General features: G+C 56.7%; 109 protein-coding genes, 4 pseudogenes and 1 riboswitch (1 of these 114 only partly in view). Of the genes and pseudogenes, 50 read left to right on the top strand and 63 right to left on the bottom strand.

The features are described 5' to 3' along the window. Both murI and CKW23_RS05525 read left to right on the top strand, forming a co-directional pair. Window positions 1–19: the 3' portion of a glutamate racemase gene (gene murI, locus CKW23_RS05530; RefSeq protein ID WP_025258605.1), read on the top strand. It extends 797 nt beyond the left edge of the window; only the last 19 of its 816 coding nucleotides appear in the window; its start codon lies off the left edge, out of view; its stop codon occupies window positions 17–19. Between the two features lie 116 nt (window positions 20–135). Beyond that, window positions 136–654: an acyloxyacyl hydrolase gene (locus tag CKW23_RS05525; protein ID WP_025258606.1), complete on the top strand. Its 519-nt coding sequence runs from the start codon at window positions 136–138 to the stop codon at window positions 652–654. A 111-nt stretch (window positions 655–765) separates the two neighbouring features. Here CKW23_RS05525 and CKW23_RS05520 read toward each other — a convergent pair whose 3' ends face one another. From CKW23_RS05520 to CKW23_RS05465, 12 genes are all read right to left on the bottom strand, one after another. After that, complete coding sequence (locus tag CKW23_RS05520; RefSeq protein ID WP_371856552.1) at window positions 766–1,080, bottom strand: YkgJ family cysteine cluster protein; 315 nt, start codon at window positions 1,078–1,080, stop codon at window positions 766–768. After that, window positions 1,077–1,592 carry a DUF2878 domain-containing protein gene (locus CKW23_RS05515; RefSeq protein WP_025258608.1) on the bottom strand — a complete coding sequence of 172 codons (516 nt, stop codon included), beginning with the start codon at window positions 1,590–1,592 and terminating at the stop codon, window positions 1,077–1,079. Before CKW23_RS05515 ends, CKW23_RS05520 begins: the two co-directional genes overlap by 4 nt. Further along, window positions 1,585–2,856, bottom strand: coding sequence for a cyclopropane-fatty-acyl-phospholipid synthase family protein (locus CKW23_RS05510; RefSeq protein WP_095067189.1), 1,272 nt, complete (start codon window positions 2,854–2,856; stop codon window positions 1,585–1,587). The genes CKW23_RS05515 and CKW23_RS05510 overlap by 8 nt, the downstream gene beginning before the upstream one ends. Next, complete coding sequence (locus CKW23_RS05505) at window positions 2,840–3,643, bottom strand: DUF1365 domain-containing protein (protein WP_095067188.1); 804 nt, start codon at window positions 3,641–3,643, stop codon at window positions 2,840–2,842. Before CKW23_RS05505 ends, CKW23_RS05510 begins: the two co-directional genes overlap by 17 nt. Beyond that, a complete protein-coding gene (locus tag CKW23_RS05500) occupies window positions 3,640–4,887 on the bottom strand; it encodes an NAD(P)/FAD-dependent oxidoreductase (RefSeq protein WP_095067187.1) in 1,248 nt (415 codons plus the stop codon). Before CKW23_RS05500 ends, CKW23_RS05505 begins: the two co-directional genes overlap by 4 nt. Beyond that, window positions 4,884–5,672: an SDR family oxidoreductase gene (locus CKW23_RS05495; RefSeq protein WP_025258612.1), complete on the bottom strand. Its 789-nt coding sequence runs from the start codon at window positions 5,670–5,672 to the stop codon at window positions 4,884–4,886. The genes CKW23_RS05500 and CKW23_RS05495 overlap by 4 nt, the downstream gene beginning before the upstream one ends. Beyond that, window positions 5,669–6,091 carry a nuclear transport factor 2 family protein gene (locus CKW23_RS05490; protein WP_025258613.1) on the bottom strand — a complete coding sequence of 141 codons (423 nt, stop codon included), beginning with the start codon at window positions 6,089–6,091 and terminating at the stop codon, window positions 5,669–5,671. Before CKW23_RS05490 ends, CKW23_RS05495 begins: the two co-directional genes overlap by 4 nt. Beyond that, on the bottom strand, window positions 6,084–7,532 hold the full coding sequence (gene phrB / locus CKW23_RS05485; protein WP_025258614.1) for a deoxyribodipyrimidine photo-lyase: 1,449 nt from the start codon (window positions 7,530–7,532) through the stop codon (window positions 6,084–6,086). Before phrB ends, CKW23_RS05490 begins: the two co-directional genes overlap by 8 nt. Before the next feature lie 9 nt (window positions 7,533–7,541). Further along, entirely contained in the window at window positions 7,542–8,450 is a 909-nt protein-coding gene (locus CKW23_RS05480) for a MerR family transcriptional regulator (protein WP_025258615.1), read from the bottom strand. A 3-nt stretch (window positions 8,451–8,453) separates the two neighbouring features. Continuing rightward, the gene (locus CKW23_RS05475; RefSeq protein ID WP_095067186.1) at window positions 8,454–9,416 is read right to left on the bottom strand and encodes a DUF523 and DUF1722 domain-containing protein; all 963 of its coding nucleotides are present in this window, start codon (window positions 9,414–9,416) and stop codon (window positions 8,454–8,456) included. Window positions 9,417–9,547: 131 nt separating this feature from the next. Beyond that, on the bottom strand, window positions 9,548–9,763 hold the full coding sequence (locus tag CKW23_RS05470) for a TIGR02450 family Trp-rich protein (protein ID WP_095067185.1): 216 nt from the start codon (window positions 9,761–9,763) through the stop codon (window positions 9,548–9,550). Then, on the bottom strand, window positions 9,760–10,746 hold the full coding sequence (locus CKW23_RS05465) for an NAD(P)/FAD-dependent oxidoreductase (protein WP_025258618.1): 987 nt from the start codon (window positions 10,744–10,746) through the stop codon (window positions 9,760–9,762). The genes CKW23_RS05470 and CKW23_RS05465 overlap by 4 nt, the downstream gene beginning before the upstream one ends. A 303-nt stretch (window positions 10,747–11,049) precedes the next feature. Here CKW23_RS05465 and CKW23_RS05460 point away from each other — a divergent pair, with 303 nt between their 5' ends. Beyond that, on the top strand, window positions 11,050–11,952 hold the full coding sequence (locus CKW23_RS05460) for a TIGR01777 family oxidoreductase (protein ID WP_095067184.1): 903 nt from the start codon (window positions 11,050–11,052) through the stop codon (window positions 11,950–11,952). A 22-nt stretch (window positions 11,953–11,974) separates the two neighbouring features. After that, entirely contained in the window at window positions 11,975–13,000 is a 1,026-nt protein-coding gene (gene hemH / locus CKW23_RS05455; protein WP_095067183.1) for a ferrochelatase, read from the top strand. A gap of 556 nt (window positions 13,001–13,556) precedes the next feature. Here the strand turns inward: hemH and CKW23_RS05450 are convergent. Beyond that, on the bottom strand, window positions 13,557–14,822 hold the full coding sequence (locus tag CKW23_RS05450; RefSeq protein WP_025258621.1) for a uracil-xanthine permease family protein: 1,266 nt from the start codon (window positions 14,820–14,822) through the stop codon (window positions 13,557–13,559). A gap of 4 nt (window positions 14,823–14,826) precedes the next feature. Continuing rightward, window positions 14,827–15,465, bottom strand: a complete 639-nt coding sequence (gene upp / locus CKW23_RS05445) for a uracil phosphoribosyltransferase (RefSeq protein WP_025258622.1) — start codon at window positions 15,463–15,465, stop codon at window positions 14,827–14,829. Between the two features lie 208 nt (window positions 15,466–15,673). Between upp and CKW23_RS05440 the strand changes: the two genes are divergently transcribed. From CKW23_RS05440 to CKW23_RS05430, 3 genes are all read left to right on the top strand, one after another. Next, on the top strand, window positions 15,674–16,231 hold the full coding sequence (locus CKW23_RS05440; RefSeq protein ID WP_025258623.1) for a hypoxanthine-guanine phosphoribosyltransferase: 558 nt from the start codon (window positions 15,674–15,676) through the stop codon (window positions 16,229–16,231). 84 nt (window positions 16,232–16,315) lie between these two features. After that, on the top strand, window positions 16,316–16,807 hold the full coding sequence (locus CKW23_RS05435; protein ID WP_095067182.1) for a hypothetical protein: 492 nt from the start codon (window positions 16,316–16,318) through the stop codon (window positions 16,805–16,807). A gap of 66 nt (window positions 16,808–16,873) precedes the next feature. Continuing rightward, window positions 16,874–17,161 carry a PA4642 family protein gene (locus CKW23_RS05430; protein WP_025258625.1) on the top strand — a complete coding sequence of 96 codons (288 nt, stop codon included), beginning with the start codon at window positions 16,874–16,876 and terminating at the stop codon, window positions 17,159–17,161. A gap of 72 nt (window positions 17,162–17,233) precedes the next feature. Here the strand turns inward: CKW23_RS05430 and CKW23_RS05425 are convergent, their stop codons facing one another. Together CKW23_RS05425 and CKW23_RS05420 are read right to left on the bottom strand one after the other, a co-directional pair. Beyond that, the gene (locus CKW23_RS05425; RefSeq protein ID WP_095067181.1) at window positions 17,234–18,064 is read right to left on the bottom strand and encodes an amino acid ABC transporter permease; all 831 of its coding nucleotides are present in this window, start codon (window positions 18,062–18,064) and stop codon (window positions 17,234–17,236) included. Beyond that, window positions 18,061–18,882, bottom strand: coding sequence for an ABC transporter substrate-binding protein (locus tag CKW23_RS05420; RefSeq protein ID WP_095067180.1), 822 nt, complete (start codon window positions 18,880–18,882; stop codon window positions 18,061–18,063). Before CKW23_RS05420 ends, CKW23_RS05425 begins: the two co-directional genes overlap by 4 nt. Window positions 18,883–18,992: 110 nt before the next feature. Here CKW23_RS05420 and CKW23_RS05415 point away from each other — a divergent pair, with 110 nt between their 5' ends. Further along, the gene (locus tag CKW23_RS05415; protein WP_095067179.1) at window positions 18,993–19,889 is read left to right on the top strand and encodes a homocysteine S-methyltransferase family protein; all 897 of its coding nucleotides are present in this window, start codon (window positions 18,993–18,995) and stop codon (window positions 19,887–19,889) included. Between the two features lie 71 nt (window positions 19,890–19,960). Here the strand turns inward: CKW23_RS05415 and mqo are convergent, their stop codons facing one another. Next, window positions 19,961–21,472, bottom strand: coding sequence for a malate dehydrogenase (quinone) (gene mqo, locus CKW23_RS05410; protein WP_095067178.1), 1,512 nt, complete (start codon window positions 21,470–21,472; stop codon window positions 19,961–19,963). A gap of 908 nt (window positions 21,473–22,380) precedes the next feature. Between mqo and CKW23_RS05400 the strand changes: the two genes are divergently transcribed. Then, window positions 22,381–23,517, top strand: a complete 1,137-nt coding sequence (locus CKW23_RS05400) for a polymorphic toxin type 44 domain-containing protein (protein ID WP_095067177.1) — start codon at window positions 22,381–22,383, stop codon at window positions 23,515–23,517. Window positions 23,518–23,533: 16 nt separating this feature from the next. Next, window positions 23,534–23,914 carry a hypothetical protein gene (locus tag CKW23_RS05395; protein ID WP_095067176.1) on the top strand — a complete coding sequence of 127 codons (381 nt, stop codon included), beginning with the start codon at window positions 23,534–23,536 and terminating at the stop codon, window positions 23,912–23,914. 789 nt (window positions 23,915–24,703) lie between these two features. Here the strand turns inward: CKW23_RS05395 and CKW23_RS05390 are convergent. After that, window positions 24,704–25,906: a hypothetical protein gene (locus tag CKW23_RS05390; RefSeq protein WP_095067175.1), complete on the bottom strand. Its 1,203-nt coding sequence runs from the start codon at window positions 25,904–25,906 to the stop codon at window positions 24,704–24,706. Between the two features lie 604 nt (window positions 25,907–26,510). Next, window positions 26,511–26,744: a hypothetical protein gene (locus tag CKW23_RS05385; protein ID WP_095067174.1), complete on the bottom strand. Its 234-nt coding sequence runs from the start codon at window positions 26,742–26,744 to the stop codon at window positions 26,511–26,513. Between the two features lie 164 nt (window positions 26,745–26,908). On the opposite strand from CKW23_RS05385, the gene CKW23_RS05380 reads away from it, so the two are divergent. Beyond that, window positions 26,909–27,493 carry a YajG family lipoprotein gene (locus CKW23_RS05380; RefSeq protein ID WP_025258632.1) on the top strand — a complete coding sequence of 195 codons (585 nt, stop codon included), beginning with the start codon at window positions 26,909–26,911 and terminating at the stop codon, window positions 27,491–27,493. A 69-nt stretch (window positions 27,494–27,562) separates the two neighbouring features. Here the strand turns inward: CKW23_RS05380 and CKW23_RS05375 are convergent, their stop codons facing one another. Together CKW23_RS05375 and CKW23_RS05370 are read right to left on the bottom strand one after the other, a co-directional pair. After that, the gene (locus tag CKW23_RS05375) at window positions 27,563–27,769 is read right to left on the bottom strand and encodes a hypothetical protein (protein WP_025258633.1); all 207 of its coding nucleotides are present in this window, start codon (window positions 27,767–27,769) and stop codon (window positions 27,563–27,565) included. Window positions 27,770–27,891: 122 nt separating this feature from the next. After that, window positions 27,892–29,058: a 1-acyl-sn-glycerol-3-phosphate acyltransferase gene (locus CKW23_RS05370; RefSeq protein WP_025258634.1), complete on the bottom strand. Its 1,167-nt coding sequence runs from the start codon at window positions 29,056–29,058 to the stop codon at window positions 27,892–27,894. Between the two features lie 102 nt (window positions 29,059–29,160). On the opposite strand from CKW23_RS05370, the gene CKW23_RS05365 reads away from it, so the two are divergent. From CKW23_RS05365 to CKW23_RS05350, 4 genes are all read left to right on the top strand, one after another. Beyond that, window positions 29,161–29,343, top strand: a complete 183-nt coding sequence (locus CKW23_RS05365) for a CPXCG motif-containing cysteine-rich protein (protein ID WP_095067173.1) — start codon at window positions 29,161–29,163, stop codon at window positions 29,341–29,343. Continuing rightward, the gene (locus CKW23_RS05360; RefSeq protein ID WP_025258636.1) at window positions 29,343–29,603 is read left to right on the top strand and encodes a putative signal transducing protein; all 261 of its coding nucleotides are present in this window, start codon (window positions 29,343–29,345) and stop codon (window positions 29,601–29,603) included. Before CKW23_RS05365 ends, CKW23_RS05360 begins: the two co-directional genes overlap by 1 nt. 29 nt (window positions 29,604–29,632) lie before the next feature. Beyond that, window positions 29,633–30,259, top strand: coding sequence for an SOS response-associated peptidase (locus CKW23_RS05355; protein WP_025258637.1), 627 nt, complete (start codon window positions 29,633–29,635; stop codon window positions 30,257–30,259). Between the two features lie 157 nt (window positions 30,260–30,416). Beyond that, window positions 30,417–31,235 carry a M48 family metallopeptidase gene (locus CKW23_RS05350; RefSeq protein ID WP_025258638.1) on the top strand — a complete coding sequence of 273 codons (819 nt, stop codon included), beginning with the start codon at window positions 30,417–30,419 and terminating at the stop codon, window positions 31,233–31,235. Window positions 31,236–31,369: 134 nt separating this feature from the next. Here the strand turns inward: CKW23_RS05350 and CKW23_RS05345 are convergent, their stop codons facing one another. The 3 genes from CKW23_RS05345 to CKW23_RS05335 form a co-directional block, all read right to left on the bottom strand. Then, window positions 31,370–31,954 carry a TMEM165/GDT1 family protein gene (locus tag CKW23_RS05345; protein WP_025258639.1) on the bottom strand — a complete coding sequence of 195 codons (585 nt, stop codon included), beginning with the start codon at window positions 31,952–31,954 and terminating at the stop codon, window positions 31,370–31,372. A 19-nt stretch (window positions 31,955–31,973) separates the two neighbouring features. After that, window positions 31,974–32,161, bottom strand: a riboswitch (yybP-ykoY riboswitch). A 40-nt stretch (window positions 32,162–32,201) separates the two neighbouring features. After that, window positions 32,202–33,200, bottom strand: a complete 999-nt coding sequence (locus CKW23_RS05340; RefSeq protein WP_025258640.1) for a class I SAM-dependent methyltransferase — start codon at window positions 33,198–33,200, stop codon at window positions 32,202–32,204. A gap of 29 nt (window positions 33,201–33,229) precedes the next feature. Further along, the gene (locus tag CKW23_RS05335; RefSeq protein WP_025258641.1) at window positions 33,230–34,195 is read right to left on the bottom strand and encodes a 2-hydroxyacid dehydrogenase; all 966 of its coding nucleotides are present in this window, start codon (window positions 34,193–34,195) and stop codon (window positions 33,230–33,232) included. 83 nt (window positions 34,196–34,278) lie between these two features. Here CKW23_RS05335 and CKW23_RS05330 point away from each other — a divergent pair, with 83 nt between their 5' ends. The 6 genes from CKW23_RS05330 to CKW23_RS05305 all read left to right on the top strand — a co-directional run bounded on the left by CKW23_RS05330 (window position 34,279) and on the right by CKW23_RS05305 (window position 44,338). Then, the gene (locus CKW23_RS05330) at window positions 34,279–34,908 is read left to right on the top strand and encodes a LysE family translocator (RefSeq protein ID WP_025258642.1); all 630 of its coding nucleotides are present in this window, start codon (window positions 34,279–34,281) and stop codon (window positions 34,906–34,908) included. 116 nt (window positions 34,909–35,024) lie between these two features. Then, complete coding sequence (locus CKW23_RS05325) at window positions 35,025–36,707, top strand: fatty acid--CoA ligase (RefSeq protein ID WP_025258643.1); 1,683 nt, start codon at window positions 35,025–35,027, stop codon at window positions 36,705–36,707. 367 nt (window positions 36,708–37,074) lie between these two features. Continuing rightward, window positions 37,075–39,012 carry a DUF1302 domain-containing protein gene (locus tag CKW23_RS05320; protein WP_025258644.1) on the top strand — a complete coding sequence of 646 codons (1,938 nt, stop codon included), beginning with the start codon at window positions 37,075–37,077 and terminating at the stop codon, window positions 39,010–39,012. Window positions 39,013–39,038: 26 nt separating this feature from the next. Beyond that, window positions 39,039–40,403 carry a DUF1329 domain-containing protein gene (locus tag CKW23_RS05315; protein WP_025258645.1) on the top strand — a complete coding sequence of 455 codons (1,365 nt, stop codon included), beginning with the start codon at window positions 39,039–39,041 and terminating at the stop codon, window positions 40,401–40,403. A 274-nt stretch (window positions 40,404–40,677) separates the two neighbouring features. Next, window positions 40,678–43,410 carry a LuxR C-terminal-related transcriptional regulator gene (locus tag CKW23_RS05310; RefSeq protein WP_025258646.1) on the top strand — a complete coding sequence of 911 codons (2,733 nt, stop codon included), beginning with the start codon at window positions 40,678–40,680 and terminating at the stop codon, window positions 43,408–43,410. 220 nt (window positions 43,411–43,630) lie between these two features. Continuing rightward, window positions 43,631–44,338, top strand: a complete 708-nt coding sequence (locus CKW23_RS05305; RefSeq protein WP_025258647.1) for an OmpA family protein — start codon at window positions 43,631–43,633, stop codon at window positions 44,336–44,338. A gap of 53 nt (window positions 44,339–44,391) precedes the next feature. Here CKW23_RS05305 and CKW23_RS05300 read toward each other — a convergent pair whose 3' ends face one another. The 3 genes from CKW23_RS05300 to CKW23_RS05290 all read right to left on the bottom strand — a co-directional run bounded on the left by CKW23_RS05300 (window position 44,392) and on the right by CKW23_RS05290 (window position 47,842). Continuing rightward, complete coding sequence (locus CKW23_RS05300; RefSeq protein ID WP_025258648.1) at window positions 44,392–45,285, bottom strand: acyltransferase; 894 nt, start codon at window positions 45,283–45,285, stop codon at window positions 44,392–44,394. Between the two features lie 82 nt (window positions 45,286–45,367). Beyond that, window positions 45,368–47,458: a phosphate acetyltransferase gene (pta, locus tag CKW23_RS05295; protein ID WP_025258649.1), complete on the bottom strand. Its 2,091-nt coding sequence runs from the start codon at window positions 47,456–47,458 to the stop codon at window positions 45,368–45,370. 66 nt (window positions 47,459–47,524) lie between these two features. Further along, window positions 47,525–47,842, bottom strand: a complete 318-nt coding sequence (locus tag CKW23_RS05290) for a DUF3565 domain-containing protein (protein ID WP_122321707.1) — start codon at window positions 47,840–47,842, stop codon at window positions 47,525–47,527. Between the two features lie 13 nt (window positions 47,843–47,855). Here CKW23_RS05290 and CKW23_RS05285 point away from each other — a divergent pair, with 13 nt between their 5' ends. Next, complete coding sequence (locus CKW23_RS05285; protein ID WP_025258650.1) at window positions 47,856–48,341, top strand: peptidylprolyl isomerase; 486 nt, start codon at window positions 47,856–47,858, stop codon at window positions 48,339–48,341. Between the two features lie 125 nt (window positions 48,342–48,466). Beyond that, window positions 48,467–48,949 (top strand): glutathione peroxidase, encoded by a 483-nt coding sequence (locus CKW23_RS05280; protein WP_095067172.1) that lies wholly within the window; start codon window positions 48,467–48,469, stop codon window positions 48,947–48,949. Window positions 48,950–48,984: 35 nt separating this feature from the next. On the opposite strand, the gene CKW23_RS05275 is transcribed toward CKW23_RS05280, so the two are convergent. The 3 genes from CKW23_RS05275 to cysZ form a co-directional block, all read right to left on the bottom strand. Next, the gene (locus CKW23_RS05275; protein ID WP_095067216.1) at window positions 48,985–50,160 is read right to left on the bottom strand and encodes a glycosyltransferase family 1 protein; all 1,176 of its coding nucleotides are present in this window, start codon (window positions 50,158–50,160) and stop codon (window positions 48,985–48,987) included. Between the two features lie 365 nt (window positions 50,161–50,525). Then, the gene (locus CKW23_RS05270) at window positions 50,526–50,849 is read right to left on the bottom strand and encodes a hypothetical protein (protein WP_025258653.1); all 324 of its coding nucleotides are present in this window, start codon (window positions 50,847–50,849) and stop codon (window positions 50,526–50,528) included. Window positions 50,850–51,139: 290 nt separating this feature from the next. Beyond that, a complete protein-coding gene (gene cysZ, locus CKW23_RS05265; RefSeq protein WP_025258654.1) occupies window positions 51,140–51,865 on the bottom strand; it encodes a sulfate transporter CysZ in 726 nt (241 codons plus the stop codon). Between the two features lie 396 nt (window positions 51,866–52,261). Between cysZ and trxB the strand changes: the two genes are divergently transcribed. Continuing rightward, window positions 52,262–53,224 carry a thioredoxin-disulfide reductase gene (gene trxB, locus CKW23_RS05260; protein ID WP_095067171.1) on the top strand — a complete coding sequence of 321 codons (963 nt, stop codon included), beginning with the start codon at window positions 52,262–52,264 and terminating at the stop codon, window positions 53,222–53,224. Window positions 53,225–53,316: 92 nt separating this feature from the next. On the opposite strand, the gene CKW23_RS05255 is transcribed toward trxB, so the two are convergent. The 5 genes from CKW23_RS05255 to CKW23_RS05235 all read right to left on the bottom strand — a co-directional run bounded on the left by CKW23_RS05255 (window position 53,317) and on the right by CKW23_RS05235 (window position 56,126). Further along, complete coding sequence (locus tag CKW23_RS05255; protein WP_025258656.1) at window positions 53,317–53,658, bottom strand: HopJ type III effector protein; 342 nt, start codon at window positions 53,656–53,658, stop codon at window positions 53,317–53,319. Further along, window positions 53,651–53,947: a DUF1244 domain-containing protein gene (locus CKW23_RS05250; RefSeq protein ID WP_025258657.1), complete on the bottom strand. Its 297-nt coding sequence runs from the start codon at window positions 53,945–53,947 to the stop codon at window positions 53,651–53,653. The genes CKW23_RS05255 and CKW23_RS05250 overlap by 8 nt, the downstream gene beginning before the upstream one ends. A gap of 40 nt (window positions 53,948–53,987) precedes the next feature. After that, the gene (folM, locus tag CKW23_RS05245) at window positions 53,988–54,686 is read right to left on the bottom strand and encodes a dihydromonapterin reductase (RefSeq protein WP_095067170.1); all 699 of its coding nucleotides are present in this window, start codon (window positions 54,684–54,686) and stop codon (window positions 53,988–53,990) included. 115 nt (window positions 54,687–54,801) lie between these two features. Further along, window positions 54,802–55,371 carry an antibiotic biosynthesis monooxygenase gene (locus CKW23_RS05240; RefSeq protein WP_025258659.1) on the bottom strand — a complete coding sequence of 190 codons (570 nt, stop codon included), beginning with the start codon at window positions 55,369–55,371 and terminating at the stop codon, window positions 54,802–54,804. A gap of 149 nt (window positions 55,372–55,520) precedes the next feature. Then, window positions 55,521–56,126, bottom strand: a complete 606-nt coding sequence (locus CKW23_RS05235; protein ID WP_025258660.1) for a hypothetical protein — start codon at window positions 56,124–56,126, stop codon at window positions 55,521–55,523. Between the two features lie 204 nt (window positions 56,127–56,330). Between CKW23_RS05235 and CKW23_RS05230 the strand changes: the two genes are divergently transcribed. Together CKW23_RS05230 and CKW23_RS05225 are read left to right on the top strand one after the other, a co-directional pair. Next, window positions 56,331–56,783, top strand: coding sequence for a flavodoxin (locus tag CKW23_RS05230; protein ID WP_095067169.1), 453 nt, complete (start codon window positions 56,331–56,333; stop codon window positions 56,781–56,783). Window positions 56,784–56,981: 198 nt separating this feature from the next. Next, a complete protein-coding gene (locus tag CKW23_RS05225; RefSeq protein ID WP_095067168.1) occupies window positions 56,982–57,542 on the top strand; it encodes a hypothetical protein in 561 nt (186 codons plus the stop codon). 18 nt (window positions 57,543–57,560) lie between these two features. Here the strand turns inward: CKW23_RS05225 and CKW23_RS05220 are convergent, their stop codons facing one another. Continuing rightward, window positions 57,561–58,364 carry a SirB1 family protein gene (locus tag CKW23_RS05220; RefSeq protein ID WP_095067167.1) on the bottom strand — a complete coding sequence of 268 codons (804 nt, stop codon included), beginning with the start codon at window positions 58,362–58,364 and terminating at the stop codon, window positions 57,561–57,563. Window positions 58,365–58,531: 167 nt separating this feature from the next. Here CKW23_RS05220 and CKW23_RS05215 point away from each other — a divergent pair, with 167 nt between their 5' ends. The 4 genes from CKW23_RS05215 (at window position 58,532) to CKW23_RS05200 (ending at window position 62,844) form a co-directional block, all read left to right on the top strand. Beyond that, a complete protein-coding gene (locus CKW23_RS05215) occupies window positions 58,532–59,554 on the top strand; it encodes a Glu/Leu/Phe/Val dehydrogenase dimerization domain-containing protein (protein ID WP_025258664.1) in 1,023 nt (340 codons plus the stop codon). A gap of 94 nt (window positions 59,555–59,648) precedes the next feature. After that, window positions 59,649–60,746: a pyruvate dehydrogenase (acetyl-transferring) E1 component subunit alpha gene (pdhA, locus tag CKW23_RS05210; RefSeq protein ID WP_095067166.1), complete on the top strand. Its 1,098-nt coding sequence runs from the start codon at window positions 59,649–59,651 to the stop codon at window positions 60,744–60,746. Next, window positions 60,736–61,722 (top strand): alpha-ketoacid dehydrogenase subunit beta, encoded by a 987-nt coding sequence (locus tag CKW23_RS05205; RefSeq protein WP_025258666.1) that lies wholly within the window; start codon window positions 60,736–60,738, stop codon window positions 61,720–61,722. Before pdhA ends, CKW23_RS05205 begins: the two co-directional genes overlap by 11 nt. Before the next feature lie 18 nt (window positions 61,723–61,740). Then, the gene (locus CKW23_RS05200; protein WP_025258667.1) at window positions 61,741–62,844 is read left to right on the top strand and encodes a dihydrolipoamide acetyltransferase family protein; all 1,104 of its coding nucleotides are present in this window, start codon (window positions 61,741–61,743) and stop codon (window positions 62,842–62,844) included. 76 nt (window positions 62,845–62,920) lie between these two features. Here CKW23_RS05200 and CKW23_RS05195 read toward each other — a convergent pair whose 3' ends face one another. After that, window positions 62,921–63,190: a YebG family protein gene (locus tag CKW23_RS05195; RefSeq protein ID WP_025258668.1), complete on the bottom strand. Its 270-nt coding sequence runs from the start codon at window positions 63,188–63,190 to the stop codon at window positions 62,921–62,923. Window positions 63,191–63,448: 258 nt separating this feature from the next. Here CKW23_RS05195 and CKW23_RS05190 point away from each other — a divergent pair, with 258 nt between their 5' ends. Then, window positions 63,449–63,937 carry a phosphate-starvation-inducible protein PsiE gene (locus tag CKW23_RS05190; RefSeq protein ID WP_025258669.1) on the top strand — a complete coding sequence of 163 codons (489 nt, stop codon included), beginning with the start codon at window positions 63,449–63,451 and terminating at the stop codon, window positions 63,935–63,937. 106 nt (window positions 63,938–64,043) lie between these two features. On the opposite strand, the gene CKW23_RS26435 is transcribed toward CKW23_RS05190, so the two are convergent. Beyond that, window positions 64,044–64,196, bottom strand: a complete 153-nt coding sequence (locus tag CKW23_RS26435; RefSeq protein ID WP_159918417.1) for a hypothetical protein — start codon at window positions 64,194–64,196, stop codon at window positions 64,044–64,046. Between CKW23_RS26435 and CKW23_RS05185 the strand changes: the two are divergent. Next, window positions 64,125–64,534 (top strand): annotated as a pseudogene (locus CKW23_RS05185) (phosphate-starvation-inducible PsiE family protein); the annotation flags it as partial. The gene CKW23_RS26435 and the pseudogene CKW23_RS05185 overlap by 72 nt on opposite strands. A gap of 150 nt (window positions 64,535–64,684) precedes the next feature. Further along, complete coding sequence (locus CKW23_RS05180; RefSeq protein ID WP_095067165.1) at window positions 64,685–66,409, top strand: trypsin-like peptidase domain-containing protein; 1,725 nt, start codon at window positions 64,685–64,687, stop codon at window positions 66,407–66,409. 233 nt (window positions 66,410–66,642) lie between these two features. On the opposite strand, the gene CKW23_RS05175 is transcribed toward CKW23_RS05180, so the two are convergent. The 3 genes from CKW23_RS05175 to CKW23_RS05165 all read right to left on the bottom strand — a co-directional run bounded on the left by CKW23_RS05175 (window position 66,643) and on the right by CKW23_RS05165 (window position 69,290). Next, the gene (locus CKW23_RS05175) at window positions 66,643–67,572 is read right to left on the bottom strand and encodes a hypothetical protein (RefSeq protein WP_143498897.1); all 930 of its coding nucleotides are present in this window, start codon (window positions 67,570–67,572) and stop codon (window positions 66,643–66,645) included. 30 nt (window positions 67,573–67,602) lie between these two features. Beyond that, window positions 67,603–67,965, bottom strand: coding sequence for a hypothetical protein (locus CKW23_RS05170; RefSeq protein ID WP_143498895.1), 363 nt, complete (start codon window positions 67,963–67,965; stop codon window positions 67,603–67,605). 128 nt (window positions 67,966–68,093) lie between these two features. Continuing rightward, window positions 68,094–69,290, bottom strand: a complete 1,197-nt coding sequence (locus CKW23_RS05165; RefSeq protein ID WP_095067162.1) for a hypothetical protein — start codon at window positions 69,288–69,290, stop codon at window positions 68,094–68,096. Between the two features lie 154 nt (window positions 69,291–69,444). Here CKW23_RS05165 and CKW23_RS05160 point away from each other — a divergent pair. Then, a pseudogene (locus CKW23_RS05160) lies at window positions 69,445–69,702 on the top strand (phosphate-starvation-inducible protein PsiE); the annotation flags it as partial. A gap of 122 nt (window positions 69,703–69,824) precedes the next feature. On the opposite strand, the gene CKW23_RS05155 reads toward CKW23_RS05160, so the two are convergent. Together CKW23_RS05155 and CKW23_RS05150 are read right to left on the bottom strand one after the other, a co-directional pair. Continuing rightward, the gene (locus tag CKW23_RS05155) at window positions 69,825–70,037 is read right to left on the bottom strand and encodes a DUF6124 family protein (protein ID WP_095067161.1); all 213 of its coding nucleotides are present in this window, start codon (window positions 70,035–70,037) and stop codon (window positions 69,825–69,827) included. 338 nt (window positions 70,038–70,375) lie between these two features. Then, window positions 70,376–70,708 (bottom strand): DUF3509 domain-containing protein, encoded by a 333-nt coding sequence (locus CKW23_RS05150; protein ID WP_095067160.1) that lies wholly within the window; start codon window positions 70,706–70,708, stop codon window positions 70,376–70,378. A 164-nt stretch (window positions 70,709–70,872) separates the two neighbouring features. Between CKW23_RS05150 and CKW23_RS05145 the strand changes: the two genes are divergently transcribed. Together CKW23_RS05145 and CKW23_RS05140 are read left to right on the top strand one after the other, a co-directional pair. After that, complete coding sequence (locus tag CKW23_RS05145) at window positions 70,873–71,421, top strand: sigma-70 family RNA polymerase sigma factor (RefSeq protein WP_025258678.1); 549 nt, start codon at window positions 70,873–70,875, stop codon at window positions 71,419–71,421. Next, on the top strand, window positions 71,418–72,377 hold the full coding sequence (locus tag CKW23_RS05140) for a FecR family protein (RefSeq protein ID WP_095067159.1): 960 nt from the start codon (window positions 71,418–71,420) through the stop codon (window positions 72,375–72,377). The genes CKW23_RS05145 and CKW23_RS05140 overlap by 4 nt, the downstream gene beginning before the upstream one ends. Window positions 72,378–72,444: 67 nt before the next feature. Here CKW23_RS05140 and CKW23_RS05135 read toward each other — a convergent pair whose 3' ends face one another. The 4 genes from CKW23_RS05135 to CKW23_RS05120 form a co-directional block, all read right to left on the bottom strand. Further along, complete coding sequence (locus CKW23_RS05135) at window positions 72,445–72,873, bottom strand: HPF/RaiA family ribosome-associated protein (protein WP_025258680.1); 429 nt, start codon at window positions 72,871–72,873, stop codon at window positions 72,445–72,447. 244 nt (window positions 72,874–73,117) lie between these two features. Further along, window positions 73,118–75,466, bottom strand: a complete 2,349-nt coding sequence (fecA, locus tag CKW23_RS05130) for a TonB-dependent Fe(3+) dicitrate receptor FecA (RefSeq protein WP_095067158.1) — start codon at window positions 75,464–75,466, stop codon at window positions 73,118–73,120. 204 nt (window positions 75,467–75,670) lie between these two features. After that, entirely contained in the window at window positions 75,671–76,648 is a 978-nt protein-coding gene (locus CKW23_RS05125; protein WP_025258682.1) for a FecR domain-containing protein, read from the bottom strand. Beyond that, window positions 76,645–77,148: a sigma-70 family RNA polymerase sigma factor gene (locus CKW23_RS05120; protein ID WP_025258683.1), complete on the bottom strand. Its 504-nt coding sequence runs from the start codon at window positions 77,146–77,148 to the stop codon at window positions 76,645–76,647. Before CKW23_RS05120 ends, CKW23_RS05125 begins: the two co-directional genes overlap by 4 nt. Before the next feature lie 200 nt (window positions 77,149–77,348). Between CKW23_RS05120 and CKW23_RS05115 the strand changes: the two genes are divergently transcribed. The 6 genes from CKW23_RS05115 to CKW23_RS05090 are packed head-to-tail and all read left to right on the top strand — an operon-like array spanning window position 77,349 to window position 83,633. Next, on the top strand, window positions 77,349–77,687 hold the full coding sequence (locus tag CKW23_RS05115) for a DUF3649 domain-containing protein (RefSeq protein WP_025258684.1): 339 nt from the start codon (window positions 77,349–77,351) through the stop codon (window positions 77,685–77,687). A 20-nt stretch (window positions 77,688–77,707) separates the two neighbouring features. After that, window positions 77,708–79,264: a PepSY domain-containing protein gene (locus CKW23_RS05110; RefSeq protein ID WP_025258685.1), complete on the top strand. Its 1,557-nt coding sequence runs from the start codon at window positions 77,708–77,710 to the stop codon at window positions 79,262–79,264. Next, window positions 79,264–79,596, top strand: a complete 333-nt coding sequence (locus CKW23_RS05105) for a DUF3325 domain-containing protein (protein WP_025258686.1) — start codon at window positions 79,264–79,266, stop codon at window positions 79,594–79,596. The genes CKW23_RS05110 and CKW23_RS05105 overlap by 1 nt, the downstream gene beginning before the upstream one ends. Before the next feature lie 12 nt (window positions 79,597–79,608). Beyond that, window positions 79,609–80,202: an RNA polymerase sigma factor gene (locus CKW23_RS05100; protein WP_256590410.1), complete on the top strand. Its 594-nt coding sequence runs from the start codon at window positions 79,609–79,611 to the stop codon at window positions 80,200–80,202. Beyond that, the gene (locus tag CKW23_RS05095) at window positions 80,199–81,191 is read left to right on the top strand and encodes a FecR family protein (RefSeq protein ID WP_025258688.1); all 993 of its coding nucleotides are present in this window, start codon (window positions 80,199–80,201) and stop codon (window positions 81,189–81,191) included. Before CKW23_RS05100 ends, CKW23_RS05095 begins: the two co-directional genes overlap by 4 nt. 60 nt (window positions 81,192–81,251) lie before the next feature. Continuing rightward, window positions 81,252–83,633, top strand: a complete 2,382-nt coding sequence (locus CKW23_RS05090; RefSeq protein WP_256590407.1) for a TonB-dependent siderophore receptor — start codon at window positions 81,252–81,254, stop codon at window positions 83,631–83,633. Between the two features lie 58 nt (window positions 83,634–83,691). On the opposite strand, the gene CKW23_RS05085 is transcribed toward CKW23_RS05090, so the two are convergent. After that, complete coding sequence (locus CKW23_RS05085) at window positions 83,692–84,567, bottom strand: helix-turn-helix domain-containing protein (RefSeq protein ID WP_025258690.1); 876 nt, start codon at window positions 84,565–84,567, stop codon at window positions 83,692–83,694. 134 nt (window positions 84,568–84,701) lie between these two features. Between CKW23_RS05085 and CKW23_RS05080 the strand changes: the two genes are divergently transcribed. Continuing rightward, entirely contained in the window at window positions 84,702–85,622 is a 921-nt protein-coding gene (locus tag CKW23_RS05080) for a DMT family transporter (RefSeq protein ID WP_095067155.1), read from the top strand. A gap of 43 nt (window positions 85,623–85,665) precedes the next feature. Here the strand turns inward: CKW23_RS05080 and CKW23_RS05075 are convergent, their stop codons facing one another. Both CKW23_RS05075 and CKW23_RS05070 read right to left on the bottom strand, forming a co-directional pair. Continuing rightward, window positions 85,666–86,640 carry a D-glycerate dehydrogenase gene (locus CKW23_RS05075; protein ID WP_025258692.1) on the bottom strand — a complete coding sequence of 325 codons (975 nt, stop codon included), beginning with the start codon at window positions 86,638–86,640 and terminating at the stop codon, window positions 85,666–85,668. An 87-nt stretch (window positions 86,641–86,727) separates the two neighbouring features. Further along, entirely contained in the window at window positions 86,728–87,675 is a 948-nt protein-coding gene (locus tag CKW23_RS05070; protein WP_095067154.1) for a LysR family transcriptional regulator, read from the bottom strand. A 175-nt stretch (window positions 87,676–87,850) separates the two neighbouring features. Between CKW23_RS05070 and CKW23_RS05065 the strand changes: the two genes are divergently transcribed. The 4 genes from CKW23_RS05065 to CKW23_RS05050 all read left to right on the top strand — a co-directional run bounded on the left by CKW23_RS05065 (window position 87,851) and on the right by CKW23_RS05050 (window position 92,599). Next, window positions 87,851–89,293 carry an efflux transporter outer membrane subunit gene (locus tag CKW23_RS05065; RefSeq protein WP_095067153.1) on the top strand — a complete coding sequence of 481 codons (1,443 nt, stop codon included), beginning with the start codon at window positions 87,851–87,853 and terminating at the stop codon, window positions 89,291–89,293. 79 nt (window positions 89,294–89,372) lie between these two features. Continuing rightward, window positions 89,373–91,529 carry an FUSC family protein gene (locus tag CKW23_RS05060; protein WP_095067152.1) on the top strand — a complete coding sequence of 719 codons (2,157 nt, stop codon included), beginning with the start codon at window positions 89,373–89,375 and terminating at the stop codon, window positions 91,527–91,529. Next, on the top strand, window positions 91,519–91,719 hold the full coding sequence (locus tag CKW23_RS05055; RefSeq protein ID WP_095067151.1) for a DUF1656 domain-containing protein: 201 nt from the start codon (window positions 91,519–91,521) through the stop codon (window positions 91,717–91,719). The genes CKW23_RS05060 and CKW23_RS05055 overlap by 11 nt, the downstream gene beginning before the upstream one ends. A gap of 22 nt (window positions 91,720–91,741) precedes the next feature. Next, a complete protein-coding gene (locus CKW23_RS05050; protein WP_095067150.1) occupies window positions 91,742–92,599 on the top strand; it encodes an HlyD family secretion protein in 858 nt (285 codons plus the stop codon). A gap of 87 nt (window positions 92,600–92,686) precedes the next feature. Here the strand turns inward: CKW23_RS05050 and CKW23_RS05045 are convergent, their stop codons facing one another. The 10 genes and pseudogenes from CKW23_RS05045 to CKW23_RS27155 all read right to left on the bottom strand — a co-directional run. Beyond that, window positions 92,687–93,781, bottom strand: coding sequence for a DUF6708 domain-containing protein (locus CKW23_RS05045; RefSeq protein ID WP_371856550.1), 1,095 nt, complete (start codon window positions 93,779–93,781; stop codon window positions 92,687–92,689). Window positions 93,782–93,791: 10 nt separating this feature from the next. Beyond that, window positions 93,792–94,973 (bottom strand): DUF6708 domain-containing protein, encoded by a 1,182-nt coding sequence (locus CKW23_RS05040; RefSeq protein ID WP_256590406.1) that lies wholly within the window; start codon window positions 94,971–94,973, stop codon window positions 93,792–93,794. Between the two features lie 62 nt (window positions 94,974–95,035). Beyond that, entirely contained in the window at window positions 95,036–96,130 is a 1,095-nt protein-coding gene (locus tag CKW23_RS05035; RefSeq protein ID WP_371856549.1) for a DUF6708 domain-containing protein, read from the bottom strand. A 131-nt stretch (window positions 96,131–96,261) separates the two neighbouring features. Continuing rightward, window positions 96,262–97,356: a DUF6708 domain-containing protein gene (locus CKW23_RS05030; protein ID WP_319025683.1), complete on the bottom strand. Its 1,095-nt coding sequence runs from the start codon at window positions 97,354–97,356 to the stop codon at window positions 96,262–96,264. Window positions 97,357–97,388: 32 nt separating this feature from the next. Further along, window positions 97,389–100,709: a toxin VasX gene (locus tag CKW23_RS05025; RefSeq protein ID WP_095067148.1), complete on the bottom strand. Its 3,321-nt coding sequence runs from the start codon at window positions 100,707–100,709 to the stop codon at window positions 97,389–97,391. Beyond that, a complete protein-coding gene (locus CKW23_RS05020) occupies window positions 100,706–101,605 on the bottom strand; it encodes a DUF4123 domain-containing protein (RefSeq protein WP_095067147.1) in 900 nt (299 codons plus the stop codon). Before CKW23_RS05020 ends, CKW23_RS05025 begins: the two co-directional genes overlap by 4 nt. Continuing rightward, a complete protein-coding gene (tssI, locus tag CKW23_RS05015) occupies window positions 101,598–103,640 on the bottom strand; it encodes a type VI secretion system tip protein TssI/VgrG (protein ID WP_095067146.1) in 2,043 nt (680 codons plus the stop codon). The genes CKW23_RS05020 and tssI overlap by 8 nt, the downstream gene beginning before the upstream one ends. Window positions 103,641–103,718: 78 nt before the next feature. Beyond that, entirely contained in the window at window positions 103,719–104,234 is a 516-nt protein-coding gene (locus CKW23_RS05010) for an Hcp family type VI secretion system effector (protein WP_025258081.1), read from the bottom strand. Between the two features lie 548 nt (window positions 104,235–104,782). Then, complete coding sequence (locus CKW23_RS27160) at window positions 104,783–105,490, bottom strand: methyl-accepting chemotaxis protein (protein ID WP_371856551.1); 708 nt, start codon at window positions 105,488–105,490, stop codon at window positions 104,783–104,785. Window positions 105,491–105,643: 153 nt separating this feature from the next. After that, window positions 105,644–106,621 (bottom strand): annotated as a pseudogene (locus CKW23_RS27155) (nitrate- and nitrite sensing domain-containing protein); the annotation flags it as partial. A 521-nt stretch (window positions 106,622–107,142) separates the two neighbouring features. Between CKW23_RS27155 and CKW23_RS05000 the strand changes: the two are divergent. After that, a complete protein-coding gene (locus CKW23_RS05000; RefSeq protein ID WP_200995188.1) occupies window positions 107,143–108,408 on the top strand; it encodes an ATP/GTP-binding protein in 1,266 nt (421 codons plus the stop codon). Further along, a complete protein-coding gene (locus CKW23_RS04995) occupies window positions 108,395–108,838 on the top strand; it encodes a hypothetical protein (RefSeq protein WP_025258704.1) in 444 nt (147 codons plus the stop codon). Before CKW23_RS05000 ends, CKW23_RS04995 begins: the two co-directional genes overlap by 14 nt. 12 nt (window positions 108,839–108,850) lie before the next feature. Here the strand turns inward: CKW23_RS04995 and CKW23_RS04990 are convergent, their stop codons facing one another. The 3 genes from CKW23_RS04990 to CKW23_RS04980 form a co-directional block, all read right to left on the bottom strand. Continuing rightward, on the bottom strand, window positions 108,851–109,675 hold the full coding sequence (locus tag CKW23_RS04990; protein WP_025258705.1) for an SDR family oxidoreductase: 825 nt from the start codon (window positions 109,673–109,675) through the stop codon (window positions 108,851–108,853). Window positions 109,676–109,685: 10 nt separating this feature from the next. Continuing rightward, a complete protein-coding gene (locus CKW23_RS04985) occupies window positions 109,686–110,150 on the bottom strand; it encodes a multidrug transporter (RefSeq protein ID WP_095067213.1) in 465 nt (154 codons plus the stop codon). Window positions 110,151–110,454: 304 nt separating this feature from the next. Continuing rightward, complete coding sequence (locus CKW23_RS04980) at window positions 110,455–110,859, bottom strand: hypothetical protein (protein WP_095067144.1); 405 nt, start codon at window positions 110,857–110,859, stop codon at window positions 110,455–110,457. A 420-nt stretch (window positions 110,860–111,279) separates the two neighbouring features. Here CKW23_RS04980 and CKW23_RS04975 point away from each other — a divergent pair. Further along, a pseudogene (locus CKW23_RS04975) lies at window positions 111,280–112,467 on the top strand (RHS repeat protein); the annotation flags it as partial.

Below are 112,467 nucleotides of genomic sequence, written 5' to 3'. Positions count from 1 at the left end.
GCGAAGCTTAGGTTTGTAAAAAAATCGTGAAAAAGCTTTTTATGCGCTGAACCAACGCTTTGCTGCTGCTTTCTATAACTGCGTTTGCCAAGTTCTAGCACTTTCCAATAACTACCATATGAAATGGATGTTTCTATGAAGCGACTTTTATGTGCGGCCGTGTTTTCGGCTGCTCTCTCAGGGCAAAGCTCGATGGTACTGGCCGATGGGGTTGAGTTTTCGGTAGGCCACACCAGCCAATCGACCATGACCTATCGGCTGGGCGTGCAGTTCGATTGGGACAAAAGTTGGCTGAAAAGCGATGTAGGCCGTCTGACCGGCTACTGGGACGGCGCCTACACCTACTGGGACGGCGATAAACGCTCCAGCAATAACAGCCTGTCGTTCTCGCCAGTACTGGTTTATGAGTTCGCAGGTCAGAGCGTAAAGCCTTACATCGAGGCGGGGATCGGGGTTTCGGTGTTCTCCAACACCCAGGTCGAAGACAACAAACTGGGCTCGGCCTTCAACTTTGAAGACCGTATCGGTTTTGGTCTGCGCTTCGCAGGCGGTCATGAAATCGGCATTCGTGCCACTCACTATTCCAACGCCGGTATCAAACAGCCGAACGACGGGATAGAAAGCTACGCCCTGCATTACAAGATGCCGTTCTGATAGTGAACGACCAGGCGGGGGAGAATTTATTCGCGACAGGCCGCTACATTCGATACCTATCCATCGTTTGCCATGCCGTCTCGCGAATGAATTCGCTCCTACCCGTCGCCCTCAGAGATAAGCCGTAGCAATCCCCAGCCGTTCATTCAGGCACTCTTCAGAACCTTCTTCGAATTCGCGGCAAATCAGCGGGCGTTTTTCGTAGATGGTGCACATCATGGTGTTGCGATCCAGCGCCGCGCACCAGCCGTCATCCAGGCGCAGCATGACTTCGCCGCCCCATTCATCGGTATCGATATAACGCGCGGGCACGCCTGTATCGGTGATGAGCATCACTTCCAGTTGGCAACAGCAGGCTGCGCAGGTCGAGCAGGTGACTTTCGGTTCGCTTGGAATCTGGGTCAGGGTAATGAGCGGGGCTTTCAGTGGTTGGCTCCGGTGTGTCGGTTGATGAGTGGATGAGCAGCCAGTCCCTGAAGCAAAGGAAAGGCGACGGCCCAGACCGCGCCCAGTATCAGAAGGCTTGGCCATAACCCCATTGGAAACTGGGCCTGCGCCAATTGTGAGCCGGCATAGTAAGACATCGGACCGCCAATCGCGCCAAGCAGGCTGGCACGCCACCAGGGTTTGGCAGTCCAGGCCAGACAATGATTGAGCGTGGTTGCCAGCACTGCCCAGAGTAGTACCAGCCATACAGGAATCAGTGGGCCACTGGTGCCGAAATCGAATACCCCGATATTCATCAGGGCACTGTCCAGCAAGGTCCCCAGCACGGTAACGGCCAGCAGCAATCTGCCCTCACGCGCCCAGGAACTTGTCCACAAAAGGTGTATGGCCAGTACACCTGCTGCAATCAGCAGCCAGTAACTGTTGCCGCCCAGCACGCAGGCGAACCAGCCGATCTGGAACAACACTGCATTGGCGACGGTTTTAAGCATCGAAGAGCCCCAGTACCGGAGCACGCAAGGCCTCGGGTTTGGCCAGCAGCAACTGCGCGGTGCCGATGGTCCGCTCCAGAAAACCACCTTCGCAATAGCACAGATAGAATTCCCACAGGCGCAGGAAGTATTCGTCGTAACCCAGGTCCAGCAAGGCGCTGTGGGCTTGTTTGAAGTTTTCGTGCCACAGGTGCAGAGTGCGGGCGTAATGCAGGCCGAAGTCTTCCATGTGCAGCAGGTTCATGTCGGTGTCGCCGCCGACGATCTCCAGCATCTTGTGGACCGATGGCAAGGCGCCGCCCGGGAAGATATAGCGCTGGATGAAGTCCACGCTCTTCCTGGCCTGCTCATAACGCTGCTCGCGAATGGTGATGGCCTGCAAGAGCATCAGCCCGTTGCTCTTGAGCAGGTGCGAACACTGCTTGAAGTAGGTTGGCAGAAACCTGTGGCCCACCGCTTCGATCATTTCGATGGACACCAGTTTGTCGTACTGGCCGGTGAGGTCGCGATAATCCTTGAGCAGCAGGGTCACGCGGTCCTGCAGGCCCAGTTTTAGCAGCCGCTGCTCGGTGTAGGCGAACTGCTCTTTCGACAGCGTGGTCGTCGTGACACGGCACCCGTAATGCTGCGCGGCATAAATCGCCATGCTGCCCCAGCCCGTACCGATTTCCAGCAGATGGTCCTCGGGTTTGAGGGCCAGTTTCTGGCAGATGCGCTCCAGCTTGTTCAACTGGGCCTGTTCGAGGCTGTCGTTCTCGTTCAGGAATTGAGCGGCGGAATACATCATCGTCGGGTCGAGAAACTGCTCGAACAATTTATTACCCAGGTCGTAATGGGCCGAGATGTTTTTCTGCGAGCCTTTACGGGTATTGCGGTTGAGCCAGTGCAGGCCCTGGACCATGGGGCGTGTCAGGCGCGCAATGCCGCCTTCCATGGCATCGAGCACATCAAGATTGCTGACGAACACCCGTACCACTGCCGTCAGGTCCGGCGTGGTCCAGTAGCCATGGATAAAGGCTTCGCCCGCGCCAATGGAACCACCGCTGGCAACCAGGCCCCAGATCGCGGAGTCGCGGATATGGATTTCTGCCTGAATCAGCGCTCCGGCCTTGCCGAATACATGGCGTTCCGAGCCGTCATTGACTACCAGCTGGCCGTTGCGCAGTTTTGCGAGCTGGCGCAATACGCCACGGCGCAGGAAGTTGGTGGTCAGATTATGGGTACCCAGATTGGCAGAAAAACCACTACTACTGATGTTTTTCATTATGTCGATCCTTGGGTTGCGGGGTGCCAGTACGGTATTCACCGTCAGCAGTCTGATGGTTGAAAATCGGGATGCGCTTGAGAAGCAGGCGTACAGCCTGCCAATAGATCGCAAGACAGGTTTTGGCAGTCATCCATGGATAGGCAAGCAGATAGCGATGCAGCGTCTGGCGGCTGAGAGGCTGGCGATTGAGGTTGAGCGTGGCGTCGAACACCTTCAGCTCACCTTGCCAGTCAGCCATGTGCACGCCGATTCTTTCGGCGGGCTGGCTGAAGCTCATGCGGTATTCCAGGTCGCGTGGCAGAAACGGCGACACATGAAATGCCTTGGCCACGGCGAAGTGCTGATGGCCTTCGCCAGTGGCGGGCAGGACGTAGTGATACCGCTCGCCCCAGGGTGTATTGGTGACTTCACACAGGATGGCGGCCAGTGTTCCGTCGACTTCATGGCAGTAGAAAAAACTCACCGGGTTGAACGACAAACCCCAACTGCGGGCCTGGGTCAGCAGGCAGACCCGACCCAGCGGCATATGACCCAGCGCTATCCCGACCCGCTCGCGTACCGCTTCGATCAGCGGCACGCCGCGCCCGGTCAGTTCCGGCAGATAGTCATGCTCCCTGAATGAAAACGGCGAAAAGCGCTTGTCCCCGGCCAGCGGTGACAAGTTGAGCACGGCGTCCTGCTCGTCCAGATCCAGATAGAGCAGGCCGATTCGATAGTTGAATTCGTGGGCCCTTGGCGCAAAGCGCCGATGGGTGATCCAGCCGCTGTAAAGGGCGCTGTTCACAGCGACTCACCCAAGGCTTCGGCCACGCGCAGGCCGCTGACGACACCGTCTTCGTGGAAACCGTTGGCCCAGTAGGCGCCGCAGTACAAGGTGTTTTCGACGCCGTTGATTTCCTGCCAGCGCGCCTGGGCCGCAATGGCATCCAGGCTGTATTGCGGGTGAGCGTAGCGATAGCGGCCGAGAATCTTCGCCGGGTCGATGGCGTCGGTCTGGTTCAGGCTGACGCAGAACGTGGTATCGCTCTGGATGCCTTGCAGAATGTTCATGTCGTAAGTGACTGCCGCCAGTTGCTGTTCGCCACCGCCAAGACGGTAGTTCCAGCTGGCCCAGGCCAGCGTGCGCTTGGGCAGCAGTTTGGTGTCGGTGTGAAGGACCACATCATTCTCGGCATAACGCAGGGCGCCGAGGATGTCCTGCTCGCTCTGCGAAGGCTGGGCCAGCAGTTGCAAGGCCTGATCGCTGTGACAGGCGAAGATCACCTTGTCGAAGCGTTCGCTGCCCGCCGCGCTGTGCAGCGTGACGCCTTCGCTGTCGCGTTCGACCCGATGCACGGGGCAGGACAGGCGAATACGGTCTTTGAACGATGCGGTCAGCGGCTCGATATAACTTCTGGAACCGCCCTCGATCACGCACCATTGTGGGCGATGAGTGACAGAAAGCAGGCCGTGGTTCTTGAAGAAGCGCACGAAGAATTGCAGAGGGAAACCCAGCATGTCTGCCAGTGACATCGACCAGATGGCTGCGCCCATGGGCACGATGTAATGGTCGATGAAGCGCTGGCCGTAACGACCGTTTTTCAGGTACTCGCCCAGCGTCGTGTCTGCCGCGATGCGCTGGTTTTCCAGATCGGCCACTGACTGGCGATTGAAGCGCAGGATATCGCTCAGCATGCCCCAGAACTTTGGCGACAGCAGGTTGCTGCGCTGGGCGAACAGACTGTTGAGGTTGTTGCCGTTGTATTCGACGCCACTACGCGGGTCATGCACCGAAAAACTCATTTCGGCCGGTTTGAATGACACGCCCAACTGGCCGAGCAACTTGATGAAGTTGGGGTAGGTCCAGTCATTGAAGACGATAAAGCCGGTATCGATGGCGTATGCACGTCCAGCGACTTGCACATCCACGGTATGCGTGTGGCCGCCGATCCAGTCGGATGCCTCGAACACGGTGATCTCATGGGAGCGGTTGAGCACGTAGGCGCTGGTCAGGCCCGAGATGCCGCTGCCAATGATGGCGATCTTCATTGAACGTCCTTATTCGAGGCAGGGGTGCGAGCCATGCGTTTGCCAATCGCAAACCTTGCACGGGCTGGCAACAGGGCCAGCAGGCGCAGGCTGAGAATGAACGGGCCGGGGAACGATATCTCCAGCGGGCGCCGGGGCAGCTCCATCTTTTTTGCGATGTAGCAGGCTGCTTTTTCCACCGGCCAGCGCATGGGCATCGGGAAATCGTTTTTCGCGGTCAGTGGCGTCTCGACAAAGCCCGGGCTGATCACGGTGACGTCGATATCTTCACAGGCCAGGTCCAGGCGCAGCGATTCCAGCATGTAACGCATGCCGGCTTTCGAGGCGCCATAGGCTTCGGCTCGTGGCAGTGGCAGATAAGTCACTGCACTGGCCACGCCGGCCAGATGAGGTTTTATCCCTTTGCGCAACAAAGGTAGCGCTTCCTGAATACAGAAGCTGGTGGCCAGAAGGTTGGTACGAATCACCCGTTCAACCAGCGCGGCATCGAAATGTTGTGCGTCAAGGTACTCGCAGGTCCCGGCATTGAGGATGGCGCAGTCCAGAGCCCCCCATTCCTGCAGGATACGATCGCCCATGTTCTTGACTTGCGCGCCATCGGTGATGTCGCCGATGAGCAACAGGACCTGACCGGGATAACGGTTCGACAAATCCTGCAAGGGCGCTTCGGTTCTGGCAGTCAGCGCCAGGTGGTGCTTCGCGTCGAGCAACTCTTTTGCCAGGGCGAGGCCAATACCGCTGCTGGCGCCAGTCAACCAGATGCGACGAGCATATGACGTGTTCATGCCAACCTCTTCTTCAGCCAGGCAATCAAGCCTCCCATGATGGGGAGGTGTTCATAGAGCAATGCGCCGGCATCGAAGTAATCCCGATGCCGGTAAACCTTTTCGTGCCAATGCAGATGCGAGCAGCCTTCGACCTTGATGCCCCGACCCTTTTTCAGGCGCGGGTGTGAATAACTCATGGTCCAGACCAGATAGCCTTCGCCGGGCCTGACTTCATCGAAGTGGTGGAAATCGAAATGTAGGTTACTGACATTGCTGTACAGCTGGGCGAAGTAGTCCTGCATGGCCGACAGGCCCTGGATATGGTGCAGCGGGTCTGTGAACGACACGTTGTCGCTGTACAGGTCGGCCACTCGCTCAAGGTTGTCCTTGTTCAGGGCTGCGAAGTCATGGGCGAAGCGTTGCAGGAATTCACTCATGGAGCGCATCCGCAGCAGGCTGGCGATGGGGCAGGGCCTTGAACGCGGCCAGGGCCCGCTCGCGGCTTTTACTCAGGTCTACAATCGGGGACGGATAGTTGGCGACACCGAACAGCCCGCCCACAAGCGCCGGGTTATGCACCTCTTTCTTGTTGAGGCTGGCCAGTTCCGGCAACCAGTGCTTGATGAAGCGCCCTTCAGGATCGAATTTTTCCGATTGCGACAGCGGATTGAAGATGCGGAAATAAGGGGCCGAGTCGGTGCCTGTGGATGAACTCCACTGCCAGCCGCCGTTATTGGCTGCCAGATCCCCGTCGATCAGGTGGCGCATGAAAAAGCGCTCGCCCTCGCGCCAGTCAATCAGCAGGTTCTTGGTCAGGAACATTGCAACGACCATCCTTAGTCGGTTATGCATCCAGCCTGTTTCCAGCAACTGGCGCATGGCAGCATCGATGATCGGCAAACCGGTGCGGGCTTCCTGCCACGCGGCCAGTTCGGTTGGCGCGTTACGCCATTTGACGGCTTCGGTTTCCGGGCGGAATGCGCGATGCCTTGAAACACGAGGGTAGCCCACAAGAATGTGTTTGTAGAACTCCCGCCACAACAGTTCGTTGATCCAGGTCACTATCCCGGTGTTACCGGTCTCGAATTCTCCGTCATTGCTCATCAGTGCTGCGTGCAGGCATTGGCGGGGTGAAATCACACCGGCTGCGAGGTACGCCGATAACTGGCTGGTACCGGGCTTTGCAGGGAAATCCCGTTCGCTCTGGTAATAGCGGATCTGATCGTCGCTGAAGGTGGCCAGGCGCAGGCGTGCTTCGTGTTCGCCAGCAGGCCAGAGTTCGCGCAGTGCTTTGGATGGGCTGGCAAAACCGTCGACCTGATCGGGCACTGCATCGCTTTTGATCGACAGCGGCTGCTGAGCGTTTGGCAGATTGATGAGGCGTGGCATCGCTTCGTGCAGGCGGGCATAGCAGACTTTGCGGAACTGGCTATAGACCTGAAAGTAGCCACCGGTCTTGGTCAGAATGCTGCCAGGCTTGAACAGCAGTTGATCCAGATAGCTGTTGAAATGGACACCGGCTTTTTCCAGCGCCTGGCCTACCGCCTGATCGCGGTTGCTTTCATTGATGCCGTATTCTTCATTGGTGTGCACGCCTTCGACGGCATGCTCCGCGCAGAGCTTTGCCAGCACTTCAGGGGCTTTGTCCCAGGTGTCGGCCTTGCGGATCAGCAAGGGAACATTCAGCCCGGCCAGGGCTTTTTCCAGCTCGACCAGATTGCGCAGCCAGAAATCCACCTTGCAGGCGGCATCGTCATGATTCTGCCATTGAGTGGGACTGACCAGATACACCGCAAGCGTCGGGCCCCGCTCCATGGCAGCGGCCAGGGCAGTATTGTCGTGAACACGCAAATCGCTACGCAGCCAAAACAGTTGCATGTGAAATCCTTAAATGAGTCCGAGCCTGTTCAATTCGATCTGTGCACTGAGCGGATCTTGAGCAAGGGTCAATCCAGCGACCTCGTTCGCACATACGAGCAAATCGGCATAGTGGATCTGTACCGTTGATCCGCTGAGAACGATCGGGCAGGAAATGTTGCTCAATAACCTGGGCAATTGAGCTGGGTTCAGCGATTTACTGGAATAAAGCAGCACGCCGCGTGGTTGCAGATATTCGGTGGCCAGCGCCAGTTCGCCTGCGGGCAGCGGCCAGTCGAAGACTTCCACCGGGCAGTCGGCGCTGCTGACCAGCCAGGCTACGAGCCACAAATGCGGCTCCAGCGGCAGGTCGGACTGGTTCACCAGTAGCAACGGCTTGCCATTGAGTTGCCGGTTATTGTGGTAAATGCGTGCGCCGAGCTTGCTGCGCAGCCACGAATAAAAGAACGCCCGCTCCATCTGCGCGCCGAACTTGCCCTGCCAGCGCTTTTCCAGCTCGGCCAGCAGCGGCAGCAACAATTGCTCACACAAAGTCCGGGGTGGATACAGCGACATCGCCTGATTGAACACATCGTCGACCCGGCGTTCGGCCAGTTCACCGATGGCCTGCAACAGCGTCTGGCGCAAGGCATCCCAGTCGTTGCCGGGGGTGAAACTCTCCGGTTGCTGCTCATCGATCAGGGCCTTGACCTGACTCACGGATACCCCGCGGTTGAGCCAGGTCAGAATCGTCATCACCCGATGCACATGCTCGTGGGTGTACAGCCGATGCCCCTTGGCGGTGCGATGAGGGACGATCAAGCCATAACGTCGCTCCCAGGCTCGCAAGGTAACGGCGTTGACCCCGGTCTGGCGTGCTACTTCACGGATTGGCAGCCAGTTATCCGGCTGGTGCGCTTCTTGGTTTGTATCGTTCATGGTTCAGATCGCATTTCGCAGGCTCAGGTTTTCCGGATGCGGCTGCATGTAAACCTGCAGTGCAATATACGGATCGGGATGTTGGCGAAAGTGGTGCTTGAGCAGGGTCAGCGGCACGATCAAGGGCACGATGCCCTGATGGTACTGAGAGATAAGGCGCTGAATTTCCTGTTTGTCCTCGGTATCGAGGTGATTCTTGAGGTAGCCACTGAGGTGTTGCAGCACATTGGTATGGGTGCTGCGGGTAGCGCATTTTTTCAGTGCTGCCATCAGTTGGCTGAAATAGCGTGGGGCGATCTCGTTCGGATCGCTGCGGCCCATGCTGCCCAGCATATTGCCCAGCACCTTGTATTGCTGTGGATTGCTGGCCATGAGCTGATATTTGTAGCGCGAATGGAACTCGCTCAAGGCGCGACGGGTCACGCCGTCTTTCAGCAGCTTTTGCCAGGCAGCGTAGGCGAATACCCGGGTGACGAAGTTTTCCAGCAGAACGGCATCGTTGAGCCGGCCATCTTCCTCGACCGGCAGGTCGGGCTGACTGGCGCAGAAGGTCTGGGCATAGATACCGCGTCCACCGCCATCCACGGGCGCACCGTTCTCGCGATAGACCTTGACCCGCTCCAGGCCACAGGACGGTGATTTCTGCATGAAAATATAGCCGCAGATATCGTCCATCTCGCCGGCCATGTGCAGCCCGTAATCAGCCAATGCCCGGGTGACATTCAGCTCTCTGTTGACGGTGCCGACTGCCTGAGGATTTACGGGGTCACCCACCAGCCGGATCGGCTCACGTGGAATGCCCATGCCGATGGCGACTTCCGGGCAGGCCGGCACGAAATCGAAATACTCACTCAGCGCCTGGGTACACAGACGCGACTCTTTATGGCCGCCATTGAAGCGTACCTCTGCACCCAGCAGGCAGGCGCTGATTCCCAGTTTTGGCTTATCGATCACAGGCGCTGACATCACAAACCTCTACACAAGACTTGTACAGATCAATAAGTCTGTACAACTTGTCTCATCATAGGTTTGTAGCTGTACAAGTCAAATTCTTTGTACAAGAATTTCAGGCGTGTTTATTCAGGAAGCGGGCTCGCTCACTTCCAGCCCATGCGCCAGGCCTCGGAGTTCTGCAGGACCTGCCACGGCAAGCGTTCGCTGCGGTGAGTCATGACGGCTTGCAATTCAATCTCCAGGACCGTGCCTTCCTCGTCCTTGAACAGCTCGGTCACCAGAAAGTGTTTTTCGCGGTTGAGCGGTACTGCTGCGGTCCATTTCGACAGCAGCAGTTTGCGGGGATTGATGGTATTCACTTGAGGTGTTCAAGCAGACGGCGTGCGGCTTCCTGGCCGCTGAGCCATGCGCCTTCGACACGACCGGACAGGCACCAGTCGCCACAGACGTAGATGCCCAGGTCGGCATCGGAAAGTGCGCCCCATTCGTGAGAGCCGGCCGGTCGTGCATACAGCCAGCGGTGTGCCTGGCTGAAGACCGGAGCAGGCATCGGGCAGTCGATCAGCTCTGCAAATGCACCATGCAGATGTTCGATGACTTGCTCTTTGGGCATGTCCAGATGCTGCCTGCTCCAACTGCTGGAGGCATGCAGAACCCAGGTGTCCAGGGTGTCGTCACGTTGGGGTTTGCTGCGATTGCGGGCCAGCCAGTCCAGCGGGCTGTCCTGTACGAAACAGCCTTGCATCGGGGTTTGCAGCGGTGTGGAAAAGGCCAGGGCAACGGCCCAGGTCGGGTCCATTTTCACACCGGTGACCACGCTTGCCAGTTTCGGTGCCGCTGCCAGCAGCGTCGCTGCCTGAGGCGCGGGTATGGCGATGACAACATGGCTGAAAGGACCGTGGTTGTTGCCATCGGCATCTTGCAGGTTCCAGTGCTCTTCACCGCGAAAGACTTCGGTGATGCGGCACGAGAATGTCACGGGCAAATCGTCCAGAAGGGCACGGGTAATGGCGCTCATGCCCGGTGTGCCGACCCAGCGTACCTGCTCGTCCGGCGACGGGCTGAGCCTGCCGCCATGGAAGTTGTACAGCGAGGGTGTCCATTCGGCCACGTGACCTTTGGCTTGCCACTGGTTGACGGCCGCCACGAAGCGTCGATCACGGGCAGTGAAATACTGTGCGCCCATGTCGAGAGAGCCCGCCTCACTTCGCTTGCTCGACATTCTTCCGCCGCTGCCGCGGCTTTTGTCGAAAAGATGTATGTCGTGCCCGGCAGCCTTGAGCGCCTGAGCAGCAGAGAGTCCGGCGATACCGGTACCGATGATTGCGATAGGTACAGTCATAGGGGCCTCGTTACCTTGTCTGCACAGACTACGCCGTAGTTAAAACCTGTACAATCTCCGTTTTTGGTATAACTTGCAGTAGTTCTCGATTTTACGACTTATAGTCAACTGCAACCCATGCGCTTCACAACGGTCAGTCTGTTGCCTGTAGACAATGGGCCAACTACCTGCGCTGGTAGTTAAAGCTCCGATTCGTTCAGGTGTGGCCTATGGTTCAGCAAAGGATTTTGCTTTTGCGGATAAGCCAGACCCGTAAAAAATAGACTACTCAATTGCCACGAACGCCACGCGAGGTAACCTGCCATGCACATATTGCTGACCGGCGGTACAGGTTTGATCGGACGAGCACTCTGCCGACTCTGGTCTGCGCAAGGTCATCAATTGACGGTCTGGAGCCGTCGGCCCGCTGAAGTGGCTGGGCTCTGTGGCCCGTCGGTGCGTGGCATCGCCCGTCTGGAGGAACTGAACGAGCAATCCATCGATGCCGTCATCAACCTCGCGGGCGCTCCGATAGCCGACCGGCCCTGGACGCGCAAGCGCCGGTTGCAACTGTGGAGCAGCCGCATTGGCCTGACCGAGCAACTGCTGGCCTGGCTTGAAGGTCGGCAGCAAAAGCCCGAAGTGCTGATTTCCGGCTCTGCGGTCGGCTGGTATGGCGATTCGGGTGAACACGAGCTTGATGAAAGCTCGCGACCGATCAAGGAAGACTTCGCCAGCCAGCTTTGCAGCGCCTGGGAAGAAACCGCTCAGCGTGCCGAAGCCTTGGGCATTCGCGTGGTGCTGCTGCGTACGGGCCTTGTGGTGTCGAATCAGGGCGGTTTTGTGAAGCGCTTGCTGCTGCCTTTCAAGCTGGGCCTGGGTGGCCCGATCGGCAATGGCCGGCAATGGATGCCCTGGATTCATATCGAAGATCAAATCGCGGCGATTGATTTTCTGTTGAACCGTCGCGATGCCCGAGGTCCTTATAATCTCTGCGCGCCAACACCGGTGCGTAATCGTGAGTTTGGCAAAACGCTGGCGGGTGTCCTGAGGCGGCCCGCTTTCATGCCTTTGCCGGGGCTGGTGTTGCGTGTGGCGCTGGGTGAGTTGTCCGTGTTGCTGCTGGGTGGCCAGCGTGCCCGACCGGCGCGTTTGCTGGAGGCAGGTTTTACCTTCCGATTTACTGATCTGCGCGCTGCCCTGAGTGATTTCTCGGGTCGCCACTGAAGCCATTGAAATAGGATGTTGCATGACCGATCACGCGCTCTTGCTGGTCAATCTGGGTTCGCCTGCTTCCACAGCAGTGCCGGACGTACGCCGGTATCTCAATCAGTTCCTGATGGATCCTTATGTCATCGACTTGCCGTGGCCGGTTCGCAGGCTGCTGGTCTCGCTGATCCTGATCAAGCGTCCCGAGCAGTCGGCGCATGCGTATGCGTCCATCTGGTGGGATGACGGCTCGCCGCTGGTTGTGCTGAGCAAGCGCTTGCAGGAGGCCATGAAAAAGGAATGGACCCAGGGTCCGGTCGAGCTGGCGATGCGTTATGGCGAGCCCTCCATCGAAACAGTGCTGACGCGTCTGGCCGGGCAGGGCATCAGGAAAGTGACGCTTGCCCCGCTTTATCCACAGTTCGCCGACAGCACCGTCACGACGGTGATTGAAGAGGCCAGGCGGGTCGTGAAGGCCAAGTCGCTGACAATGGAATTTTCACTGCTCAAGCCTTTTTTCGATCAGGACGAGTACATCGACGCCCTGGTGGAAAACGTTCGCCCGCATTTGCAGCAGCCTCATGATCACCTGCTGTTGAGTTTTCACGGCCTGCCGGAAAGGCACCTGACCAAGCTCGACCCTACCGGCAACCACTGCCTCAAGAATGAAAACTGCTGCATGACCGCTCCGCCTGAAGTGGTCGCTACCTGCTATCGCGCGCAATGCATACGCTCGGCGGCAGCCTTTGCCGAGCGCATGGGGATTCCTGATGGTAAATGGTCGGTGTCGTTTCAGTCGCGTCTTGGACGTGCCAAGTGGATCGAACCCTACACCGAAGCGCGTCTTGATGAGCTGGCAGCCCAGGGCGTGAAGAAGCTGCTGGTGATGTGCCCGGCATTCGTTGCCGACTGCATCGAGACGCTGGAAGAGATCGGAGATCGTGGAGCGGAGCAGTTCAAGGAGGCGGGCGGCGAAGAGCTGGTGCTGGTGCCTTGCCTGAATGACGACCCGAACTGGGCCAGGGCCTTGAACCGGTTGTGTGAAAAGGCATCCTTGATGTCGTAGGAGATCACCCGCCGCCTCGGCGCCGCGCTGTCGCTCTGTCGCTCTGTCGCGCAGCAAACAGGAGCAGGTGTTTCCAGATTCATGGTTCGGCTTGAGGCCGCCTTGCGCCTTTACGGCGCGTTCTGCGGCGCTCTCACGATTGTTGTGTAGGAGCTTCATTCGCTCCTACCGGGATGAGCAAAAATCTTCCAGACACCGCCGATTGCGACGTGGGTGACGGCCGAGTGGAGGTATTGCGCAGTGGGTTGCGAGGCAGGACGCCGAGCAAGCGCCGCAGGGCCATGGAAGGCCCGTCGGCGCGTACCCACGGAGCAATGCCGGAGCGAGGGAACCCCGCCCCAAGGCGGGGCCGAACCGGAGCGGATGGTTTTCCCCCCTTTTGCCGAAACAAAAGGGGGCCGCCGTAAAGGCGGAACCAGTAGGAGCAGCACATATCAATAATGGATATGTACGCCGGATAACGTTTTTACCCTACATAAAATACGTTCTAATTCATGCTCTTGCGTCTTGTTTGATGAGAGCGAATTCATTCGCGAATGAATTCGCTCCTTGCGGGTTATGGCAGCTGCTTGTTCTTCCAGCTGTCATTGCCCGGCAGGATCAGGTTCAGGGCGATGGCGGTAATGGCGCACAGGGCGATGCCCTTGAGGCCGAAGTCATCCGGGCCGTTGCCGGTGCCGATCAGCACGCCGCCGATACCGAACACCAGGGTCACCGAAACAATCACCAGATTACGCGCCTCGGCCAGATCGACCTTGTGACGAATCAGGGTGTTCATTCCCACCGCAGCAATCGAACCGAACAACAGGCACAGAATCCCGCCCATGACCGGCACGGGAATGCTCTGCAGCAGCGCACCGAACTTGCCGATGAAGGCCAGGGCAATGGCGAAGACTGACGCCCAGGTCATGATGGCCGGGTTGTAGTTCTTGGTCAGCATCACCGCGCCTGTCACTTCGGCATAGGTGGTGTTGGGTGGGCCGCCGAACAGGCCGGCTGCCGTGGTCGCGATACCGTCGCCAAACAGGGTGCGATGCAGGCCCGGTTTTTTCAGGTAGTCGCGTCCGGTCACGCTGCCGACCGCGATCACGCCGCCGATGTGCTCGATGGCCGGAGCCAGTGCCACCGGCACAATGAACAGGATGGCCTGCCAGTTGAACTCCGGTGCCGTGAAGTGCGGCAGGGCCAGCCAAGGGGCTGCGGCAATCTTCGCGGTGTCCACCACGCCAAAGTAGAACGACAGCGCAAAGCCCACCAGCACGCCGGAAATGATCGGCACCAGACGGAAAATCCCTTTGCCGAACACGGCCACGATCAACGTCGTCAGCAGGGCTGGCATCGAGATCAGCATGGCGGTCTTGTAGGGGATCAGCTCGGCGCCGTCACCCGACTTGCCCATCGCCATATTGGCGGCAATCGGCGCCATGGCCAGACCGATGGAGATGATCACCGGGCCGATGACGACCGGTGGCAGCAGGCGATCGATAAAGCCCGTGCCCTTGATCTTCACGGCCAGGCCCAGGAAGGTGTAGACGAAACCCGCCGCCATGACACCGCCCATGGTCGCGGCCAGGCCGAACTGGCCCTTGGCGAGAATGATCGGAGTGATGAAGGCAAAGCTTGATGCCAGGAAAACCGGCACCTGACGGCCCGTAACCATCTGGAACAGCAGCGTGCCCAGGCCGGCAGTGAACAGCGCCACGTTTGGATCGAGGCCGGTAATGAGCGGCATCAGTACCAGGGCGCCAAAGGCCACGAACAGCATTTGGGCGCCGGAAAGTACCGTGCGCCACAGTGGATCGTTGAATTCGGACTGCTTCATCGAATTACGCGTCCTTTTGCTTGGTGCCGAAGATCTTGTCACCCGCATCACCCAGACCCGGAATGATGTAGCCATGTTCGTTCAGGTGCTGGTCGATGGACGCTGTGTAGATGATCACGTCCGGGTGAGATTTCTCCACGGCAGCGATGCCCTCGGGCGCAGCGACCAGCACCATGGCGCGGATTTCCTTGCAGCCCGCTTTCTTGAGCAGGTCGATGGTCGCGATCATCGAGCCGCCGGTGGCCAGCATCGGGTCGATGATCATCGCCAGACGCTCGTCGATTTCCGGGACCAGCTTTTCCAGGTAAGTGTGGGCTTCCAGGGTTTCTTCGTTGCGGGCCAGGCCCACGGCGCTGACCTTGGCGCCTGGAATCAGGCTGAGCACGCCGTCGAGCATGCCGATACCGGCGCGCAGGATCGGTACGACGGTGATTTTTTTGCCAGCGATCTTCTCGACCTGTACGGTTCCGCACCAGCCTTCGATGTCGTAGCTTTCCAGCGGCAGATCCGAGGTGGCTTCATAAGTAAGCAGTGCGCCGACTTCCTGTGCCAGCTCACGGAAATTCTTGGTGCTGATGTCAGCGCGGCGCATCAGGCCGAGCTTGTGGCGGATCAGCGGATGACGGATTTCACGAATGGGCATAAGAAAAGGCTCCAGCAGGGGGCAAAAAAACGGCCTAGATTAATCTATTCAGCTGTGACTGTCTTAAAGCGCATGCAGTATCGTGACGCAAGGTATGAATCCTTGCCCTTGGGCACCACACGCAACGTTAGTCCATAATCGCTTGCCCTGAATGAACGGGATGCGTACCTTTGCCCGCTTTTCTCAAACTGCCCATCTGGAGAGCTTCATGTCCGCTGATCTCGAGCATATCCGTCAAATCATGCGCGAGGCCGATTGCCTCTACACCGAGGCTGAAGTCGATGCTGCCATCGCTCGCGTCGGAGCGCAGATCAACGCTGAACTGGCTGACCGTAATCCTGTTGTTTTCTGTGTGATGAATGGCGGCCTGATCTTCTCGGGCAAACTGCTGACGCATCTGAACTTCCCGCTGGAAGCGTCTTACCTGCACGCGACCCGCTATCGCAACGAAACCACCGGTGGCGACCTGTTCTGGAAAGCCAAGCCGGAAGTCTCGTTCATCGATCGTGACGTGCTGATCATCGACGACATTCTCGACGAAGGTCATACCCTGGGCGCCATCATCGACTTCTGCCGCCATGCCGGCGCTAGTGCGGTGCACACCGCGGTATTGATCGACAAGGATCACGACCGCAAGGCCCGTCCTGATCTGAAAGCCGATTTCGTTGGCCTGCCATGCGTTGACCGTTATATCTTCGGCTACGGCATGGACTACAAAGGTTACTGGCGCAATGCTGCCGGGATCTATGCGGTCAAGGGCATGTAATTGACCGTCGCGCCAGGAATGCCCCAAGGGGTATTCCTGCGCTGTGGCACAGGAATGAGTGCGGGTTTCTCAGGGAAGTTCTGAATGAAATTATCGATTTCCGGCGCCATGGCGCTTGCGGTGTTCTACGGTCTGGCATCGGTTGCACCGGCTTACGCTGAACCCATGCATGGCCAGTACCTGCCTCCCGATGATCTGAACCTGCGCGCAGGTGTGCCCGAACAGCAGCAGTTGCTGCAGATAACCGAATACTCGGTAGTGATTGGCAATCAGCGCCAGTCCAGCCAGCAGCCGATCCCCATTACGTCACCGACGCTGCTGCGCCTCAAGGGCAAGCCGCTGAACAAGGGCGCGACCATTTCCGAAGTGATCATTCACTTCGATGCCGAAAGCAAGAGCCTGAAAAAGCCGACCTACGATGAGCCGTCCCGGACGCTGACGCTCTATTATCCAGTCAACCAGTACCGGGCCGTGATGGACCTGCTGCGCAATGAAAAGGTTTATTGCCAGTTTCTTGTCTATGCCAACGGCCATGTCTGGGCCGATCTGCATACTGCGGTGCTACGCACGCGTTGAGCCGCGCACGCGCACAAGGGTAAACTGCCCGCCCGTGAAAGTGTATGCGACCAGTTGGAGCCCGCAATGCGTAAAGACAAGAAGCAGTTGATTGGGGACGAGATCGGCGACGAGCAGATCAAACTGTTCCTCGACTTCGAGCCGTACGATGCCACCTCGCCGTCGCTGCACAAATTGATCAAGGCCTATCGTGGCCTGCGGATCGATGACTTCGAGCGTTTTCTGGTGTTCTTCAAGGAAGCCGGTTACGACCTGGATGGCAAGGATGAGCAAGGCAACGATTTCGTCGCCCTGATCAAGGATCAGCGCAATGCTGAAGACTATATCGAGCTGATCGCCCAGGCTCGCGGCTGATAATCCCTGTTCGCGAATAAATTCGCTTCCACACAAATGATGGTGGGAGCGAATTCATTCGCTAAAGATCATCTACTTTCTGGCCTGATAAGCCTTCCCATAGTGGCGTTCCAGCCGCGCCTGCAACAACTCCAGCCCGATGGACATGATCCAGTAAAGCACCGCCGCCGTGGTCAGCATCTCGATATAGCGATAGCTGGAGCGACCATAAGACTGTGCCAGGAACATCACTTCCCAGACACCCATCACCGAAATCAGGGACGAATCCTTGAGCATCGAGATGAACTGGTTGGTGGTGGGCGGGATGATGGTGCGCATCGCCTGGGGCAGGGTGACGCGCCAGAAGATCTGTGCAGGTCGCAGTGCCAGCGCCAGTGCCGCTTCACGCTGACCGGCCGCTACGCCGATGATGCCCGCCCGGAATATCTCGCTCAGATAAGCGCCATAGTTCAGGGACAGCGCGATGATGCCGGCCAGGATTGCACCGGGCACGATACCCACCTGAGGCAGGCCCAGGTAAATCAGCATGATCTGGATAAGCAGCGGTGTGCCGCGGAAGAACGAGGCATAGAAGCTCGCAATACCGAAGGCCACCGCGCTGCTGGACAGGCGCGCCAGAGCCACGACAAAACCCAGCAGCACCGAGACGAAAATCGAGCACAGGCACACGAACAGGGTCAGCGCTGCGCCCTGCAGAAAACCGTTGGGTGACAGGCTCAGGCCGACCAGATTCGGCAGTTTGTCGAGAATGATCGAGAACTTCAGGTCGAAGCTCAGGAAGAACCCGGCAAACAGGGCGAACATCGCCGCCCAGGTCAGATAGAGCCTTGTACGGAAACCGAGGACACGTTTGAGCAGGCTCTGGGCCTGCTCGGGTGGGCGTTGAGGCTGAAAGGAAGTCATTTGCTGATGTCAGCGCCGATCCACTTCTGTGAAAGCTTGGTCAGAGTGCCGTCCTGCTTGAGTTCGGCAAAGACCTGACGAATCTTGGCGTCCCATTCGGCATCGCCTTTTTCGATGGCGACGAAGTTGGGCTCTTCGTACAGCGAGGCACCAGCGAGCTTGAAGCGTTTGTCCTGATCCAGGCGCGGCTGGGCCGTGACCAGATTGGTGAGGATGGCATCCAGGCGCACACCGGCACCCAGGCCCAGATCCTGGAAGGCAACGTTGTCGTTGTCGTAAGGGGCAATCTGAACGTTCTCGAACGGGTATTCCAGCGGCTTGTCTTCAGCGCCTTCGATCACCAGGTTCTTGTTCAGGTAGCTTTCGTAGCTGGAAGCGCTGGTGAGGCCGACCTTCTTGTTGCTCAGGTCCTTGGCCGAATGGATGCGATCATCCTTGGCGTTGACCACGATCACCGCAGGCGAGGCGTAGTACTCGACAGGGAAATTGAAGACTTCAGCACGGGATTTGCTCGGGGTCATGGAGCAGACGCAGATGTCATAGCGACCACTCCAGCGGCCGGCGGCGATCACGTCCCATGAAGGCGTTTCAAGACGCAGCTTGACGCCCAGCTTGTCTGCGACAGCTTTTGCGACGTCGACATCGAAGCCGTCCAACTGGTTTTTATCATTCAGGAAAGAGAAGGGCGGGTAACTTTCCATCAGGACGTTTACCAGTTCCTTGTTCTTCTGTACGCGGTCCAGTGTGGCACCGGCGAAGGTCTGAGTCGATGCAGCCAGAGTGACCAGGCCAATGCCCAGCAGAGCGCTAAGTTTCAAAGCTATCCCCTGAAAAAATGATTGTAGTTTGTATAAAGCGCTGTATTAAATACGTTATACCAAGCTCATTCCTAATGAGTTTTTTTCATAAAGATATAAGTAGATGGCATATGACTCTGCGCTCGACTGTAATTCTTGATGGCGGCATGGGCCGTGAGCTTCAGCGCCGCGGCGCTCCCTTCCGCCAACCCGAATGGTCGGCCCTTGCCCTGAGCGAGGCACCTGAAGCCGTGCGTGCCGTGCATACCGCCTATATCGACAGTGGCGCTCAGGTTATCACCAGCAATAGCTACGCGGTCGTGCCTTTTCATATTGGTGAAGAGCGTTTCGCTCGCGAAGGTCAGGCACTGGCGGATCTGGCTGGAAAACTGGCTCGCGAGTCGGCGGATGCTTCGGGCGGACGAGCCAAGGTCGCCGGTTCCCTGCCTCCGCTGTTCGGCTCTTATCGCCCTGATCTCTACAAGCCAGAGCTGGCTGCTGAAGTCTTGAAGCCGCTGGTGGCTGGCCTGGCCCCGCATGTGGACCTGTGGCTGGCCGAGACTCAAAGCTGCATCATCGAAGCGCAGACCATTCGTGCCGGTCTGCCTGCCGATGGCAAACCGTTCTGGCTGTCGTTCACGCTTCAGGATGAAGACACGGACGAAGTGGCGCGTCTGCGCTCCGGCGAACCGGTTGCCGATGCGGCCCGCGCCGCTGCCGAACTGGGCGCTGCTGCGCTGCTGTTCAACTGCAGCCAGCCTGAGGTGATCGGTGCAGCCATCGATGCCGCTCGCGAAGTATTCAAGTCATTGAACGTCGAGATCGCCATCGGCGCTTATGCCAATGCCTTCCCGCCGCAACCCAAGGATGCCAAGGCCAACGATGGCCTGGATGAACTGCGCGCAGACCTTGACCCTCAAGGCTACCAGCAGTGGGCGGCAGACTGGGTCAAGCGTGGTGCCACCCACATCGGTGGTTGCTGTGGCATTGGCCCGGAACACATTGCGGTTCTGGCCAAGAGCCTTTAAATACTGAGCTGTTCTTACAAAGAAAAAACCCGTGGCTGCAAGGCTCACGGGTTTTTTTATGCCTCAGGCAATCAGGCGATGCTGCTTTGTTCCTGATTGGTCTGCTCGACCAGTTCCAGGCTCTCGTCGCTCTGGCGGCTGACGCGCTGGTACAGCTGCGCATCGGTTTCCAGTGCTTTTTCCCGTGCCGGGAATATTTCGTTGAGCTTGGCGGCCCACTCGTTGCGAGCCTTGTCCGGGAAGCAGCGCTCGATCAGTTCCAGCATGATCGAAACCGTCACCGATGCACCCGGAGAAGCACCGAGCAAGGCGGCCAGAGAACCGTCCTTTGCAGACACCAGTTCGGTACCGAACTGCAGAATGCCGCCTTTCTTGGCGTCTTTCTTGATGATCTGCACTCGCTGACCGGCAACTTCCAGACGCCAGTCTTCGGCCCTGGCTTGAGGGTAGAAGCGGCGCAGGGATTCCAGGCGCTGCTCCATCGACTGCATCACTTCACTGACCAGATATTTGGTCAGATCCATGTTGTCGCGAGCGACGGCCAGCATCGGTTTGATGTTGGCCAGTCGTACCGACAGCGGCAGGTCAAGGAACGAGCCGTGCTTGAGGAACTTGGTGGTGAAGCCGGCGTAAGGTCCGAACAGCAGGGATTTCTTGCCATCGACCACGCGGGTATCCAGGTGAGGAACCGACATGGGCGGCGAACCCACGGCGGCCTGGCTGTAAACCTTGGCCTGATGCTGCTTGACCACTTCAGGGTTGTCGCAACGCAGCCACTGGCCACTGACCGGGAAGCCGCCGAAGCCCTTGCTCTCTTCGATGCCCGACATCTGCAGCAGCGGCAATGCCGCGCCACCCGCGCCGAGGAATACGAATTTTGCGTCGATCTGGCGAGTGCTGCCGCTGTTCACGTCCTTGATGGTGACGGTCCAGCCGTTGCCATTACGGGTCAGGTCGGTAACGCGCTTGCAGTATTTGACCTGAGCGTCGGGAGCGCTGCCCAGGTGAGTGAGCAACTGGTTGGTCAGCGCGCCAAAGTTGACGTCCGTACCGTTCATTACCCGCGTGGCGGCGATAGGTTCGTCGGCCGGACGACCTGGCATCATCAGTGGCATCCACTCGGCCAGCTTTGCCTTGTCTTCGGTGTATTCCATCGAAGAGAAGGCGTGATGCTTGTGCATCGCTTCAAAACGGGTCTTGAGGAAGGAAATCCCGCTCTCGCCCTGAACGAAGCTCAGGTGCGGAACCGAGTTGATGAAGGATTTCGACGAGCCGAAGGTGCCTTTGCGAGCCAGATAGGCCCAGAACTGCTTCGATACCTCGAACTGGGCGTTGATGTGCACCGCTTTCTTGATATCGATGGAGCCATCGGCCGCGGGCGGCGTGTAGTTCAGCTCGCAGAGGCCGGCATGACCGGTCCCTGCGTTGTTCCAGGGGTTGGAACTCTCCGCAGCGCCGGAATCCATGAGCTCAACGACTTCCAGCTTGAGGCCGGGGTCGAGCTCCTTGAGCAGCACGGCCAGGGTGGCACTCATGATGCCCGCTCCGACCAATACTACGTCGACTGCTTCGTTATGCGCCATTAACGCGTCTCCAAAATCTGCAGCACCAAATTGACGGCATACGTTCCTGAGGCTAGATGCCAGGGGTACAGGGCGTCGATAAAAGTTGTGCCCCATGTGTCCTGGCCAGGATCGCCTGTCCGATTCTTCGCAATTTTTCGCATCTAAAGCGCAGGTCCCGGTCAGGCTGAACAAGAGTCTTCATCAAGGATGCATGAACTCATTTTTCAACCCGTTCGGCCATTCGACCATCGTCAAGGCATCGCATGCCCGGACGACAGGCCTCAGGCTCCGGTGATGGAGGCGCAGTCGCGGTCAGTCCTGTTCAAAGGGGCTGGTTCAGACGCTGATGGTGCATTTACAAACGCGTACCTATTCATTTTGCTCGCCACACTCTTGTGAAGTAGTGAAACCCGTTTTTTCACGCTCTTTTGGAAACGTGAACCAAACCTCAAAAAGGGCTGCGATGGCAGCTCTGGCAGATCAGGTGCATACAGATTGAGGCGTTGTCGGGGGCAAAAGGTTCGATATCAATCGAGCGATTGCTCACCGTTCATCGAGCACAACTGTGTGCAAATGACCTGTGTGGGCGGCTCTCTGTGGGCATTACGGAGGAGCTAATCCGGGGATTAGCGATGCTGCGAGGCCCGATCAGGAGACGTCCTTATAATCGGGGGGAGATTATGAGCGGTGGGGCTGGAAGCCGCAACACATAACCATGGCAGGGGCTGTGTACGGCACTTTGTCACAGCTTTGAGACATCGTTGTGACAGCCTCAAAGTGCCTCATCCAGAATTCTCAAGGATCTTTAAGCTGCATGGTGTTGTCTGTGTTTGCCTGCGGACCCATCCATAAGTCTCCGGTAGCTTCCCGAGTGCTGGAATGGGGCTGGCTTAATGTAAATGGACGAAACACAAGGATGATGCTCGATGCTTGCTTCTGCTCGACTGGGCGATAAACACGTATGCCCTAAACCCGGCCATGGTACTACCCCTATTGCCAGTGCATCGGCTGATGTGAATATCAGCTTTGCCGGTGCTGCTCGTGTTGGAGATACTTGCGGATGCGGGGCCGTCATCACCACGGGGTTCCCCTCCATTCTGGTCAACAACCGTCCCCTGGCTCATTTAGGAAGCCCTACCAGTCATGGTGGGACAATTATCACAGGCTCAAGTGATACCTTTGGTGGTTTTGTCATGGGTGCTGCGCCCGGTGCCGCAATCATTAATTTTGCAGTGCTGGGAGCATTCCGCTCCGATGGCTCTGTGGATGACGAAAGGATGGCAACCTTGCTGGCCGACCCGAGATTGGTTGAGAGGGCAACCGCTGCAAAGGCTGTGGTTAATTCGGATGAAGGCGTGACGGAGCCTGACAAGGTGTCTAGATCAGAAGCAGAGCCTGTCGTTTGCACACACCCAGATATGATGGAAGCGCTGGCGAGTTATATTGCCGACGAGATGAACCGCAATATCCGACACCCGTCGGTCTTGAAGATGAAAGAGTTACTCAGTTATGACGTTGTGGAAGAAACCCGCAAGCAAATGGCTTTACCTTGGTACCTCCAAATAGGCGCTACCAATCCACAAACTATAGGGGCCTCCAATATGGTAGCTGCTATGGCTATATGGACTGAGCGAGTGGGACAGAATCGTCCGTGGGATCACAAACCGAAAATCCACAGTAAGTTCGGCGGATACCATCACAAGCAAGGCAAGTATGATTATTTCTATGATATCTGGTCGAATATACACTACGGTTATGTGGGGCGCGCTGGTGGGCTTTCTGAGAGTATGCTCTCGGACGGTGCAGGAGTTGAGCAAATAGCCTCTGATTCCATAAGAAAGCTATTTGATTGGGAGAGGCGTCGCGGACCACATGCTACTGAGGGGGTTGAGGGGATGAGGGCTTTCGACGATGCCCCTGACCGGATATCCATCAGTATCGGAATTAGACTATTTGACGAGCATCCTAATGGCGGTATTACCGCCAAGATGGTAGTGGAGAAGGTTCTTGCTGTTAAACCAGAGGATTGGGGGAGTGGCATTAGTGTTCACGAGTGTAAGTAAGCTTCGCAAGAGATGGGTGCTCACCATTGCAGTGATCGCGGCAGTTATATTTTGGTACGTGACGTTACCGCGAGTTGCCGTACATTACTCCAAGGATGGAGCGGCGGAGCTGCGCTATATCTGGAATACCCAGCACCGTATCGACAAAGGTGCCTTGCTCCCAGGCCAAGCCACCTCTGATATTGGGCATATATTCCCTGAAGAGGATTTCTTCATGATGTTCGATTGGTGGAGCGACAAGGGGGGGCGGCGGTGTATCAGCATCACTCCGAAGTGGGGTGGTACGACAGAGATCAAACTTGATGAAGCTGGTAAGATAGACACTGCTAGAACCGATCAGGATGTTATTGCCCGGTTGCAACGTTGTGAGGGCGCACGTGATCCTTTCGTGCTTTAACGAGTACTTGTCCGAGGGTGGTGGCGAAGATGTTTGTGGACTAAGTCCTAGCAGTTGCACCAGAGAAATGGGGTGAGCGTGTCTGAGTCCACAAAGCCAATTAAATATAGATATGAATTCGGTGTTCTCTTTTTGCTGCTATCTCCCTTTGTATTCTGGATGGCGGTGATACCTGTGGTGACCATCTACTACGCAAAAGAGGGAAAGGAAAAGTCTCTCGATTACATAGGGTACTGAACGCAGAACTATCGTAGTGGGCGGGGAGGACTGTGTCCAAGAGAGGCGATATTTGATTTTGGGCATATTTTCCAAGATGAAGAGTTTTTAGGGGGTGTTGGCGGAGTAAGAGTGGTGGTAATCATTGCTCCAATATCACCCCCAAATAGCGCAAAACAGAAATGTGTCTCGATATGAATGGCAATATTGACAACAGCCGAGGAAGTGTCATGGATGTGGATCGGTTGAAGGAGTGCATCACTCATCGGGATAATCCCTAGTGTCATGAGACTTCAAGTTTATAGACTTAGGTTGCAGCTAGATTTATTCGATGCTTCGGGCGTATCATTGCCAAAAGCTCCAGGGGGTATTTGAAAACTTGGCATCAGGCTTTAGATTGTAAGTTTGATGGATTAGTTTGTGGCGCGTTTACGCCGTTTGGAGATAGCGCTCGCATCATGTTACTGATTCGCTAGTTTAAGTATGTACATAAGATAGGGCCGTTGAGGAGATTGCTCTACAAGGCCTTCACTGGCAACGTCACTTCTGTAGCTGCTGCACGCACGAGCGTGATTAGACCGTCCGGTGCTTGCAGGGCTCCAGCATCTCTATAATCCCAGCAGGCGATGGCACCACATGCGTCTGAAAAACCTCGGCTAGCGGATGCAGCACGCCGCACATGTAGCGGTCGGCACGGAAGTACGATACGTAGGGGATGTACAGTGCATGGAGGAAGTCAACAAAGTCACTGGCTTTTGGCTGTCGACCACTTTCCCCCAGCGACTTGTTAATCGAGGTATAGAAGGCGTTGATGCAGACGAACAGTCCTGGGCAATAACGTCTAACCAGCGATGGGTCTTCGCACTTTGGTGCCTCGTGCAGCAAACTTTCAAGCAGGCGATTTACTATTTCGACCATCCCCTGCTGCTTCAGCTTCGTCCAGCGCTCCCCTTTCACCTCTTTCATCGCCTCGGCCCGTTCGGCTTCTGACAGATGAACCAACTTATCGTTAAGGTCGAGCAGCGTTTGCTGACAGCTTTCAAGGAGTTGCTGTGCGGGTTTCCTGACCCACTCAACTATCGATCCGAGCTGGTGATAATTGTGTATGAACCACTGCGACATGAAGGTGGGGTCACGCAGACTTTCCATGAAAGCCTTATCGGCTTGTTCGCGTGTGGCTTTCCCTAACACATAATTTTTGAGCACCGTCGCATTCCGAGGGTGCATGGGGACTTTGGTGAGCAGGTCGGTAAGATCCAGCGTCTCGCCCGTGGTTCTCTCAAAATCGCTTCGGAAACCGCCATTTTTACTCAAGCTCGCTTGGAAAATCCTGCGAGTTTTACGGTTCATCTGATGCTTGCTCGCTTCCTCCTGAATAATGCCGGGTATATCCAGATTATCCAGCGGGCTTATAAGTGAGCCCATGTCCGGGAACCATTCGCCATTGGTATCCAGGACGTCTACAGGGGTTGGATCGAGATCTACCAAGCGCATCAGTTCGGCTTTCATCAGGCGATCGTAGGAAATCATCGTGTTACGACCGCATAGCTCTACCATTAATGTAGTGCGCGTCACCCCTGCGTTAGCGTACTGCGGATCCAAGGGGGACATTTCCGCAATATGCGCTCCCGAAAAAACGAACATCACGTCCTTGCGCTTCTTGAGCGCTTTAAGCGCTGTCAGTTGTTGGTTTTGCGCTTCGTCCAGGCCTGGACGGCTAAGAGTCGAGTAATCAGAGCTATCCAGGTAGATGACGGTTGACGTGCTGGATTGCATTTCTCTTTCCTTGTCTGAGTGGCATGCAGTTGTATAGCTGCTGAGGTTCGATCCAGCCACGTCGATGATCTGAGAAAAACCTTCGCTCCGCCACTATTACTACCTGTATCCCACCCATTTTCTGGCTCAAAGAGAAGTGTCGAATAGTCACGGGCATCAACAAAAACTACGCCGCCACGGTTTTACTGGCTTCTGTTATGCATCGTTTGCAACATCTTTTTCATACAGAGGCGAGGGCTTGGTGAGAGGATTTGGTTTCTTGGGCAAAACACGTGCTAGCTAGGCTTGGAACTTCTTCGGCTACGCAGTTCGCATTTTCTCGCTCCATGGCTGATGAGTTTTCGTTCTTCTGCCCAAGATTGATCGGCCTGCTCTGGTAGTCCTCTCATCACAACTGAACCTCGGTGTCGTGGTGTTGATTGTCGTTCAATAGGATAGATAGCCGTGCGCATGAAGTTTGCACTGACTTTTGGAGAGTTAGCTGTGATCAATTGGTCGCTACATGAGGACCTTCAATTCCACCATGATCAATTTAAGTGGGGAAACTACTGGGTGTGAAACGAAAGGAATTGATCGGGTTTATGTGACTTTTATCAGGTATTCGTCATGCCGTGATCAACTGACGTGGCATTGAACCTGCGCAGTGCTGCGTAACCTGTGCGCTGGAGGGCAATGGCTGGTTCAGCCAGTTGGCACGTTGTTCGTTGACTTCGACCCAGTCGCTGCTCAATGGACGCTCGGTGCAGTGCTTGAGTGCGCGGCAGATGCCGGTCTTGTCCACTAGTGCGTAGTGGCGCAATGGGCGGCGCAGGTTGAACAACGATTGGAAAAGACCCATGACGTAGCTCCTGTCGAGTTGATGGGGGCTATCCTGACTTCCCGGCGTTACACCCCGATTACATTCCTGTGGCTGAACCATTGCGATGGTTCAGCGGTCCCATTTTTCGCTGGCATGGCTATACTGCGGCACATTTATAGTGTCTGGCCTCTGGAGAGATGAGCATGTTGCGTCGCCTTTTGTTCGGTTTGCTTGCTGTAAGCAGTTTGACGCTGGTCGGGTGTGCCCACAGCCCGCAGCAACTGAGTCCTCAACCCAAGCTCAACGCGCAGTTCGCGCCGGTGGGTCAGGGGCAGCAGGTTGTCGTGCGTGTCGTGGACGGTCGTTCAAGCCCTACATTGGGAACCCGTGGCGGTCTGTACCCTGAAACCAGCGCAATCAGTGTGAATGGTGCCGATCTGCTGCCAAAGCTGCAGGCACAGGCTGAAGCGGCCGTTCGCTTGCTGGGCTTTACCCCGGTTTCGGGTGGCGGTAATGGTGCGCAACTGACCCTGACCCTGGCCGATCTGAAATATCAGTCGCCCAAGGAAGGCCTGTACGTGACCGAGGCAACCATCAGCTCCACGTTCCGTGCTGACGTGCGCAACAATGGCCGCAACTACGGTGGCCGTTATTCCGCCTCGCTGGATCAGCGTTTCGGTATGGCGCCCAATCAGGAAACCAACACCAAGCTGGTGAGCGACGTGCTGAGCGATGCGCTGACCCGCGTGTTCCAGGACCCGACTATCGGTGGCACCTTGGCGCAATAAGCCTTGCCCAAATGAAAAGCCCGGCCCTTTTTGCAAGGGGCCGGGCTTTTTTGTATTCGGGTGCGGGGGTCAGGCGGCTTGCTGATAGAGATTCAGAAAGCTCAGGCCTGTTTCCAGATCCATGTCCGGAAGATCATGATGCTGATGCCCGCCCAAAGCGCAGTAGACCAGCCAGTGGCGGTCCTGGACGTTGAAGGCCAGTGCGTCCACCAGCTCTTGTTGTTCATCGCTCTGGGCGATCAGATACAGGCGATCCTGGTTGTTTGCGTGCAACATGAACAGCTCCAAAAAAGGGTCGGTCATTCCTTGAGGAGCCATACAGTGCACGAGCTGTGTGACGTTCAGGTGACACCATCAAAAACGGCACCTCAACGGTGCCGTTTCTGTGAAGCGTCGTATCAGAGAGGCAAACCTGCCTTGACCCGATACTGATTGCGCACCGGCGTCGCATATTGCTGGATCAAGTAAGGGCGATGTTCGGCAGGAGCCTCGGCCAGCCTGCTTTCCCATTCTTCCCTGGCGCGCGCCAGTTCGTCGGCCGGGAATACGTCTGCCGCCAGCGGTACATCCAGTGCCGGATCGGCATCGGCCCATTGTGCATAAGCCAGGTAATGCACCGGGAACAACCGATAACCGCCGAGAATCTGCCGGTCCATTTCGGCTGCCAGCAGCTTGGTGTCCTCGAAGGATTCGGTGATCGGTGGTGCGAAGTTCACGTGCACACGGCCTTTATAGCCCGTGATACCCAGCGCAATGCTGACGTCGTCCTCGCCCGGCGTCTTGGTGTAGCTGCCGGTGGTGGCGCGGATGTACAACTCCCGTGCCTTGGCGTGGTCACAAGGATCGTATTCGTAGCTGATCGACACCGGAATGAGGTTCAGCGAACGGATCACTTCGCTGAAAGGCTCATCCTTGCGGCTCATGTGGAACATCTTGAGGATGGCCGACTCGGTACGATCATCACCGTCCTTGGCGCGACCTTCGGCCTGGGCGATCCAGATCGACTGGCCATCGCGGGTAATCGAATGATTGATGTACGCCGAAAGCAGTTGATACGCCGCCATCTTCTCGCGTCGCCCGATAATCGAGCGATGCACGATGAAGCTCTTGTTCAGGCGCATCAGGTCGCTGACGAAAGGCTTTTGCAGCAGGTTGTCGCCAATGGCAATGCGCGGCGTAGGCAGGCCTGCGTGATAAACGGCGTAGTTGACGAAGGCCGGGTCCATCACGATATCGCGGTGGTTGGCCAGGAACAGATAAGCCGTGCCGGACTTGAGTAATTCCACGCCGGTGTAGGTCACACCGTCTGTAGCCCGCTCGATGGTGTGGTCGACGTAATACTCGACCTTGTCCTGCAGGGTAGCGACCGAATCGATCCCGGCGAATTCACGACGCAGTTTGCGGGCGAGGGTCGGTTGCAGGAACCACCCGAACGCACCTGCCAGACGCGGAAAGCGGAATTTGGTCAGGATCGCGAGAAAGGCTTTATCGCTCAGCAGACGTGCCAGTACGGCGGGGACTTCTGCATCGTTGTAAGGTCGGATGGCATCGAATTCGCCCATCATGCTCTCTTGTTGGAAACGGATAGGGTAAAAAGAAGGCGGGTTGCTCTGGCAGCCTTCAAAAGAATGGAGCAATTATACGCATAACTGACAGCGGAGGCCGCGATGCAGGAATTACAGGGTTACGACTGTCCGTACTGCGGGGAGCCCGTGGAGGCTGTACTGGACTTGTCCGGCGGCGATCAGCAGTACATAGAGGACTGCCCGGTCTGTTGTCGGCCGATCATATTCGACCTGAGGACCGATGGTGAAGACTGGAGTCTGGACGTTCGCAGTGAGAACGAATGATGCAGAGAATCTACGAGCCTGAAAACTTGATGGAAGGTGAGTTGCTGCAAGGCATGCTTGCCAGTGAAGGGGTCGAAGCGCATCTGGTCGGGCGCGACTTGCTGGGTGGTATGGGCGAGTTGCCGGGACTGGGCTTGCTGGGCATCTCGGTGGATGACGATCAGGTCGAGCGCGCGCGGGCCTTGATCACTGCGTACAATGCTGCCCTGCCGTTGTCCGGTGACGAGCCGGACAGTTTTCCCGATGTACTGGTGTGTTGAACACCTCCGAATAGAGTTGCCTTAGCCTCATGTGTGGACGTTATGCCCTGTTTCGCTGGAACCCTGCCTTTGCGGCCTTGCCCGGTTTTCCGGCAGACCAGCAGCCGCAATGGAATATCTCTCCGGCCGACACCGTGCTGATCATGCGCGCAGCCGAGGCTGAAGGTGATCTGGAACTGGCACGTGCCCGCTGGGGGCTGACGCCAGCGTGGCTGACCGATCTTTCCCGCACGCCCGCCCATGCGCGTGCCGAAACCCTGGCCGAGCAGCCGATGTTCCGTGAAGCTTTTCGCCAGCGTCGCTGCCTGCTGCCGGCCAACGGTTTCTACGAATGGCGCGGCACCGCCCGTAAACGCCCGTTCTGGCTGACGCCGGGCGAGGGTTCGGCCCTGTTCTTTGCGGCGGTCTGGGAGGCCTATCCGGTGCAGGGCCATACGTATCTGAGTGTGGCAGTGGTTACCCAGGCTGCGGCCAGCCAGCGGCGTCCGCTGATTCTCGATGCCCAGGGCCAGAAAGACTGGCTGGCAGCCGACACGCCACTGCACACCTTGCAGGCACTGCTTGCCTCCGTACAGATGCCCCTGCGCGAGAGGCCGCTGGCCAATCTGGTGAACGATCCAAAGCTCAATGCGCCGGAGTGTCTGACGCCTTTGTGAAGCGGGTTGCATCGTGTGTGAGCGAATTCATTTGCGAACAACCACTATCCCTGGAACCAACCTGTTACAAAGCGGACAAACATGGCTGTTTGCTGCTATCTGGTGCTGAGTCCATTGTCCGCCTAGGATGACCGCCTCGCTTATAAGGAGAAACACCATGCGTCAGTCATTAGCCCTGTGTGTTCTGGGGGGCGGTTTATTGCTTGGCGGCTGTCAGGCTGTAAACACGACCACCGGTGATTCGGTGGGGGTCGAGCGCAAGCAGTACATGTTCAGCATGCTCTCGACAGATGAAGTCAATAAAATGTACGCCCAGTCCTACAAGGAAACCGTAGGCGAGGCGAGCGGTAAGGGCGTGCTGGATACCAACAGCGCCAATGCCAAGCGGGTGCATGCGATTGCCGACCGCTTGATTGCCCAGGCCCCGAAGCTGCGTCCGGATGCGGCCCAGTGGCAATGGGAAGTGAACCTGATCAAGAGCGATGAGCTCAACGCCAACTGCGGGCCTGGCGGCAAGATCATTTTCTATACCGGACTGATCGAAAAGTTGAAGCTGACCGACGATGAAATCGCTGCGGTCATGGGCCATGAAATCGCCCATGCCCTGCGTGAGCACGGGCGTGAAGCGATGTCGAAGGCCTACGGCGTGGCCATTGCCAAACAAGGCGCGGGAGCCTTGTTGGGGCTTGGGGAAACCGGCATGGCGCTGACCGACACGGTGGTCAACTACAGCCTCACGCTGCCCAATAGCCGCAGCAATGAAAACGAGGCCGACCTGTTGGGCCTGGAGCTGTCGGCGCGAGCGGGTTACAACCCGAACGCTGCGGTGACCCTGTGGCAGAAAATGACCCAGAACGCTGGTGGCTCTCAGCCGGAGTTCATGAGTACTCACCCGGCCTCGGAAAATCGTATTGCTTCCTTGCAGGCTGCGATTCCCAAGGTGATGCCGCTGTACCAACAAGCCAGAAAATCCTGACTGGTCCTTCGCGATTGAAGTCGCTTCTACCGTTTTGCAGTGCTGCGAAGGCCGGGTAGGGGCGAATTCATTCGCGAGACGGCTGACGGCAGCAGAGCGCTGTGGTTTTCGTTGCAGCGCTCTTTTCATCATGCTCAGACCCAGCCGCTGACTTGCATGGCCTTGTAGACCGCGACCAGTGCCAGTACGAAGAAGGCGCTGGCGGCCAGACGGCGGATCAGGGTCAACGGCAGTTTTTCGGCAGCGAAGTTACCGGCCAGTACCACCGGGACGTTAGCGATCAGCATGCCCACGGTGGTGCCGATGATGACCAGCCACAGGTAGGAATACTGCGCGGCAAGCATCACGGTCGCAATTTGCGTCTTGTCACCGATTTCCGCGATGAAGAACGTGATCAGGGTCGTCATGAACGGGCCGAACTTGCGGGCCGTGCTCGCTTCATCGTCGTCCATTTTGTCGGGAACCAGTGTCCACAGGGCCGTGGCCGTGAAGCTGGCGGCGAGCGTCCAGTGCAAGACTGCATCGGAAAAGAAGCTGCTGAACCATGCGCCGACTGCGCCCGCCGCAGCGTGGTTGGCCAGCGTGGCAGCAACAATGCCGGCGATGATGGGCCAGGGCTTGCGAAAGCGGGCGGCGAGAATGAGTGCGAGCAATTGCGTTTTATCGCCAATCTCGGCAAGCGCAACGATTGCAGTGGGGATTAACAGGGATTCCAGCATCAGGGTTCCTAAGGGGCGGGTCGACACGGCTATGACACGTACAACCTCCCCGCCCCGGGTAAGGTGTTCGTGTCATAGGTCTTGTCAAACCACCGATCCGTCTGAGCGGATTCTGGGTCGCACGCACCATGGTCTGAGGACCAAGTATGTTGATGCGTGCCGGACGAGCATGTTGCTCGTGGGAGACTACTCCCCTAGGACGGAGCGGATTCTGCCTTCGCAAAATCCATTCGGCAAGCTCTTATTTTCAAGAACGTTTCGCGCTGTAGATCCGGAAGCCATTTCCCTGGGCCCGGATTTCACAGGCCCCGACATGCTCTTCGATCAGCGGCTGATAGCGCAGGAAGCTATTGGCAACCAGGCGTAGTTCGCCACCTGATTTCAGATGTTGGCGTGCTTTTCTCAGCAGGGTTTCAGTGGCCAGATAGTCGGTATGCACCCCGACATGGAAGGGTGGATTGCTCAGAATCGTGTTCAGACCCATGGGGGCTGCATCGATGCCATCGCCGGTCAGAATTTTTGCTTCAAGGCCGTTGGCCGCCAGGGTCAGAGTGGCACTGGCTGTGGCGAATGCATCCACATCGAGCATCACGACGTCGTTGTGCGGGTAGCGACGTTTTACCGCAGCACCCAGCACGCCCGCGCCGCATCCGAAGTCCAGCAAGTGGCCGCTGGGGAGCTTGTCGAGGTTTTCCAGCAGCAGGGCCGAGCCGCGATCCAGGCGGCCATGGCTGAATACGCCCGGCAGGCTGATGACCGTGAGCGGGCCGTCTTCGAGTTCGATCTGGTAAGGCTTGGCCAGGCTTTGCAGCTCGACCGCCTGTGGCGCGTTTTCTACCGTGACTTGCCAGAGCTGGCAATGGCGGGCGCTGTCGAGCTTGCGGGCCCGGCCCAATGGGCTCAACTGTTTGGCAGCGGCTTCGATGCCCCCACGTTTTTCACCCACCAGAAACAGCTCGCGTCCTGCCAGCCGGGAGGAAAGAGCATTGAGCATGTACTCGGTCAGGTCGCGCGCCTTGGGCAGAAACAGCACGGCGGCCTCGAAAGGCTCCTGTGGTGCGTCTACGCCAAAATGCGTGCGCCCGGTGAAACGGGCGTCCAGTGCAGCCTGGTCGCCTGCATGCCAGCACCATCCGCGAGCGTTCGGCAGCTTCCCCAGCAAGTCGTCGGCGGGCAAACCGGCCAGCAGCAACGAGCCTTGAAAGAGTTCAGCCTGTCGAAGTAACACTTCACTGCGCGGGTCCATGTTTTCGCTCCTGAAAAAAGGGGCGAATTCTAGCTGACTACCCGCTTCGGCGCCCCTGCAAAAAATGCCTGGGCGTTCTCGATGACCTGGCTGACGATGCGCTGGCGAGCTTCCCGGGCGCCCCAGGCGCTGTGCGGCGTGATGATCAAGCGTGGAATATCGTCGGCCAGCAGCGGGTTGCCTGCGACGGGGGGTTCCACGCTCAGCACGTCTGACGCGGCACCGCCCAGATGGCCATTGCGCAAGGCATCGGCCAAAGCCTGCTCGTCGATCAAGCCGCCGCGAGCGGTGTTGACCACCAGTGCCTGTGGTTTGAGCAACTGCAGTTCCCGGGCGCCAATCATGTTTCGGGTGTGTTCATTGAGCGGGCAATGCAGCGTCAGGGCGTCGATTTGCGGCAGCAACTCTTCAAGCGGCAGACGATCCGGGCGAGCAGGGCGGCCGGGAATCTGCCCCAGCAAGACGCGCATGCCGAAAGCTTCTGCCAGCCTGGCCACCGCGCCACCCAGTTCGCCATGGCCCAGCAGGCCGAGGGTCTTGCCTTCAAGCTCGACAATCGGGAAATCCAGCAGGCAGAACTGAGAGGATTTTTGCCAGAGACCCTGTTGCACGGCTTTCTGGTAATCGGGCAGTCGTGTGGCCAGAGCCAATAGCAACAGCAAGGTATGTTGCGCTACCGATGGGGTTCCATAGCCTTGGCAGTTGCAGACAGTGACGCCGTGTTCGCGGGCAGAAACCAGGTCCACATTGTTGGTGCCGGTCGCGGTGACCAGCACCAGTTTCAAGTCAGGGCATGCAGCGAACGTGTTGGCATCAAGCACGATCTTGTTGCTGATCGCCACCTGCGCTCCTTTGAGGCGGTCGATGACCTGATCCGGGGAAGTGCTGTCGTGCAGCACCAGTTCGCCGAAGCTTTCACGCAACGCGCCGAGATCCAGATCCCCCAGATCAAGTGACGTGTGATCGAGGAAAACTGCTCTGCCCGGATTGCTCATTAGCTGTACCTTTTTTGTAATAAATTGAAAGAGTAGTGTTGCGAGCCTATCAGCAAACGTTCATCAATATTTTTGGAGGCCCCATGTACTGGGCAGAATTTCTCACTGTAGCCTTGATCCATCTGCTGGCGGTCGCCAGCCCCGGCCCCGATTTTGCGGTCGTGGTTCGTGAAAGTGTCACCCACGGTCGCAAGGCGGGCATCTGGTCTGCGCTGGGTGTGGGGTCGGCGATTTTCCTCCATGTGGGGTATTCGCTGCTGGGTATCGGCATCATCGTTTCCCAATCCATCGTGCTGTTCAATGCCCTCAAATGGGCGGCAGCCGCTTACCTCTTGTACATCGGTATCAAGGCCCTGCGTGCCAAGCCTGCGGCTTTGGGGGACGATCCGGTCAAGTCGCCTGTCGGTGAAAGAACGGCTCGTGGTGCCTATGTCAGCGGCTTTGTGACCAATGGCCTGAACCCCAAGGCGACGCTGTTTTTCCTGTCGCTGTTCACGGTGGTCATCAACCCTCATACGCCTCTGCTGGTGCAGGGCGGTTACGGTGTTTACCTGGCGGTGGCGACTGCCATCTGGTTCTGTCTGGTGGCCTGCCTGTTCAGCCAGGCTCGGGTGCGCGCCGGCTTTGCCCGCATGGGCCACTGGTTCGATCGGGTCATGGGTGGCGTGCTGGTGGCGCTGGGCTTGAAGCTGGCGTTGACCGAGGTGCGTTGAGTTTCGTGACACGTTACCTTGTCGGCAAATCGTCCCTTTGGCTGATTTGGCTGGCGGACTAGAGCGCTAGAGTCCATATTTCAAGCTTCGCCTGTGAACTTTGAAAAGGGACTCATATGTTACAGACTCGCGTTCTTCCGCCAGCCGATGGCGCTTACCAGTACCCTCTGTTGATAAAGGGGCTGCTGTTGTCTGGCAGCCGCTACGAAAAAACGCGTGAAATCGTTTACCGCGATACTGTTCGCTTCACCTATCCCACCCTCAACGAACGTGTTCGCCGCCTGGCCAATGTGCTGACAGCGGCAGGCGTGAAGGCGGGCGATACAGTGGCCGTCATGGATTGGGACAGCCACCGTTATCTGGAATGCATGTTTGCGATCCCCATGATCGGTGCGGTGGTGCACACCATCAACGTGCGGCTCTCGCCCGAGCAGATCGTCTACACCATGAACCACGCCGAAGACCGGCTGGTGCTGGTCAACAGTGAGTTCGTCGGCCTGTATCAGGGCATTGCCGGGCACCTGACCACTGTGGACAAGACGCTCCTGCTCACGGATCTGCCGGAAAAGACCGCCGATCTGCCGAATCTGGTCGGGGAATACGAAGAGCTGCTGGCAGCGGCGAGCCCTGATTACGACTTCGAGGACTTCGACGAAAACTCGGTCGCCACGACTTTCTACACCACCGGGACAACGGGCAACCCCAAGGGCGTGTATTTCACCCATCGCCAACTGGTGCTGCACACCATGGGCGTGGCGACGATCATGGGCAGTGTCGAGCATGAGCGCCTGCTGGGCTCCAGCGATGTGTACATGCCGATCACCCCCATGTTTCACGTGCATGCCTGGGGTATGCCTTATGCGGCAACCATGCTGGGCTTGAAACAGGTTTATCCCGGCCGTTATGACCCGGAGTTTCTGGTGGAACTGTGGCGCAAGGAGAAGGTGACGTTCTCCCATTGCGTACCGACCATCATGCAGATGTTGCTGCACTCCAAGGCCGCCAGGGATGTGGATTTCGGCGGCTGGAAAATCATCATTGGTGGCAGCTCGCTGACGCGCAGCCTGTATCTGGCCGCCAAGGCCAAGGGTATTCAGCTCACCGCCGCCTATGGCATGTCCGAAACCGGGCCGCTGATTTCCGTTGCCCACATGAACGAAGAGTTGAGAGAAGGGCCTGAGGACGATCGCATCACCTACCGCATCAAGGCGGGTGTGCCGGGTATGCTGGTGGACGCGGCCATCGTCGACGAAAACGGAAACTTCCTGCCTGCCGATGGTGAAACCCAGGGCGAACTGGTGCTGCGCGCCCCCTGGCTGACCGAGAGTTATTTCCGCGAGCCGCAAAAAGGGGCCGAGCTGTGGGCGGGGGGCTGGCTGCACACGGGCGACGTGGCGACCCTGGACGACATGGGGTTTATCGATATCCGCGACCGCATCAAGGACGTGATCAAGACGGGAGGCGAGTGGGTATCGTCGCTGGAACTTGAGGACCTGTGCAGTCGACATGCTGCCGTGCGCGAAGTCGCGGTGGTAGGGGTCGCCGACCCGCAATGGGGTGAGCGGCCTTTTGCATTGCTGGTGGTCCACGAAGGGCAGAGCATCGATGCCCGGATTTTGAAGGAGCACCTCAATCCGTTTGTCGAGCAGGGCCATATCAACAAGTGGGCCATACCCAGTCAGATCGCGGTTGTTACTGAAATTCCCAAGACCAGTGTCGGCAAACTCGACAAAAAACGCATGCGCCTGGACATCGTCGAATGGCAAAGCAGTAACAGTGCCCTTTTGTCGACGCTTTGAACCCGCCGGATAACTCTCATCCAGCCTGACCGCATGCTGTGCTCATCGAGCACGGCATGCGTCTGCGTCGGCCATAAAACGATGTTTGCCAAATGTTCAAATTGTTCCATCCTGCGCACCGGTCTGTTACTCAACCTTGTCGTAACAGGCATTCCAGAGGCTTTGATACGTGCAAATCACACTTTAGAGGGATCAAGCAGCAGGGCGTGCTGGATATAGTCGGGACAGGGGACTTGGCAAGAGCGTAAAGATGCATTTTGTTTGGCGGCCCTCAGGGGGGCCGGTGAGTGTTGACAGCCAATCCATGGCTGAGTCGTTTCTGGAAGTTCCCACTGCCATAAAAATAAAAGCACATGGAGTCGCATCGATGACAACAGCAATCCCTTTCTGGCGCCGGGCGAAACTTCCTCTGGCAGTCAGTCTCGCTTCCTCGCTCGCCAGTCCCGCGTTCGGCGTTACCTTCAATGTCGGTGAAATCGAAGGCAGCTTCGACTCATCTCTCTCGGTGGGTGCCAGTTGGTCTACCGCAAGCCCCAACAAGAACCTCATCGGCGCCAACAACGGCGGACGCGGTCTTTCCCAGACCTCCGATGACGGTCACTTGAACTTCAAGAAGGGCGAAACCTTCTCCAAGATCTTCAAGGGGATTCATGACCTTGAACTGAAGTACGGCGACACCGGTGTATTCGTGCGTGGCAAGTACTGGTATGACTTCGAGCTCAAGGACGAAAGTCGCGAGTTCAAGGACATCAGCGACTCCAACCGCAAGGAAGGCGCCAAGTCTTCCGGCGCGCAATTGCTCGACGCATTCGTCTATCACAATTACGCCATTGGCGATCAGCCAGGCACTGTGCGTCTCGGCAAGCAGGTCATCAGCTGGGGTGAAAGTACCTTCATCCAGGGCGGGATCAACAGCGTCAACCCGGTCGATGTCTCGGCGTTTCGTCGTCCCGGGGCCGAGATCAAGGAAGGCCTGATTCCGGTCAACATGTTCTACCTGTCGCAAAGCCTGACCGACAACCTGTCTGCGCAAGGTTTCTACCAGCTTGAGTGGGACCAGACGGTTGTGGATAACTGCGGCACCTTCTTCTCGCAGCCCGACGTGATCGCCGATGGTTGCGACAGCAACCTGGCGGTATTGCGCAGTCGCAGTGGGCTCAATACTTCCCTGGCTGCAGCAGGTCTGCCGGCCGGAGCACGGGGGGCGATTTTCAACTCCCTGGCGCAACAGGGCGTCAACTTTGGCTCCCCTGATGAGGGCGCGATCGTGCGTCGTGGCCCGGACCGGGATGCTCGTGACGGCGGCCAGTTCGGCTTTGCCGTGCATTACAACTTCGAGCCGCTGGACACCGAGTTCGGCGCCTACATGATGAACTACCACAGCCGTCTGCCGATCTTCAGTGGTCGCGGCGGGTCAGCGGCTTCGTTCAGTGGCGCCGGGCTGGTCGGTTCGCTTGTGGGCAACGGCATTCCGTTGGGTACGGCGACTGCGTTGGCGCCGACCTTGCTGCCACTGGTGGTGGCGGGCAACTCCAGCTACTACGTTGAATACCCTGAAGACATTCGCCTGTACGGGTTGAGCTTCTCTACCACGCTGCCTACGGGTACGGCGTGGAGTGGTGAAATCAGCTACCGTCCGAATGCCCCGGTACAGATCAACACCACCGACATTCTCTATTCGGGTATTTCGCCGTTGAACCCGAACGTGTCGCTGCTCAGTGGCCGTCCAAATACCGATCAGCCGGGTTATCGCCGCAAGGAAATCACCCAGTTGCAAACCTCCCTCGTCCAGTTCTTCGATCAGGTGATGGGCGCCGAGCGTCTGACCCTGGTGGGTGAAGTGGGCTGGACCCACGTGGGCGGCCTGGAAAGCACCTCGAAAATCCGTTATGGCCGCGATCCGGTCTACGGACCAGGTCCGTTGCCGGGTGGCCAGTGTGCGACTTTGAACGCCGGCACCCTGACCGGAGCCGATCAGAACAACCTGACCCGTTATTGCGAAGACGACGGCTTCACCACCGCCAACTCCTGGGGTTATCGCGCACGTGCCATCTGGGACTACAACAACGTATTCGCCGGTGTGAACCTCAAGCCAAGCGTGGCCTGGTCCCACGACGTCAAGGGTTACTCTCCGGGCCCGGGCGCCAACTTCGAGGAAGGTCGCAAGGCCGTCAGCCTCGGACTGGATGCCGAATACCAGAACACCTACACCGCCAACCTTTCCTACACCAACTTCTTCGACGGGAAGTACACCACGGTCGATGACCGGGATTTCGTGGCACTCAGCTTTGGCATGAACTTCTAAGAACACGGTTTGGGATAACTATGAAAATGAAAATAACAAAGGGTCTGTTGCAAGCGGGTGCGCTGGGATTGTCCTTGATGGCGTCCGGCGTCATGGCTGCGGTGTCTGAATCCGAGGCGGCGAAACTGGGGACCAGCCTGACCCCGATGGGTGCCGAGAAGGCCGGTAACGCCGCTAACACCATTCCGGCCTGGAGCCCCATGCCCAAGAATGCCGGTGCAGTGGACAGCAAAGGCTTCCTGGCCAACCCGTATGCCAGCGAAAAACCGCTGTTCACCATCACGGCGCAGAACGTGGAGCAGTACAAGGACAAACTGGCGCCGGGCCAATACGCGATGTTTAAGCGTTACCCGGAAAGCTACAAGATCCCGGTTTATCCGACCCATCGCGGTGCCACCGTGCCTGATGACGTGTTTGCCGCCATCAAGAGAAACGCCACCAACACCAAGCTGGTGGGCGGCGGCAATGGCCTGGAAAACTTTGAAACCGCAATTCCCTTCCCGATTCCGTCCAGCGGTGTCGAGGTGATCTGGAACCACATCACCCGTTATCGTGGCGGCAGCGTGAAGCGCTTTGTGACCCAGGCCACGCCGCAACCCAATGGCTCCTACAGCCTGGTGTACTTCTCTGACCAGTTCGTGTTCCGCGACAAGATGAAGGACTTCGATCCGAAGAATCCAGGCAATATCCTGTTCTACTTCAAGCAGGAAGTGACCGCCCCTGCGCGTCTGGCCGGTGGTGTACTGCTGGTCCATGAAACCCTGGACCAAGTGAAGGAGCCTCGTTCGGCCTGGCTCTACAACGCCGGTCAACGTCGCGTGCGCCGTGCTCCGCAAGTGTCCTATGACGGTCCGGGTACTGCCTCGGACGGCCTGCGGACTTCCGATAACCTGGACATGTACAACGGCGCGCCGGATCGCTATGACTGGAAACTGATCGGCAAGCAGGAAATGTACATTGCGTCCAACAGCCACAAGCTGGACGACACGACCCTCAAATATGCCGATATCGTCAAGGCCGGTCATATCAATCAGGACCTGACCCGTTATGAACTGCGGCGTGTCTGGCATGTAACGGCAACCCTGAAGGAAGGCCAGCGCCACATCTATGCCAAGCGTGACTTCTTCATTGACGAAGACACCTGGCAAGCTGCGGTCATCGACCACTACGACGGTCGCGGCCAGCTGTGGCGCGTTGCGGAGGCTCATTCCGAGAACTATTACGACAAGCAGGTTCCGTGGTACGCCATTGAAACCCTGTACGACCTGCAGTCGGGCCGCTATGTGGCACTGGGCATGAAAAACGAAGAGAAGAGTGCGTATGTCTTCGGTTTCACCGCCGGCACCAGCGACTTCACGCCTAACGCCTTGCGTCAGGAAGGCGTACGTTGATCACACAAATCGGATGAACTGTCATGACGTGCAGACTGGGGTCTTTTGACGCTGTCTGCACCTAAACAGGCCGCTAAAAGTGCAAGCAGCCAAGCAGTTTCAATGACTTATAGCCAAAGCCCCTTGATTGGGGCTTTTTTATGCAGGGATATTCGGCTCACAAATTGTAGGAATTTTGTTACGGACTTTTCGGTCGCTTCCTTCAAAAGGTCGGTGTTACCCGCTAGTCTCCGGACAGCTGCTATGGCGAAACAATACTCCTGAAGAGCTGGCCATGACTGATCTGTCCCGTATGCAAGGCATCGCAGGTAGCGCAACCTCCGCACTGGAAGGACGATTCTTTCGGCCTCCCTTGCCCTATGGTTATCTGCCTCGTTCCCGCTTGTGCGAACGTCTGACCGAAGGGTTGTCTGGGCGTCTGTTGCTGATCTGCGCGCCTGCCGGTTTCGGCAAGAGTTCGCTGGCCGTGGAGTTTTGCCAGAATCTGCCAGCCCAATGGCAGAGCATATGGCTGGGCCTGAACCCTCGCGAAAGTGATCCGGGCCGTTTTCTTGAACGGTTGCTGGCCGGGTTGCAGCAATTCTTTCCGCAATTGGGCGAGCAGGCCATGGGCTTGCTGAAGATGCGCCAACGCAATCAGCCCTTTGCCTTTGAGGAGTGGCTCGACGGCTTGCTGGATGAGTTGGCCATGCACCTGATGCTGAGCAAACCCTTGCTGCTGGTCCTGGATGATTACCATCTGGTGCAGGGCTCGGTGCTGGATCGTTGCGTACAGTTTTTCCTCAACCACTTGCCCACCGGGCTGGTGGTCATGGTCACCAGTCGGCAGCGTCCGAACTGGCATCTGGCGCGCCTGCGCCTGTCCCGGCAATTGCTTGAACTCAATGAAAGCGACTTGCGACTGACCGACGCCGAATCCCTGGCGGTGCTCGACCGGCATAGCTGCTCACTGGACAGCGATGCCCAGCGCAGCCTGATCCGACGCAGCGAAGGCTGGGTTGCAGGGCTGCGCTTCTGGCTTCTGGCGGCGTCTGAAGCCGGCGATGGCCCTGCTGTGTCGCAAGCCCTGCGCGATGGCGAGATCTTGATCGGTGAGTATCTGCTTGAGGAAGTCATCGACTGCCTTCCTGCCGATGTTCAGGCCTTTCTTTATGAAACCGCCTGCCTTGAACGCTTTTGCAGCGAATTGTGCGATGCCTCCCGGGAAACCCATGACAGCGCTGAAATGCTCCGCTATCTGCAGGCGCATCAGGTGTTTCTGGTCCCGCTGGATGAGCAGGGGCGCTGGTTTCGTTATCACCATCTGTTCTCCGATCTTTTGCGAGCCCGTCAGGGCGCAGGCCCGCAACAGAATCGCCTGCACCTGAATGCCTGCCGCTGGTTCAACGAACAAGGCCTGCTGGACGAAGCCATCGAGCAGGCATTACGCGCCGGTCATCTGGATGTTGCCGCCAACCTGGTACAGAACCTTTCCGAAGAGCAACTGCTGGCCGAGCAGAATGTCGGCATGCTGCTGCGCTGGAGAATGGATTTGCCGGACAGCTTGCTGACCAGCACGCCGCGCCTGATTGTGCTCTATGCCTGGGCGCTGGCGCTGGCCTGTCAACTGGATGCAGCCGAAGAGCTGGCCGAAAATCTCAGCCGCTTTCTGCCAGCGCCGTCTGCCACTGCGCAAAAATCCATGCTCGCCCAGTGGCTGGCGCTGAGCGGCATCATTGCCCGTGGTCGCGGTGACAGCGAAAAGACCGAGCGTTATTGCAACGAAGCACTGCACAGCCTGCCGGAAAAACGCTATGGCCAGCGGCTGGTGTGTCTGTCCACCCTTGCCAATCTGGCGATAGCCAACAGCGACCTGCTGCGCGCCCGGGCCTTGAACCGCGATGCCCTCGAACTGGCGCAGCGGGTGGCCAATCCTTTATTCGAGGCGCTGGCGCATTACGACCGCGCCAGAGTGTTGCAGGCCCGTGGTGAAATACTTCGTGCGCTGGACGAAGTCCGTCAGGGGCAGCAACGTCTCAAGGGTTTACCCGCATCGCGCCTGTATGCCGTGCGGGCACGCCTGACGATTTACGAAGGTTATCTGCTGACCCTTCGTATGCAGGCCGATGCCGGACGTGCGAAATTGCTCGCGGGTCTGGTCGAAGCGCGAGCCTGCCGGGATATCAGCGTGCTGATCGGGCATTGCGTGATTGCCGGTCTGGAAGGGCGTGAAGGGCGCTTTGCCGAAGCCTTCGTCGAGCTTGGCGAAGCCGAGCGGTTGATGCACATCTGGGATGTGCCGCCGATCTACTATCTGGCGATGATCACCCTGGTCAAATGCGAGCTGTGGCTGGTGCAAGGGCGCATCGACCTGGCCGAAGCCTGGTTGCTGCGCCTGACCCAGACATACAGCGGCGGGCTGGCGACGGCGGCTCCGGAGTGTTATCCACAACTGCCGCAACAGGTCGAATTGTTGCGCGCAACCCTGGAACGGATTCGCGGTGATGCCTGTGCCTCTGCGCAACGTTTGCAGGAACTGGATCAGCACGCCCAGGCCATGGGCGCGCAATTGCTGAGCCTCAATGCAATCAATCAGCACATCCGCCTGCTGCTGGACAATGCCCGGCAGCATGAGGCGTGCGAGCTATTGGGCCGCAGTCGGCGTGCGGCGCAAGGCGGTGCGCTGCTGCCTTTCTATGAGCTGATCGACGGCCACCCGCTGTGGCTGCGCGAGCAACTGCTGCAACGAGCTCCCTGTTCTGTGCGCGATGCTCTGCTGGAAAAACTCCCATCATGCCTCGCGCCGCCCGCTGTCGAGCTGTCACATGGCAGCGACAGCCTGAGCGTACGTGAACTGGGCGTGCTGCAACTCATTGCCCAAGGCTGTTCGAATCAGGAAATCAGCGAGCAGTTATTCATTTCCCTGCACACCGTCAAAACCCACGCCAGCCATATCAACAGCAAGCTCGGCGTCGAGCGCCGCACTCAGGCAGTGGCGAGGGCGAAAGTTCTTGGGCTGTTGGGGTGATCGTTTCTCAAGGCTTGAGTGATGTCGTCAGGCTCTACAGGCAGAAGAGTGCGTGAGGGGGGGCGCAATATCGAGTTAAATATTTTTTGGGCTATTAACCCTGCACCACCCGCCTGCATGGCCCTCTGGCCGGAAACGGTTCAGGTGGCGTTAAGGAATTTTTGACGGATGTCATGCTCTAATCCGGTCATTAGCGTTCGTTAAATCAGGAGTTTCATCAATGTCTAGCTCGCGCCATTTGATTCTTGCTGCTCTTGCTGTGGCCATGCTTTCCGGATGTGCATCGCCCAACCCCTACGACAGCAATCAAGGGCAGGCACAAAGCTCGGGCGGGATGAACAAGACCGCCAAGTATGGCGGCCTTGGAGCACTGGCCGGTGCCCTGGCGGGCGCGGCAATCGATCACAACAACCGTGGCAAAGGCGCATTGATCGGCGCAGCAGTGGTCGGCGCCGCCTCGGCAGGCTACGGCTATTACGCCGACAAGCAGGAAGCCGCTCTGCGGGCGAGCATGGCCAATACCGGTGTGGAGGTTCAGCGTCAGGGTGACCAGATCAAGCTGATCATGCCGGGCAATATCACCTTCGCCACTGACTCTTCTTCCATCGCCAGCAGTTTCTATTCGCCGCTCAATAATCTGGCGGGCTCGCTCAAGCAGTACAGCCAGAGCAACATCGAGATCGTGGGTTATACCGACAGCACTGGCAGCCGCCAGCACAACATGGACCTGTCGTTGCAACGTGCCCAGAGCGTCAGCACTTACCTGACTTCCCAGGGTGTGGATGCTGCTCGTCTGTCAGTGCGGGGAGCCGGTCCCGACCAGCCGATTGCCAGCAACGCCGATGTCAACGGCCGCGCCCAGAACCGTCGTGTCGAGGTCAACCTCAAGCCGATTCCGGGGCAGCAGTACGAGCAGTATCAGCAGTAATCAATTGTTCGCGAATGAATTCGCTCCTACTCAGCGAATTCATTCGCGATGGATCAGCTCAAGCCCTTGAGCCGATCCAGCAAACGATCCTTCTCTTCCCACAACCCGTTGATCCACTGCTGGAACTCCAGCCGGTAGGCTTGATCCTGATCGTAGTTCTTGCCGATGAACTGCGGCGGGATCTGTATTTCTTCAAAGTGCGCCACCACCTCTTTCACGTTGCCACACAGCAGGTCCCAATAGCCCGGTTGCCCGCCTGGGTAATGAATGGTGACGTTGACGATCGACTCAAGCTGTTCGCCCATGGCATCCAGTACGAATGCGAGCCCGCCGGCCTTGGGCTTGAGCAGGTTGCGAAACGGTGAGTTCTGTTCGGCGTGCTTGGCTTTGGTAAAGCGTGTGCCTTCGGCAAAGTTGAAAATGCCCACCGGGTTATGACGGAATCTGGCGCAGGTGCGGCGAGTGGTTTCCAGGTCCTTGCCTTTCTTTTCCGGGTGTTTGGCCAGATAGGCCTTGGAATAGCGCTTCATGAACGGAAAGCCCAGCGCCCACCAGGCCAGGCCAATCAGCGGCACCCAGATCAGCTCCTGCTTGAGAAAGAACTTCAGCGGGCGGATACGTCGATTGAGTACGTACTGCAGAACCATGATGTCGACCCAGCTCTGATGATTGCTGGTGATCAGGTACGAGTGCTCGTAATCCAGCCCTTCAAGGCCGCTCAACTGCCAGCGCGTGCGGCCCAGCAGCCTGATCCAGGCATTGTTGCAACTGATCCAGGTTTCCTGGATGTGAATCATCAGCCAGTCGGTCAGGCGCTGGGCAGGCTTGAAGGGCAGGCAGATCTTGAAGACGGTGACCACGAACAGCACTGCGCAGCAGGCAATGGTGTTGAGCGCCAACAACAGCGAGGCAATGACACCGCGCAATGGGGCAGGCAGGGAATCCATGACGGATAGTGACTCCAGATGATAATGGGAAGCGGTGCAGACTGCACAACGGCAGTCTGCACAGATGGCATCGTGATGTGTATCAGGAAAGTGTGTCTGCTTGAATCGCAGTCAGGGCGATGGTGTAGACGATGTCGTCGACCTGGGCGCCGCGTGGCAGGTCGTTCACCGGTTTGCGCAGGCCTTGCAGCATCGGGCCGAGACTCACGCAGTCGGCGCTGCGCTGCACCGCCTTGTACGTGGTGTTGCCAGTATTCAGGTCCGGGAACACGAATACCGTCGCGCGTCCGGCCACCGGGCTGTCCGGTGCCAACTGGCGAGCCACGTCTTCGTTGGCGGCGGCATCATACTGCAACGGGCCGTCGATCAGCAGGCTGCGTTGGGTTTCACGAGCCAGCTGGGTGGCTTCGCGCACCTTTTCCACTTCCTCGCCACTGGCGGAATTGCCACTGGAATAACTGATCATCGCGACCCGTGGCGCAATGCCGAATGCCACGGCGGAGTCGGCACTCTGCAGGGCGATTTCTGCCAGTTCGCCAGCACTTGGATGCGGGTTCATGATGCAGTCGCCGTATACCAGCACCTGCTCGGGGAACAGCATGAAGAATACCGATGAAACCAGTGTGCAGCCGGGGGCGGTCTTGATCAGTTGCAGGGCCGGGCGAATGGTATTGGCAGTGGAGTGAACGACGCCCGACACCAGGCCGTCCACTTCATCCAGCGCCAACATCACCGTGCCGATCACCACCGGATCCTCCAGTTGCTGCTCGGCCATGGGAGCATTGAGGCTTTTGTTCTTGCGCAGTTCGACCATCGGCGCGACGTAACGCTCGCGAATCAGGTCCGGGTCCAGAATCTCCAGCCCCGGCGGCAATTCGATGCCATGCGCCTGGGCAACCGCCTGGACTTCTTCAGGCTTGGCCAGCAGGACACAGCGGGCAATACCGCGCGCCTGACAGATCGCTGCTGCCTGAATGGTCAGTGGCTCGTTGCCTTCAGGCAGCACGATGCGCTTGTTGGCGGCCTGGGCGCGCTGGATCAACTGATAGCGGAACACCGCAGGCGAAAGGCGCAACTCCCGCGGCGTGCCGCAGCGTTGATGCAGCCAGGCGGCATCCAGATGGCTGGCAACGAAATCGGTGATGATTTCCGCGCGCTCGCGGTCATCGATGGGGATTTCCTTGTTCAACTGGTTCAGGCGTGTGGCCGTGTCGTACGAGCCGCTGCTCACCGACAGCACCGGCAAGCCGGCCTGTAATGCACCTCGGCACAGCTCCATGATGCGCGGGTCGGGCACGGTGTCGCTGGTCAGCAACAGACCGGCCAGCGGCACGCCATTCATGGCCGCCAGACTGACTGCCAGGATGATGTCGTCGCGGTCGCCTGGTGTGACCACCAGAACGCCGGGCTTGAGCAAAGGCACGGTGTTGAGCACGGTTCGGGCGCAGATGATGATTTTCGACATGCGCCGTTGTTCGTAGTCCCCGGCGTTGAGCACCTGGGCGCCGAGCAACTCCGCCACGTCACGGGTGCGCGGAGCATTGAGTTCGGCCTGGAACGGAATACAGCCCAGCAGGCGGAAATCGCCACTGCGCAGCAGCGGGGAATGCTCTTTCAGGCGTGCCGCGAAGACTTCCATGCTTTCTTCGGTGCGCACCTTGTTGAGGATCACGCCCAGCACTTTCGGGTCTTTCGGCCCGCCGAACAGTTGAGCCTGCAATTCGACCCGGCCCGAAAGCTCGGTGAGCACTTCGTTTTCCGGCGCGGACACCAGAATCACTTCGGCATCCAGGCTCTTGGCCAGGTGCAGGTTGACCCGTGCGGCATAACTGGCGCTGCGGGTGGGCACCATGCCCTCGACAATCAGCACATCCTTGCCGATGGCTGCCTGTTGATAAAGGCTGATGATTTCTTCCAGTAACTCATCCAGCTGGCCATCGCCCAGCATGCGTTCCACATGCGCCAGCCCCAAAGGCTTGGGCGGCTTGAGGCCGTGGGTGCGGGCCACCAGTTCGGTGGAGCGTTCAGGGCCGAGATCGCCCGGATGGGGTTGTGCAATCGGCTTGAAAAAACCGACTTTCAGGCCCGCGCGTTCAAGGGTGCGAACCAGGCCAAGGCTGATGGAGGTCAAACCCACGCCAAAATCCGTGGGGGAGATGAAAAAAGTCTGCATACCGGCTTCTCGATTGAGCAGTGCAATGGTCGCGGCGAAATGGACAACCCTTCGACCAGAAAAAAATCAGGAAGTCGTCTGGCGCGACTCCTCGGCGCCAAGACTATCGTTATCTGACGACTTCGCACACCAGCCACAGTGAAAGCCCCGACCTATTTTTTGTTGGCGCTGTTCAGGGTCCAGTACCCAGGCACGGGATTGCCAAGGAGGCTGATGGCGAAGGTGTTGTGTGTGCCCGCAGGACAACACCACGATCCAGTGACCGTCTTCATCCTGCCGAAAATCGATAACCGTTGAGTTTTCCAATCGGGGCCGTCTGTCAGAGTTGCGTTCGCTTTCGAGCGATGGCTTGGTTAAACTTGCGCGTTCTTCAATCTTAAGCAAAAGGTCCTGCCCCATGCCGATCGCCGCCAACAAGGCTGTCTCTATTGACTATACCCTGACCAACGACGCTGGTGAGGTCATCGACAGTTCTGCCGGCGGTGCTCCGCTGGTCTACCTGCATGGCGCCGGCAACATCATCCCGGGCCTGGAAAAGGCACTGGTCGGCAAAGACGTCGGTGACGAGCTGAAAGTTGCCATCGAGCCTGAAGATGCCTACGGCGAATACTCCGCCGAGCTGGTCAGCACCCTGAACCGCAGCATGTTCGAAGGTGTCGACGAACTGGAAGTCGGCATGCAGTTCCACGCTTCCGGCCCGGACGGCAGCATGCAGATCGTGACCATTCGCGACCTGGATGGCGACGATGTCACCGTCGACGGCAACCACCCACTGGCGGGTCAGCGCCTGAACTTCGAAGTCAAGATCGTGAACATTCGCGATGCCAGCCAAGAAGAAATGGCTCATGGCCACATTCATGGTGAAGGCGGTCATCAGCACTGATTTGTGCTGCTAAGCTCAGGTAACTGACAAAGGCGCCCTGGCTGTTCTGCGATGACGACTTTCGTTACGCGGGTCTGCCACGGCGCCTTTTTGGTTCGCTCGGGCTTCAAGGGGGAGAGGATTTCATGAGTGCTTTTCACGACATTACATTGAAGGCGCTGAACGGGCAGGAGCTGCCTCTGGCGCCTTTGAAGAACACAGTGGTCCTGGTCGTCAACGTGGCCTCCAAATGCGGGCTCACGCCACAATATGCAGCGCTTGAAAGCCTTTACCAGCAGTACAAGGACAAGGGCTTCAGCGTTCTGGGGCTGCCGTGCAATCAGTTTGCCGGACAGGAGCCTGGTTCCGAGCAGGAAATCCAGGAGTTCTGCAAACTCAATTATGGCGTGACCTTCGCACTGGGCGAAAAGCTCGAGGTCAACGGAGCGCAACGCCATCCGCTGTATCGTCTGCTGGCCGGAGAGGGCGCCGAGTTTCCTGGCGATATCACCTGGAACTTCGAGAAGTTTCTGGTCGGTCGCAACGGTGCCGTGATTGCCCGATTCTCGCCACGCATGGCGCCGGATGATCCTGTGGTTATCCAGGCCATCGAAAAGGCCCTGGGCTGACGCCGTTGCCGGGTGGCCTTGCGCTTGCCCGGCAATCAGCCTGAAACGGGTTTGACGCTCCGGTCCTTGGCCTCGCTGTCGTTGACGCTCAACAACTGCTGCTCGAACTGATCGATAATCGTCGTCCAGCCCTGACGACTGGCATGTTTGCGGGCATTGAGTCTTACCCTGCGCAGGGCTTCACTGTCTTCCACCAGCCAGCGTGCAGCATCAATGAATGCCTCTTCGTCACCGGGCATGGCCAGCGCGCCATTGTGACCGTGACGAATATGCTGCCCGGCAGCCGCCTCATCATAGGCCACCACGCCAAGCCCTGAGGCCAGAGCCTCAAGCACGACATTGCCGAATGTCTCGGTCAGGCTTGGAAAAAGAAACAGATCGCCGGATGCGTAATGCGCTGCCAGTGCCTCGCCGCGCTGCGTCCCGCAGAAAATCGCATCGGGTATCTGCTGTTCCAGAGGGGCACGTTGCGGCCCGTCTCCGACCACAATCAGTTTCAGAGTGCGCCGCGGATAGCTCGCTTTCAGCGTTTCAAAGCACGTTTTGAGCAAGCCCAGGTTCTTTTCCGGTGCCAGCCTGCCGACATGCAGGATGGCGGTATCACCCACCTGCAACCCCCAATTTTCGCGTAGTGCCTGCGAGCGTCTTGAAGGGTGAAACAACTGGCTGTCCACGCCGCGAGACAACAACTCGATCCGCTCGAAACCACGCCGTTCCAGCTCCATCTTCTGGCTGATACTGGGGACAAGCGTCATGCGCGAGCGATTGTGGAACCAGCGCAGATAATGGGTCAGCAAGCGGGTGATGAACCCCATGCCGTATTGCTGGGTGTACTGCGGGAAATTGGTATGAAAGCCACTGATCACCGCAATCCCCAGCCGTCTGGCCGCTCGCAACGCAGAAAGCCCCAACGGCCCTTCGGTCGCGATATACAACACATCCGGACGTCGCCGCTGCCAACGACGCAACAGCTTGTGCATCGAAGATTGACCCCATTGCAAACCCGGATAACCCGGTATCGGCCACCCACGGCACAGCATCAAGTCGTCGGCAGCAAAACCTGCCTCCTCACCCTGACGCGGCCGAATCAACTCGACCTGATGCCCGCGCAAACGCAACCCGTCACACAGCCGCCCCAACGTATTGGCGACGCCATTGATCTCGGGAGTGAAGGTTTCAGTGATAAGCGTGACATGCAGAATTTTGCTCATGGGAGCAGTCTCGACCTGTTGCATGTCGGTTATGTGGCTGTTGGGTGATGGATTTGTGACGGGTCCCATAAAGCTGGATCTGCGTGTAGGACCGGATTTATCCGGGAAGAGGCCCGCCCATTCATTACATCTTTCTTGGTAGATATAACGCCTTCCCGGATAAATTCGGTCCTACATGAGTAGCGTTTTATATAAGTTCTGTGGAGAGCAAATTACCAATGGGCCATGTCTTTGAACTTCTGAGGAAGACAGTCATTGAAATCCAGGGTTTGCGCAGTCGCCATTGTTTTTGATCGCGGCCCCAGGCTTGTGACATTGATAAATGGTGAATCGGTATGAGTGTGCATTTTTCGACTCCATTCAGACTAAACAGCATCGTGCGTGAGTTGACGGCTCTGCGGGCTAGCCACTCTTTCCAGCGCTGCTGGCCTGGGCTCGAAGTCTTTGTCGTTGACGGCGGACTTCCTTTGTTCCGGGGTCATGCTTTGCAGGAAGAAGGTGGATCGTGGCTGTACCAGACGGGTCAGCGTTGCGGCTGCCGGGATGATTGCGGTGCCGGGGCCTGATGCCGCTTTTTTAGCGTTACTGAAAATCTGGGCAAAACGGCTGGAGCGCGGTTCAGGAATTCTTTCCAGTGCGGCAGGTTTGTAAGCGGTTTGTGCAGCGGCAGTTTTTGTTTTGACTTCCATGGTGTTGCCTCCTGTGGGTTTATTGCAGGAGAGCAAAGAGGGTGCCAGCTTTTATAATTTGTTTTTAACGGAAGGTGATGCTTAGTGTTTAAGGGGTTTTAACAAGTGTCCTACATGAAGATCCTACAGCTTGTTTTGTTTTGATATCACGGCAAGGTTTTGCCCGTGCCGGTAATGTATTGCCAGTGTTTTTAAGTTGTTTTATAGAGGCGTAAAAGAGTGCTCTTTTTGTTGCGTGGGATGTTTCTTTTTATAAGTTTCAGGAGCGCCTCCATGCGCTCCTGTAAAAATCAGCGTTCTCTCACCCAGAACAACGTCGCACCGGCCACCGCCGCTGGCATCATCAGGATATTGAGCATCGGCACCAGCAACGCCAGATAAACGATGCCGCCGAAGCTTAGGCTTTGCCAGCGTTTGCTTTTCAGCCAGTCGAGCATTTCGTTCCAGCCCAGCTTGTGGTTGTCCGCCGGGTAGTCGATGTACTGGATAGCCATCATCCATATCCCGAACAGCAGCCAGAGCGGAGCGGCGATCAGGTTGACCACCGGGATAAACGACAGAATGAAAAGCCCGAGCATGCGCGGCAGCATGTAACCCAGTTTGCGGGCCTCGCGTGCCAGGGTTCGGGGGATCATGGCGGCGAGCTCTGACCAACTGAAGTCAGGCGATTCATCCTTGCCCCGAATCACGGCTTCGACTTTCTCGGACAGAAAGCCATTGAAGGGCGCAGCGATGATATTGGCCAGCATGGTGAAGGTGAAAAACACCATCAGCAGCACCAGCGTCACGAACAGTGGCCAGAGAATGTAGTTCAGAAAGCTCAGCCAGTGCGGCAACGTCGGCATGAAGGCATCGACCCAGATACCGAACTGATGCAGGGCCAGATAGATCAGGCCACCGAACAGCACCAGGTTGATGCTCAGCGGCAGCAGGACGAACAGACGCAGGCTGGGACTGAGGATCAGTTTCAGGCCTTCTTTCAGGTATTGCGGGCCTGTCAGGGCAGGGGCGGGCATGGCAGCCTCCGAAAAATGGAAAACGCCCGACCTTACCGACTTTGCCGGGCGCTTGAAAGAGCTGTCATCGGCTCATGATGAGGGGCGTTGTGCATAGAAGTGGCCTATTAGGTGGATTGTGAATCGATATTTCCTTACCCTTCTTCACCCCGATAGGCTTTGCACCAATTTCATGACCTATCCTTTTCAACTTTCGATGGAGTCATCAATGAGTGTACTGGTAAAAAGGCATGACGGCTGACGCCTTGAGCGTGTAATGCATTGTTGCGGCACGAGTCGCAGCTCCAGAACTTTCAGGATTGTCGAGTTACAAAGCACTTCCCCAAGTGTTTCGGCAGTCCTTTTTTATCCAGCCGTTCCGACCGCGGCAAACCGGTCGGTCGATAGGAGTGTGTCATGTCCGACGTACGTCATTCCCGAGTGATTATTCTCGGCTCCGGCCCTGCCGGTTACAGCGCTGCGGTGTATGCCGCACGCGCCAACCTCAAGCCTTTGCTGATCACCGGCATGCAGGCTGGCGGTCAATTGACCACCACTACCGAAGTCGATAACTGGCCGGGCGACCCCCATGGCCTGACCGGTCCTGCGCTGATGGAGCGTATGCGCGAGCATGCCGAGCGTTTCGAAACCGAAATCGTGTTCGACCACATCAACTCCGTGGATCTGGCCGGCAAGCCATTCAGCCTCACCGGCGACAGCGCCGTTTACACCTGTGATGCCCTGATCATTGCCACTGGCGCCAGCGCTCGCTACCTGGGTCTGCCTTCTGAAGAAGCGTTCATGGGCAAGGGCGTTTCCGCTTGTGCCACCTGCGATGGTTTCTTCTACCGCAACCGTGAAGTGGCTGTGGTGGGTGGTGGCAACACCGCTGTGGAAGAGGCGCTGTATCTGGCCAATATCGCCAGCAAGGTGACTCTGGTTCACCGCCGCGAGACGTTCCGCGCCGAGAAGATCCTGATCGACAAGCTTCACGCACGTGTGGCCGAAGGCAAGATCGAGCTCAAGCTGAACGCGACCCTGGATGAGGTGCTGGGCGACGACATGGGTGTGACCGGTGCTCGCCTGAAGAACAACGACGGCACCAGCGATGAGCTGAAAGTCGACGGCGTGTTCATCGCGATCGGCCATACCCCGAACACTTCGCTGTTCGATGGTCAGTTGGCATTGAAAGACGGTTACATGGTCGTGCAGGGTGGTCGTGAAGGCAACGCCACTGCTACCAGCGTGGAAGGTGTGTTCGCAGCGGGCGACGTGGCTGACCACGTTTACCGTCAGGCCATCACCTCTGCCGGTGCGGGCTGCATGGCTGCACTGGATGTCGAGCGTTACCTGGACGGTCTGGCGAACGTTTCGTTCTGACCTGACAAAACCTGTGGGAGCGACTTCAGTCGCGAAGAGGCCAGTGGTTCTTGCACGCCCCATTCGCGACTGAAGTCGCTCCCACAGCGCGTTTAGCCTTTGCGTTTCAAAGGCTCACCTTCAAACTTCACACCGGCCAGGCCATGGGCGATCAGTGCCCGGATATTGCCGTGGTCCGTACCTTCTGGCGTGGCTTGTACCGAGCGGTAATGCTCGCCGAAAGCCAGCAGGGCTTCTTCGTCGCTCAAGCCTTCCAGCAAAGCCAGGCCCAGTGTCTTGCACGAGCCTTCGTTCTGACCGGCTGCGTTTTCGACGCTACCGTTCTTGAACGCTTGAGGCTGATAGTCATAGCCTGCCGCAATGAATGCCAGGGTGTCGGCAAAGGCGTGTTCGCCGCTCTTGAGGCTGGTACGCAGGGTATTCAGATCAGTCATGCTTGGTTTCCTTGGCGAACGCCGCTTTCTGTTCGGCGCTGGCTTCTTTCTGGTATTGGGCTTTCCACTCGTTGTACGGCATGCCGTAAACCACTTCGCGTGCCTCGTCGAGGCTGACATCGATCTGCTTCTCGTCGGCTGCGGCCTTGTACCATTTGGACAGGCAATTGCGGCAGAAGCCTGAGAGGTTCATCAGGTCGATGTTCTGGACGTCCTTGCGGCTGTCCAGGTGCGCGACCAGGCGGCGGAAGGCGGCTGCTTCAAGTTCGAGGCGTTGTTGCTCGGTCATGATGGGCTCTGTTGGCTAGGGATTGAGGGGAGGCAATGAATCATTCACCGGATCTCCCTTTCTTCAGGTGTCGACCACCATTGATGACGACACTGCTTCCTGTGGTGTAGCGGGCTTCCAGCAGATAGAAGACGGCTTCGATCAAGGGCTCTGCGCCAGGCTCGAATTGCAGCAGCGCCTTTTTCAGCGTCTGGCGTCGATATTCCTCATCGCTGTCCGGTTTTAGGATCAGCAGCCCCGGCAAGATCGCGTTTACACGAATGTCCGGAGCATATTTCTCGGCGAACGACAGCACCATGTTTTGCAGGGCGGCCTTTGTGGCGGCATAGGCAATATGGCTTTTGCTGCCACGAGACGAGGTGTCATCGCATATGTGGATGATGTCGGTTTTTTCCGGGCTGGCCAGTAATTGGCCCAATGCCAGGTTCAGATGGTAAGGCGCTTCGACGTGGAGCTTGAACATGGTGTTCAGGTTTTCCAGGCTATCGTCCAGCCACAACGAGGCGTTGTGGATGATTGCGCGCAGGCCATCGTAGTTCGAGTTGATGTAGTCGATCAGCGCCAGGCGATCCTGCTCCACGCCCAGATCAGCCTGAAATTGCACGATATTGGGGTGAGGCGAATTCTCTAGCAGGGTGCGGCTGACACTGATGACGTTATAGCCTGCCTGTGCCAACTGGATGGCCAGTTCCAGGCCGACTCGCTGGCTGGCGCCGGTTACAAGGATTGTCTTATTCATTCGGTGCAGTTGGCTTCAAGGTTTTTCGAGCATGAGACCTGCCCGACTCAAAGGCTCCAGCATAACTGAAGTTGTGCCGAGAGTGCGGGCAAGCTCTTGAAACCGCTGTTTTACATCAATTGCCGCCGACCGATTTACCTGCTGCTTCAGGCTCGCACGGCAACTTGTTCAACCAGTCGGCCAGCAGGTATGTGGACAGTGGAATGAACCAGTAAACCATCAGCGGCGTGAGAATCAGGGTGCTGATCATGATGCGCGGGACCAGCTCCAGATGACTGAGCAACGGCCCCAGCAGGAAATTGAATATCAGCGAGACAGGAAAGAACGCCAGCCAGATGGCCGCCGCTTGTTTCCAGCGGGGCGGGCGTTGATTGGCCGCTCCAAACCAGCCATCGATGCCGCTGACCCGGCGCTCTTGTGGCTGGGCAAAAAGTCCGCTGCCGCGCACCAACCATGAGCGTCGAGAGGCCGAATGCTCCCAGGCGTGCATGGTTTCAGAGTCGGCGAAGCGAAAAATGATCTGGAATTCATCATCTCCCGGCGGAGGCGCCAGGACACCGGAGCCCAGATATCCGGGAAAATCGGTAGCAAGTTGTTCGCCTTCGTGCAGCCAGGTCATGAGTTCCTGGTAACGACCATGGGCAACGCGGCGTGCAACCATCAAGGTGACGGGAGGGGTAGACATTGTGTATCTCCGATAGACGAGTGAGATTCCCGGATAGGGAAGTCACATGACACGGCTCCGGGGTGGTGGGGCGGTGTCAGCTTCGCTTTGAAACAAGCAAGGATTGTTCCTGAAAACGCGGCGAGAAGCTATCGGTGCAGTGCGAGGTCTTAACGGTGCATGGCGGGGTGCAGGCGTTGATGTTGTTTGTGCAGGTAGCGCAGCAAGCGTTCGGAGTCTTCCTTGCTGTCCTGATTCAATCGATAAGCGCCAAAGCCATTGGTGGTCATGCGCACCAGTGTTCCTTTCAGGGGGATCGGAGTGTTGCCAGACGGGCTGAACCAGGCGCTGAACTGCCTGGGCGGTTTTTTCGGTTTGCGGTATTCGAGCAGCACACCCTTGGACGAAACCTCATGAACCCAAAGCGAGGTCAGTGCGCCTTTTTCGGTCTCCAGCGCAATGGGCTCGGGCAGTATCAGGCGCCAGGGGCGAACCTGCGGGCCTTCTTCAAAAATGGTCGGGGTGCCCAGTTCCAGATGCAGAGCATGAAATTCATCCTCGACCAGATGCAGAGGGAAATTCATCTGCTGATCTTCAAACTGGGCGTGGAGCGTCACTTGTTCATGGGCTGCCAGGCGAGTCAGCAGGTTCTGTATCTGCACGCCACCATTCACAATCAGGCTGCGCGTGCTGTCACGCACGTTGAGCCTGGGGTTGTGCTGCATGCTCTGGATAAAATCCAGCTCAGCCTGGGTGAGGATTGAGTCGGGTTGCATGATGAACTCGAACGGAACAGTGGACGATAAGAAAAAAGACCGTAAATTCCTTTTTCTGTTCTGACCGTTCGTCAGTTTCTTCAGAATCGCTCCCGAAAATTTTGCAGGAGACCTGGGGATAGACTACCGCTGCAAAATGCAAAGTCAGTCGCAGGATCGATAAGGCATAATGTCCGACTCTTTTACTCTGCCACAGGATTTGTCATGAGAGTCGCTATCATTTCCGGCTCGGTCTATGGATCGGCCGAAGAGGTTGCCCGTCATGCAGGCGCGATTCTGCGCGATGCGGGCCATGAACCCTTGCACAACTCGCGCATCACACTGGCCGAGTTACAGGCTTTCGAGCCTCAGGCCTTGCTGGCCGTGACCTCAACGACTGGCATGGGTGAACTGCCCGACAATATCCTGCCCATCTACTCACAGCTCCGTGACAGTCTGCCTGCCTTCCTGAGAGGCCTGCCCGCCGGTGTGATTGGCCTGGGCGATGCCAGCTATGGCGATACTTTCTGTGGCGGCGGCGAACAGATACGCGAGTTGTTCGCCGAACTGGGCGCAGTTGAAGTGCAGGAAATGCTGCGTCTGGATGCGAGCGAAAGCGTTACGCCGGAAAGCGATGCCGAGCCCTGGCTGGCGGAGTTCATCAAGCGTCTGGGGTAAGACCCTTATATTGAATTGGCGCGGGAATGTTCATGCATTTCAGCGCCTTTTAAAGTGCAAGAAAGGCTTTTTCTTTTTGATATGTAAGATGTATATATTACATATGTAGGACGCGGATGGATTTTTATCCGGCTATCAATTGATATTCCCCTGCTCCGATATTCAAAGAGTGCCCACTCGATGAATAAGGAGTATCAAATGCCAAAGTCTATTGTTGGCAACCTGCCACAGTTTTCTATAAAAGCACCTCCCAAGAAAGAAGCCGCCAAGATAAACGCGCCCCAGGTCAGCCAGATCCTGAGCGAGGCCAGCAGCACGAACTTTGGTGCCATCAGCCTGCTGGTGATGGAAAAAAGAGGCATGAAGCCGCTCTTCAAGGGCTTCAATCCCGAGCAGATCACGCCCAAGGAACTGACGAGGGCGGGTATGAGGCTTTATAACGGCGGGTTGATCGATAATCACACGGCAGAACTCTTGAGCCGTACCGGGGACGAGTTCGACAAGAAGGGCAAAGTTGTAAACCCGGACAAGCAAATAAATGCTCTGGAGTTTTTTGCCGAACGAATTGCCGAGATGAAAAGCAAGGCCTTGATGGGCGACCCTTATGCACAGATTCTGCTGCCCGATTACGTCAAGGCCATTCATGTCATTCAGAACCTGTACACCTTTGCTACCACTGGCACCAGCATGGAGATGATGAAAATCAAGGAAGCAGAGAAAATCGGAAGGCCTCCCTTGATTCCGAGGCCTGACAAGTAAAAATATCAGGCCCTGCCGTCAATGAAATGCACTGTTGGGCGGTAGTTGGCTCAGCCTCTCCATCACTTTGAGGCGTTGTACGGGATCGTTACTCAGTAGCAGTGCATGCTCCAGGTCGAAGCGTTCGGCCTGCGGGCATTCAAGGGTCTGATACAGGCCGGCGCGAGCCAGGTGGTCGTGGCTGGTCGCATGGCCCAGTTCGACTATCCGGTCGGCATCCTTGAGTGCGGCAATGAAGTTGTCATTGACCAGATGCAAATGGCGCAAGTTACGTGACATGCGCTGCAACATATCCAGGGGGGGGGCACGGGCCATGTGCTCGACCCGCAGTTGCATGTCCGGCCCGAATTGGCGCACCAGCAGTTCACGGCAATCCTTGGGATAAAGCCGGCGCCCGCTGCAAGGGTCCAGCAGGTGATCGGCACCCGGCACGCGCAGCAGAAAATGCCCGGGGAAGTTGACGCCCTCCAGCGTGATGTTCAGGCGCCTGGCCAGCTCCATCGCAATCAGCGCAATCCCCAGTGGCTGACCCTGACGGCGTTGCACGATCTTGTGCAGCAGGGCCGATTCCGGCTTGGGAGGGTTCCAGTCGTCCTGCTTGAACCCAAGGCTGTTGAGCTGCCGCAACAAGGGCTGCGCCAGTTCCGACTCAGGCAGGACCGGCAGCGCTGCACTGAGCTGGCGCTGCAACTGGTTGATCTCTTCTGTCGCCAGGTGAGGCAAGAACTGTGGTTCATGTTCGGCCGAAATCCATAACGCGGCCTCGAACACCGAGGGCGGTGTACGCTGCAGGCACGCCAGGCAGTTCTGTCGTGGAGTCATTGGCCACTCCGTGTGGGCTCGTTCGTCTTAAACACTCACAACCATGATTCTTTTAAACCTGGCTGCGGGTTTCGTCCAGCGGTGCTTGCATATGCCTGAATGGTCAGTTGCTTTCCTCGGTAGCGCCTATACTCGCTTTATTAACAAGAACCGGGGAGCACTATTCAATGTTTGCTCTCATGCAACGGTCACGTACCGAAGCTCTTCATCTGGTCTGCGATCCGCAGACAGGTCTCAAGGCTGTCATCGCGATTCATAGCAGCCGCCTGGGGCCAGCTCTGGGTGGATGTCGTTATATGGCCTATCCAGATGAAGATAGCGCCATCGAAGATGCTATTCATTTGGCAAGAAGTATGAGCTACAAGGCGGTTCTTGCCGGTTTGCCGCTGGGGGGCGGCAAGGCGGTGATCATGCGGCCTTCACACATTTACAGCCGCGCTGCCATCTTTGAATCCTTTGGCCGTTTTATTGAAACCCTGGATGGTCGCTATATCACGGCAGTGGATAGCGGCACTTCCAGCGAAGACATGGATTGCGTGGCCATGCACACCCGGCATGTCACCAGCACCAGCGAATCCGGAGATCCATCACCCTATACCGCCATGGGCGTTTTCGCCGGTATTCGCACCACGGCCATGGCGCGTCTGGGCAGCGACAATCTTGAAGGCCTGCGCGTGGCGATTCAGGGCCTGGGCCATGTGGGTTATGCGCTGGCGGAAATGCTGCATGCAGCAGGTGCCGATCTGCTGGTCAGCGATATGGACAGCGGCAAGGTGCAACTGGCCATGGAACAGTTCGGTGCCCATCCCATCGCGTGCGAGGCCTTGATGAGCACGCCTTGCGACATTCTGGCGCCTTGCGCCCTTGGCAACGCTCTCAATTGCCAGAGTGTGCCGCAACTGCGCTGCGCGGCAGTGGCTGGTGCCGCCAATAACCAATTGAGCAGCTTGCAGGTCGCCGAGCAACTGGAAGCTCGCGGCATTCTTTATGCGCCGGACTATGTCATCAACTCCGGCGGCCTCATTTATGTAGCCCTCAAACATAAAGGAGAAAATCAGAACGCTATCACCGCGCATCTTTTACGAATCGGGCTACGATTGACGGAGGTGTATGCCCATTCACAGGCCGAAAAACGCTCACCCGCGTGTATCGCCGATGCGTTGGCAGAGCGCCTGCTGAATGTCGAATGATGGCCCACCATCCCGGAGCCGTTCGACCTGATCTTCGCCGCCAAAAGCAGCGATTCATGATCACCACGCATACCCCGCGTGACTGGAGTAGCGAATGTCTAACAAGATCAAGCTTGCGTATACCCGTTACCTGGCCCCCGACGGTCGTTTGACCGGAGAGCTTCCCCCTTGGGCCGATGATTTCAACCTGCTGACCCGCCTTTATCGACAAATGGTTCTCACACGGCTTTTCGACCAGAAAGCCGTCGCCCTGCAACGCACCGGCCGCATCGGCACCTACGCGCCAACCCTTGGCCAGGAAGCCATTGGTGTTGCCATTGGCAGCCTGATGCATCCTGAAGACGTACTGGTTCCTTATTACCGTGACACCGCCGTGCAACTGATGCGTGGCGTGCGCATGGAAGAAATCCTTCTTTACTGGGGCGGAGACGAACGAGGCAGCGCCTATGCCGAACCTGCCGTGGCCCAGGACTTTCCCCTGTGCGTACCGATTGCAACCCAGGCCTTGCATGCCTGCGGTGTAGCCAGTGCGTTCAAGATCAGAGGCGAACATCGCGTGGCTGTTACCACCTGTGGCGATGGCGCGACCAGCAAGGGCGATTTTCTCGAAGCCCTCAATGTCGCGGGCGCCTGGCAATTGCCGGTGGTGTTTGTCGTCAACAACAACCAATGGGCGATTTCCGTTCCCCGGCGCATTCAGTGCGGCGCGCCGACCCTGGCTCAAAAGGCCATTGGAGCGGGGTTCCATGGTGAGCAGGTCGATGGCAACGACATCGTCGCCGTCTACGACCGCATGCAGATTGCCCTTGAACGGGCGCGCAAAGGTAAAGGTCCGGTATTGCTCGAATGCCTGAGCTACCGATTGGGCGACCACACCACCGCCGACGACGCGACCCGCTATCGTTCCGGCGAAGAGGTCAAACAGGCCTGGCTGGAGGAGCCCGTCAAACGGCTGCAAACCTACATGGTCAGCCAGGGCGTGTGGGACGAAGGGCGCGAGCAGACGCTGATCAGCGAGTGTCAGGGCCTGGTGCAAATGGCAGTAGAAGTATTTGAAAGCACCGGCACCCAGTCTCCCGAGTCCGTCATGCAACACGTCTACGCCAAATGGCCCGCCGCGCTGGCGGAACAGCATGAGTGGTTCATGGAACGTGCTGCACGGCGTGCCGGAGGTGATCATCATGGCCAATGAAAAAGTCAGCTTGCTGGAAGCCGTGAACCTGGCGATGCACCGGGCCATGGCCGAAGACGAAAACGTCGTGGTGCTGGGCGAAGACGTCGGCGTGAATGGCGGTGTGTTCCGCGCGACTCAGGGGCTGCGTGACAGCTTCGGCTTCAAGCGGGTGATCGATTCGCCTCTGGCGGAAACCATGCTCGGCGGTCTGGTGGTCGGCATGGCGGCACAGGGTTTGAAGCCAGTGGTGGAAATCCAGTTCATGGGTTTCATCTATGCTGCCATGGAGCATCTGGTTTCCCATGCCAGCCGCATCCGCAATCGCACCCGTGGGCGCCTTTCCTGCCCGATGGTGCTGCGCACGCCCATGGGCGCGGGGATTCGTGCTCCCGAGCATCACAGCGAAAGCACCGAAGCCATGTTCGCTCACGTACCAGGCTTGCGAGTCGTCATCCCTTCCTCACCCGCCCGCGCCTATGGATTGTTGCTGGCGGCCATCGACGATCCCGATCCGGTGATCTTCCTGGAGCCGACCCGGCTCTATCGCATGAATCCGCAACCCTTGATCGACGACGGCAAGCGTTTGCCGCTCGATAGCTGTTTCACCTTGCGTGAAGGCAGCGACATTACCCTGATCAGTTGGGGCGCCAGTGTGCATGAAACCCTGCAGGCAGCCAGTGCGCTGGCCGAGCGCGGTGTTTCGGCAGAAGTCATCGATGTGGCCTGCGTCAAACCCCTGGACCTCGACACCCTTGAAGCCTCCGTACGCAAGACCGGGCGCTGCGTGATCATCCACGAAGCACCGCGTTCATGTGCCGTCGGTTCTGAAATCGCCGCCAGCCTTTATGAGCGGGCCTTCATGGATCTGCAGGCACCCATCCAGCGTGTCACCGCCCCGGATATTCCACCGCCGTTGTACCGGCTGGAGCAGCTCTATATCCCGGCAGTGGAAGACATTCTGCATGCCTGCGACACCGTGCTCGATTTCGCCTGACGCCCAAGGAGGCTTGCGATGAAATATTTCAAACTGCCCGATCTGGGCGAAGGTCTGCAAGAAGCGGAAGTGGTCCAGTGGCACGTCAAGGAAGGTGACACCGTGCGTGCCGATCAACTGGTGGTTTCGGTCGAAACCGCCAAGGCCATCGTCGATATCCCCGCACCTTATGACGGCGTGGTCGCCAAACTGTTTGGCGGCGACGGCGATGTCCTGCATGTGGGCGAACCCCTGATGGCCTTTGAAGGCGAGGGCGATGCCGGCACTGTAGTCGGGCGCCTTGAAGGTGGCGGCAGCCAGGATGATCAGTTCTGTGTCGGTGCAGCGCCTTCGACCCGTGAACACCTGTCCATAAAAGCCACGCCTGCTGTGCGCCAACTGGCCCGGCAACTGGGTGTGGAATTGAACGCTCTGGCGGGCTCAGGCAATAACGGCCTGATCACTCGCGCCGATGTCGAGCGGGCGGCACAGATCGAGCGCGACCGTTTTGGCGGCCAGCGCTTGCGCGGTGTGCGGCGCAGCATGGCGCTGAACATGGCCAAGTCCCATGCTGAAGTGGTGCCGGTAACAATCTTTGGTGATGCCGACTTGCATCGCTGGGCGCAGGCCCGTGATCCATTGATTCGTCTGGGCAAGGCCATGGCCGAAGCCTGCAAGGTGGAGCCGGTGCTCAATAGCTGGTTCGACGGCAAATCCCTGTCGATCAAGCAGCATGAAACCCTCAACCTGGGCATCGCCGTCGACACGCCGGATGGCTTGTTCGTACCGGTGCTGCGTGATGTGGGCAACCGAACGGCGGCTGACCTGAAAGAAGGCATGAGTCGCTTGCGCGCCGACGTCAAAGCCCGCTCCATCCCGCCGCAGGAAATGATGGGCGCAACCATCACCCTGTCCAACTTCGGCACCTTGTTCGGGCGCTACGCCAACCCGATCGTCGTGCCGCCGCAAGTCGCAATCATTGGTGCGGGTGGCATTCGTGAAGAGCCGGTGGCCATGAACGGAGAGGTGGTTATTCACCCGATCCTGCCGCTGTCACTGACCTTTGATCATCGAGCCGTAACGGGAGGCGAGGCGGCGCGCTTCTTCAAGGCGCTGGTGGATGAGCTGGAGAAACCGGAGTGATGGAGGTGTAACAGGTTGCATCTTTCGCGAATGAATTCGCTCCTACACGGATCGAATTCATTCACGAACCCCCGATTCACTCGGTTTCAGCTTCGGTTTCACTCAGCAACTCATTCAAGGCATCCGGCTGGCTCTTGAAGGCGCGGGCGAAGATATCGCGGTTTTTCGCCATGTAAATCCCGGCTTCTTCAACCTGGGCTTCCGTCAGCGACGGCACGGCCTTGTTCAACACTGTTGCCAGCAACTCAGCGAGTTCAAGCATCTTGTCATGACGATCAGCTTCGGCTTTATCCATGAACAAACGCTCCAGATCTCGGCTGCTGCGGTATACCACTTCGACGGCCATTCACTACCTCACATGCCCTTGCGATAAATTTAATGAATACTGTATTTTTGTACAGTGGTTAGCATAAGCCAATCCGCTTCCCTTGAATAGTGGCCTTAAAACACATTTTTTGTCTGCCCGGTGTGCCTTGCGACAACCCGTCGCGCTCTCAACCATAGCCTATGGCCCTGTTCCTGCTTTAAAAAGCAGCAGTGCAGAGTGTCATGTGCATACAGCATCATCCGGTTGGTAAAAATTCAGGTTCAGAGGTAGAGCGTCATGGGAAACAAATGGGCAGAAAAGATGCGGCAAAAAGTGCATTCGCAAGCCGAATCGCTGGGGAATCTCTGTGTGGAGAGCTTCCACTTCCTGGCACTGTTCGCCATCGGCGCCATCACTGCCTGGGCATCGGTCGTCGCCTTTCTGGGGATGGTCGAAAAAGGCAACATCACGGTCGATGACATCCTGCTGCTGTTCATCTATCTGGAACTGGGTGCGATGACGGGGATTTACTTCAAGACCAACCACATGCCCGTCCGCTTCCTGATCTACGTCGCCATCACGGCACTGACCCGGTTGCTGATCTCGGACGTCTCCCACCACAACCCGCCGAGTATCGGAATCATCTACCTGTGCGGCGGCATCCTGCTGCTGGCGATTTCGATTCTGGTGGTGCGTTATGCGTCGTACAAATATCCGTCGGCGAAGATTCCTGATCCGTTCAGTAATGTGAAAGGTGCAGTGACGGAGGAGAAGGGCGAGGTTTGATTTAAAGGGCGTGTAGGAGAATTCATTCGCGAGAGGCCCGTACATTTGAAGAAGATTTATTGCCTTCAATGACGTCATCGCGGATGAATTGCTTCTATGTACAGCCTTACCGTACCTCCACCCGCTCCAGTGAGCGGTCCTGTTCGGTTCGGGTCATGCCGATCAGGTACATGGCGTAAAAGGCTAAGTCGCGCTTCTGGGCATTGGTGCAATCAACGTATGGGCGGGCATTGCGGCGTTGATTGATATGCTGGGTCAAGAGAAAATCAGTGTCGATGAGATCTTGCTGCTTTTCTTATGCCTCGAATTACTTGCCCTGTCTGGGATTTATTTTAAAACCAATCACCTGCCTATTCGATTTCTTCTGTGCATAGCAATAACTGCACTTACTCGATACCTGATTGGCGATGTATCGCATCATAGGGCTCCAGATATTGGACTGCTGTATCTGTGTGGCGGGATCTTTTTCCTGTTGCTATCCGTTTTGGCGGTTAGGGTTGCTTCAAATAAGTTCTCCTCAAGTAGGCGATAGATGCGACTAGTGACTTCGTTGAGGACAAAATGGTTGAAAAAATTGACGTGTCGGTAATTTTTTGATAGAAAGCTGTCACCTCCACCCGCAATTAAATAGGTTGTTCAAATGCGACCTGATTCAAAAATGCTATAAGCAACTGCTCTACGCTAATCCTAATGGTTAACGTTGTGGCTACCCTTAAGTCTATAGAGTGAAATGCGGGTGGGGTTTTTTTGAGCAAGCTTAAATTATGTAAATCTGTCGACGAGCTGGCTGCTCTACTTGGGACTACATATGGGAAAATCCGGTATTTCTATTATTTTCACCCTACATCAGAAAGCTACTCAACTTTCGAGATAAAGAAGAAGAGTGGTGGCGTACGAGAGATCTCAGCTCCCTCTGATAAGTTAAAAACTCTTCAGAGACGATTGAAAGTTTTACTCAGTGAGATTTACGAGCCTAAAAAGTATGTGACAGGTTTTGTTAATGGAAAATCTATTGTCGCAAATGCAAAGCCTCACACCAGAAAGAAGTTTGTTTTTAATCTGGACTTGCAAGATTTCTTCCCTTCAATAACATTTGCTCGTGTTCGTGGTTTATTAATTTCTAAACCTTATTCTCTAGATTCATCTGTGGCAACTGTAATATCCCACCTCGTAACAGTGAATGGGAAATTGCCACAGGGTGGTCCTTGTTCTCCTGTAATTTCAAATATGATTTGCTCATCGCTGGATAGGAAGCTGAAAACTCTTGCAGTGAAAAATCGAGCTGAATACACGAGATATGCTGATGATATAACCTTTTCTTTCTATGATGATCTTGAGTATGTTGCGAGCGATATAGTTCAAGTTTTGAAAGGAGACGAGCTTCCTAATCACTACTTTGCAAGATGTGGACGGAGCTTGGAGAGGTTAGTTATTGAAGCTGGTTTTAAGGTGAATTACTTAAAGGTTAGGTTGCAGGGGCGATACGAGAGGCAAGTAGTTACAGGTCTAGTAGTAAACAAAAAACCAAATGTAAATCGGCAATACGTCAGAAAGACGGGGGCGATGATTCACTCGATTGAAATAAAGGGGCTGGAGGAAGCTAGAAGGATACACTCGGAAAAAATTATTAAGCAAGAGAAAAAGAGTGGGGGTGGTAAGGACGAAGAGATCAAGGTTCCACCGGTTGAGGCTCATATACAGGGGCGGCTGTTGTTTTTGAAGCAGGTTGTCGGGCTTGAGTCGCAGGTTTACAGACGGCTGGCGTTACGTTTTAACCTTCTTAGATTAAAGTATAGAGTGCCACTAGGGGTTTCAAAAAATAAATTCAGCGAGGATTTTAGGAAATTCACCAAGTGGTACGACTCTAAGTGCTGGGTTGTGGAAGTTGAGGGTGAGATACGCGGAGAGTTTGAGTGTGGTCAGGGTTCTGGGTTTATGATTTCTGATCAGGTACTTGTTACATGTTCTCATGTGTTGGATTTAAAAGGCGTTAAGTTGGATGAGGCAACTGTATATCAAGCATCCACTAGGTCAAGAAGTTACAAAGCTAATTTGCTTTATCGTGACGACGATAGAGATATAGCTTTGCTTAAGATTTCAGCTGATAAATCTGAATTTGACTATTTTGATTTGGAAGCTTTGGTGTTGGCTGATGTCGGTGATGAAGTTTCCATTTTAGGCTTCCCGAAAGACAAACTCGGTGCTCAGAGTGCAGGGAATCAAACAGCCTTTGTTAGAAACAAATTTCCCATGAGTGGGGTTAGTTTTGTTGAGGTAGATAAAGAGTTATACGCCGGGAATAGTGGCGGGCCAGTACTTAATCAAGATAGTCGGGTAGTCGGTATTGTTGGTATCGGTAATGATGGTGAGTATTGTGATCATAGTCGATTTATTTGTGTATCTGAGTTGCTGAAGGTTCTTGATGCACTTAAGGCTGCTTCAGTTGGGGGGGCTAAACTTGAACCTGCCTAGAGTTGTTTAAAAATGCTGTAAGTGGAAAAGAATATTTTCTCACTTTTGGGATGACGCGGCTGAAGGTGCAGGCCTGAGTGATTCTGCTACTTGTATTTTTGATTTTTTTGTTTAGCTTGCATAATTTAAATCCCCGTCGATATAAAACTATAGGCACTAGCGGGAAAGGGTTGGCAGCTGCTAGTCTTGAAGTGCTTTTCGTCTGCTAGCACTGCCTTTAATGGAGATGAAAATTATAATTTTAGTTTACTTGCAGTATTTATATACTCCGACACAAAGTTTCTGAAAATATTAAGTTCTTGGTCTGATATGAAAAAGAATTTTCCGAGTCGTACATTTTGTTCGTCGAAAAGTTGATCCGTGTTGATCATTATAGAGCTGAGAATCATCGAGGACGAATCGTCTGGATCATGAAAAGCTGTGTCAAAATTGCTTTTAAAGACTGCCGATTGCTCAAATAGCTTCTTTTTGTTTTCCGGGGCGATCATTCCATGTGTATGTGAGTAGATGTTTCTTATTGATGTGAAAAGTCTCCAGATGGAGTCGGATAATTCAAAGGTTATTTTGTGATCCTGAGTCATTGTCTTGTTTATTTCTGGGTGTAGCTCGTTAAGCTCCTTTACTAAGTTGGTTGTATAAGCTTTTTTGTTAGGTGAAATATTTTTTAGCGTGCTTTCTGTGATGCTAAATAAGAACATGAACTCCCAGACATTTAGGAAACCCTTTACAATTTTGTACCAGTTATCAGTATCTGCAGTTTTGGCTATTTCATCTAAGTTGATCTCGATATTTCTTTCGAGGTAACCTCCAGTGTTGACGCCTCTGTATATGAGTGTGTTGTTTATAGTGGCGGCTTGTTTTTTAAAACTTTCAATTATCTCGCTAATAAATATTTTGATATCTTTTGAATATAATTTGTCGTGATCTACGATGTAAATTTCTGAGCTGACTTCAGAAGGGGTGATTATTTTTTCCTCCAGTAGCTCTTCATGTAGATTTTCTAGCATGCCATGCTTTTGTACTATCTCAATGAAGTTGGTCAAATAGGATAGTAATACGCTATTTACGAGTTGGGACATGTAAAAAGAGCTGTGGTAAGACTTATACCAATCAGGAGATTCCGGTGCTGGTGCTTCAAGTGTGGGGATATAACTGTGTAGCATGCTTAGATCCTATTTGTCGTGTGGTCAGCATTAGGTGTCCCAGTCGCGTGCTCTAGCTTTGTTCTTTCCTTCAAGGTTTTTTACGAAACTGGAATTTATGTGGATAACGCTTATTATCGCGGAAACTTGTAGTCCGCTGAAAAATACTAAAAGAAACTGCATTGTAGCTAAAGTTGTTTCTTGGGTTTTGAATCCAAAGCCTTCGTAGAAGCTTACAAACAGCATGCCGATGAGAGAGAAGGCCATAGATAAAGCAGATTGAACTATTACTCCAACAATGATTTTAAGCCTAGTCGTGTCACCACCACTAGAACTAAAGTCAGCGTTAACAAGATTGTCTCCTTTCAAAGTTCTGAGGACATTAGGGTATAAAAAAGCGATCCATATACTCATAATTGTGAATATAGCCCCTGAGACGCCTACAAGTAGGCCTAGAGTGGCTGATACTGTTTCAAACTTAAGGTGCCATCCACAAAGCATAGATATTATGGGCGGCACAAGGCACAGTAATAAAATAAACATTAAGCTAGCACTGTATCTGATTGTTGAGCTACTTCGGTTGCTGTGGCATCTTTAGTGATGTTGGAAATGGACTGTAAGTAGTTTGAGCGATCTCCTGCGATCGTGGCGTATAGCAAAGTTGCGGAATATATTTCTCCGCTTTTTGGTAACATAACCCTTTCGACTAATCTATGTTTTTTGATAGAGGTCTTGTTTTCATTTTCATCAATGAAAATTACATCTGCCCAGCCGTCTTCAGGGAAGTCGGAAGAATACTTCATGAAGTCTTGCATTTGCTCATAGGTTGGTGTTGCTTCAAGCTTTACTTCGACTCTTCTCTTGCCGTCGTCACTTACTTCGTCATCTGGGTCTGGGCCAAAAAAACGTCCCATAATTTTTTCAATAAAATCGAATATTTCATTGTTTGCTTTATCTAAAGTTAACATGTTCTTTTGAGATTTTTTGTTCTCCTGCTCGACAATTTCGGAACTGACTATAACCTCATTTCTTAGAAGTACATGCTTAGTCGTTTCGCATATTTTTTTGAGGTATGCTTCGCTAGTTCTGAATTCTTTTATCTTTTTTGAGAAACGATACAAAAGGCTGTAATCTTCAGGTGCTGCTTCTGAGCTAAAATAAATTGTAGTGGCTGAGTCGCCGGGTTGCCGCCTGTTGAATTTATCTATTTTCAAACGATATCGGACGCAATAATTAATCCATTTTTGCATCAGGTCAGAGTCACATTTTGAATCTTCAAACTTTATCGAGATTACTAAGTTTGATTCCGGGATTATCCAATAGTAACAAGGATGTCCCCACACAACATCATCCCCAGTGTCCAAAGCGTTATTGCTGATAAATCCGATAGGCTCGCCCTTTTCGTTAAGTCGGAGCCCTCGATAGCTTTTGGAGTCGCTTGGGTCATGCTTCCACAATGTTAGGAGAAAATCACCGTTTTCAAACTCATGAATTTCTTTGCAGTAACACATGACTGATGGATCACCAGACTCACCAAGCTCTGCCCAAGGTGAGGTTTCTTTGAAACGTCTAGAATCTACCCATGCTTTTATATTTCGTAAGACTAAGGTTGTATCTAGTCCAAAGCTTTTAGACTTTATCTCGCCGTCCGTTTTCTTCTGAGTTCGATAAAGCCCGCTTTCAGTGATTTCAAAGAAATTCAAATAGCCGTAGTTTGTATCTTTCTTAATAACTGACATCCATTTCTCTCTGCTTTATTTTCATGTACGCAAGCCCTATTTTGTAGGTTAGCGTTTTGATGCTGGCTCTGAGCCATGATAGGTGCAAGTAGAAGAATGTCAATTAGCCGAAAAGCGAATCGGGCCTTCAATTATCAGTGAATGGGCGAGACCATACTTCAAGACCAACCACATGCCCGTCCGCTTCCTGATCTACGTCGCCATCACGGCACTGACCCGGTTGCTGATCTCGGACGTCTCCCACCACAACCCGCCGAGTATCGGGATCATCTACCTGTGCGGCGGCATCCTGCTGCTGGCAATTTCGATTCTGGTGGTGCGTTATGCGTCGTACAAATACCCGTCGGCGAAGATTCCGGATCCGTTCAGTAATGTGAAAGGGGCGGTGACGGAGGAGAAGGGCGAGGTTTGATTTAAGTGCATTTGGTAGGAGCGAATTCATTCGCGAGAGGCCCGTACATTTGAAGAAGATTTATCGCCTTCAATGACGTCATCGCGGATGAATCCGCTCCCACAAGTGACAGGTGTACAGGTTTATCGTGGCTCAACCCGCTCCAACGACCGATCCAGTTCGGTTCGGGCAATGCCGATCAGATGAACAACAGAAAAAGCCAGATCCCGTTTCGGGCCGTTGAGGCTGTCGCCGGATTCGTAGGCGGTGGCGGCTGCGCAGCGCAGCAGGTCGGAGACGTATAGCAGGGATTCTTCGAGAGAAGACGGCGGTGGATCGGGCGTTACTTTTTTCATAACCAGTTTCCTCATGGAGCCACCGTACAGTCGCTGCTAAACGATTGAGGGTGGCGGCTTTGTCGCGGGTTAGCAGACCGGGGAAACTAGCCAAAACCGGCGCACCCGAAGGTGCCCCACGCAAAGCCGCCATAAGGACGTTTCTTGCGTGGCTAGTCATCCCCGGGCTGCTAAACCCGATCACTGATGAGCAGTGACCGGCACAGCCTAGAGAGCCAAAAACGCCCACGCAAGGGGATAGGATTTTCTAGGAAACTTCACGCGGATGAAAGGGAGAAGTCCGTAAGAAATGCCCTGCAATCAGGGCATTTTCGTTAGCGTAAGTAACACAGAGGACCTTAAATGCCCGCCGTCCGCTCATGGCGGTCTGGTCGCCAGTGACCGCCCGTAAGAATCGGCAACTGGCTGAGGGTGACGCCATCGGTCATGGCGGTGAGGATTTTCAGGGCGCTGTCGCCTCGCTCGATGGCGATGCCGAATTGCACGCTTTCTATGAGGCGGCGCAAGCGTTCGGGGTCGTTGCGTTGGGCGGCGCTGATCAGGCGCTTGGCGACTACGCCCTTTTCGTTCGACAGTGTCAGCATGATGCTGCCATCCAGTCCCTGGATGCTCAGATTCACCCGGTAATCGGGATGAAAGGTATCGGTGATCATCTGAAAAGGATTATCCATATCGTCTACCTGTCTATGTGTACTGCATAAGTTGACCGGGTATTAGTCCCTTTAGTTCTCAGTGGCTGACCATCGGCAAGATTTCTCTTGTGCTTGCTGATGGCAGGTTTTGCTGTCATCTTTCGCGTTAATGATAATTTTTCGTGTTTGAGAAGCATTGACGCATGCGCGACTTTTCCGCAGCTGATGACGACCTTGTGCCTGATCGTCGGCAGCAAATGACCGAGCTCTACAGTGACCACCATCTGTGGCTGCAAAACTGGCTGCGAAAAAAGATTGGGTGCTCGCAACGTGCTGCGGATCTGGCCCAGGACGCTTTCGTGCGTATCCTGATGCTGGCCGAACCGCTCAATCTCAAGGAGCCTCGGGCGTTTCTTGCCACCACTGCGACGCGCTTGCTGATCGATGGCACCCGGCGTCGCAAGATCGAGCGCGCCTACCTGGATGCGCTGACGCTGCATGCCGACGAGGCTTGTACGCCGAATCCCGAAGCCATTCATGTCGCGCTGCAGATGCTGGAGCGAATCGCGCAGATGCTTGACGGCTTGCCTCCCAGGCCGCGTCAGGCATTTTTGCTGCACCGCCTTGAGGGGATGACTTACAGCGAAATAGCCATTCAATTGGATGTGTCCTCCAGCATGGTCAAACAATACATGGCCAGCGTGATGGTGCATTGCTACAAGACACTGCACGGTTCGGGCCATCTCTCGTGAGCGATGTGCACGAACCCGGCGAGCGGATGATCAGCGAAGCGGCCTCCTGGCTTGCATTGATGAATGACGATGCGGTGAGCGCGGCTGATCGTGAGGCCTTTGACAGGTGGCGCGAGGCGGACCCGCGACACGCTCTGGCGCTGTCACGCATGGAGTCCTTGTGGGGCAGTTTTGATGAATTACCGGGCAAGCCGGCTCGGGTGGCATTGCGTCAGACATTCCCGCATTCGGGGGTAAAAACCTCTTATCGAGGGTTACAGGTTCTCTCGCTGTTGGGCGTTTTGATCGGCGGCTGGATGAGTGTCGAGCACCTGCCGATCTGGATGGCCGATCAGCACACGGCCATCGGTGAGCGCCGCGAATTTCTGCTTTCCGATGGCAGCGAAGTTCAGCTCAACAGCAATTCGGCGCTGGATATAAAATTCGACGGACGGCAACGCGAGGTGGAATTGTTGCGCGGCGAATTGTGGGTTCAGGTTGCAAAGGATGCACAGCGCCCATTTGTGGTGCGCACCGATCAGGGCACCATCACGGCATTGGGGACGCGCTTTGTGGTGCGCCGTGGCCCGCAAGGGACAACGGTCAGTGTGCTGGAGTCTGCCATTGCGGCCAAGGCCGATAGCGTGGATGTGGTGAAAGTCGCAACCGGCCAGCAGGCCTTGCTCAAGGACGGGAGGGTGCAGGCGCCGCGCTCCATAGGCAGCGGCGACCCGGCGGCGTGGACCCGTGGCGTGCTCAAGGTTGATGACCGGCCTCTCGGCGAAGTGCTGCAAACACTGGCCGATTATCGACATGGCTTGTTGCGTTTCGATTCCAGGGCTCTGGAAGGGATACGGGTTTCGGGGCTGTTCCGCCTTGATGACACCGACGCTGCGCTTGCAGCCCTGGGCGATAACCTGCCTATCCGCATCGAGCGCTTTACTGACCTGCTGATCGTGGTCAAACCGCTGCCCTGAAAACAGGAAGGGCGGCTCTTTTCAGGGCCGCCCTCGGTTACGCGATCAATGTGTCAGAGAGTGGAAATCAGCCCAGTCGAGCGACTTCCTTTTCCAGTTCTTTCTCAAGGAATTCTTCCTCCAGCAGGGCGTCCGGACTGACCGAATCTTCATCCTGGTCTTGGGGCAGTGGCGCACCGCCACGTTTGCTGCGCAGTTTGCCCAACAGGTGCTCAAGGGCGTGATCGAGTTTTGCGGCTGCACCATCAACGGCCTGATCCACTGTATCGGCCTTTTGGGTGACGGAAATCGGTTGGTGGCCTTTTGGACGTGCCTCTATCTGGCAGCGGATGTCATGTGGACCCGGCTTTTCGCCGTTTTCATCACTGAGGTGAACTTCGACGCGGGTTACATATTCGTCGTAGCGTTCGAGCGTGCTTTCAATGGTGGTACGAACCCACTCCTCCAGTCGGATACTGCTTTCGATGTGATTATCGCTATTGACCTGGATTTGCATAGTTAATCCTTATTAGGGCTTGCTCGTGTGAGGCTCATTGATCGATTTCTGTCGGAGCTCGATTTTGTTTGCGCTCAAGCACAGTGTTGGCGCCAATGAGCCAACAATTCAACCCCTAAATGGAAGAAATATTTCGCAGCAAAAATATTGTTTGAATGCAATGTGTTCTCATTCACCCTCTTCGCGACTGAATTCGCTCCTACGCGCTGTAGGAGCGAATTCATTCGCGAATGAATCTGCCCCCTTAAAACGCCACAGATGTTTGCACATACACCGTGCGTGGCTCACCCACGTACTTGCCGCGGTTGTTGTCATCGAACGAGCGGGTGAAGTATTCGCGGTTGAAGATGTTCTTCACGCCTACCGCCACGTTCAGGTCTGACAATTGCGGGCCGAAATCATAGGCAGCGCGGGTGCTGAACAGCATGTAGCCGGGGATTTTGCCGTTGTTGCCGCTGGCGCTTTCGGCCACGGTGTTGGCATTGTCGGCGAACTGGTCGCTCTGGAACGAGCTGTCCAGGTTCAGCTTCCATGGGCCTTCGGTGTATCGCACGCCCAGAGTGCCTTTGTGTCTGGACGAGAAGGGCACACGATTGCCTTTGTTCGGGCCATCTTCGCGGATGGTTGCATCCACAAACGCATAGCTGGCGTAAACCTCGTAGGCATCCAGTGCCGGGTTCAGGTCGCTCAAGGCATAGTTGATGCTGCTCTCGATCCCCTGATGGCGGGTTTCGCCGCGAGCGATGATCCGGTTGTCGGTCTGATTGGTGTCGTACTGGTTATCGAAGTTGATCAGGAATGCACCGAGCTCTGCGCGCAGCACGCCATTGTCATAGCGGGTGCCCAGTTCCCAGGTACGCGCCTTTTCCGGTTGGACCTCGCCGCCGTTGACGCGGTTAGGCATCTGGCTGTACTGCACGCTGCCGAACGAGCCCTCGGTGTTGGCGTACAGGTTCCAGGTGTCTGTCACGTGGTAAAGCACGTTCAAGGCCGGCAGTGCGGTGTTGTAGTCGCCCTGGTATTTGACGTTGGTCTGGTTGTTGGACTGCGCCGTGTCGATCATCTCGTAGCGAATGCCGGGCGTGATGGTCCATTTGCCGATATCTATGCGGTCATCGATGTAGAACGCCTTGGCATCGGTGTAACCACGGGTGTCGCGGTCTTGCGTGCTCGACGTGCTGGGCATGATTTGTGACGCAGTTGTTTCGTTGTAGCGCACTTCGTGGCCGGATTCGTTGATGTAGCGATAGCCGATGCCCACTTCATGCCAGCTTTCGCCCAGTGCGAAGCCTTGAGAGAAACGGGTTTCAAAACCGCGAACCCAGTATTCGCGCGGTGACAGGGTGACGATGTTGCCCTGTTCCAGATAACCGCTGCGCAGGGTCTTGGTGAAGAAGGTGTTGGCGGTGAAAACCCGGGCGTCCTGCTCGTAGCGATAGCCGAAGTTGGCCAGGGTGCGACGGCCCCAGAACTTGTCTTTCAGGCGCGTGGATTGGTACGGGTCGGCATCGTAGTCCGCGACACTCAGGCCGCCGGGCATCTCGGCTTCACCTTCGTAATACTGCGCCATGGCGTTGAGGCTGTTGGCGTCGTCGATCTGGTATTTGCCCTTGAGAATCAGGTCGTCGATCTGGGTATCGCTGTGTTCGCGCCAGTCACTGCCGCGCACGCCGGAATACAGAATCGCGCCGCCCAGGCCATTTTCCGCCGTGCCGCCCAGCAGCAGGTTGCCGGTTTTCTTGAAACCGTCCTGGCTGGAAGACGGGCTGATTTCGGTCTGAACAGAGCCTTTCAGGGTGGGTTCATCCGGGATGGCGCGGGTCACGAAGTTGACGATACCACCGACGTTCTGCGGGCCATAACGCACGGCACCGCCGCCACGCACCACGTCCACAGCATCCATGTTGCCCAGGCTGATTGGCGCAAGAGACAACTGAGGCTGGCCATAAGGTGCGAACGGCACCGGGATGCCATCCATCAGGACCGTGGAGCGCGAAGCCAGGCGCGGGTTGAGGCCGCGAATGCCGAAGTTCAGCGCCATGTCGTGGCTGCCGGTGCCGTTGTTTTCCGGTGCGTTGACGCCCGGGATACGGTTGAGCACTTCGCGGGCATTGGTGGAGCCGTTACGCTCGAACTCTTCACGACGAATCACGTCACGGGCACCGGGGTGTTCGAAGACGTTGGTCTGCTGAGCTTCACCCAGCCAGTCACCGACAATGGTCGATGCGCCCAGCTCCACGGGACCGCTACCTGCCGTGCTCACCGGTTGCAGGGAGAAGCCTTGATTGCCGTCGGCCACAGCTTGCAGACCTGTGCCTTCCAGCAAGGCAGTCAGGCCTTGCTCGGGCGTGTACTGACCTTCCAGCCCACGGCTTTTCAGGCCGCTGGTGACTTGCGATCCATAGGAAATCATCACGCCGGCTTCCCGGCCAAACTGGTTCAGCGCGGTTTCGAGTTCGCTTGGGGCAATGTGATAGGCCTTGGCATCGGCAGCATGCGCCAGCGAAAGACCGCCCAACGACAGGCTCGCGCCGAAAATGATATGCCGCAGGGTGCGAACCAGAGGTGACAATTGGGGCGATCGGGTCGACATGCAGGAGTCCTTTGATCTGGAGGATTAAGAGGTGCTTTCCCTGTCTGTCACGCGAGCGCTTGAAAACGGCTCACCGGATTTGAAAAAAGTTTTGTGATAACTCACTTTGTGGGAGGCAGCTTGCTGGCGACTTCACGTACAGACGCAGAATATCTGTCGGCTTCGAGCCTTTTTCGCCAGCAAGCTGCCTCCCACAAGTGTTGTTCACACCCGAGCCTGAACACTCACCCAATACCGGGTAAAGCGCTGCACCCGGACGGGCAGGGTGACTTCCAGCATGTCGAGGATGCGTTCGCTGTCCGCCAGCGGGTAACTGCCGGAAATCAGCAGGTTGGCGACCTTGGCATCGCAGTTGAGTCGCCCGCGACGGTAGCGGCCCAGTTCGGCCAGGAAATCCGTCAGCTTCATGTGCGAGGCGACCAGCATGCCTTCGGCCCAGGCTCCGGTGCTGGCGTCTGTCGGGCGTACCGAGTCCCAGGCGTCGCGGCTGAAGGTCACTTGCTGTCTGGCCTGTAACCGCAATGGCGGACCGACATGGGCGTCGGGGCTGATTTCGAGTGAGCCGTCCAGCACGGCCAGTTGCGTGCGGCCGTCCAGTTGCCGCAGGTTGAAACGACTGGCCGCGGTCGAGGCGTGTACGGTGCCTTGGGCGGTCAGCAGGTTCAGTGGGCGTGAGTCGGCAACTGCCGTCATCAGGATTTCGCCTTGCAGCAACTTGATAAACCGCTGCCCGGCATCGAAGCGCACATCCAGGGCGCTGGCGGTATTGAGTTGCACCTGTGTGCCGTCGCTCAGTGTTTCCTTGCGTTGTTCGCCCACGCCGCTGCGCAGGTCGGCCAGCAAGGGTTGCAAGGCGATCTGATCACGCAATCCCCAGCCTGCCGCCGAACCAGCGCCCAACAGAAGCAAGAGCTTGAGTGCCTGACGGCGACCGGCGGAGGACGGTGCATTGAGCGCCGCATGGGCCAGGGGCGAGGACAACCCGCTCAAGCGTTGGTTGACCCGCTGGATGTGCGCCCAGGCACGCTGGTGTTCGCTATTGCCATTGAGCCACTGCTGCCAGGCATGCTGGCGACGGGAATCCAGGCCGCCTTCCTGCATTTCGATCATCCAGCTCACTGCCTGCCTGGCCACGGCTGGGGAAATGTCTGACTTGTTCAGGGATTCGGTATTCAGGTTCATAGGGCGAAGTAGCAGCGCAGCGCGGCCTTGTTCAGGTGACGCTTGACCGTCGCGATGGAGATGCCCAGTTGCGAGGCGATTTCGCCATGGCTCAGGCCATCGACCTGAGAAAGCAGGAAGGCACGTTTGACCGCACTCGGCAGGCCGTCCAGCAACTGGTCCAGTTCCACCAGGGTCTGCAGAATGATCGCCCGGTCTTCCTCGGAAGGTGCCACGCATTCCGGCAGCTCGGCCAGGGCCTGGTAATAGGCGCGCTCCAGATCCTGGCGTCTGTAGTGATTACACAGCACCCGCTTGGCGATGGTGGTCAGAAAGGCCCGAGGCTCGATGATCTGGGTCGTATCGCGGGCCAGTATCACTTTGACGAAGGTGTCCTGAGCCAGATCCGCCGCACTGTGCGGGCAGCCGAGCCTGCGCCGCAGCCAGGTCGTTAGCCAGGAATGGTGATCCTGGTACAGACCTTCGACGGTATGACTGAGAGCGGGCTGGGCGGTGTGCATCACGTAGAAAAATCCACGGGGACTCATTGAGGGCGTCGATTCTGTCAGACTCTTTTGCATATGAGAATATTTATCATTAATATTGCGCTTTATTCTTGTGCCTGGGTGCGAACTTTCTGCCCGGCGGTCTGGTGACAGGGTCCTTGTCATGCCAGCTCACGCTTTTTCATTGCCTTTCAAGATCGGGTAAAGGTTCTCGGATGCACGGTTCAGCCCTCAATAGCCCAGCGGTCAATAAACGTCCTGCGAAAAATACCGGTGTCTCGGTTTCCTACCGGCTGGCGGTGGCTTCCCGCGCGCTGGCGGCGATCTTTGCAGGCTATCTGCTGGCTTCCGTGACCAGCATCTGTGTCGCCCAGTGGTTGCCGGTCCCTCGGGCCGAAGCCGTTATCACGGGCATGATGCTTTCGTTTCTGGTGTATCTGGTGGCCGTGCTCTGGTGCTTTGCCTGCCGCACGGCCATGCAGGCGTGGGTGGGCGTGTTATTGCCCTGCGCAATTCTGGGCGTCGCCTATGCCTGTGGCCGGTGGTTGTCATGAAGGAGGGTTTTCGTCAGGCCATGGCCTGGCTGCACACCTGGGTCGGGCTGGTGTTCGGCTGGCTGCTGTTCGCGATTTTCCTGACCGGGACGCTTTCCTACTTCAAGGATGAGATCACCCAATGGATGCAGCCCGAGATTGCTGCCCGTCCTGTGAATGCCGAGGCCAATATCCGGCTGGCGCAAAGCTACCTGCAACAACACGCGGCGGGCGCCACGCGCTGGTTCATCAATATGCCGGACGAGCGCTCGCCGGGTCTGATGGTGGGCTGGCTGCCGGAAGGCAAGCCCGGTCAGCGCAACAACTTTGTCCGCAAGGTTCTGGACACTCAGACCGGCGCTCCGGTGCAGGCGCGGGAAACACGGGGCGGCGACTTCTTCTATCGCTTCCATTACCAGTTGCAGATGCCGCACCCCTGGGGCCGCTGGCTGGCGACCATTGCGGCGATGGTGATGTTCGTGACGCTGGTGACCGGCATCATCGTGCACAAGAAGATCTTCAAGGAGTTCTTCACCTTCCGGCCACGCAAGGGCCAGCGTTCCTGGCTGGATGGCCATAACGCTCTGGGCGTGCTGGTGCTGCCGTTTCATCTGATGATTACCTACAGCAGTCTGGTGATCTTCATGTCGATGGTGATGCCCGCCAGCATCCTGACCAGCTACGGCACTGTGCAGGCTTTCTACAACGAAGTATTCCCCGGTTCGAACATGCCAGGGCCTGACGGCAAACCTGCCGAGTTGCTGCCCCTTGCTCCGCTTCTGGCCTCGGCCAGCGAGCGCTGGAATGGCGATCAGGTGGGGCGCGTGGTGGTCAACAATCCTGGCGACAGCAATGCTTCGGTGCTGCTAACCCGTGACGACAAAGGCAGCATCACGCCGGATCGCGGTGGCGCGCTGACCTTCAATGGCGTGAGCGGTGCCCTGCAGAACGAAACCCCGTCACGGCCCGTGCCGATGCTGATTTCCAGCGGCATGTATGGCCTGCACGTCGGTCACTTTGCCGGGCCGACCCTGCGCTGGCTGTACTTCATTTTCGGCGTGGCCGGGACCGCGATGATCGGCACCGGGCTGGTCATGTGGCTGGGCAAGCGCCGCCTCAAACATGCCAAGGCCGGCGTGCTGCCTTTCGAGTTGCGTCTGGTCGAGGTGCTGAACATCGCCAGCATGTCGGGCCTGATGCTCGCGGTGGCGGCGTTCTTCTGGGCCAATCGCGTTCTGCCGGTCGGGTTGGCCGGGCGTGCAGGATGGGAAGTGAATGTGTTCTTTATCGTCTGGGGCCTGTCGATGCTGCATGCCGTGCTGCGCAACGGCCAGAGCGCCTGGCGCGAGCAACTGGGGCTGGGTGCACTGATGTTCATCGGCTTGCCGGTGCTCGATCTGCTGACCGACGGCCATTACCTGATGGCCGCGTTGCAACAGGGAAGCTGGGTGCTGCCGGCCTTTGACCTGACGGCGCTGGGTACCGGCCTGTTTCTCGGCTGGGCCGCGCTGAAGTTCAGGGCTGAGCGTGCCGATAAGCCGGTGCGCAAGAGCGCTGGCGCTTCGGCCATTGCGGTCAGCCATCAGGAGGCCAGTTGATGTTGCTGGCGGCGGTGTTCTGCTACATCGGTTTCACGGCCTTGTGCCTGTCCATGTCCCGGCATTACGGCGAGTTGCTGAGCGGTCCTCTGACCCCTCGGCGCAGTCGGTTGCTCAAGCTTGCTGGCTGGTTGTTTCTGGCGGTTTCTTCAGCCGTTGCAGTCAATGATGCCGGTTGGGGTGTAGGCTTGGCGCAGTGGTTTGCAGTATTGATGGGCAGCGCGGTGCTGCTGGTTTTTCTGATGCCTTTCAAGCCTCGCTGGGTCGTGAAGCTGGCCGGTTTCGGGCTGGTGCTTTGCCCTTTTGCTGCTTTTGATCTGTTGCCCGTTTAAGTGATCGTGATGATGCCCCCTGAACCCGACCTGCCCGATACAGGCCCTGACGCCGAGCCCTTGGCGGCGAAGGGTGGGCGTGCGCATTTTCTGCAGGTGTTTTTGTCCCAGCGTTCCCAGATGGAGGCGCTGGTCAGCCGTCGCGTGGGCTGCCGGGCAACAGCTGCGGATCTGGTGCAAGACCTGTTCGTGCGTTTCTGGCGTCGTCCTCTGGTGCAGGTCGAAGAGCTGAGCACTTATCTGCTGCGCTGTGCAGGCAATATCGCCATCGACCATCTGCGCAGCGAAGGCGTGCGTAGCCGCATCAGCGAAAGCCTTGAAACCGGGCCGGACGAAAGCAGCAACGACCCTCGCGCCGCGCTGGAGGCGAACAACGATTTGCGCCACGTCGAGGCTGCCTTGCGCGGCTTGCCCGAGCGGACTCGACAGATTTTCCTTCTCAACCGCATTCACGGTCGCAAGTACGCAGAGATTGCCAAAGCCATGGAGCTTTCCCAAAGCGCTGTGGAAAAACATATGATGCGCGCTTTGCAAGCCTGCAAGGCGAGCCTGGAACAGGACTCGGCAGGCACCGCCCGAACGAAGCCTGGAGACGCTCGTCGATGAAAGCGCCGCCCGCCGTGCAGAATGCCACGACCCCGGAAGAAGCCGCACTGGCCTGGTTAAGTGTGTTGCACGATCAGCCCGATTACGCCGACCAACTGGCGTTCAGCCAATGGCTGCAAGCCGACCCGGCCCATGTGCAAGCCTATGGCAAGGCCCAGGTGTTGTGGGAGTTGAGCGAAGCGCCGGCGGCCCGGCTTGCCAGTGAAGACGCCGTTGCGCTGTACGCCTTGTTGCGGGCGATGGATGCACCGCCGCCGCGTCGTAACCTGCAACGCTGGTCGGTGGGGCTGGCGATGGCCGCTTGCCTGACGTTGATGATTGCCATGGGCGCAGGCTGGCAGCCGCAGCGCTGGGCCGATGATTTCGGCGCGGATTACGTGTCGGCTCCCGGCCAGGTCCGCACCGTGACGCTGGCCGATAATTCCCAGGTCACGCTGGATGCCGACAGTGCCATTGCCGTAAATTTCAGCCGTGGCGAACGTCATGTGCAGCTACGACGCGGCGCTGCTTTTTTCAAGGTGACTCACACCGGCGAGCCGTTCGTGGTTGATGCCCATACCGGCGAAACCCGCGTGCTGGGCACCCAGTTTGAAGTCCGGCTGGAACCGGAAGGCGCGCAGGTGACGGTGTTGTCCGGGCGTGTCGGAGTCAAGGCGGCAGGTGGGCTTGAGCAGCGGATTCTGGAAGCGGGTCAGCAAGTGGCCTACGACCAGACGACCACCTCGGCCCCCAAAGGCATCGACAGTGAAAGCCTGCTGGCGTGGCGACAAGGCTGGCTGAATTACTACCGGACACCTCTGGCCGAGGTCATCGACGACCTGAGTCGTTATTACCCCGGCCGCATTGTGCTGCTCAACGATCAACTGGCCGCCAAGCGCATCAGCGGCAGCTTCCCCAGCAAGGACCCGCAGGCTGTCCTGAACGCTTTGCAGTCGGTGGTGGGGTTCGAGACTTACAGCATGCTGGACCGGGTCATTGTTCTGCGCTGAGTCGATGGCAGACAGGCGATCCTCCATGGAGCGAATTTCATGGCGGCGAGGCGCACGGCAATGAGCGGCTGGCTGAGTAGAACGCTGTTCGTGGTGGTGGGCGTCTGTGTTCAAAGCGCAGTCTGTGCCGCGCAACAGACTTTCGATTTCTCTATCCCGGCCAAGCCCTTGCCGCAGGCCTTGAGCGAGTTCAGTCGCGTCACCGGCCTGAGCGTGATCTACACCCAGGATGCGCCTTACCGCATCGACGCCCCAACACTTCGCGGACGCTTCAGTGCCGAACAGGCATTGGGCACTTTGCTGCGCGATTCCGGCCTGGCCTGGCGCCGGGCCAGCGAGCAGGCGTTTACCCTGGAAACCCTGAAGCCCGAAGCGGGCACCCTCAGCCTGGCGGCCACCCACATCGATTCCCGGCTGGCGGAGCGCGGTCTTTATCAGCCGCCCTCCAGTAGCTCGGTGCTGCGCTCGTCGGCCCCTTTACTGGAGACACCCCAGAGCATCGACATCGTCCCGCAACAGGTGCTGCGCGATCAGGCGCCGCGCAACCTTGATGATGCCTTGAGCGCCATCAGCGGCGTTACCCAGGGCAACACACTGGGCAGCACTCAGGACACACTGATGAAGCGCGGTTTTGGCGACAACCGCGACGGTTCGATCATGCGCAACAGCATGCCGGTGGTGCAGGGCCGTAACCTGAACGCTACCGCTGAACGTGTAGAAATCCTCAAGGGCCCGGCGAGCCTGCTCTACGGAATCCAGGACCCCGGCGGCGTCATCAACGTGGTCAGCAAACAGCCGCAATTACAGGCCGCCAATAGCCTGACAGCTCGTGGCTCCAGCTATGGCTCGGGCAAAAACGGCAGTGGCGTGACGCTGGACAGTACCGGCCCCGTGGGTGATTCGGCGCTGGCCTGGCGGATGATTGTCGATCATCAGGACGAGGATTACTGGCGCAATTTCGGCACCCATCGCGAGTCGCTGGACGCGCCGTCACTGGCCTGGTACGGCGAAGACACTCAATGGGTGGCGGCTTATGAACATCGGGAATTTCTCTATCCATTCGATCGCGGTACTGCCATCGACCCGGTGACCAATCATCCTCTGGACATTCCGGCCACACGTCGCCTGGACGAGCCGTTCAACAACATGGAAGGGCGCTCGGACCTTTATCGCTTCGAGGCCGATCATGATTTCAACGAGCGCTGGAAAGGACACCTCGGCTACAGCTACAACCGCGAAACCTACGATGCCAGCCAGGTGCGGGTCACGGCAGTCAATGCAGCCAATGGCACCCTGACTCGCTCCATGGACGGCACCTCCGGCGCGCTGGCCACCGACCGCTACACCGTCCTGACCCTCGCGGGCGATGTGCAGTGGGCGGGCCTGCGCCATGAACTGCTCATGGGCCTGGATGACGAGTACCGCAAGGTCTATCGCTCGGATCTGATCCGTCAGCGCAGCCTGACCACTTTCAGTTACCTCAACCCGGTTTACGGGCAGGAAGTTGAAGGCACTGCGGTCAGTGAGCCGGACAGTGCCCAGAGCGATATTCTGCGCAGCAACTCGCTGTTTCTGCAGGACTCGGTTCACCTGAACGAACAGTGGATTCTGGTGGCTGGCGCACGCTTCATGACCTTTGATCAGGTGGCGGGCAGGGGCCGGCCTTTCAGCGTCAACACCGACACCAACGGCAGTCAGTGGATACCTCGCGCCGGCCTGGTCTATCGCTACACCGATCAGTTGTCGTTTTATGGCAGCTACAGCGAATCCTTCAAACCCAACTCCAGCATCGCGCCGCTGACCGGTGGCTACGTGCTGGATTCCGGGACCTTGCCCGAGCAGGCCAAAGCCTGGGAGCTGGGTGCCAAATGGGATGTGCCGGGCGCCTTCAGCGCAACCGTGGCGCTCTACGACATCCAGAAGCGCAATGTGCTGGTGGCCAACTACGATGCGGTCACTGCCAGCACCGTGTACAGCTCGGCGGGGGAAGTTCGTTCGCGTGGGCTGGAGCTGGACCTGAGCGGTCAGTTGAGCGAACGCTGGAGCCTGATCGGCGGGTATGCCTTTACCGATGCCCGCGTGCAGGAAGACCCGTTGCTCAAGGGTAAACACTTGCAGAATGTCGCCCGCCACAGCGGCTCGTTGTCGGCGGTTTATGACGTGGGCAGCGTACTGGGCGGCGACCGCTTGCGGCTGGGGGCCGGTGCGCATTATGTGGGGGAAAGGGCGGGCAACCCGCTCAACGATTTCAACCTGCCGGCCTACACCGTCGCCGATGCCTTCGCGACTTACGACACCCGGTTGGACGGGCAGAAAGTCAGGTTCCAGCTTAATGTCAAAAACCTGTTCGATCGTACTTACTACACTTCAAGCGTGAACCGCTATTTCGTCTCTATGGGGGATTCGCGGCAGGTGCAGATATCTACGACGCTGGAGTTTTAACACCTTCCCTAGGAGCGAATTCATTCGCGAAAATGGTTTTTCGCGAATGAATTCGCTCCTACGCGGTGAGGGCTTGTCGATATTCTCCGGGTGTTGCCCCGATGGCCTGGCGAAACCGGTTGCTGAAATGGCTGGCACTGGCAAAGCCGCAGGCCAGGGCAATGTCGCTCAGTGGCTGTGCGGTATGGCGCAGGAGGTGACGGGCATGGGACAAGCGGCGGGCCAGCAGGTATTGATGCGGCGGCAGGCCAAAGCTCTCCCGGAACATGCGGGCGAAATGGTATTCGGACAGCGCACAGAGCCCGGCCAGTTGCCCGAGGCTCAGCGGGTCGGCCAGATGCATCTCGATGAAGTCCACCAGTTGACGACGCAGATGCGGGGCCAGCCCGCCTTTGAGACGCAAACCCTCACGCAGCCCCACCTGACCGAGCAGTGCATGGCTGAGCATTTCATGGGCCAGGCTGCTGGTGAGCAAACGCTCGGCAGGCTCGGCCCAGTTCATCCTGATCAGTTTTTGAAAGCGCCCGGCCTGCTCGGCATCCTCGACAAAAGTTTTCTCTTGTAGCTGCATCTCCCGAGGCTCGCGATCAAGGAGGGTGATGCAACCCAGCGCGAACTGCTCCGGGCTGACATACAAATGCGCCAGGCGAATCTCGCCATTGATGACCCAGGCCGACTCATGTCCGGCTGGCAGTGTGCAGAGTTTGCCGGGTGAACCTTTCTGATCGGGTTTGTCACGACGGAAGGTGCCTGTGCCGTCAGCGATGTAACACGACAGCGTGTGGTGGGTGGGTGCGTGATATTCCTGTGAGTCGTGCCGGTTTTGCCACAGTGCAGCCGTCAATCCATCGCCCAGCACGGCACTCTGCTCCAGCCGGGCATGGGGCGAGCTGTTCAAGGCCTGAAAGACATGTATGGATTCAATGGGTGGCATGGCGACTCCTCCAAGCCTTGCATCCTACGCGTGTGCGATAAAGCTGCCATCACCTTGACGATCAAATGCGCAAGATTGTGCAAGCGAGGCTCAGGGCGTGGCAGCAGACTCAAGGCTCATTGAGGAGCTGCGTCATGAACATCTCGCTGTATCTGCTGACTGTCCTGATCTGGGGAACGACCTGGATTGCCCTGAAACTGCAACTGGGCGATGTCGCGATCCCGGTGTCGATTCTCTATCGCTTCGCACTGGCGGCCTTGATCCTGTTCGTGCTGCTCCTGCTCAGCGGGAAGCTGCAACCGGTCAACCGTCGCGGACAGTTGATCTGTCTGGCGCAAGGCTTGTGCCTGTTTTGCATCAACTTCATGTGTTTCTACACGGCCAGCCAATGGATCCCCAGCGGCCTGATCGCCGTGGTGTTCTCGACCGCGACCTTATGGAATGCGCTCAATGCTCGGATATTCTTCAAGCAGAAAGTGGCGCGTAACGTACTGGCTGGCGGTGCAATGGGTTTGACGGGGCTTGCGTGCCTGTTCTGGCCTGAGCTGTCGAACCACGATGCCAGTCGCGAAACCTTCATCGGTCTTGGCCTGGCGCTGCTGGGAACCCTGTGCTTTTCGGCGGGCAACATGCTGTCGAGCCTGCAACAGAAAGCCGGGTTGCGACCCTTGACCACCAATGCCTGGGGGATGCTCTACGGGGCGACAATACTGGGCGTGTATTGCCTGTTCATCGGTGCGCCGCTTGCCTTTGAATGGAACGCGCGCTACATCGGCTCGCTGCTGTATCTGGTCATACCCGGCTCGGTCATCGGTTTCACGGCCTACCTGACGCTGGTCGGGCGCATGGGGCCAGAGCGTGCGGCGTATTGCACCGTGCTGTTTCCGGTGGTGGCGTTGAATATTTCGGCGTGGGTCGAAGGCTACCAATGGACCTTGCCCGCATTGTTCGGGCTGGCATTGGTGATGCTGGGGAATGTGCTGGTGTTCAGGAAGCCGAAAGAGATTTCGCAAAAAGATTCATTGGTATACCCGAACGCCCCGCTTCGCGACTGAATTCGCTCCTACGGTAGGAGCGAATTCAGTCGCGAAAAGGGTATTAACCCTTCCAGACCTGCGGATTGACCAGATCCTGCGGACGCTCACCCAGCAGCGCGCTGCGCAGGTTGTTGTAAGCACGATCTGCCATGGCCTGACGGGTTTCGTGGGTCGCCGAGCCGATGTGCGGCAGGGTCACGGCATTGCTCAGGCTGAACAGCAGCGATTCGCTCAGCGGTTCTTTCTCGTACACATCCAGACCGGCACCGCGAATCGTGCCGTTCTGCAAGGCTTCGATCAGCGCCGGCTCATCAACGATAGGACCGCGTGCGATGTTGATGAGGATTGCACCTGGCTTCATCAGCGACAGTTCGCGACGGCCGATCAGGTGACGGGTCTTCTCGCTCAACGGCACCACCAGGCAGACGAAATCCGACTCGGCCAGCAATTGATCCAGCGTGCGAAATTGCGCGCCCAATTCCTGCTCGACCTGGCTCTTGCGGCTGTTGCCGCTGTACAGGATCGGCATGTTGAAACCCAGGCGACCACGACGGGCAATGGCTGCGCCGATATTGCCCATGCCGACGATACCCAGCGTCTTGCCATGCACATCGGTGCCGAAGTGAGGGGCTTCGATGCTGCGCTTCCAGTTGCCTGCCTTGGTCCAGGCATCCAGCTCCGCGACGCGGCGGGCGCTGCTCATGATCAGCGAAAAGCCCAGGTCCGCCGTGCTTTCGGTCAGCACGTCCGGGGTATTGGTGAGCAGGATGCCGCGCTCGCTCAGGTAGCCGACATCGTAGTTGTCGTAGCCCACCGAAATACTCGATACCACTTCCAGCTTCGTCGCCCCTTCAAGCTGCTCGCGCCCCAGCTTGCGGCCTGCGCCGATCATGCCGTGGGACGCTGGCAATGCTTCGTTGAACTGGGCATTGAGATCGCCCAGTTTCGGGTCGGGCACGATCACATTGAAGTCTTGCGACAGGCGTTCGGCCATTTCAGGGGAGACACGGCTAAAGGCGAGTACGGTTTTTTTCATTGTGGGAGTCACTCTTGAGCGGTTGAATGAGTAGCACGCTAACATTCTTGCCCGTCCTTGGGCAGCCGGTTTTGCAAGTGCGGGCATTCAGGCCAGTGATTTCATCGAATGAATATGCAGGTCGGCTTCGTCGGCGGCGAGAATTTCAGGCAGCGAACCGCGCAGGTATTCGACCCAGGTCTTGATCTTCGCATCCAGATACTGACGTGACGGGTAGATGGCGTAGAGATTCAGCTCCTGGGAGCGGTAGTCGGGCAAGACCCGCATCAAAGTGCCGTTGCGCAGCCCGTCGATGGCCGAGTAGATCGGCAGGATGCCGATGCCCATGCCACAGGAAATCGCGGTCTGCATGGCATCGGCAGAGTTGACCAGCAATGGCGAGCTGTTGATGGTGACCGTTTCCTGGCCCTGGGGGCCGTCGAATGCCCATTTCTCCAGCGGGAACACCGGGCTGACCAGGCGCAGGCAGGCATGGTTCAGCAAGTCGGCTGGGGTGTAGGCCATGCCGAAGTTCTTGATGTAGGCCGGCGAGGCGCAAACGATGCTGTAGGTGATGCCCAGGCGCTGGGACACGAAACCCGAATCCGGCAGCTCGCTGGCCAGCACGATGGACACGTCGTAGCCGTCTTCGAGCAGGTCCGGCACGCGGCTGGTCAGGGTCAGGTCGAAGGACACATCCGGGTGGCTCTGGCGATAGCGGGCGATGGCATCGATCACGTAATGCTGGCCGACACCGGGCATCGAATGCATCTTGAGCTGGCCGGTGGGCCGGGCATGGGCATCGCTGGCTTCGGCTTCCGCTTCTTCCACCGACGCCAGAATCTGTTCGCAGCGCAGCAGGTAGCGTTTGCCGGCTTCGGTCAGGGCGATACGGCGGGTCGTGCGGTTGAGCAGGCGTGTCTGCAGATGCGCCTCGAGGTTCGAGACGGCACGCGACACGTTGGCAGTCGTGGTGTCCAGTTGTGCTGCGGCCGCCGTAAAGCTGCCCGCTTGCGCCACACAACAGAAGGCGCGCATGTTTTGCAGAGTGTCCATGGGCAGTTCTCGGAAGACATGGCAAATTGTGACATGAAGTTACTAGCACATGGCAAGGGATTATCACCGTTTCTGTAATAAAGAATCACACTTTAGCCAGCTTATCGCCGTCCCGGCCGCCCCCTAGAATCGCGCCACTCAATAGCGCTTCATTTCCAGTCGGGAACTCGCAGCTGTGCCGCGTCGCATCATTTGGAGCTTCAGGCTCCTCAGTGTCTGGGCTGTATCGTCAATCATCAGCGGCTGTATCGGAACCGACGGAATCACTTCACAAGGCAGTGTTCTGCCTCTCGAAAGCCTGGCTACCGATCAGGCGATCCAGAGCGCCGAGCGCGATGCCCACTGGCCCGAAGCCCGGTGGTGGAATGCCTATGGCGACCCGCAACTCAATCGCTGGATCGAGCTGGCGACCCTCGGCAGTCCGAGTCTGGCGATGGCTGCCGCTCGTGTGCGTCAGGCGAAGGCGCTGGCCGCAATTGCCCAATCCTCTGAAAGCCTGCATGTCGACAGCAGCGCCAGTCTGGCTCGTCACGACTGGCCGACCGATCAATTCTATGGCCCTGGCGAACTGGCCAATACTCGCACCTGGGACAACAATGCGTCGCTGGGCCTGAGCTATGCCCTTGATCTTTGGGGGCGCGAAAGCAACGCCAGCGAACAAGCGCTTGACTTGGCGCACATGAGTGTTGCCGAGCAGCGCCAGGCACAACTCGAATTGCAGGAAAACATCGTGCTGGCCTATATCCAGCTGGCTCTGGATTACGCCCGGCTGGATATCGTCGAAGCCACGCTGGCCCAGCAGCAACAGATTCTCGATCTGGCCCGGCGGCGTCTCAAGGGCGGCATCGGTACCCATTTCGAAGTCAGCCAGGCCGAGACACCATTGCCGGAAATCCACCGGCAAATCGACGAGCTTGAAGAGGCCATTGCGCTGGATCGCAATCAACTGGCCGTGCTGGCCGGCAAAGGGCCGGGCGAGGGCGCTGCATTGCAACGTCCGAGCCTGTCGCTGTATTCCGTATTCAAGCTGCCTTCGGCCTTGCCCGCGCAACTGCTGGGGCAGCGTCCGGATGTGGTGGCCAGCCGCTGGCGTGTCGAGGCTCAGGCCCGTGGAGTCGATGTGGCTCATGCGGGTTTCTATCCCAATGTCGACCTCGTCGGCAGCCTCGGCTACATGGCCACGGGCGGCTCAATGCTGGGGTTCCTGACCGGCAGCAAGCTCAGCTACAAAGCCGGCCCGGCCATCAGCCTGCCGATTTTCGATGGCGGACGCCTGCGTGCGGAATTGGGCCACGCCGTTGCCGGTTATGACCTGGCCGTGGCCCATTACAACCAGACACTGGTGCTGGCCCTCAAAGACATATCCGATCAGTTGATCCGTCGCGCCTCAGTGGACAAGCAGCAAGTATTCGCTGCCCAGTCTGTCGCAGCGGCACAGAAGACGTATGACATCGCGTTGATCGCCTATCAGCGTGGCTTGACCGACTACCTCAATGTGCTCAACGCCCAGACGCTGCTGTTTCGTCAGCAACAGATCCAGCAACAGGTCGAAGCCGCTCGCCTGAGCGTGTACGCCGGGTTGGTGGTATCGCTGGGCGGCGGCCTCCCCCATGAATAGACCCTCACCCAGTGGGAGCGGATCGGGCGGCGCTCCGCTTATTCGCGAAGAGGTCGTGCCAGACAATGAGCCTTCGCGAATGAATTCGCTCCTACGGGAGGTGGTGCGAGAGCTCAACAGTTGGGCGCGCAGCGACGGTGTCACCTGGATCTACATCTTCAAGGTCTTGATCGCCGCATTCCTCACGTACTGGCTGGCCTTGCGTCTGGAACTGCCGCAACCGCGCACGGCCATGATCACTGTGTTCATTGTCATGCAGCCTCAGAGCGGGCATGTGTTTGCCAAGAGCTTTTATCGCCTGCTCGGCACGCTGGCGGGGTCGGCCATGATGGTCCTGCTGATGGCCTTGTTCGCGCAGAACTCGGTGCCGTTTCTCGGTTGCCTGGCGTTGTGGGTCGGGATCTGTTCGGCGGGCGCGGCCCGTTATCGCAACTTTCGGGCTTACGGTTTTGTGCTGGCGGGCTACACGGCGGTCGGCCTGCCTGCGCTGGCTCACCCGGAAGGTTCATTCATGGCGGCGGTCTGGCGGGTGCTGGAAATCGCCTTGAGGATTGTCTGCTCCACCGCTGTGACGGCGGCGATTCTGCCGCAGAGTTCCGGCGCTGCGATGCGCAACGCGCTGTATCAGCGTTTTGGTGTGTTCGCTCGTTTTGTCGCGGACGGTCTGCGCGGCGTCAGCGAGCGGGCGGCCTTTGAAACCGGCAACGTGCGGTTTGTCGCTGAAGCCATCGGCCTGGAAGGGCTGCGCAGCGTGACGGTATTCGAGGACCCGCACATGCGGCGTCGCAACGGGCGACTCAATCGCCTTAACAGCGAGTTCATGGCCATCACCACGCGCTTCAATGCCCTGCATCAATTGCTTGAACGCCTGCGAGCCGATCCGCTGAATGGCGTCATGCCCCGTGTCGATCCCGGCCTCGATATGCTGGCCCGATTGCTCGATACCTTTGCCGACCGGTCCCTGACCATTGGCGATGCTGCGGTGCTGGTGCAGCAACTGGAAACCTTCAAGGCCGAACTGCCCGACCTGGTGCGCAGCCTGCGTGCCGAGCTTGAGCAAAGCGGGCCGGATGAAGCCGAGTTGCTGGATTTTCACACGGCTTTCGAGTTGCTGTATCGCCTCGTCAACGACCTGCATGACTACGCCCAGACCCATGCTTCACTGGCTGATCACAACCATGTGCGCGAACAGTGGGAAGAGTCGTTTGTGCCGCGCACCAGTTGGATGACTGCCTTGGCAGCCGGTGTGCGTGCGAGCACAGTCGTAGCGTTGTTGAGTGCGTACTGGGTGCTGACGGCCTGGCCCAGCGGCGCGATCATGACCCTGGCGTCGGCTGCGACCGTTGCCTTGTCATCCACCACCAACAACCCGCGGCGCATGTCGTTCCAGATGGCATGCGGCACCTTGCTGGGCGCGATTCTGGGCTTTACCGAAACCTTCTTCATATTCCCGCACATCGACGGCTTTCCATTGCTGTGCATGTTTCTGGCACCGGTATTGGTGGTCGGCACCTTCCTGGCCTCGCGTCCTCAGTGGGCCGGTTATGGGCTGGGTTTGCTGATCTTTTTCAGCATTGGCTCGGTGCCGGACAATCTCACGCTCTACAACCCCTACACCTTCATCAACGATTACATCGCCATGGTCGTCGGCATGTTGTTCTGCGCCGCAGCAGGCGCAATCATCCTGCCGCCCAACAGCCGCTGGATGTGGGAGCGCCTCAAGGACGCCCTGCGTCGGCAAGTGGTATTCGCCATCAGCGCACCATTGCCTAGGCTGGGCTCCAGCTTTGAAAGCCAGACCCGCGACCTGATGCATCAGGCTTATGGTCTGGCGGTTGGCAGGCCTGAAGTGCAGCGTGAACTGCTGCACTGGATGTTCACGGTGCTGGAAATCGGCCACGCGATTATCGAGCTGCGCCGCGAGCAGGCCATCCTGCCGATTCATCCCAGCTACGCCGAGTACCAGTCCTGGCGCATTGCGATCCGGGTCATGGGCCGTTCGCTGATCCGCCTGTTCATCCAGCCCGATGCCAGCAACCTGCAGCGCTGCCTGATGGCAGTCGATCACGCCATCAGTTGCGTGCAACTGACCGACGAACCCTTCGCCTCGCACTTCGACACCTCGGTGCTGCGCCGGGTCAAAAGCTACCTGCACTTCATCCGCACCTCGCTGCTGGACCCGCAATCGCCACTGGCCGTGCATGGCCGCCCACAAGGAGTCGCCCATGCCTCGTGAAATCGCGTTCCACGGCCTGTACATGCCGAGCATCACCCTGATGTTCCTGATTGCGCTGGTACTGGCCTGGGCACTGGATCGACTGCTGGCCGGGTTCGACCTGTACCGACATTTCTGGCACCCGGCGCTGCTGCGCCTGAGCCTGTTCACCTGCATTTTCGGCGCTCTGGCGCTGCCCTTTTATCGTTGATATCCGGTTCGAGAACCTCTGGATGAAAAAGCTCTTCAGTCTGATCGCCACCTTGCTGGTCCTGGCTCTGGCCATTTTCATTGGCCGGTCCTTGTGGGTGCACTACATGGAAACACCCTGGACCCGCGATGGCCGGGTGCGGGCCGATATCATCAACGTCGCTGCGGAAGTGTCCGGCACTGTCATCGATGTACCGGTACGTGATAACCAGCAGGTGAAAAAGGGCGACCTGCTGATGCAGATCGACCCCGATCATTACCGGATTGCCGTCAAGGAAGCAGAAGCTTTGCTGGCCTCGCGCAAGGCCACCTGGGAGATGCGCAAACTCAACGCCAAACGCCGCGCCGACATGGACAACCTGGTGGTCTCCACCGAAAGCCGCGACGACGCCAGCAACATCGCCACCTCGGCCCTGGCCGACTACCAGTTGGCTCAGGCGCGTCTGGAAGCGGCCGAACTCAACCTGTCACGCACCCGCGTGCTGGCGTCCGTGGACGGTTACGTCACCAACCTCAACGTCCATCGCGGCGACTATGCCCGTGCGGGCGAAGCGAAAATGGCCGTGGTCGACATGAACTCGTTCTGGGTCTACGGCTTCTTCGAGGAAACCAAATTGCCCCATGTGCATGTCAATGATCCGGCTGAAATGCAATTGATGAGCGGCGAAGTGCTCAAGGGCCATGTCGAAAGCATCGCCCGCGGCATCTACGACCGCGACAACCCCGAAAGCCGAGAACTCATCGCCGACGTCAACCCGACCTTCAACTGGGTCCGCCTGGCCCAGCGCGTGCCGGTGCGAATCCATCTGGACCAGGTGCCTGATGGCCTGCTGCTGGCGGCGGGGATGACGTGTACGGTGGTTGTTGCGCCTGGGTTTTAGGAATTTGCGAAGAGTCGCGTCCAAAGTGGGAGGGGGCTTGCCCGCGACAGGGCCGTGAATATTTATCCACAGCCCTGGCGTTATTGCTCAGGCATTCTGTGATTCTTCTGCCTTTGACTCGCTCAGGTTGGCCTTGAAATACGTCATGAAGTCCTGCCCTTGAGCAAAGGCTTTTTCGAGGTCGGCACTTTGCTGTTTGAGGGCCGGGCTTGGTGTGGCCTGTTGTTCGGGGGGCAGTGGTTTTGACCAGTCGGCAATCGAGTCGGGCATGGATTTCATGCTGTAGCGCTGGTCCCATGCTGCGATCCAGTAGGGCACGCGCCACAGGGTGACGATATGAGTTAAATACCACCAGCCAACGCCTAACGCGGAGCGTTCTTTATGTTGGTATTCCTCGCGCATGTCTTCGCGTTCCTTGTCGAAGGTATGAGAGCCTTCGTGGGTGGCCTGGCCGGGGCAGAAGACCGGGCCTTTTTCCATGTAGGTGCGAATGGCTTCCCATTTGGCCAGCCCATGCAGAGGCGTTGGGACGCCCTGTCTCAGAAAGTGCACCTTGTCACCCACTGGATCGTCGATGGCCATGCCGAAGGTATAAGTGCTCATGACGCCCACCCCGGTAAAACCGGTGCTGACCGACACCCAGGCGACGGTGTCTTCCCAGGGTTGAATGACTGGTTTATCGGAGCCGTCCGGGAAAAAGCAGACCTCCCGGCGTTGACGGTTGAAACGTATCGGGCGGGTTCGGGCTTTGGCGCGTGTTGTGCTGACGACTGCGTATATACCAATAAGTGCCCCCGCACTTCCTGCCCAAAGTGAACTCCATAATCCGAACACAAAGAAATCACTGAAGTAATACCAGAACGTTCTTCCAAATGGATTAAAGAAAGTCCCGAAGCCCATTAGAACAGGAAGTACTATTACAAAGGCGATAATTGCTGACATAGGCAACGAGACAGCAAGCCGAGCCTGATAAGACTTGCCTTGGTTGCTACTCCCAACATCCAGATACACATCGTTAACTTCTAGGAAACTGCCATCCAAATCCATGGGCATTTGTCCGGTAGGCACAGGGAGCGGGGACAAGAAAAGACTTTCGCCGGTGGCAAAACGACGAATTTCACCCGCCTTGGGGCGATTGTGTTTGAGGTCCAGTTCGTCGCTCTGCTTAGGATCGGAAGACATAGATATCTCATCAATGCAGGCCTGCCGCTTTGCACGCCTCGACAAAGGTTGCGCCATTTTTGTCCATAGCGGTTTTGACAGTCTGATTAGCTTTCACCAGTGCAGGGCTTGGTTTTAACCATTGTTCCGGTGGTAGCGGTTGGGACCAGGTTTGGACTTGTTCCGGCAGGACAGGTCGCCCGGCTCTGTGGCTCCATTCGGCCAACATGTAAGGCATTTTCCAGAAGCTCAGCACACGCCAGATATACCAGCGACGCAATGGCCATGGTGTGCGCTTGGGGTAACCATAGCTTTCGCGTTCCTCGTCCGAAAGGCTGGCGCCTTCGTCGGTCATGTTGCACATCCAGCGAGCTTCTTCGCGCTCGACTTCAAAAGTGTGCAACCCTTCGTAAGGTTTGAGGCGATCCTCGCTGGGGACTAGCCCCAGTGCCGCATGCATCGGGTTGGGCGCATCTACTAACTGGCCGTCTTCCATGTAGTTGCGAATTGAAGTCCACATCCCCAGGGCATGAGCATCGCTTGGTTGCGGCAGCAGAATAAACTGCACTTTGTCCTGCTCGTCGTCTTCCAGCCCCATCCCAAACGTGTACTGGCGTGTGGCACCGTAACTGGTGACACCTTGGGTATTGGCAACCCATGCCACCACGCCTTCCCATGGAACGATCAGAACGCGATGGGTTTTGTCATCCACGTAACAGACTTCGCGGCGTTGACGGTTGAAGCGTACAGGATATTTTTTCCGCGAAAATATGACGTCGGAGAACATACCGTAGAGGTAGGCGCCGATCGGAAAAATAAACAGGAGAGAGCCGAGAGCAGTGACTTGTAAAAAGGTGAGTAGATCGCTCCATGGGTCACTGAAGCTTTCAGGGTAAAAAATTACCCCGAAAAGTATCACAAGGCTTGGCATTACGAAGGCAGTGAACAATACCATCCAGATTGCCGCAGCCAATATTTTGCCCTGGCTCACCATTCCCCAATTATTGCCACCAACCTCAAGAAAGGTATCGTTCATCTCCGAAAAACTTCGGCTGGAGCCTTGTACCTGCCCCGTGTAAACCGGTAAGGGTGACAGGAACAAGGTTTCGTTCAAGCCCTGAGCGCGAACCTCCCCGGCCCGAGGACGGTGATTGCGTATGTCCGGTTCCGCTTCTGTGGTGACCTTCTTGCGATTGAACAGGTTTTTAAACATCGACAGTCGCCAATTCTTCTTTTTTAAATCCTGAATGGCGGCTTACCCGCAACCGTAATCTCTCAAGCATTATGTGATTCGTCCGACTTCGCCTGACTCAGATTGGCTTTGAAATACGTCATGAAATCCTGCCCCTGCGCAAAGGCTTTTTCGAGGTCGGCGCTTTGTTGTTTGAGTGCCGGGCTTGGTGTGGCCTGTTGTTCAGGAGGCAGAGGTTTTGACCACTCGGCAATCGAGTCGGGCAGGGCTTTCATGGCGTAGCGCTGGTCCCATGCGGCGATCCAGTAGGGCACGCGCCACAGGGTGACGATATGAGTTAAATACCACCAGCCAACGCCTAACGCGGAGCGTTCTTTATGTTGGTATTCCTCGCGCATGTCTTCGCGCTCCTTGTCGAAGGTATGAGAGCCTTCTTGGGTGGCCTTGCCGGGGCAGAAGTCCGGGCCTTTTTCCATGTAGGTGCGAATGGCTTCCCACTTGGCCAGCCCGTGAATCGGTGTCATGACTACTTGCCTGAGAAAATGCACCTTGTCATTTTTCGGATCGTCGATAGCCATGCCAAAGGTGTAACTGCTCATCACGCCCACCCCGGTAAAACCGGTGCTAACCGACACCCAGGCGACGGTGTCTTCCCAGGGCTGAATGACTGGTTTATCGGAGCCGTCCGGGAAGTAACAGACTTCCCGGCGTTGACGGTTGAAGCGTATCGGGCGGGTGCGGGCTTTAGCGCGTGTGGTGCTGACAACGGCGTATATACCAATGAGTGCTACCGCACCTCCTCCCAAGAGTGAAATCCATAGTCCGAGGGCAAAGAAGTCACTGAAGTAATACCAAAACGTTCTGCCAAAGGGGTTGTTAAGTGTTAACAATCCCACTGAGGTGGGAAGTATGAGGACACTCATGATGATCACAAGCATGGGCATCATTACACACAATCGAGCCTGATAAGACTTGCCTTGATTGCTACTTCCCACGTCCAGATAGACATCGTTGACCTCAAGAAAGCTTCCCCCAAGATCCATTGGGGGTTGTCCGGTAGGCACGGGAAGTGGTGACATAAACACACTTTCGCCGGTAGCAAAACGACGTATTTCACCCGCCTTGGGGCGGTTGTGCTTCAGGTCTATTTCGTCATGCTGTGTTTGGGATGAAGACATAGGAATCAACCAAAATATGCAGGCATTGTAGGAGCGAATTTATTCGCGAAGGGGCCGGTGCATCCAGCCCATCATCTGTGTCATACAGCCTTTCGCGAATAAATTCGCTCCTACAGTTTTGGCATTATTGCTCAGGCATTCTGTGATTCTTCTGCCTTTGCTTCGCTCAGGTTGGCCTTGAAATACGTCATGAAGTCCTGTCCCCGGGCAAAGGCTTTTTCGAGGTCGGCACTTTGCTGTTTGAGGGCCGGGCTTGGTGTGGCCTGTTGTTCAGGAGGCAGAGGTTTTGACCACTCGGCAATCGAGTCGGGCATGGATTTCATGCTGTAGCGTTGGTCCCATGCTGCGACCCAGTACGGGAAACGCCACCATGTGACGACATGGCTCAAGTACCACCAGCCGACGCCCAGTATCGAGCGTTCCTTGTGCTGGTATTCCTCGCGCATGTCTTCGCGTTCTTTGTCGAAGGTATGAGCGCCTTCGTGGGTGGCCTTGCCGGGGCAGAAATCCGGGCCTTTTTCCATGTAGACGCGAATGGCTTCCCACTTGGCCAGCCCATGAGTCGGTGTCATGACTACTTGCCTGAGAAAATGCACCTTGTCATTTTTCGGATCGTCGATAGCCATGCCAAAGGTGTAACTGCTCATCACGCCCACCCCGGTATAACCAGTGCTGACCGATACCCAGGCGACGGTGTCTTCCCAGGGCTGAATGACCGGTTCATTGGAACCGTCCGGGAAGAAACAGACTTCCCGGCGTTGACGGTTGAAGCGTATCGGGCGAGTGCGGGCTTTAGCGCGTGTGGTGCTGACAACGGCGTATATACCAATGAGTGCGGCCGCACTTCCTGCCCAAAGTGAACTCCATAGTCCGAACACAAAGAAATCACTGAAGTAATACCAGAACGTTCTTCCAAACGAGTTAAAGAATGTCCCAAAGCCCATTATTATGGGAAGAATTATAACGAACGCGATGATTGCCAACATAGGCAGCATTACGCACAGTCGAGCTTGATAAGACTTGCCTTGATTGCTGCTCCCCACGTCCAGATAGACGTCATTGACCTCAAGAAAGCTTCCTCCGAGATCCATTGGTGGTTGTCCGGTAGGCACGGGAAGTGGTGACATAAACACACTTTCGCCGGTAGCAAAACGACGTATTTCACCCGCCTTGGGGCGGTTGTGTTTGAGATCCAGTTCGTCGTTTTGATCGGGTTTGGAAGGCATAGATTCAACCAGAAAATAGGCAAGTGGGATGGCTATAGAATATCGCTGTTAACCAGTAGCCAAGGAGCATCAGTGGTGCGAGTCTTCAATACAGTAACCTCTGAAAGCAGCTTGTTATCTTTCCCACCCAGCGAGGTGGTTTCAAAGCGTTTCTCCCGTAAAGCCGTATCGCCGGGAACCGGGTGATACTTCAAGACAATAGCCAGACCATGCTGTGCATTGGCCTGGTTCTGGAATATTTCCAGACCTAACTTGAGCGGAGCATCGGGAGGGCTTAGCAGGTCGAGTCGATACAGCAAGGGCTCGCTCCAGGGTTCCCAGTCATTACGTTGACTGTTTTGCAAAAAGTAGGCGCTGATGCCAAAGCTGGCGTCGTTGAGTTCTCTGGCTGTTATACCGGGCAAGCGCACGATTAGCATGGGCTTGTTATCGATATGTTCTAGCGAGACCGTTGGCGAGGAGGTAATGTCGGCCAGCGAGAGACGCTCTTCAGTTAAGGTTCGATTTTTGCTCTGTTTACCCCAAGTGCTTTCCAGCAACCACTGATCAAGCTTGGTTTTATTGTTGCGGTTATACAGCCATTCTCCACCGAGCTGTAGGCCTGTGAGCACCAGGCCAATCAAGTTGGCACGGGCGGCGACGCTCAGCAGTTTTCCACCTGCAGTCACCCAAGCAAGCGCACGTGCCTGGGTAACACTTGTCATTGCTCCATAGGAATATTGGGCGGTTCTGGCAGCCGCCCAGCCATTGACAACCACTTGTCCGGAGTCGCCGGCTAGGGCCATGCTTGCGCCTGCCAATGTAGCGCCATTACCTGATCGCAATGCTTCTGACCAACGTGCGTAGGACCCTTTTTCACCGGCGATGCTGAAGCCGGCTGCGAAAAGCCCAAAACCATAAGCAGCAAAGCCCAAACCGCCAGTAAGTTTTCCTAACTTTGCCGACATTTTGATTTGCGCAGCCTTACTTGAGTAGTTTCCAATGGCAACGGTGAGGCTCGTGATTACAATACCTTGGGCAGCGGCAAAAATGCCTCCCATCATTGAAGCAAAAGCATTTATAAGCGCCAGTTTGTCGGAAGCGTCCACATCCTTTTTATTGAAATACTCGCTAGCCACCGTCGTAAAGTTAACAATCTGCAAAACCGCCGCCGCCGAAGCAAATAAATCGCCCCCGACAGGTGTGAAAACAGCCTTGCTGACTCCCTTGAATGGACGCTTGAGCCGATGGTCGTCCGCCATTCTATCGAACTCAAGCTGCTGAGCATTGTTAAGCCCGGCGATCTTGAAGCCCGCTTTGCCTGCTCCATCCCCGACGGGACTCATGGCCTGAGCAACGCTTCCTTCAAGAGGCAGAACAGCCTGTTGCAGGGCCTTGCGTTGAGCCGCCAGTGGTTTGTAGCTGCCTTTGGGAAGCTGGCCTTTATGTTCTTTGGCCAAGGTCTGTTTGATCTGATTTTTGAGTGATCGCATTTTCTGACGGAGCTCGGTCAGTTTTGCGACATCCTCATTGAATTTCTTGATCTGGCTGGCCGAGGAGAACTGAAGCGTTATTCCGTTTTTATTGAAGGCCTGCAAAATATTTATCCAGGAGGCCCCTGGAATATTGCGCAGCACCTTTGATGGATCGAATGGCTGACCACTGCGCAAACCCTGCATCGCATCATTGAGTGCGCCTGCCAGGCGTAGCTGTTTCGCTGGATCGTAAGCGGTGTCACGTAGCTGGCCGAGCATCATGTCGGTGTCGGTAAGCTGAAGGGAGTCTGGCAGATGCTGGGCCAGCAGATTGCCAAACTTGCCGCTAAGATCCTGTGTGCCGGCATAGTCTTTCTTGACCATGAGGGTGTCACGCAGTGACTTAATGAATGACATAAGCTTTGCATGCAGGTCTTTCTGGTCGGCCTGGCTCAAGGTTATAAAGGAGGAGATCGAAAGCCCTGGTTGTTTCTCAATCAGTTTGGCGAGTTTTTCTGTCGCGTCGTCGGTCCGGCAAATATCCTTGAGCGCTGCATATTCAGTTGCCAGAAGGGCATGCCGTTGTCCTTGAGGCTTTGGATCGAAATACCAGGCTGAGCGATGGAAGCGCTCCTCGGTCACCAGCTTGATGCGATCCTCGGTGATCAACTCCAGCCGTTTGTTCCAACGCACCAGATGGGCTTGTTGCTCCTTGATGAATGCTTCCATGGGCGTTCGGTTAACCAGGTCATTGATGCCCTGTTGACCCATCTTTGCGCCTTCAAGTGCCTCGTCGGTATTGCCATCAATGGTTTCGATCAGGTCCTGGTACTTGGGATAGAGCGCCCCCAGGCTTTCTCGCATCTGCATCTTTGCTCTGGCAACGCTTACCGGCGTTGACCATAAATTGGCAAACTTCTGTTGGTTTTTAAGGTTGACGTAATCCGCGATGCGTTGCCGTTGTTCGGCGTTCGTTTCATCCTTGAGCGTGGCAAAGCGTGGATCGCCCTGCGACGCTTTGAGAATGCTGTCGCCGGTCACGGTGTACAGGGTTTCGATGTAGCAACCCATGACATATTTCTTCTGCGTCTCCTCCGAATTACTCCAGTCACTGACCCAGCCCGCGACCAGATCCTGATGTTCGGCGAGATCGCGCAGCACGCCGATATCATCCTGTATGACCAGATACAGATGGTCCTGCTCATACTCGCCCTTGACCTGCTTTTTCAAGGCACCGAGTTGAGTTTTCTTGAATTGGGTCGCTTGCTCCCAGAGGTAGTCCTTGCTTTCCTCGGGTTTGGCACCTGCAATCGCGGGTGCCTTGCTTGGCTGTTCGGCAATCTCAGCGATCCACTTTTCTGCCTGCTTGGGTGTCAGCAGGTTGGCAGCGCCTTTCTCCGGGTCGGCCTTGGCAAGACTGACCTTCTGCATGAAGTACTCACGTTCGGACTTGTGCTTGATGACCTGCGAGCATTTGGCTGCGGTCCATTGCACTTCGGAGTAGTTGACATAGAGAGTGTCCGAGCGCGGGAAAACCAGCGCGGCTTCGCCTACGTTGCTTGCGCGTTTATCGGCGCTGACTTCGCTTTTGTCCCACAGCAGTTGGGTAACGATGCCATTTTCAACGCGGTATTCATGAAGAATGACCTTAGACTTCTTGTCGACGATTACATAGAGCCAGCCATCACGGATCAGGCGAATGCCCAATGGACGTGAGACGGTTTTGTAAGGCATCGCCAATTCGCTGGACGGGTCGAGTCGTTCGACCAGGCCATAGCGCAGGGGGATGAGCTGGATTTTGGCTTTCATCAGGGGGCAGCCGCCCATGGCGGATTTGCCATCGTCTCGGCTCTTTGCAACGGCGTTCGGGCTTTTGCCGGCCGACGTGGGCGTGGTCATCCTTGGCTCCTGTTGAAGGCTTCAGCCCGTTCCTGTGCGATATCAGCGACCCGTTCGAGTCGCTGGGCGGGCGTTTGTTCCGATGGGGTTTTGAGAATGGCATCGAGGTCTGGATGTTCTTCCAGCGCTCGCTCCCCCAGAAACCCGTGAATGTTTGCGTAAAGGGTAATGTCGAGTTCGGTGTTGAAGCCCCGGTCATAAGAGGTCGACGCCAGAGCATGCAGATGTTCCCAGCGTTGCAAGGGTGTCACTTGCGCCTGATAGGAAGGGAAGTATTCGTGCATGTGTTCATCGAGACGAAGGACAAGGCTACGGAAATTCACTTCGTCCAGTTGGCCCAGTTGTTCGTCGCTCAACCGGTAGAGTTGCTTGCGCTCAGGCTCCAGTGCCTTGCCCGGTCGTTGATCTACATGCCAGCACCCCAGCGCGGCATCGGCAGTGACGACCTGTGTGCAAGGGCCGAACAGGGTCGCGTCCTTGATGCTGTTTGCATGAGCGAGCAAGGCATGGGTCACGGCGGGGTCGGCGACACGCAATAAAACTTCTTCACCTTGCGGATGCATCACACTGGTGAGCCAGCGAAAATGCGTGACCATGCGATCCCATGGCTGATCGCTGAAAACAAGGTAGCCCCACTCTTTGGGGGCCGCGTTCAGGAATTGCATCAGGATCGGATTGTTCTGTGCTTTTACCCGGACAAGGCAGGGAGAAATATCACCCAGTTCGGCCCACCGCGTACCCAGGTAAAGTGGCTCGAACTCCGGATTATCCGACCATTGATAGAGGTGCCGTGGCAGATGCTCGACACTCACGCCATCGAGCAGCAAACCTACCGTGCCGTTCCACGGCAGACCTTTGGGAAGGCCATTTTCCAGCGCCCACTCGGACTTAAGCATCCAGCGCCTCCTGCTTGGCAGCTTCGCAGATCGCACAAATCGGCTTCTTCTGCATCAGCGCCTGACGCTGTGCCGGGATCAGCAGTTTCCCGGCCTTATCCGCATCCGCCTGCTTCAACGGCCCCGGCAACAACGGTGCTGCGCCAGTCCCGCTGCCGGGGCTGCCACCGGCATTGACGTTGACCATCGGCCCACTCAGGGTCACGCCGCTGGCGTCGATCTTGATGAAGGTGCCGCCGGTCTTGAGAGTCAGTTCGCTGCCGGCTTCGATCACGAGTTTCATGCCGCTGCTCAGGTGAATTTCCTGCCCGGCCTCAATGAACTGCCCCGTCCCGATCTTGACGTGCTGGTTGGTCGCGACGGTCAGGTGATCGTTGGCCCTGGCTTCGACTTTGCGGTCGGCGTAGATGGTGCGGTGTTCTTCAGCCTTGAACTCGCTGTAGCTGTTCTGCTCCACGGTGTCGTGGCGTTCGTTGCCGACGCGGATCTTCTGGTCGTGCTCGATGTTCTCGTCCCAGTCGCGCTGGGCGTGGAGGTAGATCTGTTCCTGACCTTTCTTGTCCTCGATGCGCAGTTCGTTGTAACCGCCACCGCCCGGTGAGCTCAGGGTCTTGAAGGTGCTGCGGGTCTTGTTGGCCGGCAGTTCGTAGGGGACGACGTTTTCCTTGTGGTACAGGCAGCCGCTGATCAGCGGCTGGTCGGGGTCGCCTTCCAGGAAGGTCACCAGCACTTCCATTCCGATGCGCGGAATGGCGATGCCGCCGTACTGGGCACCGGCCCAGGCGGACGAGACGCGCAGCCAGCAACTGGTCTTGTCGTCAGCCTGGCCTTCACGGTCCCAGTGGAACTGGACCTTGACGCGGCCGTACTGGTCGCAATGGATCTCTTCGCCTTTCGGCCCGGTGACCACGGCGCTCTGGCTGCCGAGGATGCGGGGTTTGGGGTGCAGCAGCGGCGGGCGGTTCGGCACGTCCCAGGGCGTGGCCTTGAAGCGGTTGCGATAGCCCTGATGGAAATCGTCCTTGAGCGCTGTCGTGTCGCTGGTCACCGACTCTTCCAGCACTTGAGGCTGTTTGCCCTCGTGGACGATTTCGGTCAGCAGCCACAGGTCGTTCCACTTGGCCTTGGGGTGTTGGGTCAGGGCCAGGAAATGGCCGCTGACCAGCAACGGTTGATCACTTTTGCCTTCGGCCAGCTGGTAGTCGCTGCGATGACGCTCAAGGGCGCGCTTGGCCAGGTGCTTGCCGCGCTCGCGGTCCACGAAACGACCCGGGTAGTCGTAATCCTCGAGGTCGGGCAGAGCGTCGCCCCGGTTTTCGCTTTCCAGCGTCAGGCGGGGTTTCTCGAAGTCGTAATCGCGACGGGTGGTGCGGCTGGTGCGGGTTTCCAGGCGCAGGTCGAAGCGCTTGATGACCGGGTCGTTGGCGACCAGGCCGGAGTCTTGCTGATAGGCCACGGGGGCGAGTTTCGGGAACACCGTCTGGTCATCGCCGAACACCAGCTTGTGGGCCGTGCTGCTGTGCTGGAAGTGGTAGTGAATCCCTTCTTCCTCGCACAGGCGCTGGATGAAATGCAGGTCCGATTCATCGTACTGAACGCAGTAGACGCGCTCGGGATAAACCGACCCGACCTTGAATTCGTAGGCGTTGCTCTGGATGCCATGTTCTTCAAGGACCTGGGCGATGATTTTCGGCACGCTGAGGTTCTGGAAGATACGTTGGTTGATGCGGTGCGCCAGGTAGGACAACTGCGGGCGCAGGGTCACCGAGTAGCGGGTCAGGCGTTTGCCGGAGTCACCCTGGGCGGCGCGATAGATCTGGCCGTGAATGCCACTGCCGTCAGGCGAAAGTTGCAGGAAGGCGGGCTTGTGCAACAGGGTTTCAAGGTCCAGGGACGGCTGCTCGCTGACCAGTTCCACGTCGAACACGAACGGTTGGCTGATGGCTTCCCGTCCGTTGAGGGCCAGGACTTGCAGGTCGCTGTTGGAGCCTTCGATGGTCAGGCTGAAGTGGGTCTGATTGGCCGGCGCGAACATCCCTTGTTCCTCGATTCTGAAAGGGCGTAAACAACATCGACCAGCAGAAGCTGGCCGATGCTTGAAACCTCAGCCGTATCAGGCCACAGGCGAACGCCAGTCATCGGAGCCCGAAGTACCGGACACTTCGTGGGTCCAGGTGATTTTGCGGTAGGTCATTTCGATGTCTTCCAGGTGCGTGAAATGAGCGTTCGCAGGGTCCTGGCAGTTGTGCATGTAGTCCTTGGAGCTGACGAGGATCGCGTCTTCCAGAACGGTGGTGTAGTAGTGCTCTTGAGTGCCTTGAGCCGAGGTGCGGAACCATTTGATTTCGACTTTGCTCAGGCGCTCGCCGGAAGTCAGGGCCGCTTGCAGCAGAGGCGAGGACTTGTCGAACACCTTGGTGATTTTCACCGGCTTGTGAACGCGCTGGCCGGTTGGCTGGCCGGACTGTGGGTCACGCGGGATGATCACGTCGTGATGGAAGGCTTGCACCATCACTTCGTCTTCGTGGCCTTCCTGGAAGGTGTTGCCCACGGAGTCGGCGGTGAAGGCGCCGGCAGTGATCAGGCCTTGTTTTTCGCCGGTGATGGACATGTACGCGGGTGTAGCCATGGATGCTCTCCTTGCTGAAACTTGAGGGTCCCGGGAGGCGAATTTGCCTGGTGGGTGGCAAATACTGATCAAGCTTTGTGCCAGTCCGAAAAATAGCTATATAAATCAATGGTATGCGTGATTTATTCGTGGCGTTTAGGACTTTTCAGGGGTGAAATCCCTTGAAAGTGCGCAAGAAGTTGCGCACCACTGCGCAACTTCTTGCGCACTCGTCTACAGGCTTCTAAAAACAAGCCTTGTAGGGAACTGTCCACAGGTTACTCACAAAAAATTGCGCAACTTCTTGCGCATAATAGCGATGTGATGTCATTCGGGTAGGAAGCGCCTCAAGAGTGGTTTTTTGGAGAGCTTCATGAGGCGAGGAGACGTTCACAGGTCACAATCCGTCGCAGCCAAGGCTAAAGGTCTGCGAGTCAACGGGGGGGGAAGTGGGAGGCAGCTTGCTGGCGACTTCAGCGTACAGACGCAGAATATCTGTCGGTTTTCAGGCCTTTTTCGCCAGCAAGCTGCCTCCCACAAGTTTTGCTCATGCCTTGACTGATCGGTTATCAAACCACCTTGAAGCGGTTGACCAACCCTTGTTGAAGCTCGGCCAGACGTGCCAGTTCGCGGCTGGTATGAGCCGTTTGTTCGGCGCCTGCGCTGACTTGAACGACGAGTGTGTTGATGTCGTTGACGTTGCGGTGGATTTCTTCGGCCACCAGGCTCTGTTCTTCGGCAGCCGAGGCGACCTGAATGTTGCGGTCGCTGATGCTCGCGATGCCGTTGGCGATTTCCTCCAGCAAGTCGCCTGCACGTACCACGTTGCTTGCGCCTTCCTGAGCCTTGTTCAGGGTTTCCTTCATGGATTGTGCTGCGCTGTCGGAGCCGGCTTGCAGGTTTGCGATCATGCTCTGGATGCTGACGGTGGAGTCCTGGGTTTTCTTGGCCAGTTGGCGTACCTCGTCTGCCACGACGGCGAAGCCACGGCCCTGTTCACCAGCCCGTGCGGCTTCGATGGCAGCGTTGAGTGCCAGCAGGTTGGTCTGCTCGGCGACACCACGGATCACGTCCAGCACGGAGGAAATGGAATCGCTCTCGCCCTTGAGGTTATCGATGATCTGCGAGGTCTGTTCTGCCTGCACCGAAAGGTCCTTGATCAGGCGAATGGTGTTGTCGATCTCGGTCTTGCCCTGGACGGTGCTGGTGTTGACGCGCTGTGACATCTCGGCGGCGTCGGTGGTGCTGCGAGCGACATCCTTTACCGTGGCACTCATCTCGCTGATGGCCGTGGCGACCTGATCGGTACCCTGGCGTTGCTGGGCAACGTTCTGGCTGGTCTGGACCGCGACCGCCGAGGATTCATCGGCTCCCAGAGCGACTTTGGTGGTCGCGCTGCCGATCTCCCGGATCACGTCGCTGATCTGCTGCGCCATGTTGTCCAGGTTGCGTGAGATTTCGCCAAACTCATCCGTGCCGGTGTATTGGGTTCTGACAGTCAGATCCCTGGTCGACAGGGCAATCAGAGTACGGTTGACATCACTGACCGCAAATTTGATGTTGCGGATGATCAGTTGTGCCAGACAAAGTACCGCGATCAACATCAGTACGACGGTGGCGATTGCCACGTACAGGCCGCGCTGGGCATCTGCGCGAGCATCGGTTGCCAGGTTCAATACCGCCTGACTCAGTTCTTCTTCGACAATGCCCATCTGATCGATACGGTTGGTCGACAGATTGAACCAGTCTTCAGGCTTGATATTGAGTGCGTCGCCCAATGGAGTATCGAAGGCCAGACGCTGCAGGCGGGCCACTTCCAGCGAGCCGGGTTGTTGCAGGACGCTGTCCATTTTGGTCTTGAAGATCTGCGGTGCCCAACGCTGGAAGGCTTCGAAGTAGCCGCTGAACTCACCGAGGTTACGGCTGAAACGCGACAACAGGTTCGCATCGAAACGATTCTGGTTGAAGGCCAGGCCGAGCAGCACGCGCTCGCGACCGGCACGCTCTTTCATCGCCACGAACTGGTTGAGCGAGCTCAGCGCCCGAAGGATTGCCGGTTCATCGACACTGGCTTCCAGCGAGTAGGTGAAGTCGACCAGGTTTTTGATCATGTCAGTGAAACGCGCACCCGACTCGTTGCTGTTGAGTCCCAGCGCATCCACCTTCTGACGCAAGGTGCCCAGCTCGTCTATGGTCTGCAATACCTTGTCCAGGCCGCTCTGGCGAGGCAGAGCCTTCATCACGGCCGCGGCCTTGTCGGTGTCTGCACGGAAGCTCTTGAGTTTGTCCTGCATTGACTTGCCGCCACTGCCCAGGAATACCCCGCTTGCACCTCGTTCGCGCTGGAGGGTCGTGACCAGGTTGCTCAGTTTTTGTGCGGCACTGCTGGCCGAAACGGTGCGGCTCATTGCATCCAGAGACTGGATCTTGTCGGCAATGTAGATACCGGAGAAGGCCAGGAGCCCAAGGAGGGGGAACATCAGAATGAGCAGTAACTTCATACTCAAAGGAGCATTTTTAAGCATTGCAGACCTCGTTTCTTGCAGACTGGCCGTAAACGGATGTGTGTCGCTATTCGCTCCTTGCTGTAAGGAGTTGCATAGATGATCGAATATCAGCCTGCCATAGCGGTCTTGCCTCCGTTTGAGTGTATCGGCCGCTCAACGGTAAGCTTTATGGGTTGTGCGCACTGTTGGTGCGAAGATGGGTGAGGGTGGTGCGAAATGGGGCGCAGTTATTAGTGAACAAATCCGCTCCCTGAAAGAGTTTTTTGTAGGGTTTTAGGCAGTTAATCGCATTTTTTGTAAAAAAATTGCGAATATTGATGATAAGTGATAGCTTCGCATGATGTTAATGCGGGGTGCTACAGATGCTTGTTCAATACCGGGTACAAAATTTTTTGTCGTTCAACACCGAACAGACATTAAGTATGTTGGCGTCAACGTCAACCAAAGAAAATCATCATCAAAGTAATGTGTTTGATGTCAACGCATTGGGAATAAGGAGTCTGGTAAAAAGCGTCGCGATTTTTGGTGCCAATGCTTCAGGTAAGTCAAATCTGTTTCGTTCCTTGGCCATTTTTAAGCACTTGGTATTAGGGGCGCTAACTTCGATTACCTCTGAGCGGATTGGTTTTTCCATCCCGTTTTTCCTGAAAGAAAACTATTATGATAGACCGACTGAGTTTGAAGTGACCTTCCTGAAAGGCGACAGGCTCTATAGATATGGCATAGCCCTTGATGATGGTATTATTACTGAAGAGTGGCTTTACTGGACTCGTGAGTCCAGAGAAACACTGCTTTTTCATAGAGAAGGGCAGGAAATAAATTTTAACCAGCGCTCTTTTTCTGAGGCAAAACTTTTTGTTTCAAGATTCGGTGATAAAAATATTGTTGAAAAAACAAAACCGACTGTACCTTTCATTGCAGTATTGTCTTCCTTCGATGGAGAAAAGTCTAATCAGGTTGTCGAGTGGTTTAGGAACTTTAATGCTATTTCTGGCATTTCAGATGATGGCTATAAAGAGTTTACGACTACCCTTTATCAGAAAGACCCTGAGTTTAAAGCCTGGGCTCTGGACGTTCTGAAAAGTGTCCAGATCGATGATGTGGAAATTATCGAGGAAGAGGCGAAGGGGCCTTTGTCATTTTATGAGGGAAGACATTCTTCTGGAGCTGCCTCCGGTATGGAGCCTTCGGTAAAAAATGACAGTGGTAAAAGCAAAAAGATAAATATTGTGAAATCCAAGGGCGAGGACGGTGAACGCTATGAAGTTCCCTTTGCCTTAGAGTCGGAGGGCACCAAGAAATTATTCTATCTGTTGGGGCCTTGGTATAACTCAATAAAAAAACAAGAGGTTTTATTTGTTGATGAATTTGACAGCAAGTTTCATACCCTGCTGAGCGAATTCATCATCAAGCTCTATCATGAAAAAAACACCCAGGGCAGTCAGCTCTTGCTGACCTGTCATGACACTAACTTGCTGGATAAAAAGATTTTTCGTCGTGATCAGATATGGTTTGTCGAAAAAAACCAAGAGCAGGAAAGTGAGCTGTTTTCGCTGTTGGAATACAAAGAGCACTACACACGAAAAGGCGATAGCTACAGTAAAGATTATTTAGCCGGAAAATATGGCGCCATTCCCCTGTTTTCAACGTCTCAGCTTTTGGATGAGGTTTGCGATGGGGAGGGATAGATCCGGGCGTGGCAAGCTTGAGCGTAAAGAGAATACCCGTGAGGAGCGCAAGCCTGTTGTGCTGGCAGAGCTTATTGTGTTCAGTTTTAAACACCTTGAGGAGTCTCAGCCCAAAGATGATCCTCAGACCCTTCAAGTGTGGCAGCAGGAAAAGCTGTTTCCTGCTTTATTGACGCGTCTGAAAGAGCTGTCTCGTTTGACCCGAGACGAGGCTGTTAAACAGCAGCTTATCAAGGTATATGGTGACTTTCCGCCTCGTAGTGATTTCACCGCCCCAAGCCACATTGACAAAAATGTGGCTTGGGGCGTGATAAAGGGAGTGGGTGGCCAGAGGGGCACGGTGGCGGGCTATATGATTGAAAATACGTTTTATGTGGTATTTCTGGATAAAGACCACCGCTTCTGGATAACAGAAAAGAAAAACACATGATCGTGTAAAACCTTACAGCACTTTGTCCAGCCCGAAGCGTTTTTTCAATCCTCCTTCCAGTAGCCCCTTGGGCAACAGCCATGACATCAGCGGCAAGACCCGCGAGCCGTTGCCCAAGCGCAGCAGGCGTGGCGGGTTTGCCTGCTGGATGGCCTTGAGCAGTTCCCGGGCGAAGTCGGTGGCTGGCGTCGGGTTGTCCTGGGATGCTTTGGCTCTGGAGCGGATGCCTTCGCGTATGGGCCACCAGGGGGATTGTTCGCTGATCAGTTGTTCGGCTTCATGGGTGGCGTTTTTCGCGAAACTCGAGGCGATGGCGCCGGGCTGTACTTCCATGACCTGAATCGAGAACGGTGCCAGTTCCAGGCGCAATGCATCGCTCAGTGCATGCACAGCCGCCTTTGAGGCGCAGTAGGCTCCAGCAAAGGGAGTGACCAGCACGCCCGAGACGCTGCCGATATTCACCACCAGCCCTTTGCTGCGCCGCAAGGCCGGAAACAAGGCCCGGGTGACGCCCACCACGGAAAACACATTGGTCTCGAACTGACGCTGCATGGCCTCTACGCCACCATCGAGCAGCGGCCCCATCGCGCCATAGCCTGCGTTGTTGATCAGCACGTCCACGCCGACGCCTTGCCGTTCAAGTTCACTGGCCAGGTGTTCCAGGGCGGAGCTGTCATTGACGTCCAGTTGGATGGCGCTGAAACCGGCAGCATTGAGGCCTGCGACGTCTTCAGCCTTGCGTGCCGTGGCCCAGACGTCATAACCCGCGTTTTTGAATGCGTCCGCCAGAGCCCGGCCAATGCCGCTCGAGCAGCCGGTGATAAGTGCTGTAGGCATGTGGTTTTCCTTAATCCGAGAAGCTGCCTTGAAGGTGTTCGGGACGAAACTCCAGGCTTTGTGGGCGATAGCCCGGCCGCAACGGCGGCAACGGCAGGCAGTCCTGCCACTGACTGCCCGGCTGCAATACACCGGGGCCACTGTAATGCGGCGCAGTGTAGGCATCTTCAGCGAGGTTCACGGTATCGCCGGGTGCATAGGCCGCCACGCGCCAGCGTAGTTCGCGCAGGGGAACCGTGTTGGTATTGTCGATGAGCACCAGCAAGGGTTTGCCTGCCGGGCATTGTTGCGGCGCGTAATCCAGACGCAACCCCAGGCGCTCCAGTTGACGCGCTTCGCGGCTGTCCTGCCAGATCACGACGGTAGCGACTACCCCCAGGCCTGCGGCAGCCGCCAGTGATACCGGCAAGGCCTTTGCCGGATAGCGCAGCAGCAGGATGAGCCAGGTCAGGATAAGCACAATACCAATCAGCATGATGTGCATCTCGTCAGCATGGAAGCTGGCATCGTACCGAAAGGCAGGTGAGCTTTACCAATGGCAGTCATGAATGACGGGATATTCTGCCTGGCCCTGTTGTGCCGAGGTTAATTCTTCATGTCGCAGGCTAGGCTTTGTACGATCGGTGATGCTGCGTTAAAAACAGGCTCGTGCGCGAGTCCGGGCTGGGCGACCCCATCGCAATGCTCATTTACAACACGTAAAGTCGAGCGCGACTTCGACCGTTCCTCGCCTGTTTTTGCCTTGCCTGACCTTCGCTCGCCTACTTTTCGTACAGAGCCTAGACAATGCTGTACTCGATGGAGTCTTTGCCGGCCATCCAGATGTCACCATAGACCCTGAGAAACACCCGGATCCTGGCTTTGTCTCCGCGCTTGAACGTGCCGGTGATTTGGTCTTTTGTCACGGTATCAATCGAGGCTTCCCCTGATTTGAACGTAATCAAGTTCGAGTTGATGTTAGCGCTATAGTCCAGTGTGGAAAAAGTCATGATCAGCTCATCAAAGATCTCTTCCTTGAAGGCCGGAAGTACCAGAGTGAACCCTCTGTTTGCAATGCTGAAATCCAGTTCTGAAGTTTCGTTTGCCTCGCGTACATAAGGCACCGTGATAGCCTCGGAGGGAGTGGCGTCACTCAGTTGGATTTGCAGGTTTATAACGTCTGATTTGCTTTTGGTAGTGCTCATTTAATATCATCCTGAAATAATTTTATACAAGGTGTAATAAGGTTTTAGTATGGGGTGCTTTTGGTAAGTGTCTATTTGATGGCCAAGTGTTACTTCCATGTTGTAATGTTTGAGCAAGGTTAAGAGTATCTTGAAGGGCATGTCTACTGTCATTTGTGACAGGAAGCGACAGTCGGATATGTATAGGGTTAATGGTTTCAGGGTGTAAGGTTTTTGAAAAAATAAGTTGCGGATTGTAATTGTGGGGGGGTAAGTGGGTAAGTTGCTTCAAGCTTCAAGCTTCAAGCTTATAGCTTATAGCTTATAGCTTATAGCTTGAGGCTTATAGCTTGCCGCCTAAAACTCCACCTATCCGAAACTTTCTCTGCGCTGGCAACCGCTGAACTAGTCTTCATGCAGTGACTGGCAGAGGTTCACGCCATGGATGGCTTATCCGCAGATCTACATCGAGACACACCGACGCTCGCGGTCGTTGATCCGCGGCGTCTGTCTGTGCGCTCCGTGGCCTGGTACCGCAAGCAAGCCAATGATGCGCCTGCCTTGCGTATCAATCGCTCGCTCTTTGATCCGGCTGGCCGGCCGATTGGCAGCCACGACCCCAGGCTTTGGGAAGAAGGCGCGCCAGCCAATCTCGTCAATGTTCATTCCCTCAGTGCTCAAGTGCTGGTCAGCGAAAGCGTCGATGCCGGTTGGCGGGTTTCGTTGCTGAGCGAAAGTAGCGAAGTGCTGCAAGCCTGGGACAGTCGTGGCACTGTCCGGCGTGTGGAACATGATGAACTGCTCAGACCAACAGGTGTTTTTGAAAATGATCGCTGCATTGAGCGTCTTGCGTATGGCGGTGTGAATTCAGCTCCCCACAACCAGTGCGGCCAGTTGATTCGTCACGACGACCCGGCAGGCACGTGTTTGAATATCGAGTTTGGCCTGACCGGCGCAGTGATCGAGCAGACGCAGCATTTTCTCAAGGACTTCACCGGCCCCGACTGGCCCGAATCGCTGTCAGAGCGCGACGCCTTGCTGGAACCTGGTAGCGGCGCGACCACGGGCTGGGCTTATAACCCGCTCGGCGAGGTCATCGGGCAAACCGATGCGCAGGGTAATGTTCAGCGTTTTGCCCAAACGGTGGCAGGTGAGTTGCACTCCTGCCATTTGCAACTCAGCGGGCAGCCTGAGCAGATACTGGTCAATGAGATTCGCTACGACGCCCAAGGCCGTGTGGAGTCGGAAACGGCAGGTAATGGCGTAATCACCACTGCTCGGTATGGTGATGAAGACGGTCGGCTGCTTGAGTTGAAAGCGATACGCAGCGCCGGTGAGTTATTGCAGGACCTGGCTTACGACTACGACCCGACGGGTAATGTCATCCGCATCGAAGATCGTGCCCAGCCGATCCGGTACTTCGCCAATCAGCGCATCGAGCCGGTTTCAACGTATCAATACGACACGCTGTATCAACTGACAGAAGCCACGGGCCGAGAGTTGGCGACGGTCAATCACGGCCCCGTCTTTGCAGATTTTCAGAGCCCAGCGGACCCCGCACAACTGGCCAATTACACGCAGACCTACGATTACGATGCGGGTGGCAATCTGAAGCAGTTGACTCATGTC

Source organism: Pseudomonas sp. Irchel 3A18, from assembly GCF_900187465.1.
GTDB classification, from domain to species: domain Bacteria; phylum Pseudomonadota; class Gammaproteobacteria; order Pseudomonadales; family Pseudomonadaceae; genus Aquipseudomonas; species Aquipseudomonas cichorii.
Note: the sequence above shows the minus strand (reverse complement) of the source record. Positions and strands in the feature narration are given on the sequence as shown.

Coding starts and splice junctions, on each gene's coding strand:
- CKW23_RS05510 (WP_095067189.1), bottom strand. CDS start 2,856: ATGAAAAACATCAGTAGTAGTGGTTTTTCTGCCAATCTGGGTACCCAT.
- CKW23_RS05095 (WP_025258688.1), top strand. CDS start 80,199: ATGAAAGCGCCGCCCGCCGTGCAGAATGCCACGACCCCGGAAGAAGCC.
- fecA (WP_095067158.1), bottom strand. CDS start 75,466: ATGTCGACCCGATCGCCCCAATTGTCACCTCTGGTTCGCACCCTGCGG.
- CKW23_RS05275 (WP_095067216.1), bottom strand. CDS start 50,160: ATGAGCAAAATTCTGCATGTCACGCTTATCACTGAAACCTTCACTCCC.
- pta (WP_025258649.1), bottom strand. CDS start 47,458: ATGCAGACTTTTTTCATCTCCCCCACGGATTTTGGCGTGGGTTTGACC.
- CKW23_RS05135 (WP_025258680.1), bottom strand. CDS start 72,873: ATGCAAATCCAGGTCAATAGCGATAATCACATCGAAAGCAGTATCCGA.
- CKW23_RS05300 (WP_025258648.1), bottom strand. CDS start 45,285: ATGGATTCCCTGCCTGCCCCATTGCGCGGTGTCATTGCCTCGCTGTTG.
- CKW23_RS05105 (WP_025258686.1), top strand. CDS start 79,264: ATGTTGCTGGCGGCGGTGTTCTGCTACATCGGTTTCACGGCCTTGTGC.
- CKW23_RS05150 (WP_095067160.1), bottom strand. CDS start 70,708: ATGGATAATCCTTTTCAGATGATCACCGATACCTTTCATCCCGATTAC.
- CKW23_RS04980 (WP_095067144.1), bottom strand. CDS start 110,859: ATGAGCACTACCAAAAGCAAATCAGACGTTATAAACCTGCAAATCCAA.
- CKW23_RS05380 (WP_025258632.1), top strand. CDS start 26,909: ATGTTGCGTCGCCTTTTGTTCGGTTTGCTTGCTGTAAGCAGTTTGACG.
- CKW23_RS05050 (WP_095067150.1), top strand. CDS start 91,742: ATGAAAAAGCTCTTCAGTCTGATCGCCACCTTGCTGGTCCTGGCTCTG.
- CKW23_RS05205 (WP_025258666.1), top strand. CDS start 60,736: ATGGCCAATGAAAAAGTCAGCTTGCTGGAAGCCGTGAACCTGGCGATG.
- CKW23_RS04995 (WP_025258704.1), top strand. CDS start 108,395: ATGGGGAGGGATAGATCCGGGCGTGGCAAGCTTGAGCGTAAAGAGAAT.
- CKW23_RS05110 (WP_025258685.1), top strand. CDS start 77,708: ATGGCCTGGCTGCACACCTGGGTCGGGCTGGTGTTCGGCTGGCTGCTG.
- CKW23_RS05385 (WP_095067174.1), bottom strand. CDS start 26,744: ATGGGTCTTTTCCAATCGTTGTTCAACCTGCGCCGCCCATTGCGCCAC.
- CKW23_RS05495 (WP_025258612.1), bottom strand. CDS start 5,672: ATGAACACGTCATATGCTCGTCGCATCTGGTTGACTGGCGCCAGCAGC.
- CKW23_RS05165 (WP_095067162.1), bottom strand. CDS start 69,290: ATGTCAGTTATTAAGAAAGATACAAACTACGGCTATTTGAATTTCTTT.
- CKW23_RS05100 (WP_256590410.1), top strand. CDS start 79,609: ATGCCCCCTGAACCCGACCTGCCCGATACAGGCCCTGACGCCGAGCCC.
- CKW23_RS05125 (WP_025258682.1), bottom strand. CDS start 76,648: ATGAACCTGAATACCGAATCCCTGAACAAGTCAGACATTTCCCCAGCC.
- CKW23_RS05465 (WP_025258618.1), bottom strand. CDS start 10,746: ATGACTGTACCTATCGCAATCATCGGTACCGGTATCGCCGGACTCTCT.
- CKW23_RS05490 (WP_025258613.1), bottom strand. CDS start 6,091: ATGAGTGAATTCCTGCAACGCTTCGCCCATGACTTCGCAGCCCTGAAC.
- CKW23_RS05475 (WP_095067186.1), bottom strand. CDS start 9,416: ATGTCAGCGCCTGTGATCGATAAGCCAAAACTGGGAATCAGCGCCTGC.
- folM (WP_095067170.1), bottom strand. CDS start 54,686: ATGAATAAGACAATCCTTGTAACCGGCGCCAGCCAGCGAGTCGGCCTG.
- CKW23_RS05075 (WP_025258692.1), bottom strand. CDS start 86,640: ATGAAAAAAACCGTACTCGCCTTTAGCCGTGTCTCCCCTGAAATGGCC.
- CKW23_RS05440 (WP_025258623.1), top strand. CDS start 15,674: ATGTCCGCTGATCTCGAGCATATCCGTCAAATCATGCGCGAGGCCGAT.
- phrB (WP_025258614.1), bottom strand. CDS start 7,532: ATGCAACTGTTTTGGCTGCGTAGCGATTTGCGTGTTCACGACAATACT.
- CKW23_RS05240 (WP_025258659.1), bottom strand. CDS start 55,371: ATGTCTACCCCTCCCGTCACCTTGATGGTTGCACGCCGCGTTGCCCAT.
- CKW23_RS05360 (WP_025258636.1), top strand. CDS start 29,343: ATGCAGAGAATCTACGAGCCTGAAAACTTGATGGAAGGTGAGTTGCTG.
- CKW23_RS05335 (WP_025258641.1), bottom strand. CDS start 34,195: ATGAGCAATCCGGGCAGAGCAGTTTTCCTCGATCACACGTCACTTGAT.
- CKW23_RS05435 (WP_095067182.1), top strand. CDS start 16,316: ATGAAATTATCGATTTCCGGCGCCATGGCGCTTGCGGTGTTCTACGGT.
- CKW23_RS05215 (WP_025258664.1), top strand. CDS start 58,532: ATGTTTGCTCTCATGCAACGGTCACGTACCGAAGCTCTTCATCTGGTC.
- CKW23_RS05000 (WP_200995188.1), top strand. CDS start 107,143: ATGTTGGCGTCAACGTCAACCAAAGAAAATCATCATCAAAGTAATGTG.
- CKW23_RS05145 (WP_025258678.1), top strand. CDS start 70,873: ATGCGCGACTTTTCCGCAGCTGATGACGACCTTGTGCCTGATCGTCGG.
- CKW23_RS05345 (WP_025258639.1), bottom strand. CDS start 31,954: ATGCTGGAATCCCTGTTAATCCCCACTGCAATCGTTGCGCTTGCCGAG.
- CKW23_RS05120 (WP_025258683.1), bottom strand. CDS start 77,148: ATGCACACCGCCCAGCCCGCTCTCAGTCATACCGTCGAAGGTCTGTAC.
- cysZ (WP_025258654.1), bottom strand. CDS start 51,865: ATGCCCGCCCCTGCCCTGACAGGCCCGCAATACCTGAAAGAAGGCCTG.
- CKW23_RS05250 (WP_025258657.1), bottom strand. CDS start 53,947: ATGACCGAGCAACAACGCCTCGAACTTGAAGCAGCCGCCTTCCGCCGC.
- CKW23_RS05400 (WP_095067177.1), top strand. CDS start 22,381: ATGCTTGCTTCTGCTCGACTGGGCGATAAACACGTATGCCCTAAACCC.
- CKW23_RS05090 (WP_256590407.1), top strand. CDS start 81,252: ATGAGCGGCTGGCTGAGTAGAACGCTGTTCGTGGTGGTGGGCGTCTGT.
- CKW23_RS05325 (WP_025258643.1), top strand. CDS start 35,025: ATGTTACAGACTCGCGTTCTTCCGCCAGCCGATGGCGCTTACCAGTAC.
- CKW23_RS27160 (WP_371856551.1), bottom strand. CDS start 105,490: ATGAGTGCCACGGTAAAGGATGTCGCTCGCAGCACCACCGACGCCGCC.
- CKW23_RS05080 (WP_095067155.1), top strand. CDS start 84,702: ATGAACATCTCGCTGTATCTGCTGACTGTCCTGATCTGGGGAACGACC.
- CKW23_RS05415 (WP_095067179.1), top strand. CDS start 18,993: ATGACTCTGCGCTCGACTGTAATTCTTGATGGCGGCATGGGCCGTGAG.
- CKW23_RS04985 (WP_095067213.1), bottom strand. CDS start 110,150: ATGCTGATTGGTATTGTGCTTATCCTGACCTGGCTCATCCTGCTGCTG.
- CKW23_RS05155 (WP_095067161.1), bottom strand. CDS start 70,037: ATGAAAAAAGTAACGCCCGATCCACCGCCGTCTTCTCTCGAAGAATCC.
- pdhA (WP_095067166.1), top strand. CDS start 59,649: ATGTCTAACAAGATCAAGCTTGCGTATACCCGTTACCTGGCCCCCGAC.
- CKW23_RS05190 (WP_025258669.1), top strand. CDS start 63,449: ATGGGAAACAAATGGGCAGAAAAGATGCGGCAAAAAGTGCATTCGCAA.
- mqo (WP_095067178.1), bottom strand. CDS start 21,472: ATGGCGCATAACGAAGCAGTCGACGTAGTATTGGTCGGAGCGGGCATC.
- CKW23_RS05315 (WP_025258645.1), top strand. CDS start 39,039: ATGAAAATAACAAAGGGTCTGTTGCAAGCGGGTGCGCTGGGATTGTCC.
- CKW23_RS05070 (WP_095067154.1), bottom strand. CDS start 87,675: ATGGACACTCTGCAAAACATGCGCGCCTTCTGTTGTGTGGCGCAAGCG.
- upp (WP_025258622.1), bottom strand. CDS start 15,465: ATGCCCATTCGTGAAATCCGTCATCCGCTGATCCGCCACAAGCTCGGC.
- CKW23_RS05450 (WP_025258621.1), bottom strand. CDS start 14,822: ATGAAGCAGTCCGAATTCAACGATCCACTGTGGCGCACGGTACTTTCC.
- CKW23_RS05355 (WP_025258637.1), top strand. CDS start 29,633: ATGTGTGGACGTTATGCCCTGTTTCGCTGGAACCCTGCCTTTGCGGCC.
- CKW23_RS05500 (WP_095067187.1), bottom strand. CDS start 4,887: ATGAAGATCGCCATCATTGGCAGCGGCATCTCGGGCCTGACCAGCGCC.
- CKW23_RS05040 (WP_256590406.1), bottom strand. CDS start 94,973: ATGTTTAAAAACCTGTTCAATCGCAAGAAGGTCACCACAGAAGCGGAA.
- CKW23_RS05525 (WP_025258606.1), top strand. CDS start 136: ATGAAGCGACTTTTATGTGCGGCCGTGTTTTCGGCTGCTCTCTCAGGG.
- CKW23_RS05220 (WP_095067167.1), bottom strand. CDS start 58,364: ATGACTCCACGACAGAACTGCCTGGCGTGCCTGCAGCGTACACCGCCC.
- CKW23_RS05460 (WP_095067184.1), top strand. CDS start 11,050: ATGCACATATTGCTGACCGGCGGTACAGGTTTGATCGGACGAGCACTC.
- CKW23_RS05025 (WP_095067148.1), bottom strand. CDS start 100,709: ATGACCACGCCCACGTCGGCCGGCAAAAGCCCGAACGCCGTTGCAAAG.
- CKW23_RS05010 (WP_025258081.1), bottom strand. CDS start 104,234: ATGGCTACACCCGCGTACATGTCCATCACCGGCGAAAAACAAGGCCTG.
- CKW23_RS05045 (WP_371856550.1), bottom strand. CDS start 93,781: ATGTCTTCCGATCCTAAGCAGAGCGACGAACTGGACCTCAAACACAAT.
- CKW23_RS05390 (WP_095067175.1), bottom strand. CDS start 25,906: ATGCAATCCAGCACGTCAACCGTCATCTACCTGGATAGCTCTGATTAC.
- CKW23_RS05200 (WP_025258667.1), top strand. CDS start 61,741: ATGAAATATTTCAAACTGCCCGATCTGGGCGAAGGTCTGCAAGAAGCG.
- CKW23_RS05195 (WP_025258668.1), bottom strand. CDS start 63,190: ATGGCCGTCGAAGTGGTATACCGCAGCAGCCGAGATCTGGAGCGTTTG.
- CKW23_RS05115 (WP_025258684.1), top strand. CDS start 77,349: ATGCACGGTTCAGCCCTCAATAGCCCAGCGGTCAATAAACGTCCTGCG.
- CKW23_RS05480 (WP_025258615.1), bottom strand. CDS start 8,450: ATGAACGATACAAACCAAGAAGCGCACCAGCCGGATAACTGGCTGCCA.
- CKW23_RS05370 (WP_025258634.1), bottom strand. CDS start 29,058: ATGATGGGCGAATTCGATGCCATCCGACCTTACAACGATGCAGAAGTC.
- CKW23_RS05365 (WP_095067173.1), top strand. CDS start 29,161: ATGCAGGAATTACAGGGTTACGACTGTCCGTACTGCGGGGAGCCCGTG.
- CKW23_RS05085 (WP_025258690.1), bottom strand. CDS start 84,567: ATGCCACCCATTGAATCCATACATGTCTTTCAGGCCTTGAACAGCTCG.
- CKW23_RS05310 (WP_025258646.1), top strand. CDS start 40,678: ATGACTGATCTGTCCCGTATGCAAGGCATCGCAGGTAGCGCAACCTCC.
- CKW23_RS05255 (WP_025258656.1), bottom strand. CDS start 53,658: ATGACTGATCTGAATACCCTGCGTACCAGCCTCAAGAGCGGCGAACAC.
- CKW23_RS05430 (WP_025258625.1), top strand. CDS start 16,874: ATGCGTAAAGACAAGAAGCAGTTGATTGGGGACGAGATCGGCGACGAG.
- CKW23_RS05060 (WP_095067152.1), top strand. CDS start 89,373: ATGAATTCGCTCCTACGGGAGGTGGTGCGAGAGCTCAACAGTTGGGCG.
- CKW23_RS05225 (WP_095067168.1), top strand. CDS start 56,982: ATGCCAAAGTCTATTGTTGGCAACCTGCCACAGTTTTCTATAAAAGCA.
- CKW23_RS05330 (WP_025258642.1), top strand. CDS start 34,279: ATGTACTGGGCAGAATTTCTCACTGTAGCCTTGATCCATCTGCTGGCG.
- CKW23_RS05340 (WP_025258640.1), bottom strand. CDS start 33,200: ATGGACCCGCGCAGTGAAGTGTTACTTCGACAGGCTGAACTCTTTCAA.
- CKW23_RS05170 (WP_143498895.1), bottom strand. CDS start 67,965: ATGAGTATATGGATCGCTTTTTTATACCCTAATGTCCTCAGAACTTTG.
- CKW23_RS05425 (WP_095067181.1), bottom strand. CDS start 18,064: ATGACTTCCTTTCAGCCTCAACGCCCACCCGAGCAGGCCCAGAGCCTG.
- CKW23_RS05035 (WP_371856549.1), bottom strand. CDS start 96,130: ATGTCTTCATCCCAAACACAGCATGACGAAATAGACCTGAAGCACAAC.
- CKW23_RS05030 (WP_319025683.1), bottom strand. CDS start 97,356: ATGCCTTCCAAACCCGATCAAAACGACGAACTGGATCTCAAACACAAC.
- CKW23_RS05055 (WP_095067151.1), top strand. CDS start 91,519: ATGCCTCGTGAAATCGCGTTCCACGGCCTGTACATGCCGAGCATCACC.
- CKW23_RS05375 (WP_025258633.1), bottom strand. CDS start 27,769: ATGTTGCACGCAAACAACCAGGATCGCCTGTATCTGATCGCCCAGAGC.
- CKW23_RS05235 (WP_025258660.1), bottom strand. CDS start 56,126: ATGCAACCCGACTCAATCCTCACCCAGGCTGAGCTGGATTTTATCCAG.
- CKW23_RS05020 (WP_095067147.1), bottom strand. CDS start 101,605: ATGCTTAAGTCCGAGTGGGCGCTGGAAAATGGCCTTCCCAAAGGTCTG.
- CKW23_RS05515 (WP_025258608.1), bottom strand. CDS start 1,592: ATGCTTAAAACCGTCGCCAATGCAGTGTTGTTCCAGATCGGCTGGTTC.
- hemH (WP_095067183.1), top strand. CDS start 11,975: ATGACCGATCACGCGCTCTTGCTGGTCAATCTGGGTTCGCCTGCTTCC.
- CKW23_RS05305 (WP_025258647.1), top strand. CDS start 43,631: ATGTCTAGCTCGCGCCATTTGATTCTTGCTGCTCTTGCTGTGGCCATG.
- CKW23_RS04990 (WP_025258705.1), bottom strand. CDS start 109,675: ATGCCTACAGCACTTATCACCGGCTGCTCGAGCGGCATTGGCCGGGCT.
- tssI (WP_095067146.1), bottom strand. CDS start 103,640: ATGTTCGCGCCGGCCAATCAGACCCACTTCAGCCTGACCATCGAAGGC.
- trxB (WP_095067171.1), top strand. CDS start 52,262: ATGTCCGACGTACGTCATTCCCGAGTGATTATTCTCGGCTCCGGCCCT.
- CKW23_RS05280 (WP_095067172.1), top strand. CDS start 48,467: ATGAGTGCTTTTCACGACATTACATTGAAGGCGCTGAACGGGCAGGAG.
- CKW23_RS05270 (WP_025258653.1), bottom strand. CDS start 50,849: ATGGAAGTCAAAACAAAAACTGCCGCTGCACAAACCGCTTACAAACCT.
- CKW23_RS05350 (WP_025258638.1), top strand. CDS start 30,417: ATGCGTCAGTCATTAGCCCTGTGTGTTCTGGGGGGCGGTTTATTGCTT.
- CKW23_RS05320 (WP_025258644.1), top strand. CDS start 37,075: ATGACAACAGCAATCCCTTTCTGGCGCCGGGCGAAACTTCCTCTGGCA.
- CKW23_RS05285 (WP_025258650.1), top strand. CDS start 47,856: ATGCCGATCGCCGCCAACAAGGCTGTCTCTATTGACTATACCCTGACC.
- CKW23_RS05230 (WP_095067169.1), top strand. CDS start 56,331: ATGAGAGTCGCTATCATTTCCGGCTCGGTCTATGGATCGGCCGAAGAG.
- CKW23_RS05175 (WP_143498897.1), bottom strand. CDS start 67,572: ATGCTACACAGTTATATCCCCACACTTGAAGCACCAGCACCGGAATCT.